This is a genomic window from Pseudoalteromonas sp. RB2-MNA-CIBAN-0110 (genome assembly GCF_040309305.1).
GTDB lineage: Bacteria > Pseudomonadota > Gammaproteobacteria > Enterobacterales > Alteromonadaceae > Pseudoalteromonas > Pseudoalteromonas arctica.
This window is the reverse complement of the sequence record NZ_JBEOOQ010000010.1, coordinates 1-103,864: the sequence shown is the minus strand read 5'-3', so window position 1 is coordinate 103,864 and position 103,864 is coordinate 1. Positions and strand designations below refer to the sequence as shown.

Annotated in this window: 89 protein-coding genes and 2 pseudogenes; 19 read left to right on the top strand and 72 right to left on the bottom strand. The window is 40.0% G+C overall.

What is annotated here, in order from left to right; translation table 11 throughout:
• The first annotated feature begins 161 nt into the window (after positions 1-161).
• Positions 162-2,753 carry a TonB-dependent receptor gene (locus AAEY68_RS07575; RefSeq protein ID WP_024608153.1) on the top strand — a complete coding sequence of 864 codons (2,592 nt, stop codon included), beginning with the start codon at positions 162-164 and terminating at the stop codon, positions 2,751-2,753.
• 59 nt (positions 2,754-2,812) lie between these two features.
• Here AAEY68_RS07575 and AAEY68_RS07570 read toward each other — a convergent pair whose 3' ends face one another.
• The gene (locus AAEY68_RS07570) at positions 2,813-3,418 is read right to left on the bottom strand and encodes a peroxiredoxin (RefSeq protein WP_007378637.1); all 606 of its coding nucleotides are present in this window, start codon (positions 3,416-3,418) and stop codon (positions 2,813-2,815) included.
• Between the two features lie 362 nt (positions 3,419-3,780).
• A complete protein-coding gene (gene fadR, locus AAEY68_RS07565) occupies positions 3,781-4,494 on the bottom strand; it encodes a fatty acid metabolism transcriptional regulator FadR (protein WP_004335692.1) in 714 nt (237 codons plus the stop codon).
• A 542-nt stretch (positions 4,495-5,036) separates the two neighbouring features.
• Between fadR and dsbB the strand changes: the two genes are divergently transcribed.
• Positions 5,037-5,555: a disulfide bond formation protein DsbB gene (dsbB, locus tag AAEY68_RS07560; protein ID WP_007584117.1), complete on the top strand. Its 519-nt coding sequence runs from the start codon at positions 5,037-5,039 to the stop codon at positions 5,553-5,555.
• A gap of 1 nt (position 5,556) precedes the next feature.
• Complete coding sequence (locus tag AAEY68_RS07555; RefSeq protein WP_010553884.1) at positions 5,557-5,859, top strand: DUF6170 family protein; 303 nt, start codon at positions 5,557-5,559, stop codon at positions 5,857-5,859.
• Positions 5,860-5,883: 24 nt separating this feature from the next.
• Here AAEY68_RS07555 and AAEY68_RS07550 read toward each other — a convergent pair whose 3' ends face one another.
• A complete protein-coding gene (locus tag AAEY68_RS07550; RefSeq protein WP_024594031.1) occupies positions 5,884-6,180 on the bottom strand; it encodes a ComEA family DNA-binding protein in 297 nt (98 codons plus the stop codon).
• A gap of 313 nt (positions 6,181-6,493) precedes the next feature.
• Here AAEY68_RS07550 and AAEY68_RS07545 point away from each other — a divergent pair, with 313 nt between their 5' ends.
• Positions 6,494-6,811: a YebG family protein gene (locus AAEY68_RS07545; RefSeq protein ID WP_007584105.1), complete on the top strand. Its 318-nt coding sequence runs from the start codon at positions 6,494-6,496 to the stop codon at positions 6,809-6,811.
• A 274-nt stretch (positions 6,812-7,085) separates the two neighbouring features.
• Here AAEY68_RS07545 and putP read toward each other — a convergent pair.
• Positions 7,086-8,571: pseudogene (gene putP, locus AAEY68_RS07540) on the bottom strand (sodium/proline symporter PutP).
• Between the two features lie 332 nt (positions 8,572-8,903).
• Between putP and AAEY68_RS07535 the strand changes: the two are divergent.
• The gene (locus AAEY68_RS07535; protein ID WP_007584100.1) at positions 8,904-10,130 is read left to right on the top strand and encodes an EAL and HDOD domain-containing protein; all 1,227 of its coding nucleotides are present in this window, start codon (positions 8,904-8,906) and stop codon (positions 10,128-10,130) included.
• A 262-nt stretch (positions 10,131-10,392) separates the two neighbouring features.
• Here AAEY68_RS07535 and AAEY68_RS07530 read toward each other — a convergent pair whose 3' ends face one another.
• The 10 genes from AAEY68_RS07530 to ccmA are packed head-to-tail and all read right to left on the bottom strand — an operon-like array spanning position 10,393 to position 18,113.
• Positions 10,393-11,124, bottom strand: coding sequence for an MlaA family lipoprotein (locus AAEY68_RS07530; protein ID WP_007585858.1), 732 nt, complete (start codon positions 11,122-11,124; stop codon positions 10,393-10,395).
• A gap of 9 nt (positions 11,125-11,133) precedes the next feature.
• Positions 11,134-12,387: a c-type cytochrome biogenesis protein CcmI gene (ccmI, locus tag AAEY68_RS07525; protein ID WP_222713119.1), complete on the bottom strand. Its 1,254-nt coding sequence runs from the start codon at positions 12,385-12,387 to the stop codon at positions 11,134-11,136.
• Positions 12,388-12,849 carry a cytochrome c-type biogenesis protein gene (locus AAEY68_RS07520; RefSeq protein WP_007585854.1) on the bottom strand — a complete coding sequence of 154 codons (462 nt, stop codon included), beginning with the start codon at positions 12,847-12,849 and terminating at the stop codon, positions 12,388-12,390.
• Complete coding sequence (locus tag AAEY68_RS07515; RefSeq protein ID WP_350585754.1) at positions 12,849-13,418, bottom strand: redoxin family protein; 570 nt, start codon at positions 13,416-13,418, stop codon at positions 12,849-12,851. Before AAEY68_RS07515 ends, AAEY68_RS07520 begins: the two co-directional genes overlap by 1 nt.
• Positions 13,415-15,385, bottom strand: coding sequence for a heme lyase CcmF/NrfE family subunit (locus AAEY68_RS07510; RefSeq protein ID WP_024589932.1), 1,971 nt, complete (start codon positions 15,383-15,385; stop codon positions 13,415-13,417). Before AAEY68_RS07510 ends, AAEY68_RS07515 begins: the two co-directional genes overlap by 4 nt.
• A gap of 2 nt (positions 15,386-15,387) precedes the next feature.
• Entirely contained in the window at positions 15,388-15,867 is a 480-nt protein-coding gene (gene ccmE / locus AAEY68_RS07505; RefSeq protein WP_007585848.1) for a cytochrome c maturation protein CcmE, read from the bottom strand.
• Positions 15,864-16,067, bottom strand: a complete 204-nt coding sequence (gene ccmD, locus AAEY68_RS07500) for a heme exporter protein CcmD (protein WP_007585846.1) — start codon at positions 16,065-16,067, stop codon at positions 15,864-15,866. The genes ccmE and ccmD overlap by 4 nt, the downstream gene beginning before the upstream one ends.
• 2 nt (positions 16,068-16,069) lie before the next feature.
• Positions 16,070-16,807 (bottom strand): heme ABC transporter permease, encoded by a 738-nt coding sequence (locus AAEY68_RS07495; RefSeq protein WP_007585844.1) that lies wholly within the window; start codon positions 16,805-16,807, stop codon positions 16,070-16,072.
• On the bottom strand, positions 16,807-17,493 hold the full coding sequence (gene ccmB, locus AAEY68_RS07490; protein WP_002959286.1) for a heme exporter protein CcmB: 687 nt from the start codon (positions 17,491-17,493) through the stop codon (positions 16,807-16,809). Before ccmB ends, AAEY68_RS07495 begins: the two co-directional genes overlap by 1 nt.
• Positions 17,493-18,113: a cytochrome c biogenesis heme-transporting ATPase CcmA gene (gene ccmA / locus AAEY68_RS07485; protein ID WP_085999480.1), complete on the bottom strand. Its 621-nt coding sequence runs from the start codon at positions 18,111-18,113 to the stop codon at positions 17,493-17,495. The genes ccmB and ccmA overlap by 1 nt, the downstream gene beginning before the upstream one ends.
• Before the next feature lie 113 nt (positions 18,114-18,226).
• On the opposite strand from ccmA, the gene fliK reads away from it, so the two are divergent.
• Positions 18,227-20,680, top strand: coding sequence for a flagellar hook-length control protein FliK (fliK, locus tag AAEY68_RS07480; RefSeq protein ID WP_350585753.1), 2,454 nt, complete (start codon positions 18,227-18,229; stop codon positions 20,678-20,680).
• A gap of 2 nt (positions 20,681-20,682) precedes the next feature.
• Entirely contained in the window at positions 20,683-20,991 is a 309-nt protein-coding gene (locus AAEY68_RS07475) for an EscU/YscU/HrcU family type III secretion system export apparatus switch protein (protein ID WP_024589934.1), read from the top strand.
• Positions 20,992-21,022: 31 nt separating this feature from the next.
• On the opposite strand, the gene AAEY68_RS07470 is transcribed toward AAEY68_RS07475, so the two are convergent.
• The 31 genes from AAEY68_RS07470 to AAEY68_RS07320 all read right to left on the bottom strand — a co-directional run bounded on the left by AAEY68_RS07470 (position 21,023) and on the right by AAEY68_RS07320 (position 51,326).
• The gene (locus AAEY68_RS07470) at positions 21,023-21,424 is read right to left on the bottom strand and encodes a DUF2802 domain-containing protein (protein WP_007585829.1); all 402 of its coding nucleotides are present in this window, start codon (positions 21,422-21,424) and stop codon (positions 21,023-21,025) included.
• A gap of 17 nt (positions 21,425-21,441) precedes the next feature.
• Positions 21,442-21,939, bottom strand: coding sequence for a chemotaxis protein CheW (locus AAEY68_RS07465; protein ID WP_002959294.1), 498 nt, complete (start codon positions 21,937-21,939; stop codon positions 21,442-21,444).
• Between the two features lie 24 nt (positions 21,940-21,963).
• Entirely contained in the window at positions 21,964-22,758 is a 795-nt protein-coding gene (locus tag AAEY68_RS07460; protein WP_350585752.1) for a chemotaxis protein CheW, read from the bottom strand.
• A gap of 3 nt (positions 22,759-22,761) precedes the next feature.
• Entirely contained in the window at positions 22,762-23,532 is a 771-nt protein-coding gene (locus AAEY68_RS07455; RefSeq protein ID WP_007585827.1) for a ParA family protein, read from the bottom strand.
• 12 nt (positions 23,533-23,544) lie between these two features.
• Positions 23,545-24,504, bottom strand: a complete 960-nt coding sequence (locus AAEY68_RS07450) for a flagellar motor protein MotB (RefSeq protein WP_007585826.1) — start codon at positions 24,502-24,504, stop codon at positions 23,545-23,547.
• A gap of 1 nt (position 24,505) precedes the next feature.
• Positions 24,506-25,270 (bottom strand): flagellar motor protein, encoded by a 765-nt coding sequence (locus AAEY68_RS07445; RefSeq protein WP_007585825.1) that lies wholly within the window; start codon positions 25,268-25,270, stop codon positions 24,506-24,508.
• Entirely contained in the window at positions 25,263-26,429 is a 1,167-nt protein-coding gene (locus AAEY68_RS07440; protein ID WP_350585751.1) for a protein-glutamate methylesterase/protein-glutamine glutaminase, read from the bottom strand. Before AAEY68_RS07440 ends, AAEY68_RS07445 begins: the two co-directional genes overlap by 8 nt.
• A gap of 58 nt (positions 26,430-26,487) precedes the next feature.
• Positions 26,488-28,695 (bottom strand): chemotaxis protein CheW, encoded by a 2,208-nt coding sequence (locus tag AAEY68_RS07435; RefSeq protein WP_350585750.1) that lies wholly within the window; start codon positions 28,693-28,695, stop codon positions 26,488-26,490.
• A gap of 15 nt (positions 28,696-28,710) precedes the next feature.
• Positions 28,711-29,484 (bottom strand): protein phosphatase CheZ, encoded by a 774-nt coding sequence (locus tag AAEY68_RS07430; RefSeq protein ID WP_007585814.1) that lies wholly within the window; start codon positions 29,482-29,484, stop codon positions 28,711-28,713.
• A 17-nt stretch (positions 29,485-29,501) separates the two neighbouring features.
• Positions 29,502-29,885, bottom strand: a complete 384-nt coding sequence (cheY, locus tag AAEY68_RS07425) for a chemotaxis response regulator CheY (protein ID WP_008132609.1) — start codon at positions 29,883-29,885, stop codon at positions 29,502-29,504.
• Positions 29,886-29,925: 40 nt separating this feature from the next.
• Positions 29,926-30,636, bottom strand: coding sequence for an RNA polymerase sigma factor FliA (locus AAEY68_RS07420; protein ID WP_007585810.1), 711 nt, complete (start codon positions 30,634-30,636; stop codon positions 29,926-29,928).
• 26 nt (positions 30,637-30,662) lie between these two features.
• The gene (locus AAEY68_RS07415) at positions 30,663-31,523 is read right to left on the bottom strand and encodes a MinD/ParA family ATP-binding protein (RefSeq protein WP_007585809.1); all 861 of its coding nucleotides are present in this window, start codon (positions 31,521-31,523) and stop codon (positions 30,663-30,665) included.
• Entirely contained in the window at positions 31,516-32,997 is a 1,482-nt protein-coding gene (gene flhF / locus AAEY68_RS07410; RefSeq protein WP_350585749.1) for a flagellar biosynthesis GTPase FlhF, read from the bottom strand. The genes AAEY68_RS07415 and flhF overlap by 8 nt, the downstream gene beginning before the upstream one ends.
• Before the next feature lie 21 nt (positions 32,998-33,018).
• A complete protein-coding gene (gene flhA / locus AAEY68_RS07405; protein WP_010553901.1) occupies positions 33,019-35,130 on the bottom strand; it encodes a flagellar biosynthesis protein FlhA in 2,112 nt (703 codons plus the stop codon).
• A 72-nt stretch (positions 35,131-35,202) separates the two neighbouring features.
• Positions 35,203-36,333 (bottom strand): flagellar biosynthesis protein FlhB, encoded by a 1,131-nt coding sequence (flhB, locus tag AAEY68_RS07400; protein WP_335675631.1) that lies wholly within the window; start codon positions 36,331-36,333, stop codon positions 35,203-35,205.
• Positions 36,334-36,342: 9 nt separating this feature from the next.
• Positions 36,343-37,122 (bottom strand): flagellar biosynthetic protein FliR, encoded by a 780-nt coding sequence (gene fliR, locus AAEY68_RS07395; RefSeq protein WP_165728698.1) that lies wholly within the window; start codon positions 37,120-37,122, stop codon positions 36,343-36,345.
• A 2-nt stretch (positions 37,123-37,124) separates the two neighbouring features.
• Positions 37,125-37,394: a flagellar biosynthesis protein FliQ gene (gene fliQ / locus AAEY68_RS07390; RefSeq protein ID WP_002959325.1), complete on the bottom strand. Its 270-nt coding sequence runs from the start codon at positions 37,392-37,394 to the stop codon at positions 37,125-37,127.
• 40 nt (positions 37,395-37,434) lie between these two features.
• Complete coding sequence (gene fliP / locus AAEY68_RS07385) at positions 37,435-38,175, bottom strand: flagellar type III secretion system pore protein FliP (protein ID WP_165725378.1); 741 nt, start codon at positions 38,173-38,175, stop codon at positions 37,435-37,437.
• Positions 38,176-38,179: 4 nt separating this feature from the next.
• Positions 38,180-38,563, bottom strand: coding sequence for a flagellar biosynthetic protein FliO (fliO, locus tag AAEY68_RS07380; protein WP_007377952.1), 384 nt, complete (start codon positions 38,561-38,563; stop codon positions 38,180-38,182).
• Positions 38,560-38,958, bottom strand: a complete 399-nt coding sequence (gene fliN, locus AAEY68_RS07375; RefSeq protein ID WP_007585803.1) for a flagellar motor switch protein FliN — start codon at positions 38,956-38,958, stop codon at positions 38,560-38,562. Before fliN ends, fliO begins: the two co-directional genes overlap by 4 nt.
• A 20-nt stretch (positions 38,959-38,978) precedes the next feature.
• The gene (gene fliM, locus AAEY68_RS07370) at positions 38,979-40,070 is read right to left on the bottom strand and encodes a flagellar motor switch protein FliM (protein ID WP_024608166.1); all 1,092 of its coding nucleotides are present in this window, start codon (positions 40,068-40,070) and stop codon (positions 38,979-38,981) included.
• A gap of 9 nt (positions 40,071-40,079) precedes the next feature.
• Complete coding sequence (fliL, locus tag AAEY68_RS07365) at positions 40,080-40,610, bottom strand: flagellar basal body-associated protein FliL (RefSeq protein ID WP_007585800.1); 531 nt, start codon at positions 40,608-40,610, stop codon at positions 40,080-40,082.
• Between the two features lie 57 nt (positions 40,611-40,667).
• Positions 40,668-42,794 carry a flagellar hook-length control protein FliK gene (locus tag AAEY68_RS07360; protein WP_350585748.1) on the bottom strand — a complete coding sequence of 709 codons (2,127 nt, stop codon included), beginning with the start codon at positions 42,792-42,794 and terminating at the stop codon, positions 40,668-40,670.
• Between the two features lie 89 nt (positions 42,795-42,883).
• Positions 42,884-43,330 carry a flagellar export protein FliJ gene (fliJ, locus tag AAEY68_RS07355; protein WP_024589948.1) on the bottom strand — a complete coding sequence of 149 codons (447 nt, stop codon included), beginning with the start codon at positions 43,328-43,330 and terminating at the stop codon, positions 42,884-42,886.
• Positions 43,330-44,664: a flagellar protein export ATPase FliI gene (gene fliI / locus AAEY68_RS07350; RefSeq protein WP_024589949.1), complete on the bottom strand. Its 1,335-nt coding sequence runs from the start codon at positions 44,662-44,664 to the stop codon at positions 43,330-43,332. The genes fliJ and fliI overlap by 1 nt, the downstream gene beginning before the upstream one ends.
• Before the next feature lie 18 nt (positions 44,665-44,682).
• Positions 44,683-45,489, bottom strand: coding sequence for a flagellar assembly protein FliH (fliH, locus tag AAEY68_RS07345; RefSeq protein WP_024589950.1), 807 nt, complete (start codon positions 45,487-45,489; stop codon positions 44,683-44,685).
• 3 nt (positions 45,490-45,492) lie between these two features.
• The gene (gene fliG / locus AAEY68_RS07340) at positions 45,493-46,533 is read right to left on the bottom strand and encodes a flagellar motor switch protein FliG (protein ID WP_007581881.1); all 1,041 of its coding nucleotides are present in this window, start codon (positions 46,531-46,533) and stop codon (positions 45,493-45,495) included.
• On the bottom strand, positions 46,526-48,241 hold the full coding sequence (gene fliF, locus AAEY68_RS07335) for a flagellar basal-body MS-ring/collar protein FliF (protein ID WP_350585747.1): 1,716 nt from the start codon (positions 48,239-48,241) through the stop codon (positions 46,526-46,528). The genes fliG and fliF overlap by 8 nt, the downstream gene beginning before the upstream one ends.
• A 20-nt stretch (positions 48,242-48,261) precedes the next feature.
• Complete coding sequence (gene fliE, locus AAEY68_RS07330) at positions 48,262-48,594, bottom strand: flagellar hook-basal body complex protein FliE (protein ID WP_007581879.1); 333 nt, start codon at positions 48,592-48,594, stop codon at positions 48,262-48,264.
• A gap of 156 nt (positions 48,595-48,750) precedes the next feature.
• A complete protein-coding gene (locus tag AAEY68_RS07325; RefSeq protein ID WP_350585746.1) occupies positions 48,751-50,217 on the bottom strand; it encodes a sigma-54-dependent transcriptional regulator in 1,467 nt (488 codons plus the stop codon).
• On the bottom strand, positions 50,214-51,326 hold the full coding sequence (locus AAEY68_RS07320; RefSeq protein WP_007581877.1) for a sensor histidine kinase: 1,113 nt from the start codon (positions 51,324-51,326) through the stop codon (positions 50,214-50,216). Before AAEY68_RS07320 ends, AAEY68_RS07325 begins: the two co-directional genes overlap by 4 nt.
• A gap of 132 nt (positions 51,327-51,458) precedes the next feature.
• Here AAEY68_RS07320 and AAEY68_RS07315 point away from each other — a divergent pair, with 132 nt between their 5' ends.
• Positions 51,459-52,052, top strand: coding sequence for a DNA-3-methyladenine glycosylase I (locus tag AAEY68_RS07315; RefSeq protein WP_350585745.1), 594 nt, complete (start codon positions 51,459-51,461; stop codon positions 52,050-52,052).
• A gap of 337 nt (positions 52,053-52,389) precedes the next feature.
• Here AAEY68_RS07315 and AAEY68_RS07310 read toward each other — a convergent pair whose 3' ends face one another.
• Positions 52,390-53,826, bottom strand: coding sequence for a sigma-54 dependent transcriptional regulator (locus AAEY68_RS07310; RefSeq protein WP_350585744.1), 1,437 nt, complete (start codon positions 53,824-53,826; stop codon positions 52,390-52,392).
• Positions 53,827-53,979: 153 nt separating this feature from the next.
• Positions 53,980-54,765: pseudogene (locus AAEY68_RS07305) on the bottom strand (flagellin N-terminal helical domain-containing protein).
• Between the two features lie 209 nt (positions 54,766-54,974).
• On the opposite strand from AAEY68_RS07305, the gene pseB reads away from it, so the two are divergent.
• From pseB to AAEY68_RS07290, 3 genes are all read left to right on the top strand, one after another.
• Positions 54,975-55,976 carry a UDP-N-acetylglucosamine 4,6-dehydratase (inverting) gene (pseB, locus tag AAEY68_RS07300; protein WP_350585743.1) on the top strand — a complete coding sequence of 334 codons (1,002 nt, stop codon included), beginning with the start codon at positions 54,975-54,977 and terminating at the stop codon, positions 55,974-55,976.
• Positions 55,977-55,996: 20 nt separating this feature from the next.
• The gene (gene pseC / locus AAEY68_RS07295) at positions 55,997-57,148 is read left to right on the top strand and encodes a UDP-4-amino-4,6-dideoxy-N-acetyl-beta-L-altrosamine transaminase (RefSeq protein WP_350585756.1); all 1,152 of its coding nucleotides are present in this window, start codon (positions 55,997-55,999) and stop codon (positions 57,146-57,148) included.
• A gap of 242 nt (positions 57,149-57,390) precedes the next feature.
• A complete protein-coding gene (locus AAEY68_RS07290; RefSeq protein ID WP_350585742.1) occupies positions 57,391-58,533 on the top strand; it encodes a Gfo/Idh/MocA family protein in 1,143 nt (380 codons plus the stop codon).
• A 14-nt stretch (positions 58,534-58,547) separates the two neighbouring features.
• On the opposite strand, the gene AAEY68_RS07285 is transcribed toward AAEY68_RS07290, so the two are convergent.
• From AAEY68_RS07285 to AAEY68_RS07270, 4 genes are read right to left on the bottom strand one after another with little or no spacing between them, the layout of a single operon-like run.
• Positions 58,548-60,101, bottom strand: a complete 1,554-nt coding sequence (locus AAEY68_RS07285; RefSeq protein WP_350585741.1) for an AAC(3) family N-acetyltransferase — start codon at positions 60,099-60,101, stop codon at positions 58,548-58,550.
• The gene (locus AAEY68_RS07280; RefSeq protein WP_350585740.1) at positions 60,085-60,330 is read right to left on the bottom strand and encodes an acyl carrier protein; all 246 of its coding nucleotides are present in this window, start codon (positions 60,328-60,330) and stop codon (positions 60,085-60,087) included. Before AAEY68_RS07280 ends, AAEY68_RS07285 begins: the two co-directional genes overlap by 17 nt.
• On the bottom strand, positions 60,327-61,406 hold the full coding sequence (locus AAEY68_RS07275; protein ID WP_350585739.1) for an FkbM family methyltransferase: 1,080 nt from the start codon (positions 61,404-61,406) through the stop codon (positions 60,327-60,329). Before AAEY68_RS07275 ends, AAEY68_RS07280 begins: the two co-directional genes overlap by 4 nt.
• Positions 61,407-61,414: 8 nt before the next feature.
• A complete protein-coding gene (locus AAEY68_RS07270; protein ID WP_350585738.1) occupies positions 61,415-62,905 on the bottom strand; it encodes a class I adenylate-forming enzyme family protein in 1,491 nt (496 codons plus the stop codon).
• Positions 62,906-63,290: 385 nt separating this feature from the next.
• On the opposite strand from AAEY68_RS07270, the gene pseF reads away from it, so the two are divergent.
• The 5 genes from pseF to AAEY68_RS07245 are packed head-to-tail and all read left to right on the top strand — an operon-like array spanning position 63,291 to position 68,029.
• Entirely contained in the window at positions 63,291-63,974 is a 684-nt protein-coding gene (gene pseF / locus AAEY68_RS07265) for a pseudaminic acid cytidylyltransferase (protein ID WP_350585737.1), read from the top strand.
• Positions 63,971-65,032: a UDP-2,4-diacetamido-2,4,6-trideoxy-beta-L-altropyranose hydrolase gene (gene pseG / locus AAEY68_RS07260; RefSeq protein ID WP_350585736.1), complete on the top strand. Its 1,062-nt coding sequence runs from the start codon at positions 63,971-63,973 to the stop codon at positions 65,030-65,032. Before pseF ends, pseG begins: the two co-directional genes overlap by 4 nt.
• The gene (locus AAEY68_RS07255) at positions 65,026-65,676 is read left to right on the top strand and encodes a formyltransferase family protein (RefSeq protein ID WP_197120756.1); all 651 of its coding nucleotides are present in this window, start codon (positions 65,026-65,028) and stop codon (positions 65,674-65,676) included. Before pseG ends, AAEY68_RS07255 begins: the two co-directional genes overlap by 7 nt.
• Positions 65,669-66,727 (top strand): pseudaminic acid synthase, encoded by a 1,059-nt coding sequence (gene pseI, locus AAEY68_RS07250; protein WP_350585735.1) that lies wholly within the window; start codon positions 65,669-65,671, stop codon positions 66,725-66,727. The genes AAEY68_RS07255 and pseI overlap by 8 nt, the downstream gene beginning before the upstream one ends.
• 15 nt (positions 66,728-66,742) lie before the next feature.
• Positions 66,743-68,029 carry a DUF4910 domain-containing protein gene (locus AAEY68_RS07245; RefSeq protein WP_350585734.1) on the top strand — a complete coding sequence of 429 codons (1,287 nt, stop codon included), beginning with the start codon at positions 66,743-66,745 and terminating at the stop codon, positions 68,027-68,029.
• A gap of 175 nt (positions 68,030-68,204) precedes the next feature.
• Here the strand turns inward: AAEY68_RS07245 and AAEY68_RS07240 are convergent, their stop codons facing one another.
• From AAEY68_RS07240 to AAEY68_RS07145, 20 genes are all read right to left on the bottom strand, one after another.
• Entirely contained in the window at positions 68,205-70,271 is a 2,067-nt protein-coding gene (locus tag AAEY68_RS07240) for a motility associated factor glycosyltransferase family protein (RefSeq protein WP_350585733.1), read from the bottom strand.
• Entirely contained in the window at positions 70,264-70,614 is a 351-nt protein-coding gene (locus AAEY68_RS07235) for a hypothetical protein (protein ID WP_342878063.1), read from the bottom strand. Before AAEY68_RS07235 ends, AAEY68_RS07240 begins: the two co-directional genes overlap by 8 nt.
• A complete protein-coding gene (gene fliS / locus AAEY68_RS07230; protein WP_182675120.1) occupies positions 70,615-71,034 on the bottom strand; it encodes a flagellar export chaperone FliS in 420 nt (139 codons plus the stop codon).
• Between the two features lie 10 nt (positions 71,035-71,044).
• Entirely contained in the window at positions 71,045-72,436 is a 1,392-nt protein-coding gene (gene fliD / locus AAEY68_RS07225) for a flagellar filament capping protein FliD (protein WP_350585732.1), read from the bottom strand.
• A 10-nt stretch (positions 72,437-72,446) separates the two neighbouring features.
• Complete coding sequence (locus AAEY68_RS07220; RefSeq protein WP_350585731.1) at positions 72,447-72,839, bottom strand: flagellar protein FlaG; 393 nt, start codon at positions 72,837-72,839, stop codon at positions 72,447-72,449.
• A 75-nt stretch (positions 72,840-72,914) separates the two neighbouring features.
• Positions 72,915-73,730, bottom strand: a complete 816-nt coding sequence (locus AAEY68_RS07215) for a flagellin N-terminal helical domain-containing protein (protein ID WP_350585730.1) — start codon at positions 73,728-73,730, stop codon at positions 72,915-72,917.
• 192 nt (positions 73,731-73,922) lie between these two features.
• Positions 73,923-74,741, bottom strand: coding sequence for a flagellin N-terminal helical domain-containing protein (locus AAEY68_RS07210; protein WP_350585729.1), 819 nt, complete (start codon positions 74,739-74,741; stop codon positions 73,923-73,925).
• 292 nt (positions 74,742-75,033) lie between these two features.
• Positions 75,034-76,287, bottom strand: a complete 1,254-nt coding sequence (flgL, locus tag AAEY68_RS07205) for a flagellar hook-associated protein FlgL (RefSeq protein ID WP_024594798.1) — start codon at positions 76,285-76,287, stop codon at positions 75,034-75,036.
• Between the two features lie 2 nt (positions 76,288-76,289).
• Positions 76,290-78,293 carry a flagellar hook-associated protein FlgK gene (flgK, locus tag AAEY68_RS07200; protein ID WP_350585728.1) on the bottom strand — a complete coding sequence of 668 codons (2,004 nt, stop codon included), beginning with the start codon at positions 78,291-78,293 and terminating at the stop codon, positions 76,290-76,292.
• A 1-nt stretch (position 78,294) separates the two neighbouring features.
• Positions 78,295-79,311, bottom strand: coding sequence for a flagellar assembly peptidoglycan hydrolase FlgJ (gene flgJ / locus AAEY68_RS07195; protein ID WP_350585727.1), 1,017 nt, complete (start codon positions 79,309-79,311; stop codon positions 78,295-78,297).
• Positions 79,312-79,469: 158 nt separating this feature from the next.
• Complete coding sequence (locus AAEY68_RS07190; protein ID WP_024592771.1) at positions 79,470-80,564, bottom strand: flagellar basal body P-ring protein FlgI; 1,095 nt, start codon at positions 80,562-80,564, stop codon at positions 79,470-79,472.
• An 11-nt stretch (positions 80,565-80,575) separates the two neighbouring features.
• Positions 80,576-81,259 carry a flagellar basal body L-ring protein FlgH gene (gene flgH, locus AAEY68_RS07185; RefSeq protein WP_010553251.1) on the bottom strand — a complete coding sequence of 228 codons (684 nt, stop codon included), beginning with the start codon at positions 81,257-81,259 and terminating at the stop codon, positions 80,576-80,578.
• Between the two features lie 16 nt (positions 81,260-81,275).
• On the bottom strand, positions 81,276-82,064 hold the full coding sequence (gene flgG / locus AAEY68_RS07180; protein WP_002959420.1) for a flagellar basal-body rod protein FlgG: 789 nt from the start codon (positions 82,062-82,064) through the stop codon (positions 81,276-81,278).
• Between the two features lie 21 nt (positions 82,065-82,085).
• On the bottom strand, positions 82,086-82,829 hold the full coding sequence (locus tag AAEY68_RS07175; protein WP_007581863.1) for a flagellar basal body rod protein FlgF: 744 nt from the start codon (positions 82,827-82,829) through the stop codon (positions 82,086-82,088).
• A gap of 157 nt (positions 82,830-82,986) precedes the next feature.
• Positions 82,987-84,357 (bottom strand): flagellar hook protein FlgE, encoded by a 1,371-nt coding sequence (gene flgE, locus AAEY68_RS07170; protein WP_007581862.1) that lies wholly within the window; start codon positions 84,355-84,357, stop codon positions 82,987-82,989.
• A 59-nt stretch (positions 84,358-84,416) separates the two neighbouring features.
• Positions 84,417-85,097, bottom strand: a complete 681-nt coding sequence (locus tag AAEY68_RS07165) for a flagellar hook assembly protein FlgD (protein WP_007581861.1) — start codon at positions 85,095-85,097, stop codon at positions 84,417-84,419.
• A 13-nt stretch (positions 85,098-85,110) separates the two neighbouring features.
• The gene (flgC, locus tag AAEY68_RS07160; protein ID WP_007581860.1) at positions 85,111-85,542 is read right to left on the bottom strand and encodes a flagellar basal body rod protein FlgC; all 432 of its coding nucleotides are present in this window, start codon (positions 85,540-85,542) and stop codon (positions 85,111-85,113) included.
• A 5-nt stretch (positions 85,543-85,547) separates the two neighbouring features.
• Complete coding sequence (gene flgB, locus AAEY68_RS07155; protein ID WP_002959431.1) at positions 85,548-85,955, bottom strand: flagellar basal body rod protein FlgB; 408 nt, start codon at positions 85,953-85,955, stop codon at positions 85,548-85,550.
• A 145-nt stretch (positions 85,956-86,100) separates the two neighbouring features.
• The gene (locus AAEY68_RS07150) at positions 86,101-86,931 is read right to left on the bottom strand and encodes a CheR family methyltransferase (RefSeq protein WP_007581859.1); all 831 of its coding nucleotides are present in this window, start codon (positions 86,929-86,931) and stop codon (positions 86,101-86,103) included.
• 20 nt (positions 86,932-86,951) lie between these two features.
• Positions 86,952-87,884, bottom strand: coding sequence for a chemotaxis protein CheV (locus AAEY68_RS07145; RefSeq protein ID WP_007581858.1), 933 nt, complete (start codon positions 87,882-87,884; stop codon positions 86,952-86,954).
• Positions 87,885-88,024: 140 nt separating this feature from the next.
• Between AAEY68_RS07145 and flgA the strand changes: the two genes are divergently transcribed.
• From flgA to flgN, 3 genes are all read left to right on the top strand, one after another.
• Positions 88,025-88,732 (top strand): flagellar basal body P-ring formation chaperone FlgA, encoded by a 708-nt coding sequence (gene flgA, locus AAEY68_RS07140; RefSeq protein WP_007581857.1) that lies wholly within the window; start codon positions 88,025-88,027, stop codon positions 88,730-88,732.
• A gap of 76 nt (positions 88,733-88,808) precedes the next feature.
• Complete coding sequence (gene flgM, locus AAEY68_RS07135) at positions 88,809-89,129, top strand: flagellar biosynthesis anti-sigma factor FlgM (RefSeq protein ID WP_007581856.1); 321 nt, start codon at positions 88,809-88,811, stop codon at positions 89,127-89,129.
• Positions 89,122-89,553, top strand: a complete 432-nt coding sequence (gene flgN, locus AAEY68_RS07130) for a flagellar protein FlgN (protein ID WP_007581855.1) — start codon at positions 89,122-89,124, stop codon at positions 89,551-89,553. Before flgM ends, flgN begins: the two co-directional genes overlap by 8 nt.
• Before the next feature lie 129 nt (positions 89,554-89,682).
• Here flgN and AAEY68_RS07125 read toward each other — a convergent pair whose 3' ends face one another.
• Positions 89,683-103,851 carry an Ig-like domain-containing protein gene (locus tag AAEY68_RS07125; protein ID WP_350585755.1) on the bottom strand — a complete coding sequence of 4,723 codons (14,169 nt, stop codon included), beginning with the start codon at positions 103,849-103,851 and terminating at the stop codon, positions 89,683-89,685.
• Between the last annotated feature and the right edge of the window lie 13 nt (positions 103,852-103,864).

The following is a 103,864-nucleotide window of genomic DNA, read 5'->3' as shown; positions in this document are numbered from 1 at the left end:
ATAAGAGCAAATGAAATTCGGTGTCAACCGGCCACGATAATTGACGCGGAACCGGCCAAGTTAATTGACGCTAGATAAATTGCTAACACTTAAGTTACATGATATTAATACCCGCGCTTGTTAAGCAAATAATTTTATAATATATCAACAAGGACTTAAGGATGAAGCAATCAACTGCATTTACACCAAGCATTATTGTGGGCGCAACACTCGCATTATCAGCAGGTTTTACAACAACAGCCTACGCAGCAGAAGAAGCTAAAAAAGTAGAGCGAATTCAGGTTACTGGTTCTCGTATTAAGCGAACTGATATTGAAGGGCCTTCTCCGGTACAATCAATCGGTAGAGCTGAAATCGAAAACATGGGTTACGATAATTTACAGCAACTTCTAGAAAGAATGCCTGTAGCAGGTAGCGGTACTTTCTCTACTCGTGGTAACAACCAAGATTCAACCGCTAACGGTTCAGCTGCAGTAAGCTTACGTGGCTTAGGAGCCGATGCAACACTGGTATTAATTAATGGTCGCCGTGTATCAATTAGTGCCTTTGCTGAAGGTATCACCAACTCATTTGTAGATATTAACAGTATTCCTGTTTCTGCTATTGAGCGTATCGACATACTAAAAGATGGCGCTTCAGCTATCTATGGCTCAGATGCAGTAGCGGGTGTAGTTAACGTTATCTTAAAGAAAGATATTGATGGTGTTGAGATTAACCTAGGCTATGGCGGTACGGATGGTCCAAATTATGAAGAAACAACAGCAAGCCTAGTTTGGGGTACAACAAGCGAAAAAAGTAGTGCATCTGTTATTATCGATTACTTTAAAAACACATCTCTTTCTTCTGATGAAATGGGCAGCCTTGGCACTGCAAACCAAGCACCTTATGGTGGTGAAGATTTCCGTTCATCTCGTGGTTTCCCAGGCTACTTTTATGTGGATGGCGTTAAAACAATCGACCCTGCCTGTCCTGCTGAAAATGCAACTTCAAGTGGTAGCTGTTTATTTGATTACGGCCCATATGGATATGTTGCCCCAGCATCTGAGCGTGTAGGCGCTATTTCACAATTTGAATACCGCTTTGATAACGGCATTACTGGCTTTTTAGAAATGGCTGTTCAGCATAACAGCTCTGTCGCTGCAGGTGCACCAACACCACTTGATGAAGATGCAGGCCTTACGGTACCCGCTAATCACCCAAACAATCCATTTGGTGAAGACATTCAAATTGGTCGTTACCGTACAGTAGATGCAGGCGCTCGCCAATGGGACATTGAGTCAGACACCTTACGCTTTGTTGCAGGGTTAAAAGGCGAAATAAACGATTGGAGCTGGGAGACAGCGGTACAAAAAGGTCGCAGTAAATCACTACAAACAGGCGATCGTACACAAGGCTGGGTACGCACCGATTTCTTACAACAAGAAATTGATGCCGGTAACTATAATCCATTCGGTGGCACATATAACGACCCAGCTGTAATTGACAGAATCACAACTAGCTTAGTGCGTCGCGGTGAGTCTCATATGACCTCTTTTGACGCTAACATTACAGGTGAAGCGTTTAGTTTTGGTGGCGAAGCTGTAATGATGGCCGCCGGTATTGAGTACCGTGAAGAAGATGTAAATGATATCCCTGATGATCAATTTCAACGTGGCTTAATATTTGGTACTGAATCAGTATCAGCTTCTGCTGATCGTGAACAATACGCTGCATATGTTGAGTTCTCAATCCCACTTGCTGAAAACCTCGAACTACAATTAGCCGGTCGTTACGATGATTATAGCGACTTTGGTACAACAACAAATCCAAAAATAGCTCTGCGCTGGGCACCGACTGATGAAGTAACGGTTCGTGGTTCTTGGGCGCAAGGCTTTAGAGCGCCTTCGTTAGCGCAAATAGGCTTAGGTCCATCACAAAAAAGCCAATTTTTTGTTGATACACAGCGCTGTGAACAAACAGGATTAGATTGCCAAGCACTTGATTACAACATTGAGTTCTCTGGTAACCCTGATTTACAAGCAGAAGAGTCAGAATCATGGAACGTGGGCGTTATCTGGGCACCAACAGCTGAGTTTGGTTTAAGTGTTGATGTATGGAGCATTACTCAAGATAATAAAATCGATGAAGAAGAATTTGGTCCTATTTATGCTGCAGAATGTGGTAACCAAAATAGTACCGTATGTGTTCGTTTAGCTCCTACAGGCGGAGCAAGCTTAGGCACAATACAAAAAATACACAGCACATTTAAAAATTTATCATCGCAAGAAGTGTCTGGTGTTGATGTTTCAGCAAACTATAACCACTCTCTTGATGACTTAGGTTTACTTAAATTTAATTTAGAGTGGGCATATCAAGATAAGTTTGAAAAAGATGGTCGTGATTACACGGGTGAATATGGCTACCCAGAGCATCGCTTTATTTTCTCAACCAACTGGGAAATTGGTGAGTTTAACACCAATGTAAATATCAGTTATGTAGGCGAATTTGAAGATACGCCTGATATCGACTTTGATGGCAATTTAGACTTTGATAGCAATACTTCACGTATGATTGACTCGCAAACGCTTGTTGATTTACAAACGTCGTACCGTATTACTGAATCAGCTAAAATATCTTTAGGTGTTAATAACTTATTTGATGAAGAGCCACCATTTGCAATTGGTGATGGCGATGGCGATTTATACGGTTATGCATCAGCTGTGCATAATCCTCGTGGCCGCTACTTGTACACTAAAGTAAGCTTTTCTTTCTAAATAAAAGACACAAAAAAACCGCCAATTGGCGGTTTTTTTATTTAAAACTAAGGGCTAAATTATAGCTCGCCTTCGTTTTCAGATAAGAACTTAGCAACGCCTTCAGGGCTTGCGTCCATACCTTTTTTACCTTCAGTCCAACCAGCAGGACATACTTCACCGTGTTCAGTGTGGAACGCTAGCGCGTCAACCATGCGAAGCATTTCGTCGATGTTACGACCTAGTGGCAAGTCGTTCACTACTTGGTGACGTACATTGCCTTCTTCGTCGATTAAGAATGAACCACGAAATGCAACACCCGCTTCTGGATGCTCAACGTCATACGCTTTACAAATTTCGTGTTTAACATCTGCAACTAGTGCGTATTGAACTTTACCAATACCGCCGTCTGCAACAGCAGTGTTACGCCATGCGTTATGTGAGAATTGTGAATCGATAGAAACACCAATTACTTCTACGCCACGCTTTTGAAACTCTTCAAAACGCTTATCAAATGCAATAAGTTCAGAAGGACATACAAACGTGAAATCTAGTGGGTAAAAGAAGATAACTGCTTTTTTACCTTTAATTGTTTCATGAAGGTTATAGCTATCTACAATTTCACCGTTACCAAGAACAGCTGCAGCGGTAAAGTCTGGTGCCTGGCGGCCTACTAATACACCCATTTTATTCTCCAAATATTTTGAGTTTGTTTTCAATTGCTTTCGCAATGCTGGTACTTATATGGGCGCTAAAAATTAAAAACCAATAGCGCACACATATAATTAATTGGCATTCTAGAGTTATTCACTACAAAAGAACAATCGCATTTAACGATGTGAGCAATCGAAAATAACGAACACTTACAACTTGCACTAATCTGCTTGAATAATAGGTCTATTTTGAAGTGTAAATCACGTTGTAATTAGGTAGAGCTTTTGACGTTACTGAAGAAGGGTTAATACATTAAATTGTTTAAAAATTCATATATGTGATATTAATTTTACAGGTACAAAAAAACCTGCAAATGCAGGCTTCTCGTTTAGATTTAATCCATTATATCTGAGGGCATATCGCCACGGATTTTTTGCCAAATCTCACCTGTTTGATGACCGTATTTACGCATCATCGAAATAGCACCATCGTGCTCTTTATTTTCTGCCAGGATTGTTAAATCTTTATAAAACTGACGAGCAAGTTCACGAGTTCCGGCATCAGAGAAGTAATGACAACCAATCTTTGAATAAAAACCTCTAAAACCGTTGAGTATTAATACATAAATACGGTTATTACCCGCAACGGCTAATTCGTGATGAACTTTATAATCGTAGTCAGCAAATGCCTGCGCAGTGTCTTCTAGCTCATGACTTTGTGATAAAATTTCAATTACACGTTCAGGATTCAACTTAATTGCAGCACGTGTATAAATAGCACTAATATTAGTACGTGCAGATAAAAGCTGATCTGTCAGCTCTGGCATCTTGTCTTCATCTAAGCGCGCAAGTGTTTCAAGAATATTTAAGCCAGACGTCTCCCAAAAGTTATTTACTTTTGTTGGTTTACCATGCTGAATTGTTAACCAACCATCACGTGCTAAACGCTGTAATACTTCTCTCAAGGTCGTTCTTGTTACACCAATTAACTCTGAAAGTTCTCGCTCGGCAGGTAGAATTGAACCTGGAGGGAAATCGCCGTTCCAAATAGATTCAACTATATATTCTTCAGCAAATCCTGCTGGGCTTTTCGCTTTAAAAATTCTCATCCAGTTCCCACTCGAATTAATCAACACTCATCGTTTTACACGAATAACTGACTGATTGTACCAGACGAAGCATAACTAACAAGTAAAGTCAGGTATATTAATAAGCAAATGAGTAGAAATTAAAGATTAATAAATAATAAAATTTAGGTTTCTCTAATATCGCTACAATGTATAAATATACAGAGCAATATTCATTGTAGGTACATTGTAATTATTGATATTTTATTTACACCATACCTAGCTGAATCAACTTAAAACACATAAGTACATTAAAAAGGAACACCTATGCAACAGAGCGTTCTAACCGCAACTTTAAAGAATTGATTAGGCAATGTACCAATGTTGTATAAGTAAGCGATATAACTAAGCTTATGTATCAATGGGAACTAAGTCGAGCGTCATGTAGCCTCTGCTGAGGCTGCATTGAGTGGTCAAAAATTTCATCTTATAAAAAGCGACTTCGGTAGCTTTTTTTTCCTTTTTGTTGCCGCATACATTATCCTAGGTCATAATCTAACGTCTTATTTAAACGCGGAATTTTTATGAACTGGCTTGCGCAATTACCCACCCAACGTACCCCGTGGCTTTTATTTACAGCTATCGTTTTTTTACTTGAAGTGACCGCCCTTTTCTTTCAATACCAAATGGGATTGGCGCCTTGCATAATGTGCATATATCAACGTACAGCCGTACTGGGTCTATTAGGCGCAGGTATTGTAGGTTCTACTAAACCACAGAGCAAAGCAGTTCGTATATTAGCGTATGTAATTTGGGGTGTATCGAGTGTTTGGGGATATTTAATTGCTCGCGAGCATATTGATATGCAAACCACCACAGACCCTTTTGCATTTAGCTGTGAGTTTGAACCAAACTTCCCATCGTTTATGCCGTTACATGAATGGATACCTAGCTTTTTTCAGGCGACCGGGGATTGTGGAAATATAGATTGGCAGTTTGTTGGTTTGAGCATGCCTGCTTGGATGGAAATTATATTTGGGATTTTCTCACTAACACTATTTATTATAGTTATTGGCCGTTTATTAATTAAAAAGTCGATTTGATATGTTTACATTTTTTTCAAGCCAATTAGATGAGCTTAAACATCTAAAAGTACGCAAGCGCCAAGACGTAATAGCACTTTCTTTAAGTATGTTATCGCCAACTGATAAAGTGTTACTGCGTATTATTAAATTAATATTACTAAGTCCACTATTTTTAATATTCACGGTATTTAAAGGTTGGATATTAATCCCGTTTTTGATACTCGGCGGACTTTGCTACCCACTTTTAACAACACCTATTGAAATCAACTTTGCTAAAAAACACTTAAGCGATGCATTAAAACAATTTAATCAGGGCGCATAGCGCCCTGATTGTTATCTACTGCTATTAAAGTGAAATTTTCCCCTCTAATTTGGCTAATAGTTTTTTACCAATTCCTTTAACTTGCGATAAATCACTGACGCTTTTAAATTCGCCGTTTTCTTCACGGAAGTCCACTATTGCCTGCGCTTTTTTCTTACCTATACCTGGTAGCTTAGCAAGAATCTCTGCATCGGCATTATTTATACTAATTGTCTCAACTTGAGGCATTTGCTTAGTTACTTCCGATAATTGTGCATATACGGTAGTTGCAGGTAGTAAGCATAATAAGCTTATTATGAATAAATTTTTTAACGTTTTCATCAAACTTGTCCCTATTCTTCTTTTCTTAATTTTGAATGTTGCTCAGGAAAACCAAAAAGTAAGGAACTGAAAAGCTCATCATTTAAAGTGTACCTAAACGCATTATCACTATGATCCGAAATCCTGAAAATGCAGCTGGTACAACAAGTGATTGCTTAACTAAAGTAAAGTTACCGTTTTTTGTCAAATTTAAGACACCTAAAAATTAATACTTCGCGCTTGCAAATTTACGCCCAAACCATTACTGTACATAAAAACAGTAATCTAATGGTTTTTACAAACCACAGTGCCAAGCAATTTTGCAGGAGAAATCATGGCTGTTGTTGTTAAATATGTTGTAGAACGAAACGGAGTCGAGCGTATGACGTTTACTACCAAAAAAGAAGCTGATGCTTATGACAAGATGCTCGATATAGCAGAATCACTTGAGCTAATGCTAGAAAAGGTAGACGTACCGCTTAGTGAGCAACAAATTGAATCACTTGCCTTAGAAATAGCGAAAAGCAAAGATGACTTTATGACCATATTAAAGGGCGGCAAAGATCCAGTTGTTACCAAAGCGCCAGCAAAAAGTAAAAAGTCAGATAACGTTGCATCAATTGAAGATAACAACGATAAAAAAGCAAGTTAACTCGTAGATTGCCCTCTCCTCGGACGGGACAAACTAAATAAAAAAGGGAGCAACTTAGTTGCTCCCTTTTTTATTATACCAATTCGCTTAATTAAGTGATCTATTTTGAGGATGGAAAAACGTGTTGATAGCTAGGCAAAAATTTGATATTTAGTTGTTCTAAATGATAATTTTTTAACGCCGGTAGCAACACGTTTAGCACCGCAAAATGATTAAGTATTATCGCGGATTGGTATTACTTACTACTCATTTTGAAATGAATAGTAATTGCTATTTAAAGCTCTTTTTCTACTTCATCAAATAAAGCAGTGATGTTTTGCTCTGGCTCTTTTGTTACTAAGCTAACAACAACAATTGCGATACTCGCTAAAATAAAGCCAGGTACTATTTCATACATAAAGCTACTTAAACTTTCACCATTAATAGTAAACGGACCATAAATCCAAACAAGCACTGTAAACGCACCTACTAACATACCAGATAAGGCGCCAGCAAAATTCATACGTTTCCAATAAAGGCTAAACAATACAAGTGGTCCAAAAGCAGCACCAAAGCCTGCCCATGCATTACTTACTAGGTCTAAAATAGAGCTATCTCTATCGTACGCTAAATAAATTGCAAACAGGGCAACAAATGCAACGCTAATTCGACCAACAGTAACTAATTCAAAGTCGCTAGCATCTTTACGTAAAAATGTTTTATATAAATCTTCAGTCAATGAACTTGAGCTTACTAGCAATTGCGATGAGATAGTACTCATGATAGCAGCCAAAATTGCAGCTAGTAAAAAGCCAGCAATAAGTGGGTGGAACAATAACTCAGAAAGAATTAGGAAAATCGTTTCAGGATCTTCAACTACAATATTATTTTCATAAGTATAAGCAGCACCAAATATACCAGTACCAACAGCACCAAGGGCAGCAACAATCATCCATGTCATACCAATACGGCGAGCTTTAGGCATATCCTTAACACTACGTACCGACATAAAACGAACGATGATATGTGGTTGACCAAAATAACCTAAACCCCATGCCATTGCAGAAATAATACCTAATGCAGAGCCTGCTCCAATCCAGTTAAGCATATCTGGATTTACACTATGTAAAGTAGATTCCAGAGGTTGTTCAAGTAAAGAGTATGCAACAGTAGGCACTAGAATCAGTGCGATGAACATGATACAACCTTGCACGAAATCAGTTAAGCTAACCGCTAAAAAACCACCAAACAAAGTGTATAAAACAACGACACCCGTTGTAATGTATAAACCCACTTCATAACTTAGACCAAATGAGCTTTCAAACAATTTTCCGCCGGCTACAACACCAGATGACGTGTAAAGAGTAAAGAAGACTATAATCACAACAGCTGATACAACACGTAATAAGTTTGACTTATCATTGAAGCGATTTGAGAAGTAATCTGGGATTGTTATAGAGTCATTTGCTTTTTCAGTGTACACACGTAATCTAGGTGCAACTAACAGGTAATTTAACCAAGCACCAATCACCAATCACCAAACCAATTGCTATCCATGTACTACTAAAACCAGTAACAAACATCGCACCAGGTAGGCCCATTAAAATCCAGCCACTCATGTCAGATGCACCTGCAGATAGTGCAGCAACACTTGGTGATAGATTTCGTCCACCTAACATGTAACCTGATACATCGCCAGTAGATTGCTTATATGCATATAGTCCGATACCTAACATTACAACAAAATATAATGCTAGTGAAATAATCATTCCTGTTTCCAAATTAGCCTCCGCATAATTATTAATAACAGGCTCTTGATCCGAATATTGACTCTTAAAATATTATAATAAAGACACTATTAGGATAAAAACCATTCTCGCTGACTATATCATGCCTAACAATAAAATCTCCAACTTGTTGCTTCCAGCTGATACAAAAATACTCATGTTGAATAATTTTAAAGCGAATTGGTAAAATATAATAAATTAAATAGAAGAAACACCTTAATTTATAATGATAATTTATTAATCATGCAAATATACGTAATGCTATTTTGAATCTTTTGCCATATATTATTACAATACCTAATTACATCACTCTTACGGAACTGTTTATGTATTTTTACGCTGCACGTCAACCGATTTTAGATAGAGATAAAAAACTTATCGGTTATGAGCTTTTATTTCGTGATGGCGTTGATAACGTATTTCCCGATATAGATGGTGACGAAGCAACAACACGACTTATAGAGGGTAGCCAGTTTAATTTTGGTTTAGAAGATTTAACCGACAATAAACCTGCCTATATAAACTTCACCCTAGAAACACTATCAAAGGGTTACCCTACACTACTAGGTAAAGACACTATAGTTGTAGAAATACTTGAAACTATCCAGCCTGGTAAGCGTTTATTAGCTATCGTTAAAGATTTAAAAGATAAAGGTTACACTATTGCTCTTGATGACTATATTCATCAACCTGTATGGCGTCATTTTTACCCATTTATTGATATTATTAAAATAGACTTTTTAGCATCCGATATAGATACAATAAAAACGGTTCTAAACGATTTAAAACCGCACTCACATATTAAGTTACTTGCCGAAAAAGTAGAAACCTATGAAATTTACCAACAAGCTTTAGAGCTTGGGTTTGATTATTTCCAAGGATTTTTCTTCTCAAAACCTGAAATGGTACAAAGTAAGGCTCTACCACCATCAGAAATGGCATTAGCTGAATTACTTTACGAAACATCAAGTGTTGATATGGATCTTAAGAAAATCACTGATGTGTTTGAACGTGATGTAAACCTATCTTATAAATTACTTAGGTATTCAAATTCTGCCGCATTTGCAAGACGCGCAGAAATAAGTACCATTAAGCAAGCTCTTATAGTGCTTGGCGCCAATGAAATTAAAAAGCTATTGTCACTACTGTTTGCAGCACAAGTATCAGCAGACAAACCTGTAGAGCTAATTAGGCTATCGCTTACGCGCGCTCGATTTGCTGAATTGCTCGCTATATCCCATGGGCAGTTTAAAGATACCGGCATGGCATTTTTAACCGGTATGATGTCGCTAATGGATGCTATTTTAGATGAGAGTATGGAAAGCGTCATGAAAAAGCTTCCACTTTCTAATGATATAAAAGCAGCGCTATTAAACGATGAAGGCTTGCTAGCAAAATATTTAAACTTAGTTAAATACTACGAACAAGCAAACTGGTCAGCTGCAAACGAGCTAACGAAAGAGCTAAATCTAGGTGAAAAAGTTCCCGATGCTTATCATGAAGCACTAGCTTGGGTTAATGAACAAATGCAGTTAGTAGTGAACGAAAAATAAACTACCTGAACTCTGGTTAAGATATTTACTAATATATTAAATCATAATGATATTTAAATTTATTTTTCTCTAGCCAGAGATTTTCAGTGAAAACAAGGCGAACTTACGCGTCAATAGTTAGCCTATTGCAAATAAATTCAACGTAGTTAGCGCTGAAAATAGCTGCTCGAGATAGATTTATTATCCAGAGTTCAGGTTAAATATATAAACAGCAAATAAAAACGCCAGCATTTAGCTGGCGTTTTTACGAGTGGCTTTTCAATTATAAACTTTCTAAAAAGTCTTCATCAAAATCAGCTGGCTCTTCTTTTATAGGTGGGTTGCCATCGTACAGCTCATAAATTTGACGCTGGAAGTAAATATCTTTTACAAATAAGTACGGATCAAGTGAATCATTTAATAGCCCTTCTTGTGGGATTAATGATGCACGCGCCTCAACTGCTTTTAAAACAAACACTAGAATAGTTTGTGGAGTCGTTAGCGCAACTTCAGGCAATACAAAGTTGTCGACTACATCACCGGTCAGGTTACGTGCTGTTGTAGGACCCATGCCAGGTAGCATTAAATAAGCGCCATCACCCACGCCCCATACACCTAACGTTTGTCCAAAGTCTTCATCTACAATTTCAAGACCAAGTGAACTGGCAACATCAAAAATACCAAAAATACCAACCGTAGAGTTAACTAAAAAACGCGCTAAGCTCACACTTGCATTACCCGGCTTACCTTGCAAACCCGCATTAATCATATCCACAGGTGCTGTAATATTACCTGTGAAATTAACAATACCGTTTCTTACCGGTACAGGCGTTACTTCAACATAACCTACAGCAACTGGGCGCAATAAATAAGCATCCAGTACATCCATATTAAAGTCGTATAACGGACGATTAATACTTTGCAGCGGATCTCTGTCATCTACTTTGCTTTGTGGTACTTGAGCACACCCGGCTAGTATCAATAAACATAAAAAAGTAAAACTGTGTTTTAACATCTAACGTCCTTAAGGTATTAATGTATCAATTTGAAGTTGGTAGTCACTTACACTTTCACGCTTTAACGACTCTGAATGACCTTCTAGCTCACCAGAACTTGGCATAACCGAGTCATCTATAGAAATACGCGCCGAAATAATAATATTTTCTGCACTAGATAAGTTAAGCCCTGCAACCATTGCACTACTATCACTCAACTCAACTGTAATTGGAAATGAATATTTAGCGAGTTTAACAGCAGCTAATGGCATTGGCGAACCACTTGCTGCTTTTGCAAATATAAACAAGATACCGTCTTTTGGCTGTTTATCTATAAGCTCTTTTGCAATGTCGACTGTAACTGCAATAGCACCCGTTGTAGTAGTAACTGGCATAACAGAGCCTTCCGTTTGCATTTGCTTCTCTATATCAGCGATACGCTCAGAGATCATGCTATAACGAGAATCATTTTTTTCCATACTCGCAAGTAAAACTTCAAATGCAGCTTTGGCTTGAGGCCAATCTTTACGTTCATAAGCAATGAGTGCTAATAACGAAATTGCATCTAAATTGGTAGGCTCAACTTTTAGTACTTTTGAGAGCATACCTGCCGCACGAGTCATATTAGCTTCGCTGCCTTCTAGTAATAAAACTTGGCTATAACTAATAAGTACCTGCATATTATCAGGATTCATACGTAGTGCTTTATCAAATGACTGCTGCGCCATGTCAAATTCATTAAGCGACATAGCAACTCGTCCAAGTAGCATCCAAGCGACTTCGTCATCACCTGAGCGGCTAAGCTTTGTACGAAGTGCCAATGCAAAAGCCTGCAGCTCATTCTGGCTAAGCGGCTCACCTTTTTGCATTACAGCACGCTCGCCGTAATCAGCTAAATTATCCATTGCATCATGCCAAGCCGAAATTTGCTGCTGACTACCCGTTAAACCATAAAAAACACCTGTTAGAGCAAGAACAAATGCGCCACCAGTTAAAGCAAAAATACGATTATTACCTTTGCTGTTTAGTGATTTTTCTGGTGATAACTCATTCAATAAACGGCGTTTTAATTCAATAATTGATTCTGCATGATTTACGGTATCAATACGCTGATTATCTAAATCGGTTTGTAAATCAACTAAACGCTGCTCATAAATGCTAATTAGCTCAGCATTGGCGTTATGAGTAATTGTTTGAACGCGCTCTTTTTTTAAAAAAGGCAACATCACAAACCCAAGAGCAACCAGTGTGAGTAAAGCAAAACACGCCCACATTAAAATCATTTAACTTTGCTCCTGACGTTTATTTTGTTCAATTAGCTTAGCTAACAGCATTTCGTCGTCACTGCTCCACGTTTGTTTTACTGATGCTTTTCGCTGGCGAATAACAATAAAACCAAAGCCGACTATGACAATTAATACAGGTAATACCCAAAGTACTAAAGTCGCTGGTGTAACTGGTGGGTCGTAATGAACAAAATAGCCAAAGCGGTCAATCATGTAATCAATCACTTCGTCTTTGCTCTTACCTTCTTTAACCAATACGAGTACTTTATCGCGCAAGTCTTTAGCAACCACAGCGTCAGAGTCCGCAATGTTTTGATTTTGACACTTAGGACAGCGCAGCTCTTTAGTTAGCTCTTCAAACAATATTGCTTGTTTGTTGTTATCAAATTGATAGCGATCTTGCTCTGCAAACGCACTGATGCTTACAAAAAGGCTAAGCGTAAGTAGTAACCATTTCATTATTTAAGCTCCTGCATAATTGGCGCAAATTTAGCTCGCCATACTCGCGGGTTTATATCGCCCGTGTGATGCAACAAAATAGTGCCGTTTTTATCGACTAAAAATGTTTCAGGCGCACCCGAAACACCTAAATCCAACGACAAAGTACGATGTAAATCCAAGATATTAAATTGATATGGGTCACCCGCACGTAGCAGCATATCGCTCACTTCTGTTCGAAGTGATTGCATATCAAAAGGGCCATCAAAGTCGGCGTCGTAACCTTGTACGTAATAAAGCCCAATAATTTTAACGCCTTGCTCACGTAACTTAGTTAAATAACCAAGTTCAACTAAACATGTTGGGCACCAAGTACCCCATACATTTAATAAGTAAACTTCGCCTTTTAAAGACTCGTTAGTCCACTGCTTATTGTCTTGCATTAAATCAGGTAGATTAAATGCTGGCATTTCTTGACCTAACCGACCCGTTTGAATTTCACGAGGATTAGCAAAAAGGCCTTGGTATAAAAATACACATACAAAAGCAAATACTAAAAGCGGCGCAATAGCTAAAATTTTACGGTTCATAAAACATTCTCCGATGCAGCTCTACGCGCTGTTTTAGCTGATGTGCGGTAGCGTTTATCAAATAAAATCATAAATCCAGCTAGGGAAATAAGCACACCACCAATCCACATCCAACGAACAAACGGTTTATGATAAATGCGAAGTGACCATGCACCTTGGCTCAACTGCTCACCTAACGCTAAGTATAAATCACGTGTAAAGCCTGCATCTATGGCCGCCTCGGTCATAAACTGCATACCAATATCATACTTACGTTTTTCGGCGTGTAAGCGTGTTACTAGCTCATTGTTTTTAAGCACCGATACAACACCAGCATGACCACTGTAGTTCGGCCCGCGAATAGTTTTAACACCATCAAAACGGTATTCATACTCGTTAAGCTGAACTGTATCGCCTTGCTTCATCGATACGTCACGCTCAACTGAATACGCAGATGTAAGCGTTACACCCGCAATAACAAACGAAATACCAATATGCCCAAGCACCATAGCCCAGTAACTTACACCTAAGCGTTTTAAACCTTCTTTTAAGGTGCCGTGTACAGCAGATTTAGTGTAAATGTCGATGCCAGTTGATATTGCAATCCAAACCGCAAGTGTTGTAGCTAGTAGCGTAAGTGGTTTTACTAAATCGTAACTTGAAAACAACCAAGCACAGGTAATCACTACACTGGCTAATACGCCCATTAATATTTTGTTTTGTAAGAAAGCCCATTTATTTTGCTTCCAGCGTAAAAATGGCCCTATCCCCATCAAAATAGCAAATGGTACTAAAATTATTGCAAACATCTTATTAAAAAATGGTTCGCCAATAGAAATACTGCCCAAGCCCATTTCTTTATGAACCATAGGTAATAACGTACCCAGTAATACGATTAATGTAGCAACTACTAAAAATATATTATTGAGCCATAACGCCACTTCGCGTGATACAAACTTGTATCGGCCTTCACTATGTACTTGCGATACACGCAGTGCATATAACGCTAAGCCACCACCTACAACGATGCCTAAAAAGGCGAGTATAAATAAGCCTCTATCAGGGTCTGTTGCAAAAGCATGCACCGATACAATAATACCCGAACGTACAATAAAGGTGCCTAACAAGCTTAATGAAAATGCTGCGATAGCAAGTAGTACGGTCCACGATTTAAATACACCACGTTTTTCGGTTACGCTTAATGAGTGTAGTAATGCTGTTGCAACAAGCCATGGCATTAATGATGCGTTTTCGACTGGATCCCAGAACCACCAGCCGCCCCAGCCAAGCTCTGAATATGCCCACCAGCTACCAATTGTGATTCCTAGAGTTAAAAAACCCCATGCAGTCATTGTCCACGGACGTGACCACTTAGCCCATGTGTTATCAAGCTTACCGGTTAACAACGCAGCAATAGCAAAAGAGAAAGCAACTGATAGCCCTACATAACCCATGTACAGTAATGGCGGGTGAATAATCATGCCCGGATCTTGAAGTAACGGATTTAAATCACGCCCTTCAACAGGGAAATAAGGAAGTAGGCGCTCAAACGGACTTGAAAGTAGTAAGGTGTACATCATAAAACCCACACCTAAAAAACCAAGTACGCCCAATACGCGAGCACGTAGTACCCAAGGTAATGATTTAGAACGCGCAGCGACAACGGCAGTCCAACCTGCTTGCATTACTAACCACAGTAAAATAGCGCCTTCATGGCCGCCCCATGTAGAGGTGATTTTGTAATACCAAGGTAGCGTACTACTTGAATGATATGCCACATACGATACGGTAAAATCATCCGTTACACTGGCGTAAATAAGTGCTGCAAAAGAGATTAAAACAAAAGCGAATTGCCCAATTGCTAAAGAGGGAGCTGCACGCATTAATCGAAGATTACCGGTATGCGCGCCCCAAAGAGGAAAAATACACAGTAAAACGCTTAGCACCATGGCAAGCGTTAAAGAAAAATAACCAATTTCTGGGATCATAGCTAATTACCACTATCTAAGTTGTATTTTGGTTTTTCGTGCTTAATACCTTTAACTGCCTCTGCAACTTCTGCTGGCATATATTCTTCGTCATGCTTTGCAAGCACTTCAAATGCTTCAATAACATTAGGTTCGATTAATACGCCCTGCGCTACAATGCCTTGCCCCTCACGAAACAAGTCTGGCAATATGCCTTGATAACGCACGGTCACTAATGGACCTGTATCAATTAGCTTAAAGCTTACTTGTAAGCTCTGTTCATTACGCTCAACCGTGCCTGGTACAACCATGCCACCAATACGTAGCTTTTGGCCAATGAATGGTTTTTCTTTATTAGGCCCTTTGCCATCAATAAGTTCGCTTGGTGTATAAAAAAGATTAATATTTTCTTGAAGTGCATAAAGCACTAAACCAATTGATCCACCAATACCAAACAGTACGGCAATAATTACCAATAGGCGTTTTTTACGTCTTGGATTCATGAGGCTTGTTCCTGTTTAGCTTTTTTAATTCGCGCTTCACGTATTATTTGTTGCTCAACTGAAGCCATAATACGTTTGGTATCTCTTAAAGAGTTCACTAAAATACCGAGTAAAATAAGGGCGCATGTACCAAAAGAAAGCCAGATATAAAACCCATAGCCTCCCATTGCAATAAAATCAGAAAAAGAGTCAAACTGCATAATTACCCCTTATTTAACAACAAACGCACCCACGGTCGGTGCTTTTCGCGTTGTAAAATTTCATTTTTAAGACGAATTAAAGTCACTGTTCCTACAAAAGCAGCAAAGGCTAAAATATTAACCATAAGTGGCCAAAACATACTTGGGTCTATTGCTTTAGTGTCTAGTTTTGTAATGCTTGCGCCTTGGTGTAGCGTATTCCACCACTCAACTGAGTAATGAATAATAGGTAAATTAATTACGCCAACAATTGCTAAAATAGAAGCTGCACGCCCTGCTGACTTCTTATCTTCAAATGCATGATAAAGCGAAAGCACGCCAAGATATAAAAATAATAAAATAAGTTCAGACGTTAAACGCGCATCCCATACCCACCAAGCACCCCACATAGGTTTACCCCATGCAGCGCCAGTAATAAGCGCAATAGCAGTAATACAAGCACCAACAGGCGCTATAGCAATAACGGCAAGTTCGGCATTTCGTAGTTGCCATACAAGTGCAACAACAGCTGCAATAGCCATTGATGAGTAAGCCCCCATAGACAAAATGGCAGAAGGAACATGAATAAAGATGATACGGTAGCTGTCTTTTTGTTGGTAATCGGCAGGTGCAAAACCAAGCCCCCATACCCATCCAACAATCATACTAACTACAGTAACTACGGCAAAATAAGGCAGTAACGTATTGCATAACTGGTATGCACGCTCTGCTTTAGCATAGGGATGTAACCACTTCCACATTAACTTACACTCACTTTTAAAGCTGACGATATGGCAATTGGTGCGCTAATAATAGCAATAAGTAACATTGCACCAAGGATGGCAAGCTGCCCACTATAATCCAGCGACATGGTGCTGGTATCGATAGCCGACGTTGCAAAAATCAAAACAGGAATATACAAAGGCAGTACGAGTAAACTCATCAAAATACCCCCTTTTTGTAATCCTACAGTAAGCCCTGCGCCTATTGCGCCAATAAAGCTCAATAGTGGAGTGCCTAATAATAATGTTAAAACAGTCGCTGTTAACGCCGTACTTTCTAGGTTTAACAACAATGCAAATAGCGGCGTCATTAATACAAGCGGTAAACCTGTTACCACCCAGTGAGCAGCCACTTTAGCAAGTACGGTTAACGATAACGGGTAAGACGATGCAATTAACTGCTCCAATGAGCCATCATTAAAATCATCTCTAAACAGCTTATCCAAGCCCAACATGGTAGAAAGTAATGCGGCAACCCAAATAATTCCCGGTGCCATTCTCGCTAGTAAACCAGGCTCAGGCCCTATTGCTAACGGAAATAATGAAATTACAATTAAGAAGAACAAAATAGGATTTACAATTTCAGCGCGCTGGCGAAACGCAAGTTTTACATCTTTGGTAAATACCGCACTAAATAGCAACCAATAAGAATGTTGACGAGTCATTAGTGACGATACTCCAGTGTAACCGTTTGCAAGTTACTAAAATGGGTCGTTAAATCTTGGTGGGTCGTTAACAAAATAGCTCCACCGTTTAGTAAGTGCTCGGTAAATCGCTGCTGTAAAAAGGCAACACCGCTTTTATCAAGCGCGGTAAATGGCTCATCAAGTACCCATAATTTAGCATCACTTAACCAAAGCCTGGCCAAAGCTACACGTCTTTGTTGTCCAGCAGATAACATTCTAACCGGTACATCTTCAAGTCCAACAAGGCCAAGTTGCGCTAAAATGGGATACAAGTCAGGCTGGTTTATGTAGCCATTAATTTGTAACCAATGACGAACATTTTCAACTGCACTAAGCTGAGTATTTACACCTGTTTTGTGGCCTATAAAGAGTAGTTCTCTGGCATACTCTTCGTAATACTTAGATATAGGCTGTTCTTGAAATAAAACAGCTCCTTCATCAGGCACAGAAAAGCCTGCGATAATACGTAATAGCGATGTTTTACCAGCCCCATTAGGACCCGCTAATTGCATGATTTGACCGCTATTAAGGCTAAAATTAAGATCCGCAAACAAACAACGATCTTGCTTGATGCAGGTGACGGACTTAATGTGTAACAAGATGACGATTCTCTCTGCCAAAAATTAGGCGTTAGTCTACCATAATGATAGGGTAATACGAATATTGCTTTAAAATCGATTCACTTAAAATAGAGAAAACTTGATTTAAAATAATGAATACGCCAACGCAAATAACATTATCTAATTCATTGGTTATCAATCAATCGACAAACCCTCAAACCAATGAGTTATCGCAATTACCTAATGAGGTACTTGCGGCTAAAAACATTCAATTTTCGAAAGACTCGATTACGCTTGATGTATTTATTGATAAACATTGGCAAACATTAAGACTTGGCACTACAAGCGCACCTCAAAATTTACAAAAAATAGCCAGTGCTAACATACAACTTAGTCCCGATGGCAAACAGCTCAACATCACGCCAAACACTACAACCCTTACTTTAAATCAACCAGTACAATTACAGCGTTTATTAAATTATGTAAGCACGGGCACTGAGGTACAAAGCAAACCAATGGATTTACAAGTGGTTATGTCCCCTACCCCAAAATTAGTAATTGATAAACTTAACGCCAGTATTGCCATAAATAAAGACGTAGCGCAGTTACTTTTAACCGAGCAGCCTTTAAAAGTAGTTGTTAGCACGACTAACAAAGGCGCACAGCTTAATGTTATTAATCGCTTTGCAGATACAATTCATACGCAACCACTTAGCCAAACTAAACTTACTAAATTACTCGTGGCCTTATTACCTAGTGCGCAACTTCAAGCAACACCTAAACTAGCTATTTTGACTCATCCTCAAAAGTCAGGTTCGTTTACGACGCCTATTACTAATCAACAAGTTAGTGAGCTACCTAGCACGCCCATTAAGGTAAATTTAATAAATCAGGCTGATAAATTACTTATTAAAACCGATACTAATAATATAAAAGTGACGCTTAATAACTCATTTTCTAAACCGTTTAACGAGTTACTTTTAGCTCAAAAAAGCAGTGTCTCTGAAATACATTTTTCTGCGTCCACTATTAAAGCAAGCCCACTGCTTACACCTGATAGCCCAATAAAGTCGTGGCTACAAAATAGCTTTAGTGATTTAAAAACGCGAATTAATGATGCAGTTAAATATTTTGAAAGTAAGCCCTTTGCAGCAGCAAATAAATCTGAGTTAATGCCGCCGTCTGCATCATCTGCGATACAAAGGCCGGGCTTAGTTATGCAATTAACAGTATCACCGTTAAATAGAGTGAACATTACCCAAAATGTAAGTACTGCGTTAAATAGTAATACGAGCAATACTTTACCAGAGCACTTTTCAAGACTCCCGCCACTTGTACAATTAACTCAGCAAATAAAAGGAAGTGTTAGTGCTTGGCAATCACCTTCAAACACAGCAACAACCTACACGCCAATAACAAGTAACATTACTCAAAATGAAGTGGCGAGCGCTAAGCCAAGTAATTTAAACGCGAGTCAATTGAGTGCTCGGAGTATTAGTACTAACAGTAAAGTTGATACGTTAATTAAGCCTACAAGTGAAGTTGTTACTAAAGGGCAAACAACGTCTTCAGTGCAACCAGTAATAAACGGCAACAATCAAAACAGTGTAAACCCAGCCTCGATTAAAAATATGCTCCCATTAGCAGAGCCGTTATCTAATATTGCCTCTCGTAGTCAAATGCTACAACCAATAGAAGCAAAGCTATTAAGCACACTATTAAAGCTTCCTGATGCCACAATCCCTACGGATAGAGTAGCTGGTAACAAACAGCTTTTAAGTAGTCAAATTACTGATATTACAAATAGAGCAACAAAAGAAACGCCCGATTTAACTCGCTTAATTAACCAAGCATTTAATCGCATGGTCTCAAGTAATAATATTAACCCTGCGACCATACAGCGTGAAGTATTAGCCACCTTACAACCATCTCAATTAACGGGTGACATACTACAAAGTAGCTTCACTAAAGGACTTGAACAAGTTGCAGTGAGTATTTTAGCAGCCCCTATAATTAGCCAATCAGTAACACCGATAAGCTTTAATAACCAAACTGGCTTAGATGCACTTTTACAAGTACTCATACCTACTTTTAAAACAGGAAACGCGGGAGCAAAAATACTTGAGCAACTGCAGCAAGCTCAAGTTCAAGCATTGGCTAGCGAAATCGTACAAGTTAAAAATACACTTACCCAAGTAAGTGTTTCAACACCAAATCAGCAACCTGACACAAACCCGCTTGCACAATTTTTATTACCAATGAAATTGCCGCCTGAGGCCGCCCAAACAGAAATAACATTGGGGCAATATAAAAAGCCAAGCGCAGATAAATTAGAAGATAAAAATGTATGGTTTGTCAGGCTAAACTTTGATTATGCACAGGTTGGGCAATTACAGATTACCGCTGAGTTAATGGATAAAGCACTCGATTGCCAGCTATTAGCCTCAAGCCAAGAAGTAAGCGCAATTGCTCACCCTCACTTAGATAATTTAAGATCCAAACTAGCTAAGCATGGTTTACAGGTTGGAGAGCTCAACTTAAAGCGAGGCGATGCAAATAATCAGGCATTTTATAAATCTCATGCAATTATTAATATTAAGGTTTAGTAATGAGTGATACACCTATTAATAAGTCAGCCATTGGGCTTTTATACGAAGCTGGCAACACCCCCACTGTAAGCGTAAAAGGGTTTGGTGAGTTAGCTGACGAAATAATTGCAGCGGCAAAATTAAAAGGAATTATGATCCACGAAGATGCAGCGCTTGCTAAAACGTTGTCGCATTTAAGCTTAGGGGAAGAAATCCCTAAAGAGCTTTATTATGTAATTGCAGAGCTTATTGCGTTTTCGTATGTATTAAGAGGTCAATTTCCGCCAGGCTGGCAAGACTTTCAAGGTAAGTTAAATATTAAAGCGTGAGATTATTTATACGCTTATAGCTAAAAAGGCGCTAAGCGCCTTTTTGTTTATGTAGTGAAAATAGTAATTCGGCTTCTGCTCGCGGTAATTCGCATTCGCGTATCACCTCATCGAGGTCCGCACCTAACTCAACCATTTTTACTGCACGAGAGTAAATTTTAGCATCAGGGTCATCGTATTTCTGCGCAGCTTGTTGCTGTATCAAATCTTGATTTTGTTGCTCAACCTCAAGTACTCGCTTACCAATACTTAAAAGCCCTGTTCTAAGCTCTGAAATTTCACTTCGCAAAATATGAGTTTGCTCTGAGCTATCTTTAAGCTGCTGTAATACAGCATTAATTTCATTCACTTGTTTGTTTTTTAATGCAATTATTAGCGCCAGCGATATAAGTCCTACCGCTAACGCTGATATAGCTATACTAAGTAACAGCATAATTTATTTGGTAAAGCTTATATATCGCTTAACTCATCCCATTCATCATCGCTGAGTAACTTGTTTAAATCGACTAAAATCAGTAGCTCATTATCACGATTACAAACGCCTTGAATAAACTTAGCACTTTCTTCAGTACCAACATTTGGTGCACTATCGATCTCAGAGCTGCGTAAATAAACGACTTCAGATACGCTGTCGGCTAAAATGCCGATAACTTGCTCTTCAGCTTCAATAATTAATATACGAGAATTATCGGTTGCATCAGCAGCTAACAAACCAAAACGTGCACGAGTATCAATAACAGTTACAACGTTACCGCGTAAGTTAATAATACCAATAACGTAAGAAGGTGCACCTGGTACAGGGGCTATCTCTGTATAACGAAGTATTTCTTGTACTTGCATTACATTTACGCCGTAGGTTTCTTCCTCTAGCTTAAACGTAACCCACTGTAAAATTTCATCATTATTATCTGCGTTTTTATTTGCTGACAGTAATTTATCTTGATTCATGCTATTACCCCGTAATGGTCATTACTACTGACGGCTATCTAAGCCTTTCTCTAATAATATATTTAAATTATCTACATCTATTAAAGCACACATTTTTTCTTTTATAACACCAGCAAGCCATGGGCGCTTACTTTTATTTGTACGCCATTTTACATCTTCTTTACTCAATGTAATGTTATTTATCAACTTTTCAGCTAATAAGCCCCACTGGCTATCACCTAAGGTAATTAAATACTGATAATCTAAAGACGCCTCTAATTTATCATCATACTTTTCTGGCATTACCCAACGAGCAGTATCAACAACATTAAGCTTTTCTTCTCTGTTGAGCATAACGCCTTTAAACCACTTTGGCTTACCAAATAAATGATTTACTTCACCTAATTGATGTATACCGCCTAATGCTTTTAATGGCACAGCCAATGTTAAACCAGCAACTTCAAAAAATAATGCCTGAAATTCACCATCAAAATAGTCAGATTGGCTAGTGGTTATAATCTGTGGTTCTGGTTCTTCTGTAGTCGTACTTATCGGCTCTATTACTTCATCGTCAATGGCTTTATTAACTTTTGCGGCTTCAAATATCGGTTCAACTATTGGCTTAATTTCAGGATTAAGTAAGTCTTGATCAAATATTTTTTCTGCCGCTTTTATCTGTTCTTTTGGTTTTAAATGAATATGTTCTTGCTGCGAGTCGTGTGGCATTTGCTCAAGTAATTTTGCGACTGGCTCAAGGTTATCTACAGGCTCGTCTTCACATAACAAAGCCCCTAGGTATTGTTTCATTACTTTTTCATTAGCAAATAATTGCTTACTCATTCATTAACCTTGTTCAATTAAATATTCTAGCAGTGCTTTATATGCGTATACACCACGCGAACGAGGACAATACTCTACAGGCACTTTTTGCGCAAAGCTTGCATCTCTAAATTTAGTATCTACCGGTATCACACCTGGCCAGACTTTATCACCATACGTACTTTGCAGTGTTTTATATGCTTCTAACGATGCTTTAGTTCGTTTATCATACATAGTAGGAATTATAGTATATTGATAATCTTTCGCTTGAGAGGTTTGCATTAATTCCATAGTGCGCATCATTCTATCAAGCCCTTTCAGTGCTAAAAATTCCGTTTGCACTGGCACTAAAATTCGCTCACTTGCTGCAAGCGCATTAACCATTAACACCCCTAAAACTGGGGGGCAATCTAAAATGGCATAATCGTAATGTTCACTGATTTTTGCAAGCGCTTTTTTTAGTATTAATCCCATACCTGTTTTATTACCCATGCTTCTATCAAGCGTGGCTATCGCCATTGTTGCGGGTAAAATATCTAGGTTTTCAAGTGTTGATGGACATAAAGCTTGAAGTATCTCTTCACTTTGCATGCTCGTGCCACGCGCAAAAATATCATATACACTGACTTCCAAATCTTCTGAGTCAATGCCAAAGTAATAAGTGAGTGATGCATGAGGGTCTGTATCAATAAGCAACACACGCTTACCCTGCAAAGCTAAAATACCAGCAAGGCTCACTGCTGTTGTTGTTTTACCAACACCACCTTTTTGATTTGCGACAGTCCAAATCTTCACATTACATCCTAATTACTGTTCATTGCGCGTTGTTATGCGAATACCACCATGAGGCAAACGAATTATTTTTATTGTATCGTCATCTGAAGGGAGCTCAATTTCAGGCTCTTCCGCTACTGGCTTAACGGCTTGTTCATCACCTTTAATGTCTTGTATCGGTGGTAAACCATACTTAGAAAGTGCAATAACAACTTTACGATTTTCTGCTCGCCCTTGTTCTGTATCGTTACTTACAAAAGGTGAATATTGACCATAACCTTCTATCGCCATTCTGGCAGAATTAATACCTAATGCTTCCAGCTCTACTAAAATAGATGTTGCTCTAGCAACCGAGAGTTCCCAATTTGAGCGAAATATTTCATTGCGAATACTTTCATCATCAGTATAGCCACGCACCCTAATATAGTTATCTACTGGAGCAATAATATCTTTAACAATTTTGACGACTTGCTTTGCCCTAGAGTGTGCAACTGAGCTACCACTTGAAAATAACATACCTGAGCTTAGCTCTATAATCAGCCAATCTTGATTAAGCTCTAAACTGGCTTCTCCATCACGAATTTCATCAATAAGCGCTGACTGCAGCTTAGCAAGTAAGCTATCGAGTGGTTTACCTAAATATTTCTGTTGTATGTTACTTGTATCACTTTGACCGTCGAGTAACTCTGGACCTTGTTCTTCTTTTAAAATACTTTCACCATAAAGAACTTCTTGTTCAGGTGTCACTCTATCAGTCAATATTCCATTACCATTGACGCCCTCACCTTGCTGGGAGTGCTGGCGGGCAGATTTATCAAAAACGTGTTCGAGGGAGTCTGACAATATTTGAAATTGTTCTTCTTTGTTGATCGCTATCGCATACAACACCACAAAAAAAGCAAACATAATGGTCATGTAATCGGCATACGATACAAGCCAACGCTCTGTATGTTGACTTTTAGGAGCAGAGTGACGAAGTCGTCGGCGTAGCATGTTATTCGTCCACTAAATTAGGACGCTCTACACGGTAGGCTTCAAGCTTTAATTCTATATTTACTGGGCTTTCACCAACGCTAATTGCAATCACACCTTCGGCAAGCATTTCATGGTAAAGCATTTTTTGCTCTACACGCTGTTTTAACTTATTTGCCATAGGTAAAAACAATAAATTAGCTAAACCAACACCATAAATGGTCGCGATAAATGCCGTTGCAACGCCTGCACCAAGCATTTGTGGATCGGTAATAAACGACATTGCCTGTATTAAACCAAGCACAGCACCTAAAATACCAATGGTAGGACTGTAGCCCCCCATCGCTTCATAAACACGTGCGGCTTCAAGCAAGCGATCGCGTTCTAGCAGTAAATCAATTTCAAGCGTGTCACGTAGTTTTTGCTCTGAGCAGCCATCTACAAGCAAGCTTAAACCTTTTGCTGCATATGCATCTGGGTGAGCTAGCGCTTCGTTTTCAAGCGCTAAGTAACCTTCTTGACGTGCCTTATGAGACCACCGCTTAACTTGCTCTATTGCATCTTCAATATCATATTGTGGCGCAACAAAAACCCAAGAGCTCATATTTAGCATTTTTTTAAAGGTACTTGCTGATGTTTGCAACATAACAGCACCAAGCGTGCCACCTAATACAATAATAAGGGCAGGACCATTAAATAAAGCAGAAACAACGCCGCCTTCTAAAGAGTAACCTAGACCTATTGCACCCAGTGCTACAAATAGTCCAAATATTGAGAGTTTATCCACAACCTACCTCTCTCTTTATACGTGCTGCAACATCGCTCAATGCTAAGCTTTCACTCGAAAGCCCCGCATTAGCAATGGCTTGAGGCATTCCATAAACAACACAGCTTTTCTCATCCTGTGCCCAAATAGTTGCCCCCGTTTGCTTTAACATTCTTGCACCGTCACGTCCATCAGCGCCCATGCCTGTTAAAACGATAGCAAGCACATCGCCTTGATACGTTTTTGCTGCACTGGCAAACGTTACATCTACACTCGGTTTATAACTTATTCTCTCGCTATGATCTTCAAATACGCGCAGTATTCTATTTGCACCACGCCCTTCTACCATCATCTGCTGTCCGCCAGGCGCTAAATAAGCCGTTCCTGGTTGTAAGCGGTCACCTTGTTGTGCTTCTTTCACTTTTATTTGGCACAAACCGTTTAAGCGCGCTGCAAACGCGGGTGTAAATGCAGCTGGCATGTGCTGAATAAGTAAAATAGGATGAGGAAAATTAGCAGGCAATTGAGTTAATATAGTTTGTAGTGCAACAGGGCCACCTGTAGAAGTGCCAATAGCCACAAGCTGGTATTGCTTTCCACTTGCTCGCATTGAGGCAACATTAGAACCTGACGGTGTCGTAGGGGCTACTCTTTGAAAGCTTCTATCGGGTTGTTTTATCGAAGGCGTTAGTGTGTTTGTTCTTTGCGAAAGTGAGCTTGTTATCGGTTTAGTTGATATTACCGGCTTAGGTGGTGTTGCAGATTTAAACGTTCGCGGTAAACGTCTTCGCCCTATATCTTTCACTTTATTTTGCAAAAGCTTTATAGCGTCTTCATTATTACGAGCGATATCTTCAAATTTTTTCGGTAAAAAATCCATTGCTCCAGCATCTAGCGCATCAAACGTTGCTGTTGCGCCATCACGTGTTAGTGATGAAAACATTAAGATAGGCGTTGGATTACTCGCCATTATCTCTTTAACTGCGCTAATACCATCAAGCACAGGCATTTCGACATCCATAGTGATCATATCTGGACGTAGCTGAGCTGCTTTTTCAACAGCTTCTCTGCCATTCACAGCAAAGCCTATAACTTGTATATCGCTATCTTGCTCAAGAATTTCGCTTACTCTGCGGCGAAAAAAGCTTGAATCATCAACAACTAAAACTTTAACGGCCATTTAGCTCTCTTATTAAATTTATGCGTAGGTATATATTAAATATATACCTACTTTATTATTAGCCTGCGTAATGTTTTAACATGTTTGGAACGTCTAAAATCAGTGCAATGCCACCATCCGAAGTTATTGTAGCACCTGCCATACCTGGTGTTCCTTGAAGTAACGCATCAAGCGGCTTAATCACTACTTCTTCTTGGCCAATTAATGAGTCAACAACAAAACCAATTTGCTGCGTACCAATTTGCACAATAACTACATGGCCTTTTGCTTTTCGCTGTGAACGATCTGAGCCTTTAACTAACCAGTGCTCGAGGTAGAATAACGGTATTGCCTTTTTACGCACAATAATTGTTAATTGCCCATCAACCACATTTGTTTTCGTTAAATCTAAGTTGAATATTTCACTAACACCTGCAAGTGGTAACGCAAATGTTTGTGCGCCAACAATTACCATTAAGGTCGGTAATATGGCTAAGGTAAGTGGTACTTTTATCTCTAAAATAGTACCTACACCTAACTCAGATTGAATACTTACAGAGCCGTTTAATTGGGTGATTTTAGTTTTCACCACATCCATTCCAACACCACGACCTGAAATATCAGATATCTCTTCTTTTGTAGAAAAGCCAGGTGCAAAAATTAGGTTGTATGCTTCAGTGTCAGAAAGTCGACTCGCTTGATCGTGATCGAGCACGCCTTTACTAATTGCTATTTTTTTCAGTTTCTCAGCATCCATACCAGCGCCATCATCTTTAATGGTCAACAAAATATGGTCGCCTTCCTGAGACGCTGATAAAGTAACATTACCTGTTCTAGGCTTACCGGCAGCCTCACGAACAGCTGGCATTTCAATACCGTGGTCAACTGAGTTTCGAACTAAATGCACAAGCGGATCGGCTAGTGCTTCCACTAAGTTTTTATCTAAATCGGTTTCTTCACCTACAAGTTGTAAGTCAATGTCTTTGTTTAAGCTGCGTGCTAAATCGCGTACTACGCGAGGGAAACGACCAAATACCTTTTTAATTGGTTGCATTCGCGTTTGCATAACCGCGCCTTGAATATCAGCAGTCACTACATCTAAGTTAGAGATTGCTTTACCCATTGCTTCACTGTCTGAATTGGTCGCTAAACTAACCAAACGATTTCGCACAAGTACTAACTCACCAACCATATTCATAATTTGGTCAAGTCGTTTTGTATCTACGCGAACTGTCGTCTCTGCTGCTGGTGGCGCTGATTTTTTAGGCGTTGCTGGCGCTGCTTTAGCAACCGGTTTTTCTACCGGTTTAGAAGCGGGTGCTTTTACAGGTTCTGGTTTTTTTACAGGCACACTAGCTTTTGCAGCTGGTTTAGCTGGGATATTGGGCTGTTTCACAGCTGGAGTGCTTTCTATTGATTTAGGTGCAGTGCCTTTACCATGAAGTTCATCAAGAAGCGCTTCAAATTCATCATCACTAATTTCATCATCTGATGAATTAGCAGTATTTGACGCTGGTTTAGCTGGTTCTACAGGTGCTTTAACTACACTACTTTGCTCAGGTGCTTTACTCGCAACCTCACCAAAACTGCCAACTCCATGTAACTCGTCTAATAAGCTGTCAAATTCATCATCAGTAATATCACCATTAAAATCACTACTACTTGCTACTGGCTTTTCAACTGCAGGACCTTGTCCTTTACCGTGTAGTTCATCAAGTAAGTTTTCAAATTCATCTTCAGTGATTTCGTTTATTTCAGCATCACTAACCGAAGGAGTTCCACTAAACATTTCATCAAATGCAAATGGATCTTCCTCATCAGCTATTGGCGTATCAACTACTTGATCAAGAGGTTGTTCAACGTCAGTTTCTGAAGCGACTCCGTTAAGCTCGGCTTCTGTTGGAGGTAGGCCCAAAATATGGAGGGTTTGAAGTAACTCAGGATCTGCTGGTTCCGGCTTATCCCTATTTTGGATAGTCGCGAACATTTCATTAATGGTGTCGAGCGCTTGTAAAATAACATCCATTAACTCTGAATTGACCGTTCGCACGCCTTGACGTAGTAAATCAAATACGTTTTCAGCGCCGTGGCAAGCATCAACAAGTTCTGTCATAGCTAAAAAGCCTGCACCACCTTTTACAGTGTGAAAGCCTCTAAATATGGCATTTAGTAACTCGGTATCTTCTGGATTATTTTCCAGTTCAACTAACTGTTCAGATAAAAGCTCTAGGATTTCTCCTGCCTCTACAAGAAAGTCTTGTAAAATATCTTCATCGACTTCAAACATGCAGTTACTCTCCTCTTAGAAGCCCAAACTTGATAAAAGATCATCGACTTCATCTTGATCAGACACAACATCATTACGCGATTCTTTATCAATAATAGGGCCTTCAGGACCTGCTAAAGTTTGTGTGGCAACTGGTTCTTTTATTTTTTGTTGTTCTACTTTATTCGCTGTGTTGTCACTGTCATCTTGTTCAGCAAACGCTGTTAAAAGATGAAGTAAGCTTTCTTCTACTTCTCTAACAAGTTCTATAACACGGCGAATAACTTGACCTGTTAAGTCTTGATAGTCTTGAGCCATTAGTACATTTGTCATTAAGCTTTGAAGCTCATCCGTTTTATGATGAGAGTTATTCATAAACTTATCGATACTATGGCAAAGTTGTTTAAACTCACCAAGCTCAATCTCCCGACTCATTAAACGATCCCATGTCGGTTTGATATGAGATATTTCATCTGCAAGTTGCTGTGCTATAGGTAAACTAGCCTCAACAGCATCCATTGTTTTATTAGCCGCATTTTCTGTCATTTCTATAACATAATTAAGCCGCTTTTTAGCATCTGGAATCGCATCTGTCGTTATGTTAGTTAAGCGAGTATCAAGCTCAAAGCTTTTAAGTGCTTCGTGCAGTTGACGAGTCAACTTCCCAACTTCAGCAAATAATTTAGACTGCTCTTGCGAAGCTGTCTCTAAAATCAACTGATTAGCTTTATCTTGCTCATCGTTTTCTAAATAAATGACGAGTTGACGAGCTTGTTCTAACGTTATTTGAGGCGCAGCTGGTGCTGACATAAGCCTCTCCCCCATCATTAGCCTAAGCGTTCAAATACTTTTTCTAATTTAGTTTTTAATGTTCCAGCCGTAAATGGCTTAACAATATAACCATTAACGCCAGCTTGCGCTGCAGCTATTATTTGTTCTTTTTTAGCTTCTGCCGTTACCATCAGTACAGGGATATGTTTTAACTTATCATCTGCACGAATTGCTCTTAGAAGGTCAATACCTTGCATTCCCGGCATATTCCAATCTGTAACCACAAAATCAAATACTTGATTTTGTAACATAGGCAAAGCTGTAGACCCGTCATCAGCTTCTTGAACATTAGTGAAACCTAAGTCACGTAATAGGTTTTTTATAATTCGTCTCATCGTTGAAAAATCATCAACTACAAGAATTTTCATGTTTTTATCCAAAACATCCCCCAGTGAGGTATTAACCTTAGTTTACTTACTACTAGTTTATCCAGTCATTGATTTTAGCTTTAAGCTTAATCATCGCCTGACCATGTATCTGACTTACACGCGATTCGCTTACATCGAGTATATGTCCTATTTCTTTTAAATTCATTTCATCGTTATAGTATAAAGAAAGTACCATTGCATCACGCTCTGGTAATGACTTTATTGCATTTAGTAAAGACTCATTAAACCGATCATTTTTAACATTATTAAAAGGTTTGTCTAGCGCTAAATCTTGGCCTACGGGAGTGATAACATCCTCATCTACACCAAGGTCTTCTATGCCTAATACTTTACTGGTATTAACATCATTTAAAATATGATGGTACTCATTGAGTGAAATTTCAAGTTTTTCAGCAACTTCTGTATCTGTTGGTTCGCGATTCAGACTGCTTTCGAGCCCAGTAATTGCTTCTGCAACTTGTCGGCTTTTACGGTGTACTGAACGAGGAGCCCAATCACCACGGCGCATTTCATCAAGCATAGCCCCGCGAATACGAATACCGGCGAAGGTTTCAAAGCTTGCGCCTTTTGTTGCATCAAAGTTTTTTGAAGCTTCTATTAAACCTATCATTCCTGATTGAATTAAATCATCAAGCTGAACGCTAGGTGGTAATCGAGCAATTAGATGACATGCCACTTTTTTAACAAGTGATGCATGTTTCTCAACAATCACATTTAAGTTTTGTGTTGATTGATATCCCATAGCTCTATTCACCAATGTTGTCATAATTAGCCGTTTACTAGTTTCTCAATGAAAAACTCTAAATGCCCAGATGGTTGATTTGGTATTGGCCATTTAACTGCTTTTGTCGCCAGCGCTTTAAACGCGAGAGCGGCTGGCGAACTTGGAAAGAGCTCAACAATCACCTTTTGGCGACGTGTTGCTTTGCGCATATTTTCGTCATAAGGAACCGTTGCTACTAGCTCCATTGAAACATCTAAAAAGCGATCGGTAACTTTAGATAGTTTTGCAAACAATTCAGTGCCTTCACGCATGCTGCGGACCATATTGGCAACAATTTTGAACTTATAAACACCGTGCTCGCGGCTTAATACTTTAATAAGTGCGTAAGCATCGGTTATTGATGTTGGTTCATCGCACACTACAACCATTACATCTTGTGCTGCTCGTGAGAAGCTTAGCACCATGTCTGAAATACCAGCGGCTGTATCTACAATTAAAATATCAAATTCGGTATTCAATTCGCTAAATGCACGAATTAGCCCGGCATGCTCAGATGGCGATAATTCAACCATACTTTGCGAGCCCGATGTAGCGGGTACAATTTTAATACCAGCAGGCCCTTCAACTAAAATCTCGTCAAGCTCACATTCACCTGACAAAACGTGTGATAAATTGCGCTCTACACGTAAACCAAGCATCACATCACAGTTTGCTAAACCTAAGTCAGCATCCAGCACTAATACTCTATTACCTTGTTGCCCTAGTGCAATAGCGGTATTTAGAGAAACATTTGTTTTCCCCACCCCACCTTTACCACCGGTTACAGCGATAACTTTTACGCCGTTGTTATTGTTTTGACTCATTTTGCGCAGGCCGCTTGCTTGATCTAATACTGTGTTAATCATACATCCCTACTGTACTTGGCGCCACTGCTTGGTGCCTTGAATGTTGTGCTTTTGTTCTTTTTAAATATAACTGCTCAGCCTTTTTCACTAGTTTTTCAGCATTTGCAACACGAATATCTTCTGGCACTCGTTGACCGTTAGTAAGATACCCTATTGGAAGGCGATTTTGAATCGCAATACTAATTATCTCACCCAAACTTAATGATTCATCTAACTTAGTGAAAATACAACCACTTAACTGTACTTTTTTAAAGTGACGTACTGTTTCTTGTAATACATTAATTTGTGCCGTCGCGCTTAGTACTAAGTAACTGCGAATATCCACACGTTGGTTACGCATTAACGTGTTTAACTGCTCAGTTAAACGTAAATCTCGCTGACTCATACCTGCTGTATCAATTAATACTAGACGTTTATTTCGTAAATGATATAAAACTTCAGCTAATTCATTAGCATCTTTAACTTGCTTTACACCACAACCAATAATACGGCCGTAAGTAGCAAGCTGTTCATAAGCACCAATTCTGTATGTATCAGTGGTTATTAAGGCCACTTTATCAGCGCCATATTTTTGTGCGCCTAACGCTGCAAGCTTAGCAACTGTTGTTGTTTTACCAACACCTGTTGGACCCACTAACGCATATACACCACCTTGGCGAAGTATTTCATTATTGGTTGTTTGCATTTGATCTTCGACCATCGTTAACAACGCTTTCCAGCCTTGCTTACGAGATACATCATCAGGTACAAAACATGCCATTTGTTGCGCTACTTCTTTATCAATACCCATACCGACTAAGCGGTCAACCATGCAAGCGCGTGTTGGATCGCGACGCGCCATATCTTGCTGCATTAAGCCTGATACTTGATGCTCAAGTAATTGACGAATTGCGTTCATTTCTTCACGCATTGTTGTCATTTCTTCGCTTTCATTATTGGGTGTTTGTTGGCGAGCAGTTACTGGACTATCTGAATCATCAAAGTCGCTGTCTAAATCATCAAAACCTAAGCTATCCGCTTGAGTTTGTGGACGAACTGGCGCTGCATTTTCAGGAGCAAACATATTTTTAGTACGCTGTTCCATAACTGGTTCTTGATAGTTATCGGTAGTATCAATACCTGATTGTGAAAACATTGATGCAAGTTCAGGGGAGCGAGGACGCGGTGATTGGCGCTCTAATAAGGCTTGTAGGCTGTCAGCCACTTTTGCTTGCGGCTCTGGTTTGGCACGCTGAGGCTCTGGTTTTACAAAATTATGTACACTTTGCTGTGGTGCTTGAGCACGCGGCTCTGCAGGGCGTTGTGGTTGCGCTGCTACTTTAGGGGCTGCTTTGTCATAATCAACTGCCGCTACAATTTCTACACCGTTAGCCAGCTTCTTATTTGACATAATAACCGCATCAACACCTAACTCATCTTTAACTTCTTTAAGTGCTGTGCGCATATCTTTAGCAAAAAAACGTTTAATTTTCATGATTCAACCCCTGTTAAAATCTTATTGTTGGCCTACAGAGCTAACAATCTTGATCTGTCTTTCGTCTGGTACCTCTTGATAAGACATCACTCTCAATCCTGGAATGGTGTACTTAACAAAACGAGATAACACAGTGCGTAACATTCCTGACGTTAGCAATATAGAAGGTTCACCGGCCATTTCTTGATTTTGATGCGCTTGTGTCAATGACACTTGAAGTCGCTCTGCAAGTCCAGGCTCAATACCGGCACCTTCATCGCCTGCATTTTGTAATGACTGATGCAACATCTGTTCCAACTCAGGTGCCAAGGTTATGACAGGGATTTCTGATGACATACCAACCGCATCTTGAACAATTAACCTACGCAGAGAAATACGCACTGCAGCCGTTAATACATCGGGGTCTTGGCTACGCGGACCATACTCAACAAGGGTTTGAACAATTGAGCGCATATCGCGAATAGCTACACCTTCATTCAATAAATTTTGCAGTACTTTTACAATTGCAGTTAATGGCAACACATCAGGTACTAGTCCTTCTACTAAGCGAGGATGGCTTTTAGCAAGCATATCAAGCAGGTTTTGAACTTCTTCATGCCCTAGTAACAACGCCGCACTGTTAGTTAATAACTGGCTAATATGAGTGGCGACTACCGTGGCTGAATCTACAACGGTATAACCTAGTGATTGCGCTTCATCTTTTTGATCAGGCTTGATCCATACTGCATCAAGGCCAAACGCAGGATCTTTAGTTTCAACCCCTTTAATAGGACCAAATACTTGCCCTGGGTTAATCGCTAGCTCGTCGCCATGTTTAAGTTCGCTTTCACCGGTTGAAACACCCATTAGCGTTATTCTGTAAGCATTTGGATCAAGCTCTAAATTATCGCGAATATGAACAGGTGGTACTAAAAAACCAAGTTCTTGAGAAAGCTTTTTACGTACACCTTTAATACGATTAAGTAGCTCACCACCTTGAGATTGATCTACCAACGGAATTAATCTGTAACCTACTTCTAGGCCAATTACGTCAACCTGCTGAACATCATCCCAACCAAGTTCTTTTTGCTCTTGTTTATTGGCAATACCTGTTGCAGCGCTTCCGCCACTGGCGGCTTCTTCGGCTTCTGCTGCAGCGGCTTTTAACTTAGTTTGCTGTGTGTAGTAAGCTAAATAACCCAATAACGCACCTAAACTTAAAAAAGCAAAATGCGGCATACCAGGCACTAAACCCATGATGATCAAAATACCTGAAGCAATAAAGAGTGATTTTTCGTTACCTAGTTGTTTCTTAAATTGGTCACCCATATTGAGCGACTCATTTTGACGTGTTACAACAATCGCGGTACCAATTGAAAGCAGTAAAGAAGGGAGTTGAGCAACTAAGCCATCACCAATGGTAAGTAATGTATATACTTCCATTGCGTTGCCAAAACTCAAATTATGTTGAATCATACCGACAAATAAACCACCAACAATATTGATGATCAATATAACAATACCTGCAATGGCATCGCCTTTTACAAATTTACTCGCACCATCCATTGAGCCGTAAAAATCAGCTTCGCGAGTTACTTCCTCGCGGCGGTCACGCGCTTGCTCAGCACTGATAAAACCAGCGTTTAAATCGGCGTCAATTGCCATTTGTTTACCCGGCATTGCATCAAGGGTGAAACGTGCAGATACCTCAGAAATACGCCCAGCACCTTTAGTAATTACCACAAAGTTAATAATGATCAGAATTAAAAATACGACCAAACCAACAGCGTAGTTACCACCAATAACAACTGAGCCAAACGCTTCAATTACTTTACCGGCAGAATCACCACCATTATGACCTTCAAGTAATACAACTCGAGTGCTGGCAACGTTAAGCGCTAAGCGCATAATCGTAGCGATTAGTAATACAGAGGGGAATATACCAAACTCAACCGGCTTCATCGTGTAAACAGTCACGAGTAAAACCACTAATGCGAGGGCAATATTAAACGAGAAAAGGATATCGAGTAAAAATGGCGGTAACGGTAAGATCACCATTCCCAAGGCTGCAAGCACAAGCAAAGGAGTACCTACCCCTTTGGCATAGTCTTTTTTGTCTCTGTTAAGTTGTTGTAATACCGCTTTAAAACTCATAATTCTACAATTTCAAAAAATTGACACTACGTAGAATTTGCAATAACTATTCCAAGTTACTCAGTTAACGGTCTAATACTTGTAGGCATCGGGGATTGGCAGCTTTTTATTGAGCTTAGTTGGACGTTTACCGCGCCCTTTATTAAAGCGCTTAAGCTGAAATACATACGCTAAAACTTGCGCTACAGCAGTAAATAGCTGATCGGGTATTTGCTCTCCTACTTCAGCCGTATGGTAAAGCGCTCGGGTCAACATAGGGGATTCTAAAATAGGTACTTCGTTCCCTATTGCTACTTTTCTAATTTGCATCGCCATTTCATCAATACCTTTAGCAAGTACTATAGGCGCACCTGCGCGCTCTGTATCGTATTTTAATGCTACAGAGTAGTGAGTTGGGTTGGTAACAATAACATCAGCGTCAGGGACATCTTGCATCATACGGTTTTGCGACATTTGCCTTTGTGTTTGCCTAATACGCGCTTTTATTTGTGGGTCACCTTCAGAGTTTTTATACTCATCTTTAATTTCTTGCATTGTCATTTTAAGTTGTTTGTTATGGTTATAACTTTGAAATGGTGCATCAATAGCCGCAATAATAATTAAAGTGCACGAAAGACCTAAAAACATCCAGCCTAAAATCTCTAAGGCATGAATAATATTACCCGGTGCGCTTTCTAAACTTAAATGCAATATTTCATCAAAATAAGTATTAATTAAAAATATAGCAAAACTTGCAACCAAACCAAATTTTAAAAGTGACTTTACAAGCTCAATAGCCGCTTGCGGGCCAAACATACGTTTAAAGCCTTTCATTGGCGACATTTTACTTGCTTTAGGTGCAGCGGCTTCCCAGCTAAAATTAAAGCCACCTAGTAACGTATTACCAATAAATGCAGCCAAAACTATAATTAATACAAACATAGCCATAGGAAACATTAAAGCGTCTGCAACCTCTCCCCATACGGCAAACATTTTAGTAGTATCAAAGGCTTCGTTGCGATTTAAGCTAAGGGTTCGGCCCATTACATTGTATAAACCTTTGCCAATTTCTGGCCCATACATCAAAAGCGATATAGCCGAAAAAATAAGTACAAACATGGTACCTAGCTCTTTTGAGCGCGCTATTTGGCCTTTCTTTTTAGATTCTTCAAGCTTTTTGGATGTGGGTTCTTCTGTTTTTTCTTGTCCTGAGTCTTCAGACATGACTTTCTCCTAAGGTGAGCAACCAACTAAAGTACACATTAGCTCAACCATTTTTAACCATTGAAACTCAAACTGAGTAACAAAGTTACCTAGTGTCGCCCAAATAATAATAAGTCCCGCTACCAAGGTAAACGGAAAACCAATAGAGAAAATATTTAATTGCGGTGCTGCACGCGTCATAATACCAAACGACATATTAATAACGAGCATCGCGGTAAGCGGTGCAAGTGAAAGTACAAGTGCTGTAGTAAACATCCAGCCGCCCCAAGTCACTATGTCCCAGTAATGATCTACAGACCACCATGTGCCATCAATGGGTAGCACTTGAAAACTATGCACCACCATTTGAATCATCATTAAATGACCGTTAAAAGCAAAAAATAATAGGGTGGCCAAAATAAGGAAAAACTGGCCCACAGCAGGCACACTCGCGCCATTAGAAGGGTCAATAACCGAAGCAAAACCTAAACCGGTTTGCATCGCGAGTATTTGCCCTGCTAACACAAAAGTATTTAATAAAAGTATAGATGCAAAACCAATAGCAACACCAATCATCATTTGTTGAATAACGACTAAAATCATCTCAAACGAAAATAAATTAGTGAATGTAGCTGGGGGCAGAACAGGAACTACAACAAAAGTTACAACAACCGATAAACCCATTTTTATACGTGTAGGAACATTTTTAGCCCCCAAACCAGCCATAATCATAATCATTGAGCTAATGCGTACCAGCGGCAACAAAAAATCGCTCAACCATTGAATAACGACAGCAAAGGGGTATTCCACGTTTAACCTGCAATTTCAGGAATAAGTAATACTAGGCGAGTAAAAAAGTCCATTAGCTCTTGAGTAAGCCAATGCCCACCCACAATAAGCGCACTAATGGTAATTAATAAACGAGGTAAAAAGCTCAATGTTTGTTCATTGATAGACGTTGCGGCCTGAAACACAGCCACAACTAAACCAATAATTAAGCCTGGGACTACAATTGCAGACACCAGCTTAATAACTAAAAAAAGAGCGTCACTTAGGATATCAACAAAAATTTCCGGTTCCATGTTGTACTCCTATTGTTGGGTCATGTTAATGCTTTGCATACTAAGTCCCTAAACCAAAGCTTTTGGCTAGAGTCCCCATCACTAAGCTCCAGCCGTCTACAAGTACAAATAACATAATTTTAAATGGCAAAGACACTATCATGGGTGAAAGCATCATCATACCCATCGCCATTAATACCGAGGCGACCACTAAATCAACAATTAAAAATGGGATAAAAAACATAAACCCTATTATAAATGCGGTTTGCAATTCGCTGGTTACAAAGGCGGGTATAAGCACTATTAACGGTGTATCTTGTGGCGAATCAAGCTGATCGTAACCTGCAATTTTAGCAAACGTTTCTAAGTCTTTGAGACGCACTTGAGAAAGCATAAAGGCTTTCATTGGCTCTTTAGCCAGCTCTAAAGCTTGTACTGAAGTAACCTGCTCATTTAAGTAAGGTTCTATAGCTCGCTCGTTTACCTGCTGATAAATAGGCGACATTATAAAAATACTTAGGAAAAGCGACATCCCTAATAACACTTGGTTCGACGGTGTTTGCTGCAAACCAATCGCTTGGCGCAAAATGGCGAGTACAACAATTATTCGTGTAAAGGAGGTCATCATAATTATGGCAGCCGGTATAAAACTCAGCGCCGTCATAATTGCTAAAACTTGTAACGTTACTGAGTAATCTTGTGTGCCATCAGCGTTTGTTGTAATAGTAAGCGCATCAATTCCTTCTGCGCTTACATTTGGTACAAACACCATGGCAAAAATAATAAGCAGCCACTTTGTCATAGGTTTAATTCTTTTTATTTTGGTTTGATTGCGGGTTTAAAAGTTTACCAAATCGTTTAGCTAATTCAGGTAGTTCTTTTTCACTTAATGGAGTTTCTAACTTGTGTAAGTAATTAATACTGTGGGGAGTTACACCAAGTAAATGCTGAGCATTATCTATCTCAACAACCATTAAACGCTCGCGAGAACCCAAAGGTAGACTTCTGACTACTTTAAATTCATCGCTGTTTGCTAAATTTGGATTAAGCTTTTTAACAAAAAATGCCAGCACAATAATCAGTACTAGCACCATTACAAGCGACAGCACCATAGAGAGTATATCTCCAGTAGGTGTTGCCACATCTGCTTTTGAAAAAACGGAACTCGTTAAAGCAACTAATAAGCTCATCGTAGTTTTTTGATCCGCTCTACTTGGCTTATCACGTCAGTTAAGCGAATACCAAACTTGTCGTTTACTACAACTACTTCACCATGGGCTATCAAAGTACCATTAACTAGCACGTCTAGCGGCTCGCCCGCAACACGGTCAAGCTCAACAACAGAGCCTTGGTTAAGTTGCAATAAGTTACGAATATTAATTTTAGAGCGTCCTACTTCCATTGAAATAGTAACGGGGATATCTAAAATAGTGTCGAGTTTTCGTTTTTCATCGCCACTCATTTCGTGTTTTGAATCACTTAACTCATCAAGCTCTGCAACATGTGCTTCGCTACTATCATCTGGAGCTTCGGCTTCTGCTAATGCTGCTGCCCATTCATCCATTGTGTCTTGATCATCGCTCATACTTTTAACCTTTTAATCAATTACCAGTCTAAGTCTACACCGTCAGAGAGGTGTAAATCATCTTCTAGTTCTGCTAATTCTGCATCTGAGTCAATTTTCTTGCCGCCTTTGGTAAATACATGCAGCTCAGATTTAACTGAATCAGGTCGTTTAATTTTTTCACTAATTTGAAGCGCAACATTATCGCGAGAGCGACCCATTTTGGCTCTAAATGTAGGTAGTTCTTCAACAAATACGGTTATATGCTCAGGCATTTCAACCGGAATAATATCACCGGCTTTGAGTTCCATAATTTGTTTTAAGGTTAAATCAACTTCAAGTAACTGAGTTGATATTTCAACCTCTACATCCATTATTTCATCGCGAAGCGCTTTGCTCCAACGTAAATCAGTATCTTCAGTATCAGACTGAACACCCGCATCTAACAGCTCTCGAATTGGCTCAAGCATTGAATACGGAAGTGCAATATGAAAATCGCCACCGCCACCATCGAGCTCAATATGAAAAGAACTAATAACCACAACCTCAGTTGGGCTTACAATATTAGCCATAGCTGGGTTTACTTCAGAATCGAGATATTCAAACGATACATCCATAACCGGTGCCCAAGCTTCTTTATAATCTTCAAAGATTATTTTAAGGAGCATTTGTACAATTCGGCGCTCTGTTGGCGTAAATTCTCGGCCTTCGATTTTTGCATGATAACGCCCGTCACCACCAAAAAAGTTATCTACCAAAATAAACACAAGTCGTGCTTCCATGGTAATCAGGCCAGTGCCTTTTAAAGGTCTAAAACGGACCATATTTAAGCTGGTTGGAACAAATAGAGTATGAATATACTCGCCAAACTTAATCATTTGCACGCCGTTAATAGACACCTCTGCAGTACGGCGCATCATGTTAAATAGGCTAATTCGCATATGACGAGCAAAGCGTTCATTAACAATTTCCAGCGTCGGCATACGACCACGCACGATCCGATCTTGCGAAGAAAAATCGTACTGAAGCGTACTTCCCCCGCCATCTTCACCGTCGTGTATATCTTCCTCTTCAACGTCATCAACACCGTGTAATAGCGCATCAATTTCGTCTTGGGATAATAAATCGCTCACGCTAACCCCTTATTGCATCACAAAGCCGGTAAACAATACCCGCTCAATTACTTTGCTGCCTTCAACATCCATTAAGGCTTTTTGTACCTTTTCAAGTGCAGAAAAACGAAGTGTTTCTTTACCAGAGCTCGTACTTAACTCATCAGCAGTTGTAGTAGAAAACACGCTTAGTAGCGTCCCTTCTATTAGTGGAATGTGTTTTTTGGCTGTTTCTTCATTTACTTCGCCACGTACTAGTAACTGTACTTTAATTTGCACAATTCTGTCGCGACTTGAACCGGGCACGTTAAATACAAATGGGCGTGGCATTGACACATATAAAGCACTGCCTATTTCAGCTGAATCACCAACTGCAGCAGAAGGTGCATCTGCTGACATCGCAGTCTCTTCATCTAAGGTTTCAACTGGCGCATCCGAACCCGACATAAAAAAGTAACCTGCAGCACCGCCTACAATAAGTAGTACAGCTACTATGATTATTATTAGTTTCTTTTTACTTTTACCGGTTTCTTCAATTTCTAAACTTGTTTCTTCAGCCATCATGATTCCTTTAATCGCAAAGGTACTTGCTTGTTTTAGTTATTATAATAGCAGCACTTAGGCATAGTAATCTATTGATGATGAAGTTTGTTGTCGAGAACTTTGTGCAGTGTTATTTGCTTGCTCGTCGTTTTCATCATTAACTGACTTATTATTAGCCATATTACCTTGGGGTCCACTCTCACTTTGCTCGGCAGTTTCACCACCTGATTGCCCATAAGAAATAGTACTTTCACCAAGCTCTAACCCTTGTTGCGCTAACATTTCACGTAAGCGCGGCATTGATTGTTCAAGTGCTTCTTTGGCTTGCTGGTTTTGTACTACAAAGTTTATATGTGCTTGTTCTGCATCGCTACGAATACGTATTTGCATACTGCCCATTTCAGGAGGATCTAGGCGAATTTCTGCTTCTTTGTTATTAATGCTCAACATTGAGCTAACGCGCTCTTGCAGTAATTTAGCTGCGTCACTTTTAACAATATTAATTGCCTGCATTACACCAGGATCAATACTTACTTGCTTAACTTGCGATGTACTTTGTAATTGTTGAGTTTGTACTATTTGGGTATCAAGTAAGCTCTGCTCATAACTTAATGAGTCGTATTGGCTTAATGTGCTCACTTGCTGAGTATTTAAAGCAGCTGTAATTTGCGTAAATATTTGTGCTACGCGTGCAGGTGTTTGTTCTGCAGTTATTTTCTTAAGCCCATCTTTTTGTAATTCTTCAAGTGATTTTAATAAATCATCACCCTTAGTTGAGGTTGTTACGGCTTTATTTAAATCAGCCTCTTCGTTTGTTGATGTCTTTAAGCTTAACTTTTGTGGATTATATACTGTGTTAGGAGTCTCTGACGCTACAAACGTTTTTGAGTCTGTCTTAGCGGTATCGGCAAGTCCTATTTCAATTGAAGCTTTTAATTCATTAACTGTTTGCTTAAGCACTGCCAATTGCTCGCCTTTAGGCTGCTCTGTTTTAATATAAGCATTTAATTGCGTTAATAAGCTTTGTTTTTCAGTTGTATTAAGTGAATTGATTTCTGCGCTAAAAGATTGTTTTGTGCTCGTGCTCTGCGTTTTGTCGTTATCAGTAATAAATTGCGCAAGCATTTGCTTAAGATTTGAAGTGCTACTAGTTGCGTTACTGGTTGAATCAGTATTTTCTAATACCTTAACTTGCGCGTTAAGTTGTGAGCGCTGCTCAGGCGTTAAACTAGCAATAACATTATTAGCTTTAATTAAGCTTGCATCTTTAGTCATTAACGTATCTATTGCTGCGCCTTTTTCAATCTCAGATGTCTGTGAACTTACTTGTATCGCTTCTGATTCAGTTAAAGGAGGTGTCTCTACAGATGCAACTACTGGCGTAGGTACTGGTGTTGGCAACACTATATTTTTTAAGTTTTTATCAACGGGTTTCCCTTGAGCTAACTGCTCCTTTAAATCCATTGAAACTAATTCAGCATCATCAACTATGGGCCCAATGCTGTCATCTGGCTTTTTATTTATAGAATTTAATGGCCCTTCAATAGCTTCAGCAACACCACTTTTACGATGTTTGCCTTCATTAAATGGTAACGAATTCAAAGGTGGTGAGCTAAAGTTATCGCTTTTTGAATCAGTTAATTTAGCCGTTTTAGAGTCTACATTAGTGGCAATTGGATTTTGCACTACACTGGCTGTATTCGCTTCTTTAGCCGATACTTCATCACTTGTATTAGTGGATGCAATTATTGGTGTGCTTTGTAATTCTGTATTCTCTATTTCTGTGTCTTCTATTTCGGTATTCTCTGCTTGTGTAGCTTCTAGCTCTGCATTTTCTGATTCTGAACTGTTAGTTGCATCGAACGGCTTATTGACCGAAGTGCTCATTGCTTGTGCTGAATTAATTTGATCAAGCATCTCAACAGACACAAAAGTAACTTCGTCAGTTATTACTTCATCTAGCTTTACGCTCAGATTTTCATTTTCTTCTGGCTGTTTATGCTTAGGTATGGCAATAGAGTTTTCGGCATCGGGATTTTTATTGCCTTTAAGCAAAGGCTCCATAAAGTTATGCGCTTCGTTTAGCTGACTTAAAAATTCATCGCCTAAATTTCCTCCGCCATTAGCTAAGCTATTGTCTTTAAAAGCTAACAGTGAATCTTTTTCAGAAGAAACTAAAAACGAAATGTTATTCATCGCCATAAATCACCTAATACCATTACGGCAATATGCCACCGCATACCGCCAAAAGTTGAATTCCACTAAGTAACAAAGCAATTAACGTGCCTGAATTACAAAGCTTTACGACGTTGAAAAAACTGATTAGCTGAAAATTCATCTAACATTTTTTGCTCATTTTTAGCCATTAACGCATTTGCTTTGAGTTTTTGATTTTCGATTAGTTTGGCAACTGCTTTAGCTTTAATTTGCTGCTTAAGCCATAGAGTTTTACGTTGAGTAACAACTTGCTTAGCGGTATTTACGGTACTTGCTTGTTGGCGAATTGCCTCTTCAATTTTAGCTATAAAAGCATGGTACTGACCAAACCCCGCACTAGATAAACCCGACTTACCTTTTAGGTGTAACTGCTGAGAGTATTCAAGTCTAAAATTGTTTAAACCTTGTAGCTTTTGTTGATTCGATTGCAAGTTTTGATTAGCTTGTAAGTAACTCATGCGCAAATTTTCTTCTTTATCATTTTCAATTTTGAGCAATAAATCGAGTTTGTTTTTAGCCATTATGCTTGTCCTAATAACTGAGCAAGCCCTTGCAGACCATCATCGTAGCTAATGACATCTCGCATACCTTGTTGTAAAAATGCATTCACTCTTGGCATCATATTTATAGCTTGGTCGAGCATTTGATCGGTCCCTTTTTGATAAGCGCCTAAGGTAATCATGTCTTTGTTTTGTTGATACATTGAATACACTTGTTTAAGCACTCGGGCTTGTTGCATATGCGGCTCAGAAACAACTTGAGGCATAACACGCGAAATCGACTTTTCAATATCTATAGCGGGATAGTGCCCACTGTCAGCTAAATCACGCGATAGTACAATGTGGCCATCTAATATAGCTCGCGCTGCATCAGCAATAGGGTCTTGCATATCATCGCCTTCACTCAACACCGTAAAAAAGCCAGTAATTGAACCTTGCCCTTCACCGCCATTACCAGCACGCTCCACCAGCGCAGGTAATTTAGCAAACACCGAAGGCGGATAACCCTTTGTAGCGGGCGGCTCGCCAACAGCAAGTGCAATTTCACGTTGTGCCATTGCATAACGCGTTACCGAATCGAGTAACAATAATACGTTTAAACCCTGATCTCTAAAATACTCTGCAATAGTTACGGCGCTCTCACAGCCTTTTAAACGCATAAGTGGTGATGAATCAGCAGGCGCTGCGACAACAACTGAACGTTTGCGCCCTTCTACACCGAGTATTTCTTCAATAAATTCTTTTACTTCGCGGCCACGCTCCCCCACTAAGCCAACCACAATGACATCAGCTTCGCTACCTCGGGTCATCATACCGAGAAGTACTGATTTACCCACACCAGAGCCTGCAAACAAGCCCATACGCTGGCCTTGCCCTACTGTGATAACCGAGTTAATAGCACGCACACCTACATCCATAGGCTTAGTGATTGGTCTTCTTGAAAGCGGGTTTATAGTATTTTGCGCAAACTTTAAATGATGCTCAGCATTAATTTTACCTAAGCCATCTAGCGGTCGCCCTAAACCATCCACCACGCGGCCTAATAAACTCATCCCTACAGGTAAACCTAAATTATTTACTTGAGGAATAACACGCGCACCAGGTAATACACCAGAGATGTGGTCGTTAGGCATTAAGTACAAAGTTTGATCGTTAAAACCGACTATTTCGGCGTCTACAAAGCCGTTCATAGTTTCTATTTTACATTGGCTACCAACGGGTGCACGTAAACCTCTAGCCTCAAGGGTAAGGCCAACAACACGCGTTAAAATACCTGCCACAGCAGGCGCCGGGGTTTTAATATGTTGTTGATATTGAGATAAGCGTTCGCTTAAAGGTGCACGTTGAGTTGACATAACACGCCAATAAAATAGTTAGATACCACTATTATGCAAAAAACTATCCAACGTTTCTTTGACACGTGTTTTAAGGGTCATGTCGAGTGACGATTGCGCTGTTTTAACTTCACAGCCACCGCGTTCAAGAGTGGGTTCTGCCATTAATTGCCAGTTATTATCAATAATGGTTTGTTCGCCGTAGCTCTCTTTTATGAGTTCTAAGTCTTCGGGGTTTAAATGGATTCGTACTTTTTCTTGCTCCGCATTAAGTGAATCAATACTTTGCTTTAACGTATGTAAAATCACATCTGGCGATGTTTTTACTTCTTGATAAATAACAGCTTCCGCTAACATGCTAGCAAGTTGTACTAATTGCTTCTCGGCTTGTTCGTCCACTTTATCTAGCGGTGCAGTTAGCCCCTCTAAAATGGCTTTTAAACTTGTTAACTGCTCTTCAATTAATGGTTTTACATCTTCAAGGCCTTGTGTTTTACCTTGCTCTAAGCCTTCTTTGTAGCCTGCTTCTTTACCTTCGCCAACGCCTTTTTCAAAGCCGTCTATGTAGCCTTGCTCATGACCTTGTTTAAGGCCTTCTTCGTACGCGTCTTGTCTAATGCGTTCAAGCTCAACCATGGTAAGCGCAGGGAGTTCTGGTTCTTGTGGCTCATCAATAGGCATTTCTTCGGCTAATTCTTTTTTGTACAACTCACTAAGCGGTGTGCCGTAAGCCGTAGAGCGATTGCCAAAGCTGCTCTCATCTGGTGCTACATCTGGAATAGCCCAGTTTTTTAATAATTCATCGGCTTCATCAGCCCGAAGTGTGCGTCCTTTGAGTTTGCTCATGGTTTACAGGAACTCCTCGCCACCGCCGCCGCCCAGCTGAATTTCACCTGAGTCAGATAAACGACGCGCTGTTGATAAAATCTCTTTTTGCGCCGCCTCTACTTCGCTTATACGTACCGGTGCCATAGCTTCTAAATCATCAGCAAGCATTTCGGCTGCACGTTTAGACATATTGCCCAGTATTTTGTCTTTAAGCGCATCGTCGGTGCCCTTAATTGCTTTCATTAATACGTCTTGTTGTACTTCTCGTAGGATTGCTTGAATACCGCGGTCTTCAACATCCATTAAGTTTTCAAACACAAACATAAGATCTTGAATTTGCTGCGACATCTCTTCGTCATGTTCACGAATAGAGTCCATTAACTGCCCTTCTACGTTGGTATCTAGGTAGTTCATAATATCTGCAGCAGCTTTTAAGCCACCCATTTTAGCGGCTTGTGCACCTGCTTGGCCGGCAAATTGTTTTTCCATGATTTCGTTTAGCTCTTGCAGTGCTGCTGGCTGAACTTCTTCAAGGTTTGCAATACGCATGGTTAAATCTAAGCGCACTTTTTCAGGGAACTGAGCAATAATCTCAGCAGACTGCTCTGGCTCTAAGTACGATAATACAATGGTTTGAATTTGTGGATGCTCATTACGAATAATGTTTGCTACCTGCTTAGAGTCCATCCATTTTAATGAATCCAAACCTTTAGCGCCTGAGCCCATAACAATTTGGTCAATAAGGCTAGCGGCTTTGTCTTCACCAAGTGCTGCTGTAAGCGCTTTTTTAATAAAGTCTTCTGACTGAAAACCAATGGTACTAAAGCTTTGAATTTGTTCTATAAACAAGTTGTGTACAGCGCTAATCTTAGCTTGTGATAAGTCCTGTAACCCAGCCATCGCCATACCCACTTTTTGCACCTGTTTAGGTTCTAAGTGTTTAAGGATTTGCGCGGCATCTTCTTCTGATAAACTCAAAAGTAATATAGCGGCTTTATCTACCCCATCTAGCTTATCAACATCAAAGGCTGGCGGGAGTTGTTTTTGTTCTTGATCAGTCATCTTCTGTTAACCACGCTTTGACTACTTGTGATGATAGTTCTGGTTCGTTAGCTACAAGGGCACGAATTGCTTTAAGTAAATCTTCGTCGCCATGTAAATCCGGTAACTGCAGTGTACCATCACTTGAGAAACCAACCGAAGCAGAATCAAAGTCTTTATTTAGCATATCAAGCGTGTTGTCGCCAATATCTACGCCTGAACTTAATGCATCTTCGTCGTATTCTTCTAGTGTATCGTCTGGGTAAATTAAGCGCTTAAGCATTGGTTTTACTACTGCCATTATCAATACAATGATAACTAAGGCGCCTAATACAAGGCGGGCTATTTTCATAAACCAGTCTTGTTCCCACAGTGGCACTTCTATTGCTAAATTTGTTTCTTCACGTACAAACGGCACTGTCACTACTTCAAGTGCATCACCACGTTGCATATCAAAACCTACACCACCTTGTAGTAAGCGACGAATATTTGACAATGCCTCTACCGAACGTGGAGTCATGGTTGTTTCGCCGTTTTCTCCCACTTTAGCAATGTAGTCAACAGCAACTGATACGCTTATTCTACGTATTACACCACTTTGCTGGCGCTTATGAGAAATTGTAGTGTCGAGTTCATAATTACGCGTGGCTTCTTTGTGGCTGCGTGTTGGTGATGTAGCTGTGCCTGCACCACCTTGCCCCGCAACCTCAGGAATGTTCGAGTTTAACGGTGGCTGATTTGTAAGTGCACCTGGAATACCAACAGCTAGGCCGCCAATGTTATTTTCTTCAAATGTGGTTTCGCTTCTAACCGCTGGTAGGTCTGGGTTATAACGCTTTTGAGTTTCCTCAATCGAGCTAAAGTCCATACTCAAATCAACTTGAGCTGTATAGTTTGCAAGCCCAACAACCGGTATTAAAATACTGTCTATTTTTTCAAGGTACTCTTGTTCGCGCTTACGTTCTAAATCGTATTCTTTACGAGAGCGTGCTGCTAATGAGCTTTGCGAACCTGAATTTAGTAATCGACCATTTTGATCGGTAACAGTAACTCGCATAGGCTCTAAACCCTGTACTGCTGAAGCAATCATATCAACAACAGAGTCTACTTCTTCACGGTCGAGTGAGCGACCACGCTTAAGCGTTAATACAACAGTTGCTGATGGTTTTTTCTCTCTACGCGCAAATACGTTTTCTTTAGGAATAGCTAACAATACTTTGGCGCGAGTAATGTTGTTAAGTTCTTCAATGGTGCGTGCTAACTGCTGTTCTCGACCATGTTTTAGGCGTTCGCGCTCTAAGCGTTGGCTTACACCAAAGCCCATATCTTGCATAATTATATCAGAGCCAGATGCAGGGCCTTGATCTAACCCTTCGCGGGTCATTAACAATTTAATGTTTTGGTATTCGCTTTCATCAACCGATACAACGTTGCCATCTAGTTGATATTCAATTTGTTGCGCATCTAAAAAGTCGAGCGTTTGAATCAGCTCTTCAGTTTGCATTTTGCCTAACGGGCGCATATCTGGCTGACGAGCCCAAATAATAATAAAAATCGCGATAGCTAAACAAATAGCCAATGCTATAACCAATGTTACTTGGCGCAATACATCAACACCATTTAAAGCACTTAAGTAGCCTGACTTTTGTTCTTGTTGATCATCACCACCACTTTGGTCAATACCGCCACCAGCAAGTGCTAGGTCTGTAGATTGGTTAGATTGCGCCACAATAATTCTCCACTACCTAATTAAACAGGCATGTTCATGATTTCTTTATAAGCTTCAACAAGTTTATTACGAACCTGTACTGTAGCCTCAAAAGCAACTGACGATTTTTGAGAAGCAATCATCGCTTCAGCAAGCGATACACTTCGATCACCCATCTCAACTGCTGTTACTTTTTGCGCGGCATCTTGTTGTAATCCATGCACTGAATTTAGTGCATCACTTAGCATGTCGCCAAACTGGGAAGTAGAAGTAGGTTGAACTTGAGTCGGCAATTTATTTATTTGATTATTACGGCCGGCTTCTAAAGCCATTGATTGCATTTCTTGAAATACAGCACTGTTTTGAATTTTCATAATTTATCTCTGACACGCAGTGAACTCTTACAAGTAATAAAGCACAAAGCATGCCAAATAATTAATCATTAAAATACAATAGGTTAACTTTGATTTGTGTTAGTCAGAGTTTTGACAACCCTAAGTTCGCAGCGCAAACTTAGGGTTTATAGGAGGTTATGCAGGAAGTGAAATACCTAAATCGCGCATTTGTGCTAGTTTATAACGTAAAGTTCGTGGGCTTATGCCTAACGTTTCGGCAACGTCTTTACGCTTGCCTTGGCAACGTGCAAGGGTTTCTAAAATAATGCGATGCTCTTTGTCTTTAAGCTCATCTTTATAGCTACCGGTATCTGCCGCTAGTAAACCTTGCTTAGGCTCATCCTCGGCATGCGATTTTTCATCATAATATGCAGAGCTTAGCGTGCTTTTATCAACGCCTTTATCTGCGTGAGCTAATTCTGTTGGCGATACTGTTTGCGCTGGTGCCAATGATGGCTCCATAACAAAGTTATTAGATACTAAGTTTTCGATAAAAATAGCATGCTCGTTTATTGTGTTACCCGTGCGCAGTATAAGCGCACGTTGTATAACGTTATCAAGCTCGCGCACATTACCAGGCCATGCATGAGCCAGTAACTTTTGCTCGGCAGCTTTATCTAAATACGCCATAGGCTCTTTGCTTTTACTTATATGGCGCTCAATTAAATGCTTAGCCAATACAATAATATCGCCTGGGCGTTGGCACAATGGTCGCCACATTAGTGGAAAAACATTAAGCCTGTAATATAAATCTTCTCTAAACTGATTTTCAGACACGGCTTCTTTTAAATCACGATTACTGGTTGCCAAAATACGTACATCGAGCTGGATTGTTTTACGACCCCCTAAACGCTCTACTTCACGCTCTTGCAGCACGCGTAAAAGTTTAGCTTGTAGCCCTAAGTCCATCTCAGTAATTTCATCAAGTAAAATAGTACCGCCTTGTGCTTGCTCAAACTTACCCGGACATGCTTGAATCGCGCCCGTAAAAGCTCCTTTTTCGTAACCAAATAACGTGGCTTCGAGCATATTTTCAGGAATTGCCGCGCAGTTAATCGCCACAAATGGCTCATTACATCGGCTCGACTTATCATGAATATAACGAGCAAGTACTTCCTTACCTGAACCACTTGGGCCAAGTACCATCACACTTGCATCAGAGCGTGCTACTTTACTCGCAAGCTCCAATAATTGAATACTAGTTGGGTCAGCAACAATAGGTCCGTCGGTTTCTTTTGCTTTTTCAGGCAAATAACGACTCACCATATTTAACAGCACTTCAGGTGCAAATGGTTTAGCCATGTAGTCAATTGCACCTAGGCGCATGGCTTCTACCGCATCGTCAATTGTGGCGTACGCCGTCATCATCAATACAGGTAAATCAGGGTGGTTTAATTTAATACTGCGTAGTAAATCCAGTCCACTCATTGCGCCCATTTGCACGTCGCTTACAACAAGCGAAAATTGATCTTTTTTAAGCAGTAACATTGCTTGCTCAGCACTGTTGGCTGCAACACATTCAATACCCGAAATTTCAAGGGTATCTATTAAGGCTTCACGAAGCCCTGCGTCATCTTCGACAACTAAAATAGTGTTACTCATAATGACCCCTCTAGTTTAGATGTTGCTTTAATAGGCAGTAACAAACTAAAGCAGGCACCACCCTGCGTATTATTGGTCACATCAACACGACCTTGGTGCGCACTAGCAACCGAACTCACTACAGCAAGCCCTAAACCTGTGCCCTGACTTTTTGTAGTAAAAAATGGTTCAAAAATTTTATCGCTTTGGCTTAAATCAACACCTGGGCCATTGTCGCTCACACTAATACGAACCATATCTAAATCTTTTAAATCTCTTTGTGCGCTAATTTTTACTTTTGCACCGCCGCCAATAACTTGAATACTATTGTGCACAAGATTTTGAATAGCACTGGCCAATGCCGTTTTATTACCGACTATTTGTATATCTGGCTCTGGTAAGCTTACATCCAGCTCACTTTCATTAAGTGCGACCATCGCATCAGCGCCCGCTTTAACTTCTGTTAAAAGCTGCTGCATTGAAACTTGCTCAACAACTTGCTGATCGCCACTTTTAGCAAATAACAGCATGTCGTTTACTTGAGTTTCTAAATCTTTTAAACGCGACATTAACTTTGTTTGAAAGTTATCGCGAGATGCTTCGGGTAAGCGCTTTGATCCTAAATTAGCGGCGTAAAGCATAGCGGCTGAGAGCGGTGTACGGACTTGATGCGCCAGTGACGCAACCATTTTACCCAGCGCGCTTAATCGCTGCATATGTGCAACACGTTTTTGTAAACGGCGAGTTTCGGTTAAATCCGTCATTAAAATAAGTTGCCCAGGCTCTGGTGCTAAAGCGGTAATATCAAGCTTTATTAGGCGCCCGTCTTTTAAAGACACTTCGTGGCCATCATCTTGATGCGGCCTAAAAGAGCGCTGAATAACATTAAACCAGCGTTCGCCTTCAAGTGGCTCGCCAAGCATATCAATCGCTATTTGATTCGCTTTTGCAATCAACCCTTTGCCATCAAGTACAACCACGCCTGCTGGCATGGTATCGACCAAATGCGAAAGCCAACTTGCTTGCTTGCGCAGATCGCTTAATTCACCAATGTACTCCTCTTGAAGTAAACATGGGTTATACTGATTTGCAGAAAAAAACTGTGGTTTTAGCACGCTAGCAAGGGCCATAATCAAATCTCGAATTGATGTAGATACATGTCTAAATGCACGATTTATACCAAAATTTATTTACATACTTATCATTAAGTTACATCAATAATTTGAGTGACATAAAAATGACGCACGCAAAAAGGAATAATAATGAGTGAGCAAATAAAGTGCCGTTGCCCGTGGCTCGACACCACTAAACCCGACTACGTTATTTACCATGATGAAGAATGGGGCGTCCCCCTTTATGATGATACAAAGCTGTTTGAATTTATCACTCTTGAATCCGCGCAAGCCGGCTTAAGCTGGTACACAATTTTAAAAAAACGCAGCGGTTACAAAAAAGCATTTGCTAATTTTGATGTAGATAAAGTGGCACAATTCACACAAGATGATATTGAGAGACTAATGCTTAATGAGGGTATTGTGCGTAACCGATTAAAAATTGCGGCAACCGTCAACAACGCTAAACGCTTTATAGAAATACAAGAAGAATTTGGAAGTTTTAGTAACTACCAATGGCAGCTTGTGGGTAATGAACCGATTATAAGTAATTTAAATAACGCTGAGGACTACCCTGCAATTACAGAGGCATCAACTGCATTTGCTAAAGATTTAAAAAAGCGGGGTTTTAAGTTTTTAGGCCCAACCACGGTTTACGCTCATATGCAGGCCTGCGGTATGGTTAACGATCACAGTAATGATTGTTTTAGAAAAGAAGAAATTATTAAGACTTTTAGTGGGTAAGTGATTTATAACCATAAAAGTGATTTGTTCACAAAGAGGTTAAGAGACGCTGCGCTTTAGAGAAGTAAAGCGTGAGTTGACTATGGTTTCTCATTTACCTTCGTTTTTCTCTTTGTGAAATAACGTTTTATTTAAATGATTAAAAGTCTTGTTTTTCACGCGAGCAAGTCTAGCTTCTACAACAAAAGTAAAAACTGTGTAGGTGCGAATTTACTTCGCGCTCTTGCTAATATTTTTAAGTAAAGTGCGGTATAAAACCGCACCTACAAAACGAGGGGTTATTTATCTACTGTGTTTGGCCAATTTATAACTTAACACTGACAGCTGCTTTTAAACCTTAATCTCGTGAAAGATTATACTTTTTCATTTTCTCAACAAGTGTTGTTCTGCGAACACCTAGTATTTCTGCAGCACGCGCTACAACGTAATCATAGCGCTCTAACGCTTGGTTTATTAAGCTAATTTCAAGTTCGGCTAAATAATCTTTAAGTTCAATACCATCATCTGGCAATAGCCCACTACCCGTTTGGCTAAACTCAGCATCGGGCTCACTTTCATAATCACTAAAACCTGTGCTAAATATGTCGTTAAAGGCATCTTTTTCCATTAACTCTTCAGGGTATTCTGGCTCGTAGGCTTCAACTTCAATGTAACGATATTTGTTAGGTAAGTCGGGAATATCAACTACTTTTTCAGGGAACATAATAACCATACGTTCCACTAAGTTAGCAAGCTCACGAATATTACCAGGCCAAGCATGTTCCTTTAAACTTTCAATTGCGCGCTCAGTAAATTTAGCCGTACTACCCGTTTGCTCATTTACGCGACGCATTAACTCTTTTAAAAGCAGCGGTATATCATCAGCACGCTCACTTAGCGATGGGTTTTCGATAGGAAATACATTTAAACGGTAATATAAATCCTCCCTAAAACTCCCCTCTTCAATCATATTTTCGAGATTGCGATGCGTAGCTGCAATAACGCGTACATCAGCCTGAATAGCCTTTGTACCGCCAACACGTTCATAACTTCGCTCTTGCAATACCCGCAGCAACTTTACTTGCATTTGCAGTGGCATATCGCCAATTTCATCTAAAAATAGCGTTCCACCTTGCGCTAGTTCAAACCGCCCTTTACGAGCCGATATAGCACCAGTAAACGCGCCTTTTTCGTGGCCAAATAGTTCACTTTCGAGCAGTTCCGCTGGAATAGCACCACAGTTAACAGGTACAAACGGTCCATTAATACGCTTTGAAAGCAAGTGTACATTACGGGCAACCACTTCTTTACCTGTGCCTGACTCACCTAAAATTAAAACATTAGCGTCGGTTTTTGCCACTTGTTCAATTAAAAAGCGAACATCTTTTACGGCCTCTGTTTCACCAACAAGTCCATCAAAAATTTTATGTGGTTTAGTATGCTTATGTTCATTAGGCAGCATACGTTGATACTGCTGGCAATCATGAAGTAACTGAGTTGTCACTTCGTGATTAAATGGCTCGCAAATAAGCCCCACCACATTAGCTATACTTAATAGTGGTTTTAGCGTTTCGCCAATTAACATAAAGGGTAATGTTGGATAGCGTTTAATTAAGCTTTCGTGGTCAAGTGATTGCAACGCTCCTAAAATAATCATGCATTCTTGTTGCTGATATTTTTTGCACTCTTGCTCAAAGCTTTCTTCGCTTAATAGCTCAGAAGCTTCACCAATAAAGCTAAGTGAAGCATTTAATCCTATTGCGCGGTTGTTATTATTATCTAAAATCAAGATCATATTTAGCGAGCCGTACTTTCACTAATTTGTATAATTAGTTAAATTGTAAGCCAGTTCAGCATGGATGCAAGCGATAGCGGCAGTTTTTTGACATAAACGCCAAAAAACAGACGGATTGGTTAACTTAATAATACTTAATGATTAATTATTAAGTTAGAGTAAACTCAAAATAGACTCAGCAGATTGATTAGCTTGTCCACGAAGAGCAATAGATGCATTCGTCAAAATATCGTTTGAGACTTGTTGTGAAATTGCTTGCGCATAATCGGTATCTTGAATTCGACTTTTACTTGCAGCAATATTTTCCTGCTGCGTCCCTGAACCTTTAATGGTACTTGCCAACGTATTTTGAAATGCACCTAACTTAGCACGCTGTGTATTAATTTCGTCGCTCGCTTGATCACTAATATCAATAGCAGCTTGTGCGCCTGCTTGAGTTGAAATATCAATCGTTGCAATCGCAGCAGCAAAGCTACCGTCGGAAGGTGTAGTTTTTTGTGTTGTATTGGCATCTGGCCCCACTTGAAACGACACTGACTGACCATCGAACAAAGGCTTACCGCCAAAAGACGCGCTTTCAAACGTCTCTGTAATTTGACTTTGTAACTGCACCACTTATTCTTGTAATGCAGCACGATCATTATCACTTAACGCACCATTCCCCGCCTGAAGAGACAATTCCCGAATACGTGACACTGCATCATTAACCCCAGATAAACTTGACTCCGTCACTTGCGAATAAGAGATACCGTCGTAAGCATTGCGAACAGCTTGCCCATAACCATCTTGTTGGGAGGTTAGCCGGTCAATAATTTGTAATGCCGCGGCGTCATCCGCCGCAGAGTTTACTTTTTTACCGGTAGCGAGTTGCTCTAAAAGTTTATTTCCTGTTTGCTGCGTATTATTAAAAAAATTAGCAGCTGGTGATTGAATTTTCATAACAGGCTCCCACACACTGAATGGTTGAATTATAGCTTAATTTGCCAAATTTTGTACTTTGTACCATGTTTAAACTAAATTAACTTGGCATCGTGCTTGCTAACCTACTCTGTTAATAGGTAAAGTACTGAGCAGTGTATTAAATTTCACTTTTTGCGTATTTAATTTTTACTATAACTACGCCAATGATAAATAACTTGGGTAACATTATGTTCGATAACAAAACAATTTTAATTACCGGTGGTACCGGATCATTCGGTAAAAAATACGTAAAAACGTTACTTGAACGATACAAACCAAAAAAAATAATTATTTTCTCTCGTGATGAGCTGAAACAATTTGAAATGCAGCAAGACTTTGATCAACCATGTATGCGCTATTTTATCGGTGATGTACGCGATAAAGACCGTTTACGCCGCGCAATGCGTGGGGTCAACTATGTAATTCATGCAGCTGCTTTAAAGCAAGTCCCTGCGGCTGAATACAATCCAATGGAATGTATTAAAACTAATATAAATGGTGCTGAAAACGTGATTGATGCAGCACTGGACAACAATGTTGAAAAAGTCATTGCGCTTTCAACTGACAAAGCGGCCAACCCTATTAACTTATATGGCGCCACTAAATTGGCGTCAGATAAGCTTTTTGTAGCCGCTAATAATATTGCTGGTGGTAATCGCACCACATTTTCAGTTGTTCGTTACGGCAATGTGGTTTGTTCGCGAGGCTCTGTAGTGCCCATTTTTCAAAAGTTTATTGATGAAGGTCGCGACCATATTCCAATTACTCATGAAGAGATGACACGTTTTTGGATCAACCTTCAGCAAGGTGTCGACTTTGTATTGACCAATTTCGAGCGTATGCTTGGTGGCGAAATTTTTGTGCCAAAGATTCCATCGATTCGCATCACTGACTTAGCAAAAGCAATGGCCCCTGATTTACCCATTAAGGTAATAGGCATTCGTCCGGGTGAAAAACTGCATGAAGTGATGTGCCCACAAGATTTATGCTTCGAAACATATGAATATCAAGACCACTATGTCATCGCTCCAGGAATTAGATTTAGTAGCCGCAGTAATGACTTTACAGTAAATGCATTGGGTGAAAAGGGTAAAAAAGTTGCTCAGGGTTTTGAATATAACTCACTAGATAACTCGGACTATATGAACATTGAAGAAATTAAACACTTCAATGTCCAAGCGCTTTTATAAAGTTTATTATGGCAAACAAAATAATTCCCTACGGTAGGCAAAATATTTCACAAGATGACATTAATGCCGTAATTGATGTATTAAAATCTGATTGGTTAACACAAGGTCCTGCTGTACCGGCATTTGAAAATGCAATTGCTGAGTATTGTGGTGCTCACTATGCTTGTGCGGCTAACAGTGCCACTTCAGCCTTGCATATTGCTTGTCTTGCTTTAGGTGTTGGTGAAGGTGATATTGTATGGACCTCGCCAATCTCATTTGTCGCGTCCAGTAATTGCGCACTTTATTGTGGAGCAGAAGTAGACTTTGTTGATATTGAGCTTGAAACAGGCAATATGTCTGTTGCAGCCCTTCAAGAAAAACTAGCAATTGCCAAACAAAACAATCGACTCCCCAAGGCTGTGATCCCAGTCCATTTAGCAGGGCAATCATGTGATATGCAGATCATTGCGAAGCTTGCCAAACAGTACAATTTCAAAGTAATAGAAGATGCCTCTCATGCTATCGGCGCCAAATATAAAGACAAGCCAGTTGGTAGCTGTGAATACTCAGATATAACCGTTTTTAGCTTTCATCCCGTCAAAATCATCACTTCAGCTGAAGGTGGCATGGCTGTAACGAACAGTGCAGAGCTTGATAAAAGAATGAAGCGCTTACGCAGTCATGGCATTACTAATCATCCTGAAGAAATGACTGAGCCAAGTCATGGTCCTTGGTATTATCAACAGTTAGAGCTTGGTTTTAATTATAGAATGACTGATATGCAAGCTGCTTTGGGGTTGAGTCAGTTAAAGCAACTAAATAACTTTGTAACAGTGCGGAATGACATTGCGAAAACATACAATCATGCGTTTGCAAATTCAGATATAGTACACTTAACACAATCTGATAATTGCTACTCTAGCTACCATTTGTATGTTGTCCGTTTAACTCGATCTGGCATAGCAAAGCATAAATCCATAATTACAAGCATGCGCGAACAAGGTATTATCGCTCATCTGCATTATATACCTATCCATTTACAGCCTTACTATCAAACCTTGGGCTTTTCTGAAGGCGATTTTCCTAATGCTGAAACATACTACAAACAGGCTGTTACGATTCCTCTGTATCCAACTATGACAGCATACGAGCAGCAACTCGTTACAAATATATTGATTGGTTTACTATGAAGCTAGCTTTAAGCACATTGCAATTTAGTCTTGTATCATTATGTCTATAGAATTGTTACCAAAGCAATACAGAATTAAAACAAATTTTAGAGGCCTATCAGAGCAGTGTGTAAGTCTCTCACGAAAAAAAATAACAGTAAACTATTCAAGGCTCACTAATCCAGTAAATTAGAAACTATAATTTAGTTTAGAAAAACTATTGATTACCGATGAATGGCTATGATCAAAAGGCAGGTATATCTATGAATGACAACAATAAACAATTAAAACTTGCCTTTATTGGCGGTGGCAATAACTCAGCTGTAGGCTATGTCCACTTCGCCGCAAGTCAACTCGATAACAAGTTTGCAGTTGTTGCAGGTGCTTTTTCAAGGGACCCAGATGAAAATCGTGCAACAGCGCAAAGGTGGGGAGTTTCAAAACAGCATTTATACAACAATTGGGAAGAGCTTGTAGAGCAAGAGAAAGACCATGTTGATGCATTTGTTATACTGACACCAACACCTCACCATATCAAAGTAATAACCAAGCTTCTGAGAGCGAATTTACCTATTATTTGCGAGAAAGCCCTTGTTACTGGCCCTACTGAAGTCGCTGAAATTGAAGCCTGCTACGATAAAAACAAACACTTTTTAGCTGTTACATACAACTACAGTGGCTACGCTATGGTGAGGGAGTTGAAACATCTCGTAAAGCAAGGTGCTCTTGGCACCATCCAAAAAATTCATCTTGAAATGCCACAAGAAGGGTTCAGAAGGCCGCCGGATATTGCAGGTAGATCGTCGATGCCACAAGCATGGCGTTTAAAAGATTTTGAAGTGCCAACCATCTGCTTAGATTTAGGGGTGCATTTACACCACCTCTCAACATACTTACTAGAAATAGAACCAACTGAAACAATTGCACAATTTACTAACCATTCTCAATATCCAAATTTAATTGATGATGTAAATATGTTGCTGAACTATCCAAATAACATAAGGGGTAGTATGTGGATGTCAAAAACGGCTATTGGCCACCGAAATGGACTACAAATCAGAATATATGGTGATAAAGGGAGCGCTCGTTGGTTTCAGCTAAACCCAGATGAATTAGAGTTAAACTACAATAACGGCCGCAGAGAAATTCTAGATAGAGCTGGACAGTGTGAGTACGCTAACCAGTTTAGATATAACCGAATGAAACCTGGACACCCGGCAGGGTTCGTTGAAGCCTTCTCAAATCTTTATAGTGACATTCATATGGAATTATCATTATTTAAAGCTGGAGAAAGGAAAAATAAAGACTATGTATTTGGGTTAGAACAAGCAAGCCACGGACTTAACTTGTTCTTAGCTGCAAAACTCTCTGTTATATCTGGGTCTTGGGAACAGATCGAAGTATAGCTTCTCAAGACATTTTAGATTAATACTATTTTAAAATTATAGTTTTGTTTAATAAGACTATCTTTTGTAGCTGGGTTATATCCACACATATCCCAGCCACACCATTTAGAGTCTTTTGACGCACAAAGCAAATTGATTTCTTGATTTAACTCTAGCTCTTGCCGATGTTCAGCAATCCAAGCGACCATTGCTGTCTCATGGCTTACGACTAAGGTACAAAAAGTGGAGTCTTTTAATTTTCTTAACTTTAATTCGTACAATTCTCTGCTCTGATGAAAATCAGTTGCATTAATTACATATATATACTTAAAAGATCCTCTTTTAAAAGCAACCTTTGCATGTGAAAAGTAAGTCCCACAACTTAACTTAACGCTGTACATTTCATCTTCTTGAATAAGCTTTGGTTCTATTATCAACTCCCAATCACGTTCTATATATCTAGGAAACTTGCTTTTGATATTGATATGTTTTTTTAGATTAAAGCCAGTGACCTCCCCTTCAAAACTTTGACTATAAGGAGTAATTGAATTTGTATTTATTGATAACTTACGACCAAGAGAATCAGTTAATGAAACACTGGAACAATACCAAGCTTCAGGAACTATATGATCAAATGCATTCAAACCTGTGTCGAATTCAAGCAATTCAAAATTAAATTTATCCGAAATTGATATAACTAACTCATTTATAAAATAAGTTATTGCTTCGCACTTAGCAAAGTCATTATAAGGAATATTACAACGCATAAGCTCTAACAATTTAACATCGCAATCACTTCCTTTAGCTAAGGCCCATCTATCTCCCCTAAGCTTATTCATCACAAAGTTAAAGTATTCATCATAACTAGCTTTATAAATTCTTCCTCGACCCAATGTGGCATAATTCCAGATCCCTACACCTTCTGCCTCTAAACCAACTGAGTGTGCATTTGCAGTTGCTTCAGCACTAATAAGTGGAACACTATAAAGCCATTGCTTTATTTTTTTTGAATCGCGGTAGAGCCCAGAAAAAAGCTTGTCATACCTAAATGGTACTTTAGCCAAATAATCGGCATAGTGGATGAAAGCGGTCCAGTTAGGCCCTAAACCTAAATTCAAACAAATTACGTTATTTCCTAACAGTCTTTCAAAAAAACAGTCGTGACCATAAGACGTAGGGGTTAAATTTTCTATTAATGCCGAAGCAGGTCCTTTAATTGCAACCGACATAAAAGGATCACCACTTCTGATAACGTCGTCTTGATGCCGAAAAAATTCAGGAAAAGGTCCAATTTCAGCTTTGATATCTTGTGTATCAAATATAACAGGTGACGTAACCGTATGTTTACCAAATGTGTAAGAGTAAGTAGGCACAATAATGCTGCCAATTTCTCCTACACATTCGCATAAGCTTAAGTAAAAAGCTTCATTGATATCATCCAAGCTTTTTGCATTTTCTAAAAAACCAAACATTCCAAGCGAGGTCGTCACAAATACAGCATCACCTTTTTTTATGCCACAATTTTGAAGACTTTCAAGTATGTCTTTTTTTATATAGCTACTCTTCATCTTATTATTTTTTGCTATCAATAATTAATGCCAAACCACCTAATGTTCTAAATTCCTCTGACTGAGTGTTATCAGGAGTTAGCTCAATATCAAACTCTTCTTCTATTTCCATAATAAACTGCATCAAACCAAAAGAATCGATTATACCTGCATCTAAAAAACGAAATGCATGGTAATCAACCTCTTCAATTTCACTAAGGTTTGCTCTTTGTACTAAAAGTTCGACTAATTGTTGTAATGTTTCTTTCATTTTTTTGGTACCGCATAAAAAATAGTTTCAAAACCCCAATGGCCTTCATGTCTGATGTAATAATTATATCCATCCCCAACAAAACTATTTATAAGCATAGGTATTTCCCATAAATCATCAGGGTTATGATACACGGATAAAGAAAGAGTTGGTAAGTAACTGGCAATAAAGCTCCTAGCTTCACTTAAAGCTTTATAATCAGCCCCTTCAATATCCATTTTAATTACATTTGGTTGCTGTTCAAATAATAACTTTGAGAAGTCCAACCTGTTCACTACTTTATCATTCAATAAGATGCTTGCTTCATCGACTGCTATAACTTGTGTATCTGAGCTTTTACCTCTGAGGACTAAAACAACATCTTCAGGTAAGCCCACTGCTCCGTTGTAGATTTTCGTGATCTTAGTAAGACCTAGTCCTTCAATATTAAGCTTTAAATCTTTAATGTTTTTATCATTAACTTCAATACAAGCATATGATTCAAGAGAATCACGGTAATTACGTGCAAATACTTCTAATGTATCTCCATTAAAAGCACCAACGTCCATAACTCGTAATTTCTTTTCTTTATACAAATTGGGAATATTCGGAGGAAAATACATATCATAGCACTCTGGAAATATATAAGTACTTTGGCTAGGTGATTGCCTAAATTCAACTAATCGACGAACAATTGATTTACTCTCATTATCAGTTAACATACCGCTAAGTATTTTTATTTTATCTATATTAATTTGAGATTCTCTCGGTTTTTTTCTATAGTTGAGCCCATCCACTGACATATCCAATAAACTATTGTTAAGTATATCGAATACATCATAAGTGTTAATCACCCATTGAAAGCCAGAGCCTTTGAGTATCTCTTCTAAATTTGGATACCCCAGTAAACAATTAAAAACAGGTTTACTTTTATCTATATCAGGGTTATCAGGCTTCAATATTGAAATACCCATAAAATTATCAACATCGCTATTTTGATCAATTATGGCCAGTGGAGGTGCTTTTAATAATTGCCTTGGCAGTAGAGCTCGACAATAATTATTAAACCCGTACAAGTAATAATCTGATAAGTCCATAAAAACCTCTAAATGAAAAAACTAAATTTCTCAGCAAATTTCGAGCCAAATATACTTTGACACTGATTTCTTTGTATTTTACCCAAAGCAGTTTTAGGCAGTTCTTCAACTTGAATAAAGAATACTGGCACTTGATGTGTTGCTAAGTTATTGGAACACCACTTTCTTATCTCTCTAACTGTCACCTTAGTTTTAGCAATAAAGGCTACGGCTGTGACCTCCCCAAAATGCGAGGACGTTATAGGAAATGCTGCTGACTCCACAACATCTTTAAAAATATTTACAACTGATTCTATATCCTCAGGGTAAATATTGATCCCACCCGAAATAATAATATCTTTCTTTCTTCCCTTAAAATATAAATAACCATCATCGTCCATGTAACCTAAATCACCAGTATAAAAAAAGTCATCTTTTACAGCCTTTTTTGTTAACTCTAGCATTTCAAAGTACCCCAGAAAAGAAGTGGATGACTTTACTGTAATCTCTCCGATTTCATTATTTTTCACCGGATTAGACTCATCATCACGAATAACAACTTCAGCTTGTGACACTACTTTTCCTACGCTAGCAACTTTATATATTTGATTACTGGCATCAAAATCAGTAACAGTTCCAACCTCAGAGGCTCCATAACATTCATGAAGAGGACAAGGTAACAACTTGATTAATTTATCCTTAATATCTTCCTCGATTGAAGCTGAACTAGAGACTATCCTTTTTAAAGAATTGAGTTGTGGTTTTTCCTTTTCAAGTAATGAGAGTACATTTACTAATTGTGAAGATACTGCAATTGTAAAAGTTACGTTGTTAAGTTTAATCCCATTTATCCAAACCTTAGGGCTGAACCGTTCTAATAACAAACATGTTCCACCTATAAGTAATGGCAGCAAGGTTAATCGCTGAGCTAGGGAGTGATATTGAGGGGTACCACATAAAATAACATCTTTACTGTCCAAGCCATATATCTCTTTCGCTCCAAGTGCCCTATCAATTTTAGTTTGCTGTGAAAAACATATTGGTTTTGGCTCACCTGTTGAACCAGAAGTCATTGTGAGTATATATAAATCATCTGCTGAGCCAGTTGCTAGATAATCTCTCAATGGTGTGTCATGTAAACATCTTAAATCTATTTGCTTTACAGGTTGAGTTAAAACTAAATCTTGTTCATGAATAATAAACTCAGCTTTAGTCGCAATAGCTGCTTTTGATATTTGAGTATGTTTATAATCAGGGTTTAGTGGTACAAGTACAGCTCCAATATCAGCAATAGCTAACATTATAGCCGTCATAGCTAAACCATTAGATAAAAGTGTCATAACTTTTGTATGCTTTTTTACACCTAAATAACTCAGTTTTCCCGCATAAGTATCAACTAGACCTAATAAGTCAGAGTAGGTTAACTTCTCATCGCCATGAATTAAGGCTACTTTATTCTGAGTAGCATTTTTGCGAATTATAGAAGTAATACTATCATTTTTAATTTCTTTATTTAACAAACCATCAACCTACTTTTACATGCTTAAAATAACCCACTTTCTTTGGTCACTAGCTACGCTAAACAGCCAATTCATTATGTTGTTCATGATTAAAACGCCCCACGAAGCTATAGCTTTAAAGCAAACCAAATTATACATAATTTATTATGAGAGTAATTAACAGCTTTCACTTTTGATAAGTACATCAGTCAAAATACCCAGCTCTTTTTTGAAAAAGCGTTAAAATATATACACATATAAAGTTGTTTACTTAAAAAGTTATTTCTCAAAACAGTTAAAGATTATATACTTAATTTATAGAAATAAAAAAGCCTATAAACAGTGAGGTAGTAATGCTTTACATCGATAGTAATGACACAATTCTCTATTTCATACGAAGGCAGCTTTGAATATAGCAATCATTCCTGCCCGTGGCGGTAGCAAACGCATCCCAAGGAAAAACATTAAGCTTTTTCATGGTAGACCGCTAATCGCTTACTCAATTGAAGCTGCAATTAACAGCGGATGTTTCGATAAAGTTATTGTTTCAACTGATGACCCTGAGATCGCTGATTTTTCAAAAAGTTTAGGCGCAGAAGTTCCTTTTATCAGGCCTGCGCGGTTATCTGATGATTTTGCTACAACCCTAGATGTGATGAAACATGCCATTGATTGGCTAAAGAAAAATAAACTTACCATAAGATATGCTTGTTGCATCTATGCAACAGCACCATTTGTTACACCTATGTATATACAAGAGGGCTATAATTTAATTAAATCTGAAGATTTAGATTACGTTTTTAGCGCAACCAGTTATGCTTTTCCTATTCAACGTGCATTAAAAATAAACTCACAAAATACTGTTGAAATGTTTCAGCCAGAACATTTATCAACTCGCTCTCAAGATTTAGAAGAAGCGTATCATGATGCAGGCCAGTTTTATTGGGGCACAGTAGATGCATTTATAAATCGAAAACCTTTTTTCTCACTAAAAGCTAAAGCAATTTTACTCCCCAGAAAATACGTACAAGATATAGATACCCAAGAAGACTGGGAACTAGCAGAAGCACTATTTAAGGTGCTAAAATGAGAGTAGTGTTTCGTGTGGATGCTTCAATACACATTGGAAGTGGGCACGTTATGCGTTGCCTTGTACTTGCTCAAGAGTTAAAGCATATAGGGTATGATGTATTATTTGCAACACGAGCACAAAAAGCAGACTTAAATACTTTAATTAGTAGGCGAGGTTTTGAATTAATCGCACTGCAAAAGCCCTACGAGTGGTCCATTCCCAATCATTCAAGCGATTACGCTGCTTGGTTGCAAGTTAGTGAAGAGCAAGACAGTCTTGATTTTATAAATAGAGTTAAGTATGCAGATTTAGTTATTGTTGACCATTATGGAATAGGCATAATCTGGCATGAAACCATTAAAAGTAAATTGAACTGTATACTAACGGTAATCGATGATCTTGTGAGAGAGCACCGCGCTCATATCATCGTTGATCAAACACTTAACAGGCAACCTAGTAATTATGAGAAAACATTTCCTTGTAAAGCGCTTACAGGAACTGAATACGCATTATTAAATCCAGAGTTTATAAAGCAGAGACAACTGCAACACTCTAATCCGAACGCCCATAATATATTACTAACGATGGGAGGAGTTGATAAGCCTAATGCCACATTAAAAGTGCTACAAACATTAGCAACTGTACAACAACCACGCCCGACCACAGTACTTCTAAGTCAACGAGCGCCCAATTATCCAGCTATAAAAGAGTTTGCTAAAAATCACTCTACTTGGGTTAAACATATTGAGTTTGTTGATAATATGGCAATTTTCATGGGCCAATTCAGCCTTGTGATAGGCGCCCCTGGTTCTACATCTTGGGAGCGAGCTTGCTTAGGTATTCCATCAATTTTAGTACCCATAGCCGATAATCAAAATGACATTGCCAACGCCTTAGTCAATGCTGGCGCTATTAAAATCATTAACATAGAAGATATTGGCAATCAGCTCTTAGCCAGCATTGATCACCTAGTTACGCATTGGCAATATTACAGCAATCTAAACTTTGCGCTATGTGATGGTATGGGCGTAAAAAGGGTTACACAAACACTAAAAGAGGCCTTGCAAACATGCTAAAAGTTACATTAATCTGCTCAGATGAAAATCACCCTGTATTTAGATGGCTTCAAAAGTGGAAAGCAGAAAACGAGCATTACCATGCAATTAACTTGCATACGCGTCTAGCTGAAATAAACAATAGAGGGAATCTGCTTTTTTTAGTTTCTTGCTCTGAAATAGTCACAAAAGCGCACAGAAACATGTTTCAGCACAGCTTAGTATTACACGCAAGCGACCTACCTAAAAATAGAGGATGGAGCCCACATGTTTGGTCAGTCCTAAACGGAGAAAATAATATTACTCTATCTTTACTAGAAGCTGAGGATAAGGTTGATACGGGCCTGGTATGGAAAAAAACAAAAATTAAATTAAATGGTACTGAACTATATGACGAGATTAATCAAAAACTATTTGATGCCGAGCTTCAATTAATTTCTTGGGCATGTAAAAACCTTGATTCTGTTACACCAAAACCACAAAATAATAGTGCAGCCAATTATTTACCAAAACGCACAGCAAAAGACAGCGAGCTTGATATCTCAAAATCTCTTGAATCACAGTTTGATCTCCTAAGAGTGTGCGATCCAAATCGATTCCCAGCTTTTTTTAATATACGTGGCTGTAAATATAAGGTTAAAATAGAGAAATGTTCAGATGAATAAATACGTTACAATAGAAGGCAGAAAAATTGGCCCTCAGTTCCCTCCCTATATTATCGCTGAGTTATCTGCAAATCATAACGGTGATATGAAAAGAGCGTTACAAATTTTAGAGATGGCCAAGCGTAGCGGTGCTGATGCGATAAAAATTCAAACTTACACGCAAGATACACTGACTATAGATTGTGACAAGCCAGAATTTAAAATCAAAGGTGGCTTATGGGACGGTCGCACTCTATACGATTTATACACCGAAGCACATATGCCTTGGGAATGGCATAAACCGCTATTTGAAAAAGCCAAAGAACTCGGCATCACAATTTTTAGCTCGCCATTTGACTTTACAGCAGTCGACATGCTGGAAAAACTCGGTGCACCCGCTTATAAAATAGCCTCATTTGAAGCCATTGATTTACCCCTCATCGAATACGTTGCTAAAACCGGCAAGCCAATGATTATTTCTACAGGTATGGCCAATAAAAAAGAAATACAAGAAGCCGTAGAAGCAGCAAAAAATGCAGGATGTAGAGAATTAGTTGTACTGCATTGCGTAAGCGGCTATCCTGCTTCCGCTGAAGATTATAACTTAGCTACCATCCCAGATATGGCTAAGCACTTTGATATTTTAACTGGACTTTCAGATCATACTATAGACAATATAACTGCAATTACATCAGTGGCCTTAGGAGCTTGTATAATTGAAAAACATGTGACATTAAACAGAAATGGAGGTGGCCCTGATGACAGTTTTTCACTCGAAGAACCTGAGTTAACTCAACTATGCGCAGACAGTAAAATAGCCTGGCAAGCAGTAGGAAAAGTAAATTATCAACGGAAAAAAAGTGAAGAAGGAAATATGGTTTTTAGGCGTTCACTTTATGCGGTAAAAGACATAGCAGAAGGTGAAAAATTCACCCCTGAAAACGTTAAAAGTATCAGGCCTGGTTATGGGCTACAGCCTAAATACCTCAATCAAATAATAGGATGCCAATCTGTAGAAAACATAAAAGCAGGCACACCTATGTCCTTTGAGCTCATCAACAAGAATAATTGAAAAAGAAAGCAAATTATGTTGAATATTGGCGAGTTAATGTATGAACGTGCTAGAGCACTATTCCCTATCAATAGAAGTCTCACAGGTAATGGGGTAAGAGAAACGTTAAGTTATATAAAAAAAATTATACCAGAGCTAACTGTCCATCAAGTACCTTCAGGTACTCAAGCATTTGATTGGACGGTGCCAAAAGAATGGCACATAGAAGAAGCATACATTCTCGACCCTTCTGGAAATAGAATATGTGATTTTCAGACATGTAATTTGCATCTGATGGGTTATTCTGTTCCAGTAGATTCCGTAATGCCATTAGATGAACTACAAAAACACCTTTATAGTATTCCTTCCTTACCTGATGCCATACCCTATGTAACATCATATTATAAAGAAAATTGGGGCTTTTGTTTATCTCATAAACAACGTCAAACATTACCAAAAGGTGATTATAAGGTTGTAATAAAATCGTCTTTATTTGACGGGTTTTTAAATTATGGTGAAGTCATTATTCCAGGTAAAAGTGAAAAGGAAGTTTTATTATCGACATATGTATGCCACCCTTCAATGGCTAACAACGAGTTATCAGGCCCTGTTGTGTCAACAGCTTTAGCTGAAGCTATTAAAAATATGGATAACCGCGAATATACTTATCGAATTTTGTTTTTGCCTGAAACTATCGGCTCTATTGTTTATATTAATAAGCACTTAGCTCGGTTAAAACAGCACCTGCACGCAGGTTTTATTGTTACATGTGTTGGTGATGAGCGTGACTATTCATATCTAAGCTCTCGCCAAGAAGACAGCCTAGCGGATAAAGTTGCTATGCACACTTTAAAGCACCATACCAAAAAATACACTAAATACAATTTCCTTGATAGAGGCAGTGACGAAAGGCAATTCTGTTCACCAGGAGTAAACTTACCTGTATGCTCTATTATGCGTTCAAAATATGGTACATTTCCTGAGTACCATACATCTCTAGATGACCTTTCATTGATTACTCCATTAGGGTTAAAGGGTGCATATGATGCGTTACTTACTGCAATAAAAGTGATTGAGTTCAATTGGATCTATAAAGTAACTTCACCTTGTGAGCCACAATTAGGTAAACGCGGGCTATACCCAAACACAAGTGATATGCAACAAGATTATAGTGATGTTAGAAGAATGACTAACTTCCTTGCTTACGCTGACGGAACAAGAGATTTAATTGATATCGCAGAGAAAATTAATGAAAGCGCGTTAAGTTTAATTCCTATTGTTGAAGTGCTTACCTCAAATGGATTAGTAGAGCGCATTTACTAGTAGAGGCACGATGTTAACTCGAAAATTACATTGCACTATGTAGATGTATGAATTTTGTAGTCTGATTATGGTTTTAAGCCTAAAACTTTAATCAGACATTTTGAAAATAACTGACTACAATAAAAATAAAGCATAACGTTAAGTAAATAGAGAAGTTCCTCCTCTACACTCTAGATTAACCAAACTTCACTATATAGTCTTCTTTTATCGCCTCCAAGTAATTGCAAACTATCTGTGCACTATGCCGATAGTTTTCTAGCGCCTGCCTTTCTTCTTCATGGCTAAACAACGAATTAACCAACATAGAATGGGTATGTAAAATAGTGCCGCGTAATATCTCATCAAAGTAACTAATTATCGTGTTATGAAAACTTGACAGCCGACTAAGTTGCTCATCTAGTACCTCTAACACTGCATTAATAGAAGCCGGTTGGCTTGACAGTTGCTCAATAAATAAATTACATAAATCTAAAAACAACGGTACATCATTGTGGATCGCAGCAAAAGCATCATTAGTATAAGTTTCTGAGCTTTTAATCGCGTCAGCTATATGTGAAACCAGTGCTGCTTTATTTTCTATTGGAGTACTAACTAATGAGTCGGTCTGAGTTGGCTTTGCACCTTCAACATAGGCTCCATCACTGCAATTTTTTACCTTTAAATGCGAGTTTTTCGCTAATGTTCTTTCAAGTAGAGAGTGAGAGTACTTAAATATCTCATCTGTTTCTACGAAAGTATCAGGATCAAAATTACCTTTTAGTTTATATTTTGCTCTGTGTTTATATAAACCAGAGTCTTGGTCGCCCTTATAATACACACTGTTTTTGGAGTGATGTTGCTCAGATTTATAACCCATATCAACACCAAATAAGGTAATATCGGTAAAACCTATTTTTTCACAAAAAGCCAGCGCACAATTACTCACTGTTGGATTACAATTCACCAATAATGCAGGTTTCACTTGAAGCCCTAGACCTTGAACGAAAAGCTTGCTACTTGCTTCCCCCCATTTTACGCCTTGGACTTTATTTTCAAACATAGCAAACACAGAAGGTAAAACAGTATTTAAAGCTAAAAGGGTAATATCACTAAAAAACTCTTTATCGTAAAAAGAAGCTAATACATCATGTGTTACTTGGCAGCGCTCCATCTCACAATGGAAGTCTGGCTTTAATCCATATTGATGCAAAGCACTGAGTGCCGTGCCACAACTTATAATAATTGCGTTATCTTGATGCTCAATCAGCCATTGTATGTCTTTATCTAATGATGGACCATTAGCAATTAGATATACAGGAATATTCTTTAACTCATCTAAACCGTCAGCTTTAAGAAAAGGCACGTCAAAGTTTTTTGAGAAGTTTTCAATACTGAGGATAGCATCATCATAAAAACCAAACCCTAAAATATTACCAACAAATTGCTGTGAAAGTTGCTTAGTAACACGGTCGAGATAGTCATCATGATAATGTTTATATAAAAAGCTATATCCTGAGAAAAAGCGTCCGAAGCGTTGAAACACCGATTCCACTTCTTTACTAATACCCAGTTCAGTATCAAACTCACCAACGCTAAAATGTAATTCAGTGTTATTTACATTAAGCTGCTCAAAAATGTGCGACCAATCGGTTAAAAACAAGCTTAAATAAAGAAGATCAATATGAGGCTCATAAATATATAGCTTTTTCACTATATGGTCACTTAAAATAGAGTGAATATGATAACCGCAACCTATTCCCATTAGCATTAAAGTTGGCAAAACCTTAGGTAATCGATTACTTTTCTTTTGCTCGCTCTGCTGTTTTAAATTAATAGCAAGCTCATTTAAAAAATGACTATGAATAAATCCATCACTGATTTTTTCGCGGACAGAAAACTTATTTGTTAGCACAACTGGGTTTTCTTGAAAGCTTAAATACTGTACATATGAATCTTGATAAATATCATGTTTATATAGGTTTACTTTTTCTTTAGTGTCATAAACATTAACTTTCCCGTCTTCCATATGCAACTCAAAGCGGGAGAGCTGATAATTTAAAAAAGTATTGTAAATATCAGGATAAATAGACTCAAAAGCTAACATATTAGATTGAAACATTTTTTCTAAATCAAAATCAGGTCTTATAAAATCTTTTAATTTAGCCTCGTATTTTTTTCTATTTTCAATCTGTGTCTGTAAAAATGATTGATAGCGCTCAAGTTCTTCTAACTTTTCATTTATAGCCAATGTTAGGTCATTCATAATTACTCGCTTCCTTAACTATTGAGTAAGCTTTTAGCTGTTTTTTCTTTTTTTGCATTGAGATAAGTAACATATGCAGCCTTACTTTTTCATCACCTAACAAGTCATAATGCTTTTGAGTTTCTGCTTGGAACTGCACCATAAACTTACTGACAAACGCCTTACTTTCTGGTTCGAGACTACTGGATAGCTCAAGTAATTCGGCTAACAAGTTGTTTTTCTTTTCAATAACCTCTGCTAAACCGCTATAGTCTTCAGCCTTTGTCATAGAGCGCTCATCTTTAAGTAAGTTTTTTAGGCACTCACTAAGCTGCATCGCCTTATAATTGAGAGACTTATCCACTTATGAACCACTTTGCTCTAAAAGTGCAAAACCTTTTTGTTTGTCTTCCTCTGTAATACCATCCCAAGCTTCTTTTATAGGCGAAAACAACTCCTTTATCTCATCTAAAATATCTATCGAATTTTGTGTATTCGCTTCTGATAATCTAATAACTAAATAATCATAAAGAGCATTTAAATTATCAGCTATATCACCACCTTGCTTTAAATTTAATCCTCCTTTTAATCCACCTATAATACCAATTGCTTTTTTAATACTATTATTTCTAGACTCAATATCTGAACGCTGAATAAAAACTTTAGCCTGATATACTTGAGTTAAAAACTCTCTCATCAAAATTTGAATAACTTGATGAGGATTGGCTTCTGAAAGAGAAAGTTCTTTTTGAGCTTTTTTATAGGTGTTTACACGTAAGTTCATATTATTCCTATTAATTATCACTTGATACACTTGTTAATATACTTGATATATAAGAGCTAGAAGTTTGGTATTGTGCAATTATGCTATCTAAAGACGCATACTGGCTTCGTAGTGATGCTTCAAGGTTTATAAGTCTTTCACTCAAAGTTTCTCTGTCTGTTTCAACTTTTTCTAAAGACACATTAAGGCTTTCTTCTCTTTTTAATAAAGATCCACCACTACCGGTGTAAAGTTCAATTAAGCTATCGACCTTATTTACTAGACCATCGTCACTGCTAAAAAAGCTTTGTAATGAGCTATACCTATCAGAGATCGTACTATTTAGTAACTCTTCACCACTTTGTAATGTGCCAATACCTAATGTTGATATTTCCATCTCACCTTCACGGTTAAAGTTAATACCTATTTCTAATAATGACTGTATCTCTGTAGTACCACCTAGATCATTAGTAAACATTCTTTGCAATTGTTGTTCCACAGTTCTAACGGTACTGTCTGATGCTAAAGACCCAGATGAAGCATTTGACACTGTATCTAACTGTCCTTTAAGAACATTATAAGCATCAACAAACTCTTGCAAACCCTCTTTTACAACTCCTTCATCTACAGAAACACTAAACTCTTGGGGTTGAGTAGTTACTGATTTAAGAGTTATTGTAGTACCTTGTATTTTATCACTTAATTCATTAGTGGAGCTACTTACAGCCTGGTCGTTAATTAATGCCTTTGCGTCCTGTGATTGTTGTTGAATAACCATGCCTGAACTGCCACTAGGAGAACTCGTTGCTATGGCAGCAAGTGAATCATCATCTGATGTAACTGTAAGTGTATTACCGTCACCTGAAATGGAAGAGCTAAATGTTAAAACTGCGCCAGAGTCACTATTTACTATATTTGCACTAACACCAAAGTTTTCACTTTCTTTATTTATTTTATTTCTTATATCTTCGAGGGTATCTGCGCTTTCTATATTTACTGTAAATTCAGATCCACCTGCATTAAACGTTAAATTGCCAGTGCCAATAGTGCTATTGGAAGCACCTAATGCTACAGATTGTAATTTAGAGCCCTTTGCTAATTGCAACACTTCGACAGAAAAGTCTCCAGATTGCATAGAGCTGCCTACTTCTACTTCAAATGCTTGCTCAGACTCCTCTAAACCATTACCAAATGATACAAGCCTAGAATTGTACGTTTCATCATCGCCAAGTTTGGCAAGTGCATCATTAAATGTATCGAGGGCCGCTTTAAAAGTTCCAACACCTGATAGCTCTGTTGTGTAATTTATTTCACGAGCATTGAGTTGATTTGTCTTAACTGCGCTTTCAGCTTGAATAGTTACTTCAATTATAGACTCAAGATCTAAACCTGAACCTACCCCTGCAGATGTAATACTAGCCATAATTTAGCCCCTAAATTTCTTGGTCAAAAAGTAAACCTAGCGAAGTTCCAAAAATTTCTTCCTGTAATTTGTCTATTTTGCTTGCTAGCTCCAGCACTTCTTCACTTGGTATTTGACGTATAATTTCATTTGTTTCAGAATCGGTCACTACAACAAATGATTTTTTAGATTCTTCATGAATGTTAAACTCAAACTGTTTAGATTGAAGTTGAGATAGAGATTCTATTTTTAAAACTGACTCCTGCAAATTTTGTACCGAAACAAGTTCACCAGAACTAACTTGAACCTCTTGCTCTACTTTTTCATCACTGGTATTTAAAGTGAGTTGCCGCCCTTCACTTAAAACAGGAGTTAAATTGATATTTAAGTTCTGTTTGTTTAAATCAGCGCTATTTGACTCCATTTAATTTCTCCCAAAAAAAAAGCTTTGTATACCAGATATCTCCAGTATACAAAGCTTTTCTTAAATAAGCTTTTTTTATAAAAGAGACAAAGCAATCTGTGGTTGTTGGTTAGCTTGCGCTAACATAGAGCTTGATGCCTGCTGTAAAACTTGGTTTCGAGCAAGACTGGCACTTTCCGCTGCAAAGTCAGCATCCATAATACGGGAGCGAGACGCAGATACATTTTCAGATACATTAGCCAAATTACGAATGGTAGAACTAAAACGATTCTGTTTTGCACCCAGATCTGCTCGTACATCGTTCACTGCTTTTAACGAATTATCTAGAGCCGCTATTGCCGCCTGAGCATCCGCAGCAGTGCCTATACTTAGGGCTGCCGTAGATAAGCCAGTTGAATCCATTGCAGTTGCTATACTAATGCTGATAACCTGATTCGCCTCTGCGCCCACTTGGAACTCTTCCCCATAGCTTCCGTCTAATACTTTTACGCCACCGAATGTAGTCGTATCAGCAATTCGCGTAATCTCTTCATTTAATTGAGTAAACTCTTTTTGAAGAGCTGCTCTATCATCAACACTATTTGAACCATTCGCAGATTGAATAGACAACACACGCATACGTTGTAACATATTTGTTGTTTCATCCAACGCTCCCTCAGCAGTTTGAGCTATTGAAATACCATCATTTGCATTACGCCCAGCTTGGTCTAACCCTTTCATTTGAGACTCTAAGCGAGAACCTATTTGTAAACCAGCTGCATCGTCAGCAGAGCTGTTTACACGTAAACCAGAAGATAGACGTTGGAATGACGTAGACAAATCGTTTGTAGAGTTTGATAAGTTACGTTGTGAGTTTAATGACATTACATTTGTATTTACGCTTAAAGCCATGATAGCCTCCTAATAATTTAACTAGATGGGAATCAAGCTTAACGTTAAACGTATTTTGCTCTGTGATTCCTGATTCAATTAAGTTATCGGCGCTAGATTTATTTACTTTAATGTTTTTTAGCTTTATTTTTTATTTTTATCTTCTAAAGCCTTAAAGCTAGGTAAAACCTAGCTTTAATTAGAAGACAATGGTTACTGTAATAATGATAATGCAATCTGAGGCTGCTGATTTGCCTGAGCAAGTATAGTACTTGATGCTTGTTGCAATACTTGATTTCGAGCCAAGCTAGCACTTTCCGCAGCAAAATCGGCATCCATAATGCGCGATCTAGAAGCTGATACATTTTCTGCAACATTACTTAAATTTCGAATTGTAGAACTAAAACGATTTTGTTTGGCACCTAAATCAGCTCTAACATCATTAACAATTTTTAATGCGTCATCTATACTATCAATCGCTGTTTGTGCTCCGGCAGCTGTCGAAATAGTATTTGTTATAACTCCCAGTCCTGTAGCCCCCATACTTGTAGCAATTGAAACTGAAATAGTTTGATTTGCATCTGCACCAACCTGAAACTCAGCAGAGTAATTACCATTTAGAACGTTTACTCCACCAAATGTCGTTGTCTCAGCTATTCTGTCTATTTCTTCTTGTAATTGGAGGAACTCTTTTTGCAGCGCAGCTCTATCATCATCGCTATTAGAACCGTTAGCTGATTGAATTGATAAAACACGCATTCGTTGCAACATACTTGTTGTTTCATCTAAAGCTCCTTCAGCCGTTTGTGATATTGATATACCATCGTTTGCATTTCTAGCAGCCTGATTTAAGCCATTTACCTGAGTAGTTAAACGAGAACCAATTTGCAAACCAGCGGCATCATCTTTTGCGCTGTTTACACGCAAACCCGATGATAGTCTTTCAAACGAAGTACTAAGGTCATTCGTTGAGTTTGCTAGATTTCTTTGAGAGTTTATCGAAGCAATATTTGAGTTTACTGTTAAGGCCATTTTACCATCTCCTAGTGTTAAGGTGCGGTTCTATATGCTTTAAGCAGGAACCACTATTTGTAGTTTATCTTTGTTAATTTAAATGCATGAGTCATGCCAACTAACAAAAAAACTTAAGTAACTGTTTTTAATTGATATATCCGGACAGGCAGTAGAATGAATTTGAATTAACATATTTTTATAAGGGAGTTATTAGTAAGTGACATATTTTTGCCGCTCACTTTCACTTATTTCTATATGCGAGGAGGCAAGTTATTACCTTTTAGTAAGCTAATAACTCTAATAACGGAATTTACAAATAATCAAATAATGAAAGGTTGGATAAACGCCCAAAAGTTGCCTGCGATGCTTGCAATGCAGTTTCTTGCTTAGTCAATTCGCTAATTGCTTCAACCATATCAACTTCTACTAAGTTAGAGCGATTACTTTTATTTTGTATGTCAATCGACAAGTTTGAAGCTGTAATTCTATCGACTACATTTAGCCGCCCGCCTAAATTTGCTTGGGTAAATACAACTTGTTCACCTGCATTCTGCAGTTGTACAACTCCATCAGCAAGTACTTGTTGAAAGTCTTCACCTTCAAGTGTGCCATCGTTAAGGCCTGCAATAAGTGCTTGTAATGTATTAAGTACATTTTCTTTGCCTGGTTTTTCAAGGCTAATATCTAGCTGTCCAGGCGCACTGCCTTCTAATTCAATCGTCATACCTGCGTATTCAATTGTATCATCGTTAACTTCGCCAGTTACTGCGGGGGTTAGTGCTGCGCCGTCTCGGTATATTTCGTAGGTTTGTGGATCTGTTGCTGTAGCACCTGGGCTTACTAATACACTATATGTATTTGCTGTTGCCGAAGCTGCTGGGTCTGCGTTGTAATTTTCTTGATGAAATTTATCAAACTCAGCTTGGCCGTCAACATATACACTTGCCGCTGTAATAGAGCCTGAAACACTTGCCGTGTTAGATTTTACGTTTAACCGCGCATCAACCTTTTCAAACGTATCAAAGCCGTTATCGCTTGATTTAATTGATACACCTTCAGCTATAGTTATTTGGTGCTGACCTTGGTCGCCATTATAAGTGTATTCTTCTGCAACTGAGTCAAACTGATATGGTTGCGTATTGTCTTGGTAACCTGAAAATATAAATTTCCCATCTTCTAAACGGGTATTCATTAGGTCAAGTATACTACTTTGTATCCCTTCTAATTCTGAAGCTATAGAACTTAAATCAGACTTACTTAATGCTCCGTTACCTGCTTGAATTGTTAATGTTTGTGCTTTTTGTATAGCATAGTTAATACTTTCTAATATAGTTTCCTCACTATTTAATCTATTACTAAGCTGGTCGATATTTTTAGTGTATTGCTCATTAGTTTGTATTTTATTTGAATACAGCATAGCTTGCGAAATAGCAGCTGGCGCTTCTGAGGTGGTTAAATACTTTTCACCTGTTGTTACACGCTCTTGAGCATTTGCAACACCTTGTTGGTTGTCGAGTATTTTATTTATGTTGTTTTGGTACATTAAATTATTTGATAAACGCATAATTACCTCGCCGCATTTAATAAGGTGTCAAAAATTTCTTGGGCTGCTGCTAAAACTTGTGCTGATGCTGAGTATGATTGCTGAAAACGCAGTAAATTTGCGGCCTCTTCATCTAGGTTTACTCCAGATAACGACTCGTACCATGCCTCAGACTGCTCTGCTAATGCATTAAACGCACTACCACTTGTGATTGCTTGGCCAGTTATAACACCTATATCACTCACTAATCCTGAATAAGCTTGGTTAAAGGTTTTATGGTTGTCGGCCGTTGCTGTTGTTTCTACATTTAAACGGACTAACTCACCATTTTGTAAATCAGCTAATTTTAAACCATTACGGTTATCGTCAAAGCCGCCTTCGTTAAACTCAAGTGTAAAGGTGTCGCCTGTTGCTGGTGTACCTTCTATATCAAAATCGAATCCGTAGGTATCAAATGGAGCACCCGCTTGCGATAACATTCCTTTTGCAGGAGGCGTAATAGTAAAAGTATTCGTTCCGCTATTATCTGTAATTTGATATTCGTTGGCATTACCTGTTTTAACAAGCGTTATTTCGCCGTTTGTTAAGCTTGGTGTTGAAGTAAATCCACCAGAGGTAACACTTGTTACTTCTCCCGCTGAAATAGTAGCGGTGCCTATATTATTTAAATCGTTAGCAGTACGGATTGGCGATGCTAGTGCTAAATCTTCTGCGCGCCCTGTTGCAAGTGTAATACTTGAAGCAGCATCTGAATTAAGCTTTATTTGAAACTGATCACCCTCAACACCTGCCCCAGATACATTTACTTGAAGACCAAATGATTCGCCGGTAGTTATAGTCGATGAATCAATAACACCTGAAGATATATCAGCAAGTGAAGGCTGCCCTAACGGATCGCCTTTGTTATCTATAGGCTGAATACTTACTTCATTAGCATTAGCTGTATAAGTAATAATAAAGTCACTGGCAGGAAGTTCACTGCCCTTACCTGGCTCTACTGTTGCAGTCATACCGGCAGTACCTGTGTTAGCTTGATACGCATAAGCGCCAACGGTAGGTATATTAAAAATATTACCCCCTAGCTGACCTGTTGCATCCATACCCAATTTGTTTTGCTCGTTAAATGCGTCGGCTATCGCTAAGCCCATTTGACCAATTTGGTTTTGAGCAGGGACTAATATGTCATCTCTAAAAGCGAGTAAGCCGCCAATTTTGCCTTTAAGTTTACTTACATCAACTTCAAGCGGCACTGCTTTGCCACCATTAACGTCAAGCGTGAATTCTTTAAAATTAGGATCGGGGTCGCCTGTCATCGAAAATAAGTTAAATGCACCATTTTGCATAACAACCGCTTCGCCTGTGCCCATAAAAACGAGTTTTTCGCCATTTGGACCATCAAGCGTTTCTATGTCTATTAGCTCTGATAAGTCGCGTATTGCTTTATCGCGTTCGTTATAGGTAGAGCTGGCATCTGCGGCGTTATTAGTGCCATTAACTGCTGCAATATTTTGATTTAGCGTGCTAATACTTTGAATTAGTGAGTTTGCTTCATCTGAAAATATTTCGAGCTGCTCGTTCACTACACTTTTTTGATCAAGCACGATGCCTGAAAGCCTATCCATTTGATCAATTAAGCTTTGCGCATCTGTCATTACTAATGAGCGGGCAACGGTAGATGACGGTTGATTTAGCGCTTCTTGCACGTTATTAAATAAAGAGTTAATACCAGTTGATAGATTATTCGACTCTTCAGAAAAAATAGTATCAACTCGATTAGCCTCAGTAATAAACTGATCGAAAAACGATTTATTAGAGGTGTCACGATTTAGCTGTGACTGAGCAAACTCGTTTAATAATCGGTATGTTTCGCCTCGCCCTACTTGGTTATCAACCATAGTAGTAAACTCTGTACGCTCGCGCACATAGCCTTCGGTATTAACATTGGCGATATTTTTACTTGTCGTTTGCAGTAGCTCCGAGCTTGCTCTAACCCCAGAACTGGCAATGTTTAATAAATTAAACGACATGTTACTCTACTCCTTGGCGGATCACGTTTGCCGCAATGTCTTTTAGCTGACTGCTATTGAGCACTTTTTTTATTTTGCTGGCATAATTTGGATCGGTTGCATAACCTGCTTTTTGTAATGAATCTAAAAAGTCGTTTGGTTTTGCTGTATTTTGTAATGCTTCTTTGTAGCGTGGGTTTTGCGTTAAAAAATCAACGAAGTCGTTCACGCTATCTTTAATTGAATCGTAGGCTCTAAAGCTGGCTTGTTTTTTAACGGGTGTGCCTTGTTCAAACTCAAGCGTTACTTTGCTTGCTTTATCGCCTTCCCAGCTTTTACCTGACTTAATATTAAATAAGTTATTTGAGCTGCCACCGTCACTTTTATTAATAATGTGTTTACCCCAACCGGTTTCAAGTGCCGCTTGAGCAACCATTACCGCTGGGTTTAAACCAATTTTTTGCGCTGCAGTTTTAGCGTGTTCCCACACTGAACTTACAAACTCTTCTGCATTTTTAAATGTTGGGCTATCGGTTTTAGACTCTGCAGTATTAACCTTAGGCTCAGCAATATCGGCTTTAGTACTCTTAACGATAAGATCGGATTGCTTATTTTTTTGCTCATGAGGAAGAGCGGATCCGACTTGCGTATCGCTAAAAATATCGTTGGTTGTTCTAAGTACAGAGCCTGGCATAAAGTTTTTAGACTCAGGCGATAACTGCTGAACAATTAAATCGGCAAGGCCTAACGAGCCATTTGATGAAAGCTCTGTTGAAAGTTGCTGATCGTGCATTTCTTCAAAAAACTTTACGCCACTTGAATTAAATGGGCTGTCTTTGTCTTCAAATGCTTCGTTAGCTTTGCGCATTCCTTTGAGCAGCATTTGCGTAAAAATAGCTTCAAATTGTGCGGCCGCTTTTTTGAGCGCAGCTTTAGAGGCATCAGTTGATGCATCGCCACTGGTTAAGGCTTCTTTACGAAGTGAATCTAAGTTGCCTAAATCAAAAAAGTTTTGTTTATCGAGGTGATTAGTTTCCATCGGCTTTTTGACACAAAATGAATAATGCAGTTAAAAATGCAAAAATTGAGCCACTACCGATAAAACAAGGAAGATAAAAATAATAAACTTAAGTTGCTGTAAATAAAAAGCCCTATATCTAGGGCTTAAGTAATACGTTATTTATTGGCTTGGGTTATTTATATAACAACCAACTGTCCGTTAATTGCGCCGGCCTCTTTTAATGCCTCTAAAATAGCCATTAAATCACCAGGCGCTGCGCCTACTTCGTTAATTGCGCGAACTAAATCGTCAAGGCTTACACCTGGATTAAATACAAATGCGCGCGAGTCGTCTTGGTTTACATCAATAATACTTTGCTGTGTGACAACTGTATCACCGTTTGCTAGCGGGTTTGGTTGTGACACATTTTGTTGCTCTGCAATTGTTACTGTTAAGCCACCGTGAGTTATAGCCGCAGGCTGAAGCTTAACGTTTTTGCCAATGACAATTGTACCGGTGCGCGAGTTAACTATAATTTTAGCGGCCATGTCAGCTGGTTTAAATTCTAAGTTTTCAAGTGTTGATAAATACGATACACGCTGGGATGCATCGCGTGGAGCTATAACACGAATGGAAACAGAATCTATTGCTTGTGCGCTATTTGGGCCAACTAAGTCATTAATTGTTTTTTCTAGGCGTTTTGCCGTTGTAAAGTCTGGGCGGTTTAAATTAAAAGTAATGTAATCGCCTTGCATAAATGGGCTTTCTACAGTGCGCTCAACTGTTGCGCCATTTGGTATACGACCAACTGTAGGGGTGTTAATTACAACCTTACTACCATCAAGGCCTTGTGCGCCTAAGCCACCGACAATTAAGCTACCTTGTGCAATAGCGTACACGTTGCCGTCTACACCCTTTAAAAAAGTTTGTAATAAAGTACCGCCACGTAAACTGCCTGCACTACCAATAGAAGAAACCGTAATATCTATTGTTTGCCCGGGCTTTCTAAATGCGGGTAATTCTGCATGCACAGCAACAGCGGCAACATTTTTAATTTTAGGACTTTGAGTTGAAGGCAGCGTAATACCAAAGCTGTTCAACATGCCTCTAAAACTTTGTTGTGTATATGAGTTTTGCTCACCAGTGCCTGGTAAACCAACCACTAAGCCATAACCAACTAATTGGTTAGAGCGCACGCCCTCAACCATAGACACATCTTTTATGCGCTCAGCACTGGCAGTAAACTGCCAACCTAATAACACAACTAAACATAAAGCTTTAAGGCTATTCATGTTGTTACCCTCTAAAATGGAAACAGCGAACTGCTAAAGAAACGTGTAAGCCAACCAGGACTTTGCGCTTCTTGCGTTTGCCCTTTACCTGAGTATTGAATACGTGCATTAGCAATGCGGTTTGATTCAACCGTATTATCGGCGCTTACGTCTTGAGGGCGTACTAGCCCTTCTAAACGAATAAACTCTTCACCGGTATTAAGCGTTAGCCATTTTTCGCCGCGTATAACTAAGTTACCATTAGGTAAAACGCGCATTACATTAACCGAAATATCGCCCACTAAGCTGTTTGATTGGTTTGATTTTGAATCGCCCGTAAACGACGAATCGCTACCAATACCAAACTGAATACTATCGCCACCTATATTTACAGGTAGACCACCTAATCCAATAACGGGGTCTAAGCTTGCGTCGGTTTCTTTGTCTGTTTCTGTTTTAGCGGCTTTTGTTGCTTGAGTAGACTCTTGCAATTTAACCGTAATTATATCGCCAGTACGTAGCGCTTTTTTATCAGAATATAAGTCGTTTGATGTATGAGTATTAAACAATGAACCTGTAGCTACCAGCGGCTCTAAAATAGGCTCGGGGTACATAGGTGCGTAGTAAGGGTCGTCCTGCACTACTTCACTATTTTGCGTAGACATACAGCCACTTAAAAATAATGTGCCCGCTGTAAATAAAATAATATTACGCATAATTCCCCCTACTCTATTAAAGCTGTTGATTGATATAACTCATCATTTCGTCAACGGCCGAAATTACTTTTGAGTTCATTTCGTAAATACGCTGAGTTTCGATTAGGTTTACTAGCTCTTCAGTTACATTTACGTTTGATGTTTCGAGCGAGCCTTGAATAATGCTACCTAACCCTTCAACGCCAGGATTACCTTGTACCGGCGCACCACTTACAGCGGTTTCGGTATAAAGGTTTTGACCAATTGGCTCAAGGCCCGACGGATTAATAAAATCACTAATAGTAAGCTGACCAATGACCACGTTATCAGCTTGGCCTGCAACACGTACAGATACTTCGCCGTCTTGCGAAACCGTAATTGATTGCGCGTCATCAGGTACATTCATTTCTGGCTGAATAACGTAACCTGCGCCCGATGTTACAATTCGTCCATCGCCATCGGTAGTAAACTGACCATTGCGCGAGTAAGCAATATTGCCATCTGGTTGCAGTACTTCAAAAAAACCTTCACCAGAAATCATCCAATCTAGTGAATTTTCGGTGGTCAACATGTTGCCTTGCGTAAACTCTTTTTGGTTAGCTACAACTTTAGCACCCGCACCTAACATTAAGCCCGATGGCATTTCGGTATCTTGCGATGAACGACCACCTGGTTGATTAATATTTTGATAAAGTAAATCTTCAAATATAGCGCGGCTTTTTTTGTAACCTACAGTACTCGCATTCGCTAAATTATTTGAGATAACCGATATATCGGTTTGTTGAGCGTCTAGCCCAGTTTTACTGATCCACAATGCTGGATTCATAATCGTGTCCTCATTTTAAAGTTAAACTATGCGTAATAACTGATCTTGACGCTCGTCAATTTCTTCAGCTGTTTTCATTAATTTCACTTGTAATTCAAATTGGCGCTGGTGGCTTATCATGTCGACCATTTCGTGAACAGGGTTCACATTCGACATTTCAAGCGAACCACTTAAAACTTTTACATTGGCAGAGGTATCTACTGTTACATTTGCTTTTGGTCTAAATAAACCATCGTTACCTTTTTCGAGCTGTGAGCTATTTGCTTCTACCACTCTAAGCGTGTCTATTTCTTCTAAAAAGTTAGCGGGGGCGCCTTGTGGTCGAACTTGAATAGCGCCATCTTGGCTAAACCCTATTTTTTCGACTGGGACGGGTAATATAACAGGTCCCCCTTCGCCAATAACTTGACGACCGTGGCTGGTTACGAGCATGCCTTGAGCTGTAACGTTTAACGTACCCACTTTTGTGTAAGCTTCATTACCGGAGGCATCTTGCACAGCAAGCCATGCGTTATCGCTCATCGCAATATCTAAGTCTCGCCCGGTTTGAACAATGCCACCCGATACCATGTTTGAACCCGGACGCTCTTGCATTGAAAATACACGTGTAGGCAAACCTTCGCCAAACGCTTGCATAGAACGCGCCTGCGCAAAGTCAGCTTTAAAACCCGTTGTATTTGCATTTGCCAAATTATTGGCTTTTAAAGCAAGCCCTTGTAGGCTTTGCTTAGCGCCAGAGGCCGCAATGTAGACCATTTTGTCCATAGTATCGACTCACATAAAAAATCTCTGAACTTATAAATGCAAAATAGGTGCCAGATTAAATTTGACGCAACATTGAGAGGTATTTAGAAGGGCTTACAAAGATGACTTATAAAAAAGGCTGCAAAAATGCAGCCTAATATATTTAATGAGGTTTAGCTTATCGAATCTGCAAAATACTTTGCTGAATAGTTGAGTTAACTTCAAGCGCACGTGAGTTTGCTTGGTAATTACGCTGTGCAGTAATTAAGTCTACTAGTTCATTAGTAAGGTTTGTATTTGATTGCTCAAGCGCTGATGAGTTAATTCCACCAAATGTACCCGAACCAGCTTCACCCGCTACAGGTTCACCTGAATCAATACTTTGCTTCCAGCTTGTATCACCCACTTGTGATAACCCTTGTGAATTTGGAAAACGTACCATAGCCACTTGGCCTAGGAATGTTGAGTCACCATTACTGTAAGAAGCGACAATTTTACCGTCTGTGCCAATATCAATTCCGGCTAAACGACCAACTGTTGAGCCATCTTGATCGAGTGCTTTTACTTCAAAACCACTTGAATACTGAGTTGGGATACGTCCTGCCGTGTTATTTTCATCGCGCCAGTTAAGCTCAATACCAGTACCAGGGAAAGTTGCACCATTGTCTAGTAATGTTGATAAACCAGCGCCAGAACCCGCTGGTAGTAATATTTCATCAAAAGTAGTTGTATTTGTATTTGCCACACCACCTGTTGTTGATGGCAAACCACTTGAGTTAAAACCTAGGGTAGTCAGTGGTGTATAAGGTGTCGTTGTTTGTTCTCCACCAGTTGTGCCATCAACTACTTTGCCATCAAGTGTTGCGTATACTTCCCAACTGTTATCTGTACCACCTGCTGCGGCATCATCTTCTTTAGCAAAAAAGTACTGTAAGATGTGCGGCTCACCTAGTGAATCATATACTGTTGTTGACGTAGATGAGTTATAAGTACCACTAGACGTAGGGTCAAAATCTAGACCTGATGGATCCGCCGTTGCATCTAAGTTAAACGACAAAAATACATTTTCTGTTGCGCGAGGTGAACCAGACGAATCAGGGATTTGAATTGGATCAGTTGTGCTCAAACTTACCGACGTTGTATCACCTGTAGATGAATCAACTGGGAATGCTTGTAAAAAGTTACCTTTTGCGTCAACCATAAAGTTATCTTGGTTAAGCTTAAATGCACCCGCACGTGTATATGTTAAATCTTGCGAAGATAAATCGTCGGTCATCGCAAAATAACCTTCACCAGTGATTGCTAAATCAAGTGAGTTATTTGTAAATTGCAGTGAGCCTTGGTGAAACTGCTGCGCAACCATGGTTGTTTGCACACCGTCACCATTTTTAGTCTTACCAGAGCTAAACACTGATGAAGCGTAAACATCGGCAAACTCAGCGCGTGACTCTTTAAAACCTGTGGTATTAACGTTTGCAATATTATTTGCCGTTACGTCTAAATCTTTTTGCGCGGCAGCAAGGCCGGTTAATGCAATATTGAAGCTCATAATTCACCTCTAACCTGTTAGTCTGTGGCCTGCTAGCAGGCGAAAAATACTAAAATTTATTACGCGATTTCTGCTACATCTGTCAGCCTAACCGCACCTTCTTTAGTGTTAATAATAATGCCACTTGAGCCATTAATATTAACGCTTTCAATGTTCTTGAATGTAGCAATGGGCAAGCTTGAAAATTCGCCGTCAGTACTTCCTTCGGCGGTTACTGAGTATTCACCTTCAGGTAAACGCTCACCGGCTTCATTTTTGCCATCCCACGCAAAACGTACTGCACCTGCTGATTGAGAACCCATATCAATAGTTCTCACTAGCTGACCTGATGCATCTGTCACTTTAATTTTTAAGTTATCAACGGCTTCTTCTGCCACTGCAGAGCCTCTGGCATCACCCGTTTCATTTAAATCCAGGGTGTTTGACTCAAGTAAAGCTTGCTTGCCAACAAGTGTTGATGCTTGCAATGCTGAATTTGATGTCATAGAAGACGCTAAGCTATCAAAATTTGAATTTAAATCGCTGATGCCTTGCGCCATTGTGAAACTAGTCATTTGCGCAATCATTTGATCGTTATCCGCAGGGTTACTGGGATCTTGAAACGATAATTGCTGAGTTAACAAAGAGAAAAAGTCTTCTTGTGTTAACGCATCACTCTCATTATCACTGGTCGCTACTTGCGATTCTTGCCAGCGTATAGAGTCTAAATAGGATGAAGATGTACTAATATCGTTACTCATAACCTACCCTCGGTTACCGCTGCCCTAGCAACAGTGTTTTACTTAGCATTTGCTTTGCTGCATCAGCAACTTGCACGTTTGTTTGGTAAGAACGAGAGGCAGAAATCATATTTGCCATCTCCTCTACAACATTGACGTTGGGTTTATAGATATAGCCATTTTCATCCGCACTTGGATGGTTTGGGTTATATTCAATTTGTAATGGTGCATTACTTTCAACAATGCCCAAAACCTTAACACCAACTGCGGAGCCCTGTTGGTTACTTACTGATGCTGAAGCCTTTGTTAGCTCAGCCGCAAATACAGGTTGGCGCGCTCGGTACGTTTTGTCTTGAGATGAACTAATGGTATTAGCATTAGAAATATTACTAGCTGTAGTATTTAAGCGAACGTTTTGTGCGCTCATACCCGAACCTGCAATATCGAAAACATTATATAAACTCATAATTTTTATCCTTGACTACCGAGAGCTTTATTCAGGCCTTTAAATTTGCCGCTTAAAAATTGCAAGCTGGCCTGATACTCCATAGCATTCTGTGTATACAAGTTTCGTTCCACTTGTATATCAACCGAGTTACCATCACCTGTATCTGATTGATTTGGCAAACGAAATGATTCTGAACTGCCCATACTATGAGTACCTCCACCAATGTGTTTATCATTAGTTCTTACCATAGTATTGCCGCTTTGCTGGGTTGACCTTGCCGCTTTTAATGCAGAGGCAAAATCAATATCTTTTGCTTTATAGCCAGGCGTATCAGCGTTAGCTATATTAGTTGCAATTAATTCAGCTCGCTGTGAACGGATCAACATGGCTTGCGGATGCACACCTAATGCTTTATCAAAACTGATAGCCATAACCTTCTCCAAAAAATTGACTTACCCATGAATAAAGCAAAAAATAAGCCATTAATATTAGGAAGTGTTATATTTTTATAAGACTATGTATCTAAATAGAAAAACGACGCTTGGTGCGTCGTTTTAGGGAAATGAATTAACTTAATTATTTCTTTTGGTAAATGATACCGGGGTTGCATCTAACCATATCAAATTCAGTACTTAGGCCAGTTAGAGACTCTGACGCTCCTAAAAATAAGTACCCTTTTGGGTTTAATGCTTGTGCAAACTGATTAATAATTTTAGCTTTTATTTCAGGCGCAAAGTAAATAAGTACATTACGGCAAAAAATAATATCAAACTTGCCCATTAACGCGTAAGAATCAAGCAAATTCAGGTGCCTAAAACTAACTTGTTTTTTTATTGTATCGTTTACTTGTGCCATACCATTGCCGCTGTCTTTAAAAAACTTTTTACGACGCTCTGCAGATAACCCTCTGGCAAGTGCAAGCGCGTCATATTCTGCATTTTTACACATATCAAGCATGGTATTAGATATGTCGGTACCAATAATTTGTGCACCCATACGAAGCACACCAGGTTGCTTAGTATTAAATTCAGCTACTGACATAGCTATTGAATAGGGTTCTTGTCCTGATGAGCTGGCAGCAGACCAAATTTTTAAAGGCCTTCTTAAGTCTTTAAACTCAGGAAAAAGCTTATTTTGGAGCAACTCAAACGGGTATTGATCTCTAAACCACAACGTTTCGTTTGTGGTCATTGCATCAACCACTGCGGCTCTTAATTGCCGCTCGTGAGGCCCGAGAGTTTTACTAACCAACTCCGATAAAGATCCCACATTAAATCGAGTCATTAACGGAGCAAGTCGGCTTTTAACTAAATACTGTTTGTTTTCACCTAAAACAATGCCGCATTGCTGCTCTAAAAACGAACGAAACTGGTCGTATTCACTTTGCTGCAAATCTTTATTATTCAAGTTAGTAGCACCTATTTTTGTTAATCACAATGAACCCACTTTTTAACCGCTGTTGCTAATTCGTCTGGGTTAAATTTAGCAATAAAGTCATCTGCCCCGACTTTTTCAATCATAGCCTGGTTAAAAACACCACTCAAAGAGGTATGCAAAATAACATGCAAAGGTGCAAGTTTGGGATCTGCTTTTATTTCAGCTGTTAAGGTATAGCCGTCCATTTCTGGCATTTCAACGTCTGAGATAAGTAACGCTACTCGCTCAGTAATATCGTTTTTACAATCAAGCTCTGCTATTTCTTTTAATCTTATAAGTGCTTCTTTACCATTTTTGGCAAGCTCTGTTTGCACGCCTAACGGCTCTAGGGCACGTTTAACTTGATTACGCGCAACAGCAGAGTCGTCTGCAATAAATACGATACGTTCGCCTAAATCTTTTTGAATATCGCCGCTTTGTGCAACTTCAGCACTTACTTCTGTGTTTACTGGGCAAATTTCGTTGAGAATTTTTTCTACATCGAGAATTTCGACTAATTCATTTTCGATTTCGGTCACTGCCGTTAAATATGAATAACGTCCGGCGCCTGATGGCGGTGGCATTATTTTTTCCCAATTCATATTTACAATACGTTCAACTCCGCCCACTAAAAACCCTTGCACAGAGCGATTGTATTCAGCAATGATTATAAAGCTGTCTTTAATGTTGTCGATTGGGCGCCCACCTACAGCCATTGATAAATCAATAACCGAAATGGTTTGACCACGAATATGTGCAACACCACGAATATACGGATTAGATTTTGGCATGCTTGTTAGTGGAGGGCATTGCAGCACTTCTCTCACTTTAAATACATTAATACCAAAACGCTGACGCCCTCTGAGCTTAAATAAAAGTAATTCTAGGCGGTTCTGCCCAACCAACTGTGTGCGTTGGTTTACTGAGTCTAAAATGCCTGCCATTCAAATCTCCTAAAGAAAACAAATAATACGGAACGATAATTGCTTTCTATTTATAAAGCTACATAACATCGCGGGTGCGTCTACTTTTTGACGCAAAATATTTATACCCTGTTTGAAACCATAAGCATAGTCGAAACATTATGAGTTTGTTAAAAAAAATCAGAAGATACAGTGTTTTTTATTTTGTTACTAGCTTGTGCTTTGTATTCCCTTTGCAAGCTAAAGTGTTTAGTAAAGATTTATTACAAGACATGGCCGTTGCTTATATAGCTAAGCAGATTGGTACATTGCAAAATACTAATACTCAATTAAGTGCACTGCCTTTAGATAGTCGCATTCCTGATCGTGTCTGTAATACTGAACTTGAATTATCAACATCCGATGAGCCACCATTTAACCGCCAAGTAACCTTACAAGCCAAGTGCAATGATGCGCAAACGTGGGCTCAATACGTTCATGTAAGAGTTGTTGAAATGGCTCCAGTTGTTGTTGCCACTGCTAATTTAACCCGCGGTGAAGTAATAACTAAATCGCATTTAAGTATTGAAATGAAACCAACTCACTTTGTACGCATACAGTACTTAGATGACCCCACAATGCTAATAGGCAGCAGAAGTAAACGAAATATTAGAAGTGGTATGCCAGTATTACTAAACCAAATTTGTATGGTGTGTAAAGGTGACTCTGTTAATATTTACGCTAACCTTAGAGGCCTTAGAATTAAAACCACAGGTATTGCTTTAGAAGACGGTACTTTGGGCGAACAGATACAAATAAAAAACAAAAAATCAGGTAAAGTTTTAAATGCGCGAGTAGATGGTGTAGAGTCTGTTCAAGTGAATATTTAATTTAGATTTATACTAAAGTATCCTACGTATATGCCGATAACATGGCATAAGTTGGGTAATATACGGGTTTATTATTATGGTTAATCAAGTTAATGGCAGTAATCAACAAGCTAATGCGTTAACAAATGCAAAGCAACAACAAGTTGATTTAAAAAAAGATAACGCAAATACACAAGCGACGCAGACTCCTTCGCCTAAAGCAGCAAGTGACTCTGTAAGCTTGACGCCGCAAGCGCAGCAATTAAAAACGCTTCAAGATAAAGCACAGCAATCGTCTGGCTTTGATAGCGATAAAGTTGCTGAGCTTAAAAAAGCAATAACCGAAGGTAAATATCAAGTGGACAGTGAAAAGCTTGCTAAAAACTTAGCTGATTTTGAGTTTAACGTGTATGGCTGATCATAATAGTTTAATTAGCGTAAAACTAAACCAACAAGTAAGTTGTTTAGACTCTTTGCACGCGCTATTAAACGACGAGCTTACTGCTATTGCCTCACGACGTGGTGCTGGTTTAAAAGAAATTACCCAACAAAAAATGTCTTTTTTAACTAAGCTAAGCACTCTAGATAAAGAGCTAAGTAAGCTTATTGCCAGTAACGACTCACAAAACCCTGAAATATCTGAGCTAATAAGCCAAGTTAAAACTCAACTTGCGCAATGCCAAAAACAAAATAATGTTAATGCTCATGCTGCCCGCCAAGCGCAACTAAGTGTTAAACAATTAAAAGAGATATTAATTGGCGCACCAACGTCAATGACCTACGACCAAGCCGGTAAGTCTGTAAATACCGAGAGTAAACTGGTTCGTAATTTAAAAGCTTAAGCCCAAAATTTCACATTAAAAAAGCCTTATTGATTTATCAATAAGGCTTTTTTAATGTCCTTTATTCTAATAATACCAATTTGCTTAATTATGTAAGCCCCCTTAATAATTAAGAGGGCTTTATTGATATTAAATATCCGTTTGATTATTACTACTTTCAATTAAGTGTTTGATCATCTCTTCCGATTGATTTTGTACATCAACCGCAGGTGCTGCTGCATCAATGCTTCCCCCACTTTGAGCTGGAGTATAAGCAATTGCAGAGCCTTCGTCCTCAACCAGTGTATTTAGCGCTATAAGCTGCTCTGCATCTTCGCTAATAATAACGTCATCAATATTAAGCGGTTCCGCCGAACTCACTTGCACAGTTTGCTCAGGTGCTGATAGACCACTCAAGTTACCTAAGTCAATTGTTTCAGTGCTTAATATGTTGTTGCTTGAAACTTCATTAGAGATTGTATCGCCTAGAGCCGACTCTTCGCTAAATGATGCAGGGATTGTGTCGCCAGAAGCAGCGCTTGCTCCATTATCGTAAATATTTCCCGTATCCTCTATTGTGTTTCCAGTATTTTTGATTAAGTAGTTTCCTGCTTCATCAACAGTTACAAAGTAGAATTGCTCTCCTCCACCTATGTTTAGATTGAGTAAATTTAGAAAGCCTCCCCAATCTCCATTGCTATCGGAAGTAAAACTTCCTGCATTATCTAGTACATCTAAATCTAGACCGAGTAAGTTAACACCCAATAATGAAGAGCCAATAATATACACTTCAGTATCTGGTTCTGTTGTTCCTTCAACTGACGGTAATAAAACACCTAATATCCCAGAGTCAAAATCAGTGATTTCAAAACTTATTGGTGTAGTATCAATAACCAATCCAGATAAACTACCGCTTGAAGTTGTATTGCCTGATGTATCAGTTGCTACGGCTGTTACTGTGTACTCCCCATCAGCTAAGGCAGTATTAGCTGTAGCACTCCATACACCCGATGCATTAACAGTTTCTATTAATACAATACTTTCAGTTGGACCACTAAAGGTAACAGTTACAGACTCACCTGGAGCAGCTGTACCTGTTATAACTGGGCTTTGTTCTGCTGTTAGTTCTAGTCCCGAGTCAATTGTAATACCTGAGTCAATTGCGCTACTTGATGATTGCGTACCAGTATTACCTGCACCATCAGCAATGCCAACATCTACAGTGTAGTTACCTTCACTAAGTACTTCTGCCGATATCACGCTCCAAGTTCCATCAGTGCCAACGGTTGTGTCAACATTGTGAGTGGCACCAGCTGAATCAGTAAACATAACTATTACAGCCGCACCTGCAAAGCTTCCAGTTACAGAACCCGTAATGGTAGGCGTTGTATCTTGCCCTACTGTAATTGGGTCTATCACTACAGTTGGTGCAGTATAATCGGTGCTTGACACCATAGTATCGCTAGCAGAGTTACCCGCTGTATCGCTTATCGATGCTGTTGCATTAAAGCTACCTTCACTAAGCGCGGTGGTAGCTGTTACTGACCATGTGCCATTGCCTGAAACTTGAGCGGTAATAGTTTGTGAATCATTATTAGCATCGGTAATAACAACACTCACATTTGTACCTGCTGGTGCATCACTTGTACCTGTAATTGTTGGTAACGGGTTATTAGTAACAGGTAACTGGTTAACTTCAACTGTTGGTGGTGTTAAATCAATAATGCCACCTAGGCTTGTAGAACTTGTAAGCCCTAAGTTTTCAACTGTAGCACTTACAGTAAAGGCACCTTCAGCTAATGGTGTTGTAGGTATTAGAGTCCATACACCTGCAATAGCTTGGGTGTTATATGTCGTTGCTGTACCGCTACTATCGGTAATAACTACCTGTACGTCACCTGCTAATATATCTGTGGTACCTGTAATTGTTGGCGTTGTATCGCTTGTATCTACAATTTGATTAATTAACAAACCTGGTAAGGTTGTACTAATAGTGCCCGTTTGCGTAACTGTTGTTATATTCCCAGCATCATCTGTACTTATTGCCTCAATTGTTAAGTCACCTTCAGCAAGTAAAGGAGTAACAATAAGCCATGTTCCGTCTCCTAATACCGAAGTGGTAACTACATATAATGTATCTGTAGAGTCAGTAATATTTACGGTAATTAAACTTCCTACCTCTTCATCGCTTGTCCCTTCAATAGTAGGTGTTAGCGTATTAAGTACACCAAACGCATCAATTCCTAGCGCTGGCGCTATAGTATCTATGGTTACTTGCTCAATGGCCGACTGCCCTGTATTACCTGCCGCGTCAGTTATACTTGCAGAAACAGTATATACACCATCTGATAAGCTAGTAGTTACTAAAGACCACTTGCCATCGCTACCAATTAAGGTATTAAATACCGTTTTTTCACCATTACTACCAATAACAGTTACATCAATATTTGTGCCTTCCGCTTCTGGTGATGTACCTGAAAGCTCTAATATATCTGTATTGCTAATGCTCAGTGGTAAAATTCCAACCACTGGTACTAGCGTATCAACGACGAATTCAAGCGTATCGGTAACTACATTACCTGCATCATCAGTAATACTCACATTCGCAACATGCTGCCCTTCAGTTAGTGCATCTACCTCGAGTGAAAATAACCCAGCTGCATTAACCGTGGTGGTTAAAACTGAACCGCCATCTAGTTGTATTTCAACAACACCATTAATTAAATCACTGGTACCTTGGATTATTGGCGTGGAGTCTGATGTTGTGCCAATAACCTGTAAGCCAAGTGTTGGCGATATTGTATCCACCATTCCAGTAAGTAGTTGCGTGGTAGTAATACCGACCTCACTTAACACGTCAACTGTTACGCTAAATGTCCCCTCAGCTAATGATTGAGGAACCTGCACAGCCCACGTATTATCGGCTTGCACTATAGCCGTAAGCTCTTGTACTACATTTCCGCTATCTACCACTTTAACTAGCACTTCAGTGCCTGGTGCTTGGTCGGTCGTACCACTAATTATTGGTAAATCGCCCTCACCAGTAGCAAAGTCAACTACTGCATTTAGTACTGGGGTTGAAGCATCTACATCAGCAGTCGTAATAGTGGTGGTGTTACCCGCATCATCGGTTGCAGAGGCTTCAATAACTGATAAGCCAATAACATTAACGGCTAGGCCTAATAGCTCCCAATCACCATTTGCATCTGTGGTTACATCGTATGTTAAATCGAGTAAATCACCTGCAAGCTCTAGAGTAACCGTAACGGTTTTACCTTCGCCCAAATCAGATGTACCAGATAAAGAAACCAACTGACCTAATAGGAACGAAGGCACAATTGTTAGCTCTGGTCCCACGGTATCAACCTCACCACCGGTTTTATTGTCGACCGAAGTATTGCCCGCAGCATCGCTAATAGTTGCACTAACACTGTAAACACCGTCAGCTAAAATATTATTAGCAGCCGCTTGCCAGTCTCCATTGCCATCGGTTTGAACGGTCATTTGATGAGAAACTCCAGCAGAATCAGTAAAGGTAACAATAACGTTTGTATTTTCCTCGTTAGACGTACCTGTAATCAATGGAGTGCTATCTTGAGTTAGTATTAATGAACTTTGATTAATACTAATTTCAGGAGCAATTGTATCAATAGTTGCTGTATTTGTTGCGTCCCCGGTATTACCAGCGCTGTCAGTAACAAATACTTCAACTGAATAATCGCCTTGTGAAAGAGAACTACTTGCCTCTAAAGACCATATACCACCAGTTTGAACTGTTGTATTTACAGTATGCTTATTCCCTAGTGCATCGGTAAATACCACAGCAACTGCATCACCTACCATGGCACCTGTCACATTCCCTGAAATACTTGGAGTTAGATCGGTACTTCCAGCAATATCGTTAATGGTCACAACTGGCGCTGTTATATCAACTACCCCTGTAGTACTTGTGTTTACAGGGTTACCGGCAGTATCTGTGGTTGAAGCTAAAACCGTGTAAATGCCCTCGCTCAACTCTGTACTTGCAGCGACTGACCATGTGCCATTTGCACCAACCGTAGCATTAACCGTTTGCTCTGCACCTAAGCTATCAGTAATTAAAATAATAACTAATGCGCCTTGCGGTGCGGTTGTTGTGCCTGAAATTGTAGGCGTTGTATCATTTAAAGTTACAAGCGGCGTAATACTAAGCGTTGGCGCGGTTAAATCGATAACACCGCTACCTGTTGTATTACTCGTTAAGCTTCCTTCAGTTACACTTGCCGAAACAGTAAATTCACCTTCAGGTAGAATATCTGTCGCATCAACACTCCAAATACCGCCTACTACCGTCGTAGTTACAGTATGTGAAACGTTATTAACGTCAGTTATAACGACTGTGATCACCGAGTTATCTATTGCACTACTTGTGCCTGATATTGCTGGTGTTTGATCGTTCGTATCAACAATTGTATTAATATTAATTGTAGGCGCATTGGTATTTAAAGTTGCGGTACTATTTGCAACTGATTCATTCCCTGCGGCATCAGTAACACTTGCAGAAACTGTAACTTCACCATCAGTCAGTACATCTGTAATATCTACAGTCCAAGCACCTCCTGCACCAACAACAGTTGTGTAAGTCTCGGTACTATCTCCATCGGTCACAGTTACTGTAATACTCGTGTTTTCAGGTTCATTGGATGTGCCTGAAATAGTTGGCGTGCTGTTATTAATTGTACCTAATGCATTTATAGTAATACTTGGTGCTTGAGTATCAACAAAACTCGAACCTGTATCAGAGCCTGTATTACCAGCATCATCGGTAATACTTACCTCTACATCATAATTGCCATCTGGCAAGCTTGGCGCTGTAACTTGCCAATCGCCGCTAGCATCAACTATTGCGGTTAAAGTATGTATATCACCGTTGCTATCTGTAATGACTATATCGACCACCGTATTCTGTGGTTCAGTTGAAGTACCACTTACAATTGGTGTATTAGTGTTAAATACAGTTATATCATTAAGTACAATAACAGGTACTTGGGTATCAATTGTTAAATCAATAGTCGTGCTGCTGGTATTATTAGCATCATCGGTAACACTTACTTGAGCCGTATAATCACCATCAACAAGTGCTACGGGGACATCTACTTGCCAATTGCCATCAGTACCCACAGTTGCTGTTAGTGTTTGACCACCAATAATAATGCTTACATCTGCACCTATCTCATTACTTGTGCCTGAAATTGTAGGTGTTGTATCTATTGTCGCGTTAACTTCGTTCACAATTAATGTAGGAGCAACGCTATCTATTTCACCTTGAGCCTGCTGCGTTGTTAAGTTACCAACACTGTCTCTAACCTCTGCAACAACAGTATATTGACCTTGCGCTAGCTCTGCAGGTACAGCAACAGACCAGTCGCCACCGGCTTGAACTGTCGCAGTAAACGCTTGGCTTTCTCCTTCACTATCAGTCACGGTTATATTAATTACAGTGCCTTGCCCCATATCGGTGGTGCCGCTAATTACTGGCGTACTGTCATTAGATAAAGCATCGACACTAACGGTTAATTCTGGTGCTACGTTATCAAAATCAAGTGTATTGATTGTTCTGACATTACCAGCTGCATCCGTTGCACTGGCAGTCACATAGGCAAGGTTTAGTAAAGGTACTGTTATGTTTGCAAGCCCCCACGTACCATCAGGATTTGTCGTTGCTGTATAAGTTGCACCAACTAATCCCCCAACTAGGTACTCTGTAATAGTGATTACAGAACCCCCTGGTAGATCAGAATCCCCCGAAAGAGAAACTAAATTACCTAATAAAAACGATGGAATAATTTCAAGATCCGGAGCGGTTATATCGACTTCGCCAGTGTCTGTACCCGTGCCTGTATTGCCTGCGGCATCGGTGATGCTGGCGCTGACGCTGTAATTACCTTCCGCTAAATCGCCGCTTGGCGTTACACTCCAGTTACCACTTGCATCGGTTTGTACATCAATAGTTTGCACTGCATTCGCTGCATCGGTAAACGTAACCGTGATGGTGCTGTTAGGCGCATCACTGGTGCCCGTAACCGTGGGCGTGCTGTCGTTGGTTAGTAACGGCGCATTTACACTCACACTCGGTGCGGTCGTATCAATGGTGCCGTTGCCTGTAATATCGGTGCTGTTACCTGCCACATCGCTGATGTTAGCTTCAATACTATACGGTCCTTCTGCTATCGCTGTTGGCACTTCGACTGAGAAGTTGCCATCTTCATCAACCGTGGTGGTGAACGTTTGTGTATTGCCTAAATCGTCCACTACGGTGAAGTTAATAACCGTGCCTTCAACCGCATCGCTTGTTCCGCTGAGTGTCGGAGTAATGTCATTACTTGAACCTGGATTCGTTAGGATCAATGTCGGTGCGGTGGTGTCTATTTCACCAGCGCCAGTAGCGGTGGTGTCATTGCCTGCTGCATCGCTCACGCTTGCGCTGATGGTGTATGCGCCTTCTGCAAGTGCTACCGGTACAGGAATTGACCACGTACCATTAGCAAGTACGGTGGCGCTCATTGTTTGCGCTGCACCACTGCTATCTGTCACTATAACCGTTATCGTACTGCCTTGCGGTGCATCACTACTGCCTGCAATCGTTGGCGTGGTGTCGTTGCCTACACCGTTGTTGGTAATAACAAGGCTCGGACCTGTTAGATCTATCAGACCTGTCTCGGTGGCACTGCCAATATTGCCCAGTCCATCATCTACCTCTGCGGTGACAGTATATTCACCTTCGGCTAAATCAGTTGGTGCATCGACGCTCCATACACCACCCGTTACGGTCGTATCAACAGTCGTAATATTCCCTGCACTGTCTTCAAACGTTAAGCTAATGGTGGTGCCATCAGCTGCATCACTTGTCCCGCGAATTTCTGGCGTGGTGTCATTAGTGTCAACCAGTGCATTAATACTGATACTTGGCGCCGTGGTGTTGAGTGTTGCGTTTTCACTTAATGTAGTGGTGTTGCCTGCACTGTCGCTTACGCTTGCTTCGATAGTGAGTGGACCATCAGTTAGCGCGTTCGGTACATCCGCTGACCAACTGCCATCGGCTTGTACTGTCGCGGTGAACGTTTCTGTATTATCTGCATCCGTGACGTTAATCGTTATAACCGTGCCTGCTGGCGCGTTTGATGTCCCGCTAATTGTTGGCGTGCTGTTATTAGTGGCGCCTACTGTGTCTAACGTCAGTGTCGGCGCTAAAGTATCTAAGCTGCCTGTTTGTGTGGCGCCGCCGGTGTTGCCTGCATCATCGGTGATACTGGCTTGTACGTTGTAGCTTCCATCTGGTAATTCAAGGCTGGTTGCTTGCCAATCGCCGTTTGCATCCACAGTAGCGGTGATTGGGTGCTCATCACCGTTACTGTCGGTAATAACAATGTTTACAACGGTGCCTTCAGGCTCTGTTGAAGTACCACTAATCACTGGTGTGCTGTCGTTGCCTAAGCCTAGTGCGTCAACGGTGACGATTGGCGTAATAGTATCCACATTACCACTGCTGTTCGCTGTACTCTCGTTACCTGCCGCATCGGTAATGCTTGCAACAACGCTAAAGTCACCTTGTGCAAGGGCTGTCGATACTTCGATTGCCCAGTGACCATCGCTGCCAACTATAGTGTCAATGGTTTGCACAGCACCTTCGCTGTCGGTGATGGTGAGTGTTACAGTGCCACCAATTTCATTACTGGTGCCCTGAAGCTCTGGTGTTAAATCGCTGACATCGCCCACGTTTTGAATGGTGAGTAGTGGCGCTTGCGTGTCGATAGTCGTGGTATCACTCACGGTGGTTTCATTGCCGACACTGTCGCGTACACTTACTTCAATGGTGCTTTGACCTTCACTTAATGGTGTCGCTGGTGTGGCACTCCAATCACCGTTTGCATCCACAAGCGCGGTGATGGTTTGCGGGTTGCCTGCGCTGTCGGTCACTACAATAGTGACTTGCGCGCCTTCACCCGCATCGCTTGTGCCGCTAATAACCGGTGTATTGCTGTCGCTTTGTGCTGCAACATCAACAGTGAGTGTCGGTGGCGTATTATCAAAGTCATCTGAACTAATTGTACGGGTATTACCTGCGGCATCGGTCGCTGTTGCGATCACTGAGCCAACATCAAGTAAAGATACATCCAACCCGACTAATGACCAGTTGCCATCCGCATCCGTTGTAGTGGTATATGTTGCACCAATACCACCGCCAACCAGTTGCTCGGTAATGGTAATTTCACTGCCTGCTGGCAAGTCAGACGTACCACTTAATGTGACTAATAAGCCAAGTTCAAACGTTGGTGTAAAGGCAAGTGCTGGCGGGGTTACGTCTACTTCGCCACTGTCCGTGCCGGTGCCTGTGTTGCCTGCAGCATCAGTGATGCTGGCGCTGATATTGTAATTACCTTCAGCTAATGTACCTGTTGGTGTCGCACTCCAGTTACCATTAGCATCGGTTTGTACATCAATAGTTTGCACTGCATTCGCTGCATCTGTAAACGTCACCGTGATGGTGCTATTAGGTGCATCACTGGTGCCTGTCACTGTGGGCGTGCTGTCGTTTGTTAATATTGGCGCATCTACACTCACACTTGGTGCAGTGGTATCAATGGTGCCGTTGCCGGTAATATCGGTGCTGTTACCTGCTACATCGCTGATGTTGGCAGTAATCGTATACGGTCCTTCTGCCAGTGCAGTGATTACTTCAACTGAGAAGTTGCCATCAGCATCCACCGTGGTGGTGAACGTTTGTGAGCTACCTAAATCATCCACTACGGTGAAGTTAATAACCGTGCCTTCAACTGCATCGCTTGTGCCGCTAAATATCGGCGTTACATCATCACTTGAACCTGGACTGGTAAGCACAAGTGTCGGTGCAGTGGTGTCTACTTCACCAGCGCCTGTGGCGGTGGTGTCGTTGCCTGCGGCATCTTCAACACTCGCACTAATGGTGTATGCACCTTCTGCAAGTGCTATCGGTACAGGAATTGACCACGTACCATTAGCAAGTACGGTGGCGCTTATTGTTTGCGGTGTGCCACTGCTGTCAGTGACAACAATCGTTACTTCACTTCCCTGCGGTGCATCGCTGGTACCTGCAATCGTTGGGGTGGTGTCGTTGCCTACGCCGTTGTCGGTAATAACAAGGCTCGGACCAGTAAGGTCGATCTGACCAGTCTCTGTTGCACTCCCTATATTGCCCAGCCCATCATTCACGGTAGCTGTTACGGTGTATTCGCCTTCGGCTAGTACGCTTGGTGCATCGACGCTCCATACGCCGCCCGTTACGGTCGTATCAACAGTCGTAATATTCCCTGCACTGTCTTCAAACGTTAAACTAATGGTGGTGCCATCTGCCGCATCACTTGTCCCGCGAATTTCTGGCGTGGTGTCATTGGTGTCAACCAGTGCATTAATACTGATGCTTGGCGCAGTGGTATTGAGTGTCGCGGTTTCACTTAACGTGGTGGTGTTGCCTGCGCTATCACTAACGCTAGCTTCAATGGTGAGCTCACCATCGCTCAGTGCATTCGGTACATCGGCTGACCAACTGCCATCGGCTTGCACTGTCGTGATGAACGTTTCTGTATTATCTGCATCCGTGACGTTAATCGTTATAACCGTGCCTACTGGCGCGTTCGATGTCCCGCTAATTGTTGGTGTGCTGTTATTCGTGGCACCTACTGTGTCTAACGTCAGTGTCGGCGCTAAAGTATCTAAGCTGCCTGTTTGTGTGGCGCCGCCGGTGTTGCCTGCATCATCGGTGATACTGGCTTGTACGTTGTAGCTTCCATCTGGTAATTCAGGGCTGGTTGCTTGCCAATTACCGTTTGCATCCACAGTAGCGGTGATTGGGTGCTCATCACCGTTGCTGTCGGTAATAATAATGTTGATAACCGTGCCTTCAGGCTCTGTTGAGGTACCACTAACAACTGGGGTGCTGTCGTTGCCTAAACCCAGTGCATCAACGGTGATAACGGGTGTAATAGTATCTACATTACCACTGCTGTTGGCAGTGGTGTCGTTGCCTGCCGCATCAGTAATATTCGCGCTTACAGTAAAATCACCTTGTGCAAGGGCACCTGGAATTTCAATAGCCCAGTGGCCATCGCTGCCTACAACGGTGCTAAGGGTTTGATTGATGCCTCTGCTGTCGGTGATGGTGAGTGTTACGGTGCCACCAATTTCATTACTGGTGCCTTGCAGCTCTGGTGTTAAATCACTTATATCGCCCACGTTTTGAATGGTGAGTGTTGGCGCTTGCGTGTCGATGGTACTGGTATCACTCAAGGTGGTTTCGTTGCCGACACTGTCGCGCACACTTACTTCAATCGTGCTTTCACCTTCACTTAATGGTGTCGCTGGTGTGGCGCTCCAGTTGCCATTGGCATCCACTAAGGCGGTGATGGTTTGCGGGTTGCCTGCGCTGTCGGTCACTACAATAGTGACTTGCGCGCCTTCACCCGCATCACTTGTGCCGCTTATGATTGGCGTGTTGCTGTCGCTTTGTGCTGCAACATCAACAGTGAGTGTCGGCGGTGTATTATCAAAGTCATCTGAGCTAATTGTACGGGTATTACCTGCGGCATCGGTCGCTGTTGCGATCACTGAGCCAACATCAAGTAATGAGATATCAATACCAGTCAGTGACCAGTTACCATTGGCGTCAGTGGTTGTGGTGTAACTTACGCCCACACCGCCGCCAACAAGTTGCTCAGTAATGGTAATTTCACTGCCAGCCGGTAAATCAGAGGTGCCGTTTAATAACACCAATGAGCCTAATAAGAAGGTAGGTGTAAATGCTAAGTCTGGCGGTGTTATATCGACTTCGCCACTGTCTGTACCTGTGCCTGTGTTGCCTGCGGCATCGGTGATGCTGGCGCTGACGCTGTAGTTCCCTTCAGCTAATGTACCTGTTGGTGTCGCACTCCAGTTACCATTAGCATCGGTTTGTACATCAATGCTTTGAGTGGCATTTGCTGCATCTGTAAACGTAACCGTAATGGTGCTGTTAGGCGCATCACTGGTGCCTGTGACTGTTGGCGTGCTGTCGTTCGTTAATACTGGCGCATCCACGGTAATGCTTGGCGCGGATGTGTCTATTGTGCCGTTGCCGGTAATATCGGTGCTGTTACCTGCTACATCGCTGATGTTGGCAGTAATCGTATACGGTCCTTCTGCCAGTGCAGTGATTACTTCGACCGAGAAGTTCCCGTCTGCATCAACCGTGGTGGTGAACGTTTGTGAGCTACCTAAATCATCCACTACGGTGAAGTTAATAACCGTGCCTTCAACCGCATCGCTTGTGCCGCTAAATATCGGCGTTACATCATTACTTGAACCTGGATTGGTAAGCACAAGTGTCGGTGCAGTGGTGTCTACTTCACCAGCGCCTGTGGCGGTGGTGTCGTTGCCTGCGGCATCGCTCACGCTTGCGCTTACGGTGAAGTTACCTTCTGCAAGGGCTGTCGTAACAGGGACTGACCACGCGCCACTTCCGCCAACTGTCGCGGTAATGGTTTGCTGTGCACCGGCACTGTCTGTCACAATAATAGTGACTTCACTGCCTTGTGGCGCATCGCTTGTACCCGAGATAGTCGGTGTCGTGTCATTGCTAACACCATTGTCTGCAATAACAAGGCTTGGTGCGGTTAAGTCAATCTCGCCTGCTTCTGTGGCGCTGCCGATATTACCTAGGCCATCGTCTACCTCTGCAGTGACAGTATATTCGCCTTCTGCTAGTACGCTTGGTGCATCGACGCTCCATACGCCGCCCGTTACGGTCGTATCAACAGTCGTAATATTCCCTGCACTGTCTTCAAACGTTAAACTAATGGTGGTGCCATCTGCCGCATCGCTTGTACCATTAATGGTTGGGGTGGTGTCGTTGGTATCAACCAATGCATTAATACTAATGCTTGGGGCCGTGGTGTTGAGTGTTGCGGTTTCACTTAATGTAGTGGTATTACCGGCGTTATCACTCACGCTAGCTTCAATGGTGAGCTCACCATCGCTCAGTGCATTCGGTACATCTGCCGACCAGCTGCCATCAGCTTGTACTGTCGCGGTGAACATTTCTGTTGTGGTGCCATCGCTTACACTGATGCTAATAACAGTCCCCGCTGGCGCATTACTACTTCCGCTGATAGTCGGGGTGCTATCGTTCGTTGCGCCCACGGTATCAAGCACAAGCGTTGGCGCGAGGCTATCAATGGTGCCCGATTGCACGGCACTATCGGTGTTACCTGCGGCATCGGTAATGCTGGCTTGCACGTTGTAGCTGCCCTCTGGTAATTCAGGGCTGATTGCTTGCCAGTTGCCGTTCGCATCGACTGTGGCTGTAATTGGTGTTTCATTGCCGTTACTGTCTGTGATAACAATAATCACAACGGTGCCTTCAGGCTCTGTTGAGGTACCACTAACAACTGGGGTGCTGTCGTTGCCTAAACCCAGTGCATCAACGGTGATAACGGGTGTAATAGTATCTACATTACCACTGCTGTTGGCAGTGGTGTCGTTGCCTGCAGCATCAGTGATGCTGGCAACAACGCTAAAGTCACCTTGCGCAAGGGCTGTTGACACTTCGATTGCCCAGTGACCATCGCTGCCTACAACGGTCTCAATGGTTTGCACAGCACCTTCGCTGTCGGTGATGGTGAGTGTTACGGTGCCACCAATTTCATTACTGGTGCCTTGCAGCTCAGGTGTTAAGTCGCTGACATCGCCCACGTTTTGAATGGTGAGCGTTGGCGCTTGCGTGTCTAACGTAATTGTATCTGTAACTGTTGTCGTATTTCCTGCTTCGTCAGATACACTCACTTCGATGGTGTTATCACCTTCATTTAAATCTGCTTGTGGAGTTACTTCCCAGTTACCATTTGTATCCACAGTAGTGGTGAGTGTTTGTTCCCCCCCATTTTCATCGGTAATAACAACCGTGATGCTGGTACCAACGTCTGCATCACTAGTGCCTGAAATGGTAGGTGTTGAGTCATTAGTTACAGTATCAAAGTTAACGGTTAAGCTAGGCCCTGATGTATCTATGTTGCCTGTAGCAGTATCTGAAGCGCTATTACCAGCTGCATCAGATACTTCAGCTTCTACAGAATAATCGCCCGAGGCCAACTCTTGAGAAAGTTCAACACTCCAATTACCATCGGCATCTGTTGTTGTGCTAAATGTGCGAACAACCCCTTGAGAATCAGTAACCGTTAAATTTATAACCGTGCCTGCAACTACGTCAGTTGTGTTACCAGAAATAACCGGTGTTGTATCATTACTTGTTTCTAGTTCATTTACTTGTATGGTTGGAGGCGTAATATCAATTACAGCATCAAGCTCTGCATTTGCGCTTCCACCACCTATGTCTGTTACTGTCGCACTAATTAAAATGGTGCCCTCAGCTAAATTTGCAGGCGGAGTAACACTCCAAAGACCGTTTTCATCAACAACTGTGGTTAAAGTAATTATTGCACCCGCTGAGTCAGTGATCTGAACTTCAACTTGAGAGCCAGCTTGTGCATTAAAAGTATCACCATTTATTTGAGGTGTTTGATCGTTAGTTTCGCCAATAATATCAATGGTAATGGTCAATGCGCTTGTATCAATTGTGCCTGAAGCACTTGCTGTGCCTTCATTACCAGCGCTATCACTAATACTTGCATCTACAGAGTAGCTTCCTTCAGCTAAAGCCGCGGACACTTCTACAGTCCAACTTCCATCTGCAATTACTTCTGCTGTAATTATTTGTACTATACCGTTAGCATCGGTCACTGTTAAAGTTACGGTTGAACCAGCTGGCTCACCGCTAGCTGTGCCTGAAATAGTTGGTGTTGTATCACTCGTATCGCCTAGCGCATTAATAGTAACTATTGGCGCTGTGGTATCAACTTCTCCCGTTGTTGTGGCTGTGGTTTCATTACCTGCGGTGTCAGTAACGGATACCTCAACAGTAAACTCATCTTCACTTAATTCGTTTGGTACATCAACACTAAAGGTGCCATCGGCTTGTACTTCAGTGGTAATGATTTGTGGGTTACCTGCTTCATCAGTAACTGTAATAGTAACAACCGTGCCCTCTGGCTCACCCGTCGCAATCCCTGAAATAGTTGGAGTGGTGTCGTTACTATCAGCCAGTGCATCTATAGTGATCACCGGTGCTGAAGTATCAATTTCTCCAGTCGTAGTTGCTGTGGTTTCATTACCTGCGGTGTCAGTAACGGATACCTCAACAGTAAACTCACCTTCACTTAATTCGTTTGGTACATCAACACTAAAGGTGCCATCGGCTTGTACTTCAGTGGTAATGATTTGTGGGTTA

Excerpts from the sequence above, each read along its gene's own strand:
- AAEY68_RS07190 (WP_024592771.1), bottom strand. The coding sequence starts at position 80,564 with ATGAATAGCCTTAAAGCTTTATGTTTAGTTGTGTTATTAGGTTGGCAG.
- AAEY68_RS07460 (WP_350585752.1), bottom strand. The coding sequence starts at position 22,758 with ATGAGTAAGCAATTATTTGCTAATGAAAAAGTAATGAAACAATACCTA.
- AAEY68_RS07570 (WP_007378637.1), bottom strand. The coding sequence starts at position 3,418 with ATGGGTGTATTAGTAGGCCGCCAGGCACCAGACTTTACCGCTGCAGCT.
- AAEY68_RS07280 (WP_350585740.1), bottom strand. The coding sequence starts at position 60,330 with ATGAAAGAAACATTACAACAATTAGTCGAACTTTTAGTACAAAGAGCA.
- fliQ (WP_002959325.1), bottom strand. The coding sequence starts at position 37,394 with ATGGAACCGGAAATTTTTGTTGATATCCTAAGTGACGCTCTTTTTTTA.
- AAEY68_RS07575 (WP_024608153.1), top strand. The coding sequence starts at position 162 with ATGAAGCAATCAACTGCATTTACACCAAGCATTATTGTGGGCGCAACA.
- fliS (WP_182675120.1), bottom strand. The coding sequence starts at position 71,034 with ATGAACTTACGTGTAAACACCTATAAAAAAGCTCAAAAAGAACTTTCT.
- AAEY68_RS07555 (WP_010553884.1), top strand. The coding sequence starts at position 5,557 with ATGTTTACATTTTTTTCAAGCCAATTAGATGAGCTTAAACATCTAAAA.
- AAEY68_RS07315 (WP_350585745.1), top strand. The coding sequence starts at position 51,459 with ATGAGTGAGCAAATAAAGTGCCGTTGCCCGTGGCTCGACACCACTAAA.
- fliL (WP_007585800.1), bottom strand. The coding sequence starts at position 40,610 with ATGGCTGAAGAAACAAGTTTAGAAATTGAAGAAACCGGTAAAAGTAAA.
- ccmI (WP_222713119.1), bottom strand. The coding sequence starts at position 12,387 with ATGATTTTAATGTGGGCGTGTTTTGCTTTACTCACACTGGTTGCTCTT.
- flgH (WP_010553251.1), bottom strand. The coding sequence starts at position 81,259 with ATGCGTAATATTATTTTATTTACAGCGGGCACATTATTTTTAAGTGGC.
- dsbB (WP_007584117.1), top strand. The coding sequence starts at position 5,037 with ATGAACTGGCTTGCGCAATTACCCACCCAACGTACCCCGTGGCTTTTA.
- AAEY68_RS07165 (WP_007581861.1), bottom strand. The coding sequence starts at position 85,097 with ATGAGTAACGATATTAGTACATCTTCATCCTATTTAGACTCTATACGC.
- flgB (WP_002959431.1), bottom strand. The coding sequence starts at position 85,955 with ATGGCTATCAGTTTTGATAAAGCATTAGGTGTGCATCCGCAAGCCATG.
- fliG (WP_007581881.1), bottom strand. The coding sequence starts at position 46,533 with ATGACTGATCAAGAACAAAAACAACTCCCGCCAGCCTTTGATGTTGAT.
- AAEY68_RS07275 (WP_350585739.1), bottom strand. The coding sequence starts at position 61,406 with ATGGACTTATCAGATTATTACTTGTACGGGTTTAATAATTATTGTCGA.
- ccmD (WP_007585846.1), bottom strand. The coding sequence starts at position 16,067 with ATGCAGTTTGACTCTTTTTCTGATTTTATTGCAATGGGAGGCTATGGG.
- pseI (WP_350585735.1), top strand. The coding sequence starts at position 65,669 with ATGAATAAATACGTTACAATAGAAGGCAGAAAAATTGGCCCTCAGTTC.
- AAEY68_RS07255 (WP_197120756.1), top strand. The coding sequence starts at position 65,026 with ATGCTAAAAGTTACATTAATCTGCTCAGATGAAAATCACCCTGTATTT.
- AAEY68_RS07240 (WP_350585733.1), bottom strand. The coding sequence starts at position 70,271 with ATGAATGACCTAACATTGGCTATAAATGAAAAGTTAGAAGAACTTGAG.
- flgA (WP_007581857.1), top strand. The coding sequence starts at position 88,025 with ATGAGTTTGTTAAAAAAAATCAGAAGATACAGTGTTTTTTATTTTGTT.
- fliE (WP_007581879.1), bottom strand. The coding sequence starts at position 48,594 with ATGAAAATTCAAAACAGTGCTGTATTTCAAGAAATGCAATCAATGGCT.
- AAEY68_RS07360 (WP_350585748.1), bottom strand. The coding sequence starts at position 42,794 with ATGGCGATGAATAACATTTCGTTTTTAGTTTCTTCTGAAAAAGATTCA.
- fliJ (WP_024589948.1), bottom strand. The coding sequence starts at position 43,330 with ATGGCTAAAAACAAACTCGATTTATTGCTCAAAATTGAAAATGATAAA.
- AAEY68_RS07545 (WP_007584105.1), top strand. The coding sequence starts at position 6,494 with ATGGCTGTTGTTGTTAAATATGTTGTAGAACGAAACGGAGTCGAGCGT.
- flgG (WP_002959420.1), bottom strand. The coding sequence starts at position 82,064 with ATGAATCCAGCATTGTGGATCAGTAAAACTGGGCTAGACGCTCAACAA.
- AAEY68_RS07210 (WP_350585729.1), bottom strand. The coding sequence starts at position 74,741 with ATGGCCTTAACAGTAAACTCAAATATTGCTTCGATAAACTCTCAAAGA.
- AAEY68_RS07215 (WP_350585730.1), bottom strand. The coding sequence starts at position 73,730 with ATGGCTTTAAGCGTAAATACAAATGTAATGTCATTAAACTCACAACGT.
- flgM (WP_007581856.1), top strand. The coding sequence starts at position 88,809 with ATGGTTAATCAAGTTAATGGCAGTAATCAACAAGCTAATGCGTTAACA.
- AAEY68_RS07535 (WP_007584100.1), top strand. The coding sequence starts at position 8,904 with ATGTATTTTTACGCTGCACGTCAACCGATTTTAGATAGAGATAAAAAA.
- AAEY68_RS07470 (WP_007585829.1), bottom strand. The coding sequence starts at position 21,424 with ATGCTGTTACTTAGTATAGCTATATCAGCGTTAGCGGTAGGACTTATA.
- pseG (WP_350585736.1), top strand. The coding sequence starts at position 63,971 with ATGAGAGTAGTGTTTCGTGTGGATGCTTCAATACACATTGGAAGTGGG.
- AAEY68_RS07465 (WP_002959294.1), bottom strand. The coding sequence starts at position 21,939 with ATGAATCAAGATAAATTACTGTCAGCAAATAAAAACGCAGATAATAAT.
- AAEY68_RS07415 (WP_007585809.1), bottom strand. The coding sequence starts at position 31,523 with ATGATTAACACAGTATTAGATCAAGCAAGCGGCCTGCGCAAAATGAGT.
- flgJ (WP_350585727.1), bottom strand. The coding sequence starts at position 79,311 with ATGGAAACTAATCACCTCGATAAACAAAACTTTTTTGATTTAGGCAAC.
- AAEY68_RS07515 (WP_350585754.1), bottom strand. The coding sequence starts at position 13,418 with ATGAACCGTAAAATTTTAGCTATTGCGCCGCTTTTAGTATTTGCTTTT.
- fliH (WP_024589950.1), bottom strand. The coding sequence starts at position 45,489 with ATGAGCAAACTCAAAGGACGCACACTTCGGGCTGATGAAGCCGATGAA.
- AAEY68_RS07475 (WP_024589934.1), top strand. The coding sequence starts at position 20,683 with ATGAGTGATACACCTATTAATAAGTCAGCCATTGGGCTTTTATACGAA.
- fliK (WP_350585753.1), top strand. The coding sequence starts at position 18,227 with ATGAATACGCCAACGCAAATAACATTATCTAATTCATTGGTTATCAAT.
- AAEY68_RS07550 (WP_024594031.1), bottom strand. The coding sequence starts at position 6,180 with ATGAAAACGTTAAAAAATTTATTCATAATAAGCTTATTATGCTTACTA.
- AAEY68_RS07290 (WP_350585742.1), top strand. The coding sequence starts at position 57,391 with ATGAATGACAACAATAAACAATTAAAACTTGCCTTTATTGGCGGTGGC.
- flhF (WP_350585749.1), bottom strand. The coding sequence starts at position 32,997 with ATGAAAATTAAACGTTTTTTTGCTAAAGATATGCGCACAGCACTTAAA.
- AAEY68_RS07450 (WP_007585826.1), bottom strand. The coding sequence starts at position 24,504 with ATGCTACGCCGACGACTTCGTCACTCTGCTCCTAAAAGTCAACATACA.
- AAEY68_RS07520 (WP_007585854.1), bottom strand. The coding sequence starts at position 12,849 with ATGAAATGGTTACTACTTACGCTTAGCCTTTTTGTAAGCATCAGTGCG.
- ccmE (WP_007585848.1), bottom strand. The coding sequence starts at position 15,867 with ATGAATCCAAGACGTAAAAAACGCCTATTGGTAATTATTGCCGTACTG.
- fliP (WP_165725378.1), bottom strand. The coding sequence starts at position 38,175 with ATGACAAAGTGGCTGCTTATTATTTTTGCCATGGTGTTTGTACCAAAT.
- fliI (WP_024589949.1), bottom strand. The coding sequence starts at position 44,664 with ATGTCAACTCAACGTGCACCTTTAAGCGAACGCTTATCTCAATATCAA.
- AAEY68_RS07530 (WP_007585858.1), bottom strand. The coding sequence starts at position 11,124 with ATGTTAAAACACAGTTTTACTTTTTTATGTTTATTGATACTAGCCGGG.
- AAEY68_RS07145 (WP_007581858.1), bottom strand. The coding sequence starts at position 87,884 with ATGGCAGGCATTTTAGACTCAGTAAACCAACGCACACAGTTGGTTGGG.
- AAEY68_RS07435 (WP_350585750.1), bottom strand. The coding sequence starts at position 28,695 with ATGTTTGAAGTCGATGAAGATATTTTACAAGACTTTCTTGTAGAGGCA.
- AAEY68_RS07430 (WP_007585814.1), bottom strand. The coding sequence starts at position 29,484 with ATGTCAGCACCAGCTGCGCCTCAAATAACGTTAGAACAAGCTCGTCAA.
- flhA (WP_010553901.1), bottom strand. The coding sequence starts at position 35,130 with ATGAGTTTTAAAGCGGTATTACAACAACTTAACAGAGACAAAAAAGAC.
- pseB (WP_350585743.1), top strand. The coding sequence starts at position 54,975 with ATGTTCGATAACAAAACAATTTTAATTACCGGTGGTACCGGATCATTC.
- flgN (WP_007581855.1), top strand. The coding sequence starts at position 89,122 with ATGGCTGATCATAATAGTTTAATTAGCGTAAAACTAAACCAACAAGTA.
- flgK (WP_350585728.1), bottom strand. The coding sequence starts at position 78,293 with ATGTCGTTTAATTTATTAAACATTGCCAGTTCTGGGGTTAGAGCAAGC.
- AAEY68_RS07495 (WP_007585844.1), bottom strand. The coding sequence starts at position 16,807 with ATGTGGAAGTGGTTACATCCCTATGCTAAAGCAGAGCGTGCATACCAG.
- AAEY68_RS07420 (WP_007585810.1), bottom strand. The coding sequence starts at position 30,636 with ATGGGATATCAATCAACACAAAACTTAAATGTGATTGTTGAGAAACAT.
- ccmB (WP_002959286.1), bottom strand. The coding sequence starts at position 17,493 with ATGACTCGTCAACATTCTTATTGGTTGCTATTTAGTGCGGTATTTACC.
- AAEY68_RS07310 (WP_350585744.1), bottom strand. The coding sequence starts at position 53,826 with ATGATCTTGATTTTAGATAATAATAACAACCGCGCAATAGGATTAAAT.
- AAEY68_RS07175 (WP_007581863.1), bottom strand. The coding sequence starts at position 82,829 with ATGGACAAAATGGTCTACATTGCGGCCTCTGGCGCTAAGCAAAGCCTA.
- AAEY68_RS07325 (WP_350585746.1), bottom strand. The coding sequence starts at position 50,217 with ATGAGTAACACTATTTTAGTTGTCGAAGATGACGCAGGGCTTCGTGAA.
- AAEY68_RS07320 (WP_007581877.1), bottom strand. The coding sequence starts at position 51,326 with ATGGCCCTTGCTAGCGTGCTAAAACCACAGTTTTTTTCTGCAAATCAG.
- AAEY68_RS07440 (WP_350585751.1), bottom strand. The coding sequence starts at position 26,429 with ATGGCCGTTAAAGTTTTAGTTGTTGATGATTCAAGCTTTTTTCGCCGC.
- flgC (WP_007581860.1), bottom strand. The coding sequence starts at position 85,542 with ATGAGTTTATATAATGTTTTCGATATTGCAGGTTCGGGTATGAGCGCA.
- flgL (WP_024594798.1), bottom strand. The coding sequence starts at position 76,287 with ATGCGTTTATCAAATAATTTAATGTACCAAAACAACATAAATAAAATA.
- flhB (WP_335675631.1), bottom strand. The coding sequence starts at position 36,333 with ATGTCTGAAGACTCAGGACAAGAAAAAACAGAAGAACCCACATCCAAA.
- flgE (WP_007581862.1), bottom strand. The coding sequence starts at position 84,357 with ATGAGCTTCAATATTGCATTAACCGGCCTTGCTGCCGCGCAAAAAGAT.
- fadR (WP_004335692.1), bottom strand. The coding sequence starts at position 4,494 with ATGAGAATTTTTAAAGCGAAAAGCCCAGCAGGATTTGCTGAAGAATAT.
- fliD (WP_350585732.1), bottom strand. The coding sequence starts at position 72,436 with ATGGCTAGTATTACATCTGCAGGGGTAGGTTCAGGTTTAGATCTTGAG.
- fliO (WP_007377952.1), bottom strand. The coding sequence starts at position 38,563 with ATGAGCTTATTAGTTGCTTTAACGAGTTCCGTTTTTTCAAAAGCAGAT.
- fliN (WP_007585803.1), bottom strand. The coding sequence starts at position 38,958 with ATGAGCGATGATCAAGACACAATGGATGAATGGGCAGCAGCATTAGCA.
- AAEY68_RS07510 (WP_024589932.1), bottom strand. The coding sequence starts at position 15,385 with ATGATCCCAGAAATTGGTTATTTTTCTTTAACGCTTGCCATGGTGCTA.
- AAEY68_RS07220 (WP_350585731.1), bottom strand. The coding sequence starts at position 72,839 with ATGGAGTCAAATAGCGCTGATTTAAACAAACAGAACTTAAATATCAAT.
- AAEY68_RS07245 (WP_350585734.1), top strand. The coding sequence starts at position 66,743 with ATGTTGAATATTGGCGAGTTAATGTATGAACGTGCTAGAGCACTATTC.